Origin of the sequence: Marinobacter sp. X15-166B (assembly GCF_001752365.1) — a bacterium.
In the GTDB taxonomy this organism is placed as follows: domain Bacteria; phylum Pseudomonadota; class Gammaproteobacteria; order Pseudomonadales; family Oleiphilaceae; genus Marinobacter.
In genome coordinates this window covers 39,006-141,253 of record NZ_MEIY01000001.1, presented here as the reverse complement: position 1 = coordinate 141,253, position 102,248 = coordinate 39,006, and the positions used below count along the sequence as shown (strand labels likewise).

Sequence of the window (102,248 nt, the reverse complement as noted above, 5' to 3'; positions counted from 1 at the left end):
TCTCCCCGGCCCTCTCCCACGAGGGGAGAGGGGGTAAGCCTTTTACAAGCGCATGGCACCGTCGACTTCGATGATGCGCCCCGAGAGGTAGTCGTTCTCGAGGATAAACGCGGCGGTGGCGGCGATTTCCTCGGGCTTGCCCAGGCGTTTGAGGGGAATGCCCGCGGCCATTTTTTCCAGCGCTTCGGGTTTCATTGACGCAGTCATGTCGGTGGCGATGAAGCCGGGGGCAATGCCCATGGCGCGAATGCCGTAACGGGCCAGTTCCTTGGCCCACACCGGCACCAGCGCAGAGACCGCCGATTTGGCCGCCGAGTAGTTGCTCTGCCCCATGTTGCCGGCGCGGCTGATGGAGGCGATGTTGATGATCACGCCCTTGCAGTCCCGCTCGATCATCTGAGTGGCGGCTTCCCGGCCGCACAGGAACACACCGGTGAGATTGACGTCGATCACCGCCTGCCACTCCGCCAGGCTCATGCGTTTGACGATCTCGCCGTCTTTCACTTTGATCATCAGGCCGTCGCGTAAAATACCGGCGTTGTTGATCAGACCGTCGAGGCGGCCAAAATCGTTGCCGATAGCGGCAAAGGTTTGGACTACACTGTCTTCATCCGCGACGTTGCAGATGTAGGCCCGGGCGTCGCCACCGGCGTCCTTACAGGCCTGTACGGCTTCGTCCAGTTTTTCCGGCATCAAATCGATTAAGGCCAGGCGGGCCCCTTTGGCTGCCAGAAATTCCGCCATGGCACGCCCGAGTCCCTGGCCACCACCGGTAATTGCAATAACGGAATCTTGAAGTTTCATATTTCGCCCTTAGATCTAGTATGAAGGTGACTAATGCTGCGCCGCAGTATAAAGCGCCCCCAGCGAGAATAAAGGAGTTTTTTGTTGCCGATTGTAGTGTTGGTTTTCATCATCGTGCCCATCGTCGAAATGGCGGTGTTGATCAAGGTGGGCACGATGATTGGGGTGCTGAGTACAGTGGCCCTGGTGTTTCTGACCGCGATCGTGGGTGCGGCCCTGTTGCGGCAACAGGGACTGGCGACCCTGCTCAAGGCCAATCAGCGTCTTAACAGCGGCGAGCTGCCCGGCAAAGAGGTGGCCGAGGGGATACTGATTGCGGTCGGTGGGGTGTTGTTGCTGACCCCGGGGTTTGTGACCGACGCGCTGGGTCTGCTGTGCCTGCTGCCCGGCAGCCGGCAATGGCTGGCCGCCCGGGTGCTCAAGAAAATGGTGGTGTCGGGCAGCGTGTCCGGGTTTCAGTTTCGCGGCTCCGCGCACACCCGCGACCCCTTCGGTCCGGAGGGTGATGTTTTTGAAGGGGAATACCGCGATGAGACCCGAAGAGATTCCCGCACTTTGGGTAAAAATGACGATAAAACAGAAAGTTAGATAGTTTTTGAAAAAAATTACGGAAGGGGTATTGAAATATTTTCGGGCGACCCCAGATAAAGATCACAAGATTGCTGTGGGCCTGATAACGGCCTGATTACTCAGGGTGTTATCGGCTTCAGCGTTAACGCAAGTGTCATTGCCAACTATAGTCTGACAGTGGAGAAATCGAGCAATGAAGATTCGTCCGTTACACGATCGTGTTGTCGTACGCCGTAAAGAAGAAGAAGAGAAAACAGCCGGTGGCATCGTGCTGCCGGGTAACGCAAAAGAGAAGCCGTCTCAGGGCGAAGTACTCGCAGTGGGCAACGGCCGTATTCTCGAGAATGGCGAAACCCGTGCGTTGGCAGTCAATGTCGGTGACATCGTTGTTTTCGGCCAGTACGCCGGCAACACCGTCAAGATCGACGGAGAAGACCTTCTGATCATGAGCGAGAGCGACATTTACGGTGTGCTCGAGTCCTAAGAGCCCCCTATATCGAATCATTAAGCTTAACTGACAGGATTAAAGAACTATGGCTAAAGAAGTTAAATTCGGTGACAGTGCACGCAAGCGCATGGCCGCAGGTGTCAACACGCTGGCAGATGCCGTTAAAGTAACGCTGGGCCCCAAAGGCCGTAACGTGGTACTGGACAAGTCGTTCGGTGCCCCCACCGTGACCAAAGACGGTGTGTCGGTAGCCAAAGAAATCGAACTGAAAGACAAGTTCGAGAACATGGGCGCACAGATGGTCAAGGAAGTAGCTTCCCAGGCCAACGAAACCGCCGGTGACGGTACCACCACGGCTACTGTTCTGGCCCAGGCAATCGTCAACGAGGGTGTCAAGGCCGTGACCGCGGGCATGAACCCGATGGATCTGAAGCGCGGCATCGACAAGGCCACGCAGGCAGCGGTTAAAGCCATCCACGAAATGGCCAAGCCGTGCGACGACAGCCGTAACATCGCCCAGGTGGGTACCATTTCTGCCAACGGTGACGAAACCATCGGTCGCCTGATTGCTGACGCCATGGAGCGCGTAGGTAAAGAAGGCGTGATCACGGTTGAAGAAGGCCGTGGTCTGGACGACGAGCTGGACGTGGTTGAAGGTATGCAGTTCGACCGCGGTTACCTGTCGCCGTACTTCATCAACAACCAGGACAACATGTCTGCCGAGCTGGATGACCCGTACATCCTGCTGGTTGACAAGAAAATCTCCAACATCCGTGAGCTGCTGCCAACGCTGGAAGCTGTGGCCAAAGCAGGCAAGCCGCTGATGATCATCGCAGAAGACATCGAAGGCGAAGCGCTGGCGACCCTGGTGGTCAACAACATGCGCGGCATCGTCAAGGTGGCAGCGGTTAAAGCACCCGGATTCGGTGACCGTCGTAAGGAAATGCTGCAGGACATCGCCATCCTGACCGGTGGTACGGTGATTTCTGAAGAAGTGGGTCTGACCCTGGAAAACGCCACGCTGGACGACCTGGGTACCGCCAAGCGCGTGAACATCACCAAAGAAAACACCACCATCATCGATGGAGCCGGTGCTGAGAACGACATCGCGGCCCGTGTTGAGCAGGTACGCAAGCAGATCGAAGACAGCACTTCGGACTACGACAAAGAGAAGCTGCAGGAGCGTGTGGCCAAGCTGGCGGGCGGCGTTGCCGTCATCAAGGTTGGTGCCGGTTCTGAAGTGGAAATGAAAGAGAAGAAAGCCCGCGTTGAAGATGCGCTGCACTCAACCCGCGCTGCGGTTGAAGAAGGCATCGTCCCGGGTGGTGGTGTCACGCTGATCCGTGCCCTGGATTCGCTGCAGACGGTCGAGACCGATAGCGACGACCAGACGGCGGGTGTGAACCTGCTGCGTCGCGCGATGGAAGCACCGCTGCGTCAGATCGTTACCAACGCCGGTGGCGAAGCCTCCGTCGTGGTGGCCAAGGTTCGTGAGCACGAAGGTTCGTTCGGCTACAACGCCGCCAACGAAACCTACGGCGACATGCTGGAGATGGGTATCCTGGATCCGGCCAAGGTCACACGTTCAGCACTGCAGGCTGCGGCCTCCATTGCCGGTCTGATGATCACCACCGAAGCCATGATCACCGATGAGCCGGAAGAAGCTGGCGCTGCCGGCGGTATGCCGGATATGGGCGGCATGGGTGGCATGGGCGGCATGGGCGGCATGATGTAAATCAGCTGAGCCCCGCCACACCCACAGTTCTGTGACAGGTGTGGCACCCTGCTGGCAAAGCCCCGGATTCAATCTGAATCCGGGGCTTTTTTGTGTTTGGCCATGTACTTGGCGTGCTGCTTTGCTAGACTCGAAGCCTACCCAATCATTCGTTGTACCCCTGTATGCGCAACACTCGTCACTCTGCCTTCCTGCGACCCGGCAAGCTGGTGCTTGTGCTGCTGCTCGCGCTGCTGGTTTACGCAGTCGCGTTGCTGATGTGGTTGCCGGCCGGCTGGCTGTGGACCCAGGCCCGGTTCCAGTTGATGTTGCCGCCGCAACTCGAAGTACAGCAGGTGACCGGCACCCTGTGGGCGGGCGCCGCGGGGGTGCGTTTTGCCGGCCACCCGGTGCAGTTAACCTGGCAGATGGGGTGGCCGTCGGCGGTGCAGGTGCCGGTGGACATCAGGGCCCGCTCGGCGCAATCCATCCTGACCGGGCAGGTGCGGGTGGGCTGGCCGTTGAGTGTGGCGTTGCAGGCCCGGGGGCAGATCCATGTGGCCGACTTTGAACCGCTGATTCGTCAAAGTGGCGGTGCTCTGTTGGCCGGGGACGTGACCATCGACCGGCTGCACCTGCAGTGGGCCGACCATCGCCTGCAGCAGGCGCAGGGTTCGGCCCGCTGGCCGGGTGGTGCGGTCAGCTGGCCAATGGGCGACCGGCGCCAGACGGCGGAGTTTCCGCCCATGGCGATGACCCTGCAACAAAACGCCCGGGGGCTGGCCTTGCAGGTGTTGCAGCAGGGCCGGCAGGCCCCCGCCGCCGATGCCACGATTCTGGCCAATGGCACGCTCGATCTGCAGGTGTACAAACGCTTGATTGATCTGGCCGGCCAACCCTGGTCAGGGGCAGCCAATCCCGACGATGTGGTGTTCCGGGTGCGTCAGCCGTTATTGCCGGGAGGGCTCTGGTGATGGCCCGGGTGACCGCGAATGTGTTGCTGGTGCTGATGGTGGTGTATCTGGCGGTGACGGCGGCCAGAATCACCTGGTACTTGGTGTGGCCGCAACAGCCAATGGCACCGTCAGGCCCGGAAGTGGCCAGTGGCTCCCGCGGGGACGCTGGTCTGCTGCGCCAGCCGTTGGCCGCCTACTCCCTGTTTGGCCAGGCAGAGGGCGTGCAGCCCATTGCCGACACGGTGCGCCGGAATGCGCCGGAAACACGGCTGAAACTGCGTCTCGAAGGTGTGCTGGTGGCCGAACACGCGGCGGAGTCTGGTGCTATAGTTGCTGGCAGCGATGGCGTGACCGAACATTATCGGGTGGGGCAACGGCTGCCGGGGAACGCCGAGCTGATGGAGGTGGAGCCGCACCGGATTCTGTTGCAGCGCAACGGGGTGTTTGAAACCCTGACCTTTGAAGACGCCGGCAAGAATTTTGCCGGCACGGTGGAGCCGGCCACCATGCCAGCGCCCCCGTCGCCGGATGCCTTTATTGAAAGCGCCCGGCAACAACTGGACCAGCAGGGCGTACAGGCACTGGCTGCGTTCGGGCTGAGGCCGGCGGAGGGTGAGGCGGTGTCGGGCTATGTGTACGATGGTTCGAACGCGTTGCTGCGGGCGGTCAACCTGCAAGCGGGGGACGTGATTACCGCCATCAACGGTCAGCCCTTGGGGGATCTCGAGCAGGACCGTGCCTTGCTGGAATCCTGGCGCGCCCAGCCCCAACTGGAAATCGAGATCGTGCGCGATGGCGCCCGGTTCACCGTCAATTACGCATTGCCGCAACAGTGGCGTTAACACAGACAGGATGCAATCGCTGCATGAGCAAACATAGGACATCTATTACCCGGGTTTTGTTGTTGGTTATTCTGTTGCCACTGATGTCGCTGGTCTACGCGCAGGAAGGCACCTGGCGACTGAATCTGAAGGATGCGGACATCCGCGCGTTCGTCACTCAGGTGGCCGATATCACCGGCTACAGTTTCGTGGTCGACCCCCGGGTCAAGGGCAAGGTCACGGTGCTGTCCAGTGCGCCCATGACCAAAGACGAGATCTACGATCTGTTCCTCGCCGTGCTGCAGGTGCATGGCTTTACCGCCATTCCCGGGGAAGAGGTGATCAAGGTGGTGCAGCAGGTGGACGCCAAACAGGCGGCCGAATCCCTGGGGCGCTTTACCACCATTCCGTCGGAGCAGCTGATTACCCGGGTGATTCAGGTCGATAACGCCAATGCGCTGGAGCTGGTGCCTATCTTGCGGCCCCTGGTCGCCAAGTACGGCCATCTGGCGGGTGTGGCCGGGGCCAATGCGCTCATCATCAGTGACCATTTGGCCAACATTCAGCGCATGGAGCAGATTGTGCGCGATCTGGACCGACCCGCCAAATACGAAGTGGAGGTGCTGCAGCTGCAGGAAGCCTGGGTGGGCGATATGGTGGTGCTGTTGCAAGAGCTGGCACCCGCCGAACTGGGGTCGGGCGGCGGGGCCGATGCCAGCAGAAAATACAGCGTGACCGCCGACGAGCGCAGTAACCGGTTGATCCTGCGGGGGGATCAACCCTTTCGCGACAAGATGCGCAGTCTGATCCGCAAACTGGACCAGCCCTCGGCCACCGGTGGCAGCACCCAGGTGATCCGGCTGAACAACGCCGACGCCAAAACCCTGGCGGAAATCCTCAAAGGGGTGATGGGCGAGCTGGCCAAAGAAGCGCCGGGTGCGTCCAGCGGGAGCCAGGGCCGGGGCGGCACCGGCAGCGGGTTTTCGGTGTTTGCCGATGAAGGCTTGAACGCCCTGGTGGTGCGCGGCGAGCCGTCGATGATGCAGGAAGCCGAATTGATTGTTGCCCAGCTCGATGTGCGCCGGGCGCAGGTGCTGATTGAAGCGGCCATCGTGGAAATCAGTGACGAGTTGGGTAAGGATTTGGGGGTGCAGTTCCTGCTGGGAAATGAGGGCAGCGGCTCCACGCCCGTGGCGGGTACCAACTTCAACAACGTGGGTCGCAGTGTGACCGAGATTCTGGGGGCCATCACCGGTGGGGGTACGGTCGCTCCGGCAACCGGTGGCCTGACGGTGGGCGCCGGAGAGCGCCACCGGGACGGCACCAGCTGGGGGGTGCTGCTGCAGTCGTTGTCGTCTTCGGCGGCCGCCAACCTGTTGTCCACGCCAAGTATTATCACCCTCGACAACCAGGAATCGGAGATCATCGTCGGCCAGAATGTGCCCTTCCGCACCGGCGAAACCACCAACACCAGCGCTGGACTGAGCAATCCGTTCACCACCATCGAGCGCCGCGACATCGGTCTCACCCTCAAGGTCACCCCCACCATCAGTGCGGACCGGCTGGTGCGCATGGTGGTCGAGCAAACCACCGAGAGTGTGGCCGACAGCATTGAAGACGCCTCGGACATTGTCACCAACAAGCGGGAGATCAAAACCACCGTACTGGCGGACGACGGCGAGACCATCGTGCTCGGCGGGCTGATCCGGGATGATTATCTGGTCAACAAGAGCAAGGTACCGCTGCTGGGGGACATCCCCTACCTGGGGCGGTTGTTCTCATCGGAAAGCACGCGGCGGGTGAAACGCAACCTGCTGGTGTTCCTGCGCCCGACCATCATGCTGGATAAAGGCGATGCGGTGGCCATCACCAACAGCAAGCTGGACGGCCTGTGGGACGTGAACCTGGGCATCCGCGACAAACTGGGGCTGCCCACCGACACCCAAACCCCCGACGTCGACACCCTGTTCCGCCCAGAGACCAGTGGGGCCATTAAGTAGTTGGGTAGGAGGGGCACCATCCCCCTCTCCCCAGCCCTCTCCCGCGAGGGGAGAGGGGGTACACAGCCTGATCTCCGCAGCACTGCATTAACGTCCATCAGTGTATGGGGGCAGACTCAAGCCTGCCTCCATTAACAGGTTTGTCGCCTGAATACCTAAGCATGCCCCCATTCATCCCTGACTCAGTGCATTATTCTCTCACCCGCGAGGGGGCACAGTTGATCTCTGGAGCAATGCATTAACGGTTATTTTCGTATGGGAGAGATCTAAGACTGTCCCGGCTCACCTCGGACGCAGGGCATGACGTCTTCGCATGGGAGGGGGGAGCCGAGGTAATGGCTTTCCCCATGGCCTGCTGCGCATGACTCCCTCGCATGCGAGGGGAGAGCTGGGGTTTGATCCCGGTAGCGTCCGCCGCTGCCATTACCCCCTCGCGTACGAGGGGAGAGGGCCGGCAGCGGTACTTTGTACCTGGTATCGGGCGTTAGCCCCTCGCCCCTGGCGGGAGAGGGGTTGGGGAGAGGGGGAACGCCAAACCGCTACAAGGGCGGCATGGGGCAGTCCAGCTGGTCGGCGACCAGGCGGACGAGTTCGTATTCGGTGACGCTGACCTGACCGTCGTGCATGACGCAGTGGCCACAGGCGTCGATGATGGCGGGTTTGAGCAGGGGAGACAGCTGGTTCAGCTGTTGCAGCGCCTGGCGCAAACTCTGAACGGTCACCTTGTCCTGAAAGTGGGCGGTCTCTCCGGGGTTGGTGAAGCCGGCCATGGCCTCCGCAAACAGGCGGTGGGGGTCGCCGCCGGTGGCGGTGCCAGCGCGGGCCATCAGGCTGAACAAGCGCTCCAGGCTGGCCTGTACCTGGGCGAACTTGCGGTAACTGATTTTCGGTACCCGGGCGGCGTCGGCGGCGAGGTGGCGTTGCAAAAAGCTGAACAGGGCAAACTCAAACAGGCTCAGGCGCCCATCGGCGGACACCAGGGTGTGAACGTGGCCAAGCAGGGTGCGTTTTTCCTGCGGGTCCAGCCGGCGCAACGCGGGCATCGCCAGTTCCAGCGACGGAAAGCGGGCGCGGGCGCCGAGTTTCTGCAGGGTGGGCAGCAGCTTGGCCAGCAGGTCCGCCTGGGGCTGAAACAGAGGGTGGGGCGCTATCTGCGCCAGTTGGTGCGTGCGGGTGGTCTCGTCCAGTTCGTAGGTGAGCAGCGCGTAGCAGAGCTGCACGGCCCCCACCCGGGTGTACAACAGCTCCCGGTAGGTGTCGGGAAACTGGCCGAGCAGATGGATCGCGGCCGCCTCGCTGTGCGGGGTGACCGTGCCCACTGAGCCGGAAAACCGGGCCACGGAAGGGGGCAGATCGGCCACGCCCCCGGAGCCGGCGGCCCCGGCAACGCCGGCCGGCGGGCGACGGGTCGCGGTGGTGTCGCGCAAGCGGCTTTTCAGGCGGGCCAGCATGCCGGGCTGGATGGCGTTGATGCGTGCTTCAAGGGGCGGGTGAGAGGCCAGCAGGCGTGACAGCCGCATGGGGGTGCTTTCACCGAAACACATGTGGTTCATGTCCGAGGCGTGCCCGGTGGTCGTGAGGTGGCCCCCCTTGAGGCCGATCTTGTAGAGCGCCGAGGCGATGCCCTCCGGGTTGCGGGTAAACTGCACCGACGAGGCGTCCGCCAGCATCTCCCGCTGGCGGGACACCGCCGCCTGAATCAGGCGCCCGAAAAACACCCCGATGTAGCCAATGGCGAGTAGCGCAACCCCCAGCACCAGCAGGGCGCCCTGTTCTTTGTTGCGGCGATAACGGCGCCGGGACAGGGAGCCGCTCTGCAGCAGAAAGCTGCCGACCTGGCCGATCATCAGCACCCCGGCCAGCAGGGCGATGAGGCGCACGTTCAGACGCATGTCGCCGTTCAGAATGTGACTGAACTCGTGGGCGACCACCCCCTGCAATTCGTCCCGGGTCAGCTCGGTCAGGGCTCCCTGTGTGACCACCATGACCGCCTGCCCCGGCGAGTAGCCGGCGACAAACGCGTTGATGCCGGCTTCCCGGTCCATCACATACAGTTGCGGTACCGGCACCCCGCTGGCAATGGCCATTTCCTCGACGATGTTGCGGAGTTTCTTTTCATCGGCGTCTCGGGTGGCGGGGTCAATTTCCCGGGCACCCACCATGTTGGCCACCCGCTCTCCGCCGCCGGCGAGATCCACCCAGCGCACCAGTGAGCCCGCGAATATCAGCCCGGTGACAGTGAGGGCGGTCAGCAGGCCGTGTTTGCTCAGCAGCCAGGCGGGAAAGCTCAGTCCGGAAGATTCACTGCGGGTGATCAGATACCCCAGCAGGCACACCGCCAGGGTGATCGCGGTCACTGCGGCCAGCAGCAGCACCGTTAACCAGAGAGTGTTGCGCCGGGCATGGGCCTGGCGCTCAAAAAAACCACGATGCGACATGGTGGGCCTTTATCTGCAACGTGGTGTCAGAAGGAAACGGCGGGTGCCTGTCGAGCCTCGGGCGATTCCAGTTCCAGCTGGGTGGTGGGTTTGAAAGCAAAGAAACCGGCAATGATGTTGTTGGGAAACTGCTCGCGGAAGGTGTTGTACACCATGACCCCGTCGTTGTAGGCCTGACGGGCGAAGGAAACCCGGTTTTCGGTGCTGGCGAGCTCTTCCATCAGCTGCTGAATGGTTTCATTGGCTTTCAGTTCGGGGTAGTTTTCCGACACCGCGTAAAAGTTCGCCAGCGCGTTGGTGAGCAGGCTCTCAGCACTGCCGAGGCGTTTGATCTTGGCGCCGTCAGCGGGATCCCGGGCGGCGTTTTGCTGCGCCGAGACCGCCCCGTTGCGGGCTTCCATCACCTGGGTCAGGGTGGCCTGCTCGTGCTTCATGTAGGCTTTGGCAGACTCCACCAGATTGGGAATCAGGTCGTGACGGCGTTGCAGCTGGACATCGATCTGGGCGAAGCCGTTTTTGAATTGGTTGCGCAGGGTCACCAGACGGTTATAAATCATCACCAGATAGACAATAACAACCGTAATGACGCCCAGGCCGATGAGAGTGTTGGTCATGCCACGAAATCCTTATTGTTCAGAGGGTGTGTTCTGCAAAACGCCGATGAAACCCGGCAACAAAGGCCGCCATGTCTTCAGGCAGTATCGGTTTGCTGAAGTGGTATCCTTGCGCCAGTTGGCAGCCCCGCTGGCGCAGGTAATATTCCTGCTCGGCGGTTTCCACGCCTTCGGCAATGACCGACAGGTTCAGGCTGCTGCCCAGGTCGATGATGGTGTTGGCAATCTGGGTGCTTTCGTCGTCCACCAGCAGGTCGCTGGCAAACTGTTTGTCGATCTTCAGGTGCTTGATGGGCATCCGTTTCAGATAGGTCAGGGATGAATAACCGGTGCCGAAGTCGTCCACAGCAATGCAGATGCCTTGTCGGCTCAGTTGCTGCAGTTTGACGATGGCGTCTTCCAGATTGGTCATAAAACTGGTTTCGGTGATTTCCAGCTCCAGCTTGCCCGGCTGTACTTTGTGGCGGGCCAGGGCCGCCAGAATGGATTCGACGATGTTGGGTTGGCGTAACTGCACCGCCGACAGGTTGACGGCGATGCGCAGATTGAGCCCCTGCTCGGCCCACAGGGCGGCTTGCCGGCAGGCCTCGTCCAGCACCCAGTGGCCAATGGGGACGATGGTGCCGTTGAGCTCCGCCAGGGGAATAAACTCATCGGGCGGGACCAATCCCCGGTCCGGATGGCGCCAGCGCAGCAACGCCTCGACCCCACTGACCCGTCCCGATTGCAGACTGATCTGGGGTTGATACACCAGATGAAACTGGCGGTTCTGCAGCGCAAACGACAACGCCTTGCCCAGCATGCGGCGCTCGCGGATTTCCTGGCCCACGCTCTCGACGTAAAACTGGAAATGATTGTTGCCGGATTCCTTGGCCAGGGTCATGGCCTGTTCGGCGCATTGCAGCAGGCGGCCCGCTTGCAGCGAGTCGGCCGGATAGAGCGCTATGCCAATGGTGACGGTGACGGATATTTCCCGATGGTGCAGGTGTATGGGGGCGCTCAGCTGCTCAAGCAATCGGTCGGCGGTGGCGGCGGCCTGAAACCCATCCACCAGGTTTTTTTCGACCACCACAAACTGATCGCCACTCAGGCGGGCGATTTCAAACTGCGCGTGTTGGAGGGTGTGTCCAAGCCGCTCCGCCAGGATTTGCAGGATTCGGTCGCCAACGGCGTAGCTGTGCTGGTCATTGACACCGTTAAAATCGTCCACGCCCATACAATAGACGGCCACCACCCCTTTGGTGTCACGGGCATTGTTGATGGCGGTGTCGAGTTGGCGGAGCAGGGTTTCCCGGCGCGCCAGGCCGGTCAGCTGATCGTACTGGGAAATCCGGGTAATCCGTTCTTCCACCTCGCGCTGTTTGTGATTGCTGGCAGCAATGGCGACGAGCAGGTTGTTGGTGGTGTTGACCCACAAGCCCAGTTCGTCTTTGGCATGGCCCGCAGGTACGGTGATCAGCCGGTCGTCCGGGTGTTCCGGGTTCACTTGTTTGAGGGCCTGCACAATGTCCAGTAGCGGCTTGGTCAGGAGCCAGTGATACACCATGAACAGGAGCAGCGACAGGAACAGCGCCTGGGCAATACCAGAACTGATGGACAGCAGCGCACGTTTGAGCCAGATGGTGGCCATTGGAGCGGTGTCGTAATGGATTTCGAGGTTCCCGAACACCTCGCCGGGTGCCAGCTTGTGAGTCAGATCGATGTGATAGGCACGGTCAGCTCCGAAAATCGTATCCGTGAGGAAGCGGAACCAGCCAATGATCAGCGGGCGGGATTTTTGTTCCAGAATGGTCTCATCGGGGTCGGCGATTTTCGCCAGGTGAATAAAGGGTTGCTCGAGCAGGCCGTCGACGACCTGGCGGGCCAGATCGGGGTCGAGGCTGAAGACGGCCTGGGTGGCGGCGTCGTCCATCAGCTTAAGGGTTTTCTGGGCTTGTTCGTCCAGCTCCGCAGACACGCGCTTGGCGTCCAGGGCCACCTGGGTCACGCTCAGCAGAATACCGGAGACCACCGCCACCGTTAACACCCAACGCAGGATCTTGTAACCGAGGTGCTGTTCAATCTGGAAGAAACGTATCATTCAGCTTGTATTTGTTGTTGGTGAAAAATGACGGTGACCCCGGTTGGTGGAGCGATTCTCTTGCAGGCGTATGATTATCGTGTATTTCTACCACACTTTGAACCATAAGTTGGTAATGATTTGTGTGGTGAACGAAAAAAACGCCCGGAGCGGGCGTTTTTTTCCGGTCGCCTGTACGGGCCGACCATGGATCAAGGCAACAACAGCGGTGTTACGCCAGGTTTTCGTTCACGAAATCCCAGTTGACCAGCTTCCAGAACGCCTCCAGGTAGTTGGGGCGAGAGTTGCGGTAGTCGATGTAGTAGGCGTGTTCCCAGACGTCAACGGTCAGGACCGGCTTGTCGTCTGAAGTCAGCGGGGTTTCCGCGTTGCTGGTGTTAACGATGGCCACGCTGCCGTCTGCTTTCTTCACCAACCAGGTCCAGCCTGAACCGAAGTTGCCGGCGGCACTGGCGTCGAATTCTTTCTGGAAGTTTTCAAAGGAACCGAACGCCTTGTTGATGGCTTCGGCCGCTGCGCCGGTGGGCTCACCGCCACCGTTCGGGCTCAGGCAGTTCCAGTAGAAGGTGTGGTTCCAGACCTGGGCGGCGTTGTTGAACAGACCACCGCTGGAACTCTTGACGATCTCTTCAAGAGTTTTGTTGGCGTTGTCAGTACCTTCAACCAGCTTGTTGAGGTTGGTGACGTAGGTGTTGTGGTGCTTGCCGTAGTGGTAGTCAATCGTCTCGGCAGAGATGTGGGGTTCAAGTGCGTTTTTTTCGTACGGCAAGGCTGGAAGTTCAAATGCCATGAGGTCGTTCTCCCTGGTTTCTCTCATTTAACCTGGCAGCGAAAACCTGCTGCAGGCGTGGATTTATAATTAAGGCGTCGTCAATCTCGCCTGTGCCAACCAATATGGGGGCGCAGGTAGCGGATTTCAACCCTCGGTCAGTGAACAGCTGAATTCCGGTGAGCCGGGCAGGAATTCGGCGCAGTTGCGCACCCGCCACACCAGCTCCTCGTAATTGTCGGCGAGGATGTTCACGTGGCCCAGCTTCCGTCCCGGCCGCTCGGCCTTGTCGTACAGATGCAGGTGGGTGTAGGGCAGCTCCAGAATGCGTTTGGTGTCACCGTGCTGGCCGATGATGTTGATCATGCAGCTGACGCCGCGGGCTTCGGCGTTGCCCAGCGGCAGCCCGCTGACCGCACGGATGTGGTTCTCAAACTGACTGGTGTGCGCGCCCTCGATGGTCCAGTGGCCGGAGTTGTGGACCCGCGGGGCCATTTCATTGGCGACCAGACCGTCGCGGGTTGCGAACAGCTCCAGAGTGAGCACACCCACGTAATCCAGTTCGTTCAGCAAGGCGCGCATGTGTTTTTCGGCCTCCACGCGGGTGGCCTCGCTGAGACCGGGGGCGGGTGCCACCGAATAGCGCAAAATGCCGTCGTGGTGAACGTTCTCGGCCATCGGGTAGATAACGATGTGGCCGTCCTGGCCCCGGGCGGCGATCATGGAGATTTCGCGGCTGAAATCGACGAACTTTTCCACCATCAGCCGCGGGTGGCCGATGGCTTCCCAGGCTGCGGCGGCTTCTTCCGGACTGCGCAGCACGGCCTGGCCTTTGCCGTCGTAGCCTTCTGTATTGGATTTGGCCACCACCGGGCAGCCTAATGCTTCAGCCGCTTGTTGCAAGGATTCGGCGCTGTCGGCAATCTGCCACTGGGGGGTCGGAATGCCCAGTTGGCCGAACAGGGTTTTTTCGGCTTCGCGGTTTTGACAGATTTGCAGGGAACGGGGCGACGGATGCACGGGTTTGTGCTGGGCAATGGTTTCGGCGATGGCTACCGGCAGATGCTCAAACTCATAGGTAACCCGATCCACCTGGCTGAGAAAATCCTCAATCCGGTTGTTCAGCGGGTCAACCACCACATCACCGATCCCGGCGCTTGGGTTGCCCGACATGTCGTAAAATACAAACGACTTGGCCAGTGGGTAACCCGCCAGAGCCAGCATGCGACCAAGTTGTCCTGCGCCTAAAACGCCAATTCTCATGGGGGTTCTCCTGTAGCGGGAAGTGAGTCAGGAAGCCTGGGGGTCGGAATTGTCCAGTACTGTCTGGGTTTGCTGCGCACGGAACTCATCAACCGCCTGGCGCACCCCGGCGTCGTACGTACCAATGATCTGTGCCGCGAGCAGGCCGGCGTTAGTGGCCCCGGCGTTCCCGATGGCCATGGTGCCCACCGCGACGCCTCCGGGCATCTGGACAATCGACAATAAGGAGTCCATACCGTCGAGGGCTTTGGTTTGCACCGGGACGCCCAGTACCGGCAACGACGTCTGCGATGCCGCCATGCCGGGCAGGTGCGCGGCCCCACCGGCACCGGCAATGATCACCTTCAGGCCGCGGTCGGCTGCACTTTTGGCGTAATCAAACAGCAGGTCGGGGGTCCGGTGAGCTGAAACCACGCGGGTCTCATAAGGAACTCCCAGTTTGTCCAGCATGCGGGCGGCGTTTTCCATGGTCGGCCAATCCGACTTGGAGCCCATGATGAGTCCTACTAGCGGCTGCATAAGCAACGGTCCTGAAGTGAGTCAAGAAAGCCGGCCATTGTATGTACTGGCCGCGAACCATGCAAACCGGAATCGTGGCAGGTATTATCCATTCTGGCTGCAATTCTCCATTCATAAAACTGAGGTGATTATGGAACCCATTCGTCCCGATGACGAAGACCTGAGAGCGGTACCGGCAAACAAGCCAACGGCAGGTGTGCAAAAAAAGCCCCGGGTCACTAAAGAGTCTAGACCGGATGCGTCCGTAAAGCCTGCCGCCAGGGGTAGCAAAGGGACGGCGATTGTGTACTTTCTGCTGGTCGTTCTGGCGGTTGCGCTGGCGGGGGTGTGGTTGGAGCAGGGACGGCGCATCAGCGTGTTGGAAGGGCAGCTGGAAGAAGCCGACTATTGGGCCCGGCAAAGCAAGCTCGCGCTGGCCCGTTTCGAGAGCACCTTGAGTCAGACCGGTGAAAGTCTTCAGGAAACGGGCAGCACGATGGCGGAGAAGCTGGCGCAACAGCAAGCGGATCTGAAAACCGCCAACAGCGAAATCCGCAAGTTGTGGGTGGTGGCCAACGAGCGCAACAAGAAGCGCCTGGACGAGCAGTTGGCCCAGTTGCAAACGCTGCAGGCGGAATTGCAAACCCAGCGGTCCGACTTGCTCGCCTGGGGGGAAACACTCAATACCATGAAAGCCGGTTTTAGCCAGCAGCTGACCGCACTCGAACAGGCGGACGCAGCAGCCCGTGAGCAGGTCCTTAGCCTGCAACAATCCGTCGCCGGGGTGGACGACCAGATCAGCAAGCGTCTTGCCCGGTTTGAACAGGAGCAGCAGCTCGGCCGGGCGGAGATCGCCAGTCGGTTGCAGGCTGTGGAGAAAAATAGTTCGGAGGTCGCCTCCCGGGCCGCCCTCGCCAAAGCCCAGCGTCAGCTCGCCGAATTGCAGAACACGGTCAAGTCGATTGATGCCAGTCGGGCCCAGCTAACCTCCCGTCTGGTCAGGCTGTCGGCGGAGGTGGATGCCCTGAAGGCCCGCTAGCATCAGGCGTTATTGTGCGAATAATCAGCGGGTTGGTCGTATGTTGTGCAATTTGTGTGGGTTTTCCTGTTAATTTCATTTTTTTGTGTAAAAGGTTTGACAGCGCCAGAAAAATGCTTAGAATGCGCATCTCAATTGGTTAAGACAGCAACGCTGATTTAGCCAATGGCTGGAAAGTTGGGTGGTTAGCTCAGCTGGGAGAGCATCGCCCTTACAAGGCGAGGGTCACTGGTTCGATCCCAGTACCACCCACCAATTTTCAGCTCAGTCGGGTCACCCTAACCCGATTGACAACCGACAACCTGGAGTGCCCGGGTTGAGGTTATGCGGAGCGGTAGTTCAGTTGGTTAGAATACCGGCCTGTCACGCCGGGGGTCGCGGGTTCGAGTCCCGTCCGCTCCGCCATTTTTTTCCCTTGGGTGGTTAGCTCAGCTGGGAGAGCATCGCCCTTACAAGGCGAGGGTCACTGGTTCGATCCCAGTACCACCCACCATTTCTTTTGGTTACACCCCCCTGATGCCCTTGGTATCAATCTGTCGGATTTCTGCGATGCCGGAGTGCCCGCAGTATCGACCCGTGTTAACGGCTTCCTGTTAGTCCCTCGCTGTTTCGTGCTCCTGTCCGGCGCATCGGTGGTTTTGCCGTGGACGCTCAACGGCCGAGCAGGGATTGTCCGCACACCCGCACCACATTGCCATTCACACCGCTCGAGCCGGGGTGACAGAGCCAGGCAATGGTCTCGGCGACGTCGATGGGGTGCCCTCCTTGCGACAGGCTGTTCATACGCCGTCCGGCCTCACGCACAGTCAGCGGCATGGCCGCGGTCATCTGCGTCTCGATGAACCCCGGGGCCACCGCGTTGATGGTGATACCCTGTTGCAGTTCTTTAGCCATCGCCTCCACGTAGCCGATCAGCCCGGATTTGGCGGTGGCGTAATTGGTCTGGCCAAAGTTGCCGGCGATGCCACTGAGCGACGACACGCAAACGATGCGCCCGTTGTCATGAATCAGGTTGTGGGCCATCAGCTGTTCATCGATGGCTTGTGCGGCGCTCATGTTGACGGCAATCGCCATGTCCCAGAAGTGCATTGGCATCTTGCCCAGGGTTTTGTCACGGGTGACGCCCGCGTTGTGGATCACCAGATCAACGCCGCCAAAATGGGTTTTCACAAACTCCGCAATGGTCGCCCCCGCATGGGCGGCGGTGATGTCGCAGGTCAGGGCTCTGCCTTTCAGACGATGAGTCAGTTGCTGCAATTCTTCGTCGGCGGCAGGAATGTCCACGCCCAGAAGGGTGGCACCGTCACGGGCCAGGGTTTCCGCAATCGACTTGCCAATGCCCCGTGAGGCGCCGGTGACCAGCGCCACCTTACCCGTCAGGGGCGTTACCGGGTTGACGGTGATGGCGGCTGTGTCGGGCTCACCAATGTGCACCACCTGCGCGGACACATAGGCGGCGCGAGGGGACAGAAAGAAACGTACGCTGGATTCCAGACGGGCGGCCGCGCCGGGGCTGACTCTGAGCAGATTGGCGGTGGCGGCTTTGCGGCCGATTTCTTTGCCCAGGCTGCGGGTGAAACCTTCAAGCGCATGCTGGCAGGCTGCAAAAGCCGGCGGGCTGCATTCGGCGGGGGGCCGGCCGATGATCAGGATTCGGCCGTTGCTGGCCAGTTTACGGATGGTGGGGTGGAAAAAGTCGTACAGGGCTCTAAGCTCAGTGGTATCGGTAATGCCGGTGGCGTCGAACACCAGAGCCGCAAAGGAAGTGTCGAGTTCGCCGGTGAGTCTCAGCGGTTGGGCCCTGGAGCTGGCCTTTTCAGAATCCCGCAAAGATCCCACGCCACTGGCATAGAACACTTGGGCCGCACTGGCGCTGAGTATGTCGCCAAGGGCGGCAATGGCCTGACTGCCGGCGGCGGAACCCATCAGCACCTCGCCTTCAATGAAGGGCTGGTTGCTGCGTTTCCAGCGAACCAGCGGAATAGGGGATGGCAGACCTAACGACTGGGCCGCGGTTTTACCGAATGCGGTATTGACGAGTTTGAAGTAAAGGTCCTGCATTGTCGGGTCCGGCTCCTTGCGCTTGGTACCATCACACTGGCTACAGGGTATTACTATGGCACAGGCTCATGCTAAGACAACCAAAGCGCCGGCGGCACCAACGACTGACGTTACTCTGGTGCCGGTGGCGGTGCTGGGGGGGATTCGCACTCCGTTTGCGCGGGCCAATACCGCCTACAGCAAACTGGGTAATCAGGATTTGCTCACCGCCGCCCTGCGGGGGCTGGTGGACCGTTATGGTCTGCAGGGCAAGCGCTTGGGGGAGGTGGTGGCGGGTGCGGTGATCAAGCATTCCCGGGACTTCAACCTGACCCGCGAGGCCGCACTGAGTTCCGGGTTGGCCCCGGAAACACCGGCTTATGACCTTCAGCAGGCCTGCGGTACCGGGCTTGAAGCGGCCATTCTGGTGGCCAATAAAATTGCCTTGGGGCAGATTGAGTGTGGCATTGCCGGCGGCACCGACACCGCCTCCGATGCGCCCCTGATGGTGAGTGAGGGGCTGCGGGATATTCTGCTGGACCTGAACCGGGCCCGTACCCTCGGCGAACGTCTGAAGGTACTCGGCCGTTTCCGTCCCGCCCAGCTGGCCCCCGAAACGCCCCGTAACAGCGAACCCCGTACGGGTATGTCGATGGGTGAGCACTGCCAGGTGACGGCCCATGAATGGCATATTGCCCGGGAGGCGCAGGACCAGCTGGCCTATACAAGCCATCAGAATCTGGCGGCAGCGTATGAGGAAGGGTTTTATGACGATCTGGTGATGCCGCTGGCCGGTCTGAGGCGGGATAACGTGCTGCGCCCGGACACGACGCTGGAAAAAATGGCGTCCCTGAAGGCGGCGTTTGATCGGACCAACGGTACACTGACGGCCGCCAACAGCACCGCGCTTACCGATGGGGCCTCCACCGTGCTGCTGGCGAGTGCGCAATGGGCCCAGGCAAACGGACATGAGGTGCAGGCCTGGCTCACCCATTCGGAAGTGGCGGCGGTTGATTTTGCCAGTGGTGAAGAAGGGCTGCTGATGGCGCCCACCTATGCGGTACCCAGAATGCTCGCCCGGGCCGGCCTCCGATTGCAGGATTTTGATTTCTACGAAATCCACGAAGCCTTTGCAGCCCAGGTACTGGCGACGCTCAAAGCGTGGGAGGATCCGGAGTTTTGCAAAACGCGTCTCGGTCTGGAGGGGCCGCTGGGGAGCATTGATCGCGGCAAGCTCAACGTCAAGGGCAGCAGTCTGGCCACGGGGCATCCCTTCGCCGCCACCGGTGGACGGATCATCGCGACCCTGGCGAAACTGCTGGCAGAGAAAGGCCACGGCCGGGGCCTGATATCCATCTGCGCCGCCGGTGGTCAGGGCGTGACCGCCATCCTGGAGCGTTAAAAAAGAAGCGATATTCCCTTGACTTACCCCGCACCAGCCCGTACTATACGCGCACTTTGATTGAGAGCAGTCTTCAATCAAAACCAGTTTGATGCGGGGTGGAGCAGTCTGATTGTTTATCGGGCTCCCAACCTTAGAAAGCCGAAGGGAGTCATCAACCTTCGTGTTTGAGCCCGACCAAGAGGCGAGCTCAGAGTCAGAATAGATGACACAGTTTGATGCGGGGTGGAGCAGTCTGGTAGCTCGTCGGGCTCATAACCCGAAGGTCGTTGGTTCGAATCCAGCCCCCGCTACCAAATAAAAAAGACCAGTTAATAACTGGTCTTTTTTTTGTTTTTTTGTGGGGGCTTTTTGAGTCAGCACTTTTTATGGGCGCTTCGCGCCGTAATGCTGCTGCCGCAGAAGCTGGGCGCTTCTGCTCCCCGCTACCACTATTGGAGAAAGGCCAGTCACTGACTGGCCTTTCTGCTTTCTGGCGGGGGCTTTTGGGTCAGCGCCCCCGGGGAGCCCGGTGCACTGGGTGGAGCAGGCAACCTGGGCAATTCTGCTCCTGATTGTTCATTAAAACAATGGGTTAAGCTTGTTGATGGGCTTCAGGCAGTGTGGGGTAATACGATTTAGTGTTGCGCCCAGTCACTCTGTTTTGGCGCAACGCGGCACCTGTGGTTCGGGTGGTTTGCACCGACGAATGTCAATTTCTTTTACATGCATATCCTGAGTCTCCGCGCCATAGGCGCCGCTGGGTGAAAGCGGCCTTTGTATATCAGAGGCTTGCAAAAATTCTCCGAAAGTTGCTGCAAATCGCTCTGTCACGGTTTTTTACATTGGCTGCGGAGGTGGCCGCGCTGAGCGGCTTACAAGTTATTAATAAAACATAGGTTAAAAATTTGGGTACGCAATATGCGTAAGACTTGGTGATGCTTCATTCGTTGCGTCGTTGAACGTATCAAGAGATGCAGCATTGGACAATGTGTGCAGTGGAAGAAAAAAGGGGCGCATTGTTCACCTTGGCCAGATAGGCAGTTTAGAAGGCTTTCATCTGGCAGGACAATAGAGGGAGAGGAACAATGAACAAATCTCTAGTCTTCGCAGGGTCCACGCTGGTGGGCCTTGTACTGGCAGTCTCAAACGTTAATGCCAACCCGATTAACAAGTTCAACTTCGGAGAAAATCAGCAAAACACGGTGAATTCGACCGCTTCGGCAACCGGCGGCCAGGGCGGTGACGCTCATGGCACTGGTGGTACCAATCAGGGTAACGCCAACGCCAATGGCAGCAACAGCTCCAACAGTACTGCCAATGGTGGCTCTGCAGACGGCGGTAATGCCGATGGTGGTAATGCCAGCAACACTGCCAGCGGCACCAACGCCAACGACTTGCCACCGGAAGGCACGGCCACGCAGACCAACACCAACAACTCCACCCAGGACAATGGGGACGATGGCATGTGGAGCGCTGATGGCGGCGACGCCAGTGGCGGTATGGCCGATGGCGGCAACAACAGCGGCAACGCAACCGCCACCGGCAATGCAACCGGTGCCGATGGCTTTGGTGGTACTGCAGGTCGAGGTGGTGACGCCAGTGCCTGGAGTGAATCCTTCAACGAGGTGACCGAAGTCATTGCCTATCAGACTCTGGAATCCAATGTGACCGGTAACAGCATCACTGTTTATGGTGGTGTCGGTGGTACCGGCGGACACGGCGGCGATGCGGCCACCGGTGCGAACGGCGGCAACGCTAATGGCACCTCCTATGGCGGTAATGCCAATGGCGGTGCTGGCGGTAACGGTGGCAACGCCAATGGCAACGGCGGTAACGCGCAAGGTAACGGCGGTAGTGCCGATGGCAACGGCGGCACCGGTGGCGACGCCTTTGCGGATGGCAACGGTGGTTCCAGTGGCTATGCCGAGGCCTTTGGCAATGGCGGCACCGGTGGCGATGCCGATGGTAACGGCGGCGGTGCGGGTAACGCCAATGGTAATGGTGGTTCAACTGGTGATGCGGATGGTAATGGCGGAGTGGCCGACGGCTACGGCGGTGATGCCAATGGCGGCTATGCCGATGGTGGCAACAGCAACGCCAACCCACAAAGCAACAATAACGACGTACCTCCGGCAGGATCGGCTACCCAGACCAACACCCATACAACCACGCAAGACGGCAGTGGTGGTGACGGTGGAGCTGGCGGTACCGGTACCGGCGGTATGGCTGACGGCACTGGCGGCACCAGTGGCACCGCTGACGGCATGGCCGGAACCGGTGGTACCGCCGACGGTAACGGCGGCACTGGCGGCACTGCCGATGGCATGGGTGGTACTGCAACCTCCGGTACAGCCGATGGCAACGGTGGCACCGCGACTGCGGGCCATGCCAATGGTACTGGCGGCTCCGCCGACGGTAACGGTGGCACAGCCGATGGCAACGGCGGCACTGGTGGTCATGGCGGCACAGCGGATGCGCTGGCTGGCGCCGGTGGTGCGGTTAACGCGAACGGTGGTGCCGGTGGTGCCGGTGGTAACGGTGGAACCGGCGGTGCTGGTGGTGCTGGCGCTGGCGGTAACGTGACCACTGGTTCGGCCACTATGACCGTGGGTTCTGGTGTGTTTGGCGGTATTGCCAACATGAACCTGTCAACTGGTATCTATAACTCCCAGTTGTCCGCTACCAACGTGGCTGCTCATAGCAACGTTAACATCGGTGGTACCGGTGCTGGTGGTGGTACCCAGTAATCCGGCATGCAGGCTGGCGGGCGTTCAGTTCGCCAGCCTGGTTGGTCCCTCGCTGCTGCAACAGAAGGAGTAAAGGGTCATGAACAAGTTTATTGCCCGACCGGTCAGCATGTCGTTTGTGTTGGCCGTTGCCGGCTTTCTTGCCGGGCCGGTGGCCGCTGACACGGAAGTTGAGTCCTGGGAATCCGCGTCTTTGGAAGAGCTGGACACAATGGGCGCTGAAGAACTCGCCGACTCAAGCGGTCGAGACAAATTAACCAATGTGCAAAGCATTCAGGAACTGGATGCGTCGGTCAGTAACAGTTCCTTCAACGCTAACACCATGACCACAGGTGCCATCACCATCGAGCAACAGGCGCTGGAAAATTTCGAGGGTGTGGGGCTGTTCAATATCTTTACCGGACACAACAACGCGGTGAATTCGGCGGTAGGTATCAGCGTGTACCTGGCGGAATAGTGCATGCAAAGCAAACGGATGATCTTGATGAGGTCTGTTCACAGCCAGAGGCATCAAGGATGACGGCGGAGGCAGGTAAACAAGGGAGAGGTTAAATGAAACTTGTGTTAAGCACACTCGTGTTTACAGGGGCTGCTCTGATCGCGGCATTCGTACCGGTAACAGCGACGGCGGGGGCGGTGAACATTTCCAACCCGTTTGGTGCTTTCAACCTACAAACCAAAAGTCTGCAGGAGATGCGCTGGGATTCGGTCATTCGGCAGCAATACGATTTCAGTTGCGGATCGGCGGCCGTTGCGACCCTGCTGACCTACCATTACAACCTGCCCACCCGTGAAGAAGACGTCTTCCAAGCAATGATCACCGCAGGTGATCGCGCCAAAATACAACAGAACGGCTTTTCCATGCTGGACATGAAGCGCTACCTCGACAGCCGGGGCTTTCGTTCCGACGGCTTCAAGATGAGTCTGGACAAGCTGATGAAAATAGGGATGCCGGGTATCACATTGATCAACACTCAGGGCTACCAGCACTTTGTGGTGGTCAAGGGGCTGGATCAAAACCATGTATTGGTTGCCGACCCGGCGGTCGGTTCCGTTGTCGTGCCGCGTGCGCATTTTGAAACCATCTGGAATGGCTCCATTCTCGGGGCCAGATCCTATGCCAATATTGCCAGAGAGAATTTCAACAGTGACAGAGATTGGCGTATTCGCCCCCAACCCCCGATTGCCAAGGGGGTCAGCCGGGCGGCTATCGGACCAATGCTGCTGAATCTGCCTGGTCGCAATGAGCTGGGTAAATGATTATGAAAAATTCAGGGAATTCAAACAGAAGCGTTACAGCGTGGCTGATGGGTGGCGCGCTGATACTAGCCGCGCCACCCCTGGCCGCCGACATGCTGAGTGAGCGCATTCCGAGTCAGACGCCGCTACCGGCTACGGACCTGTTGGTGGACGCCTATGCGGGCCTGCCGGTAATTCATCGGGACGAAATGGGGGAGATGCGCGGTGGTTTTTCCGTTGCGGGTCTGAACCTGAAATTCGGCGCGACCCTCAGTACGGTGATTGACAGCATCGAGCTGCAAACGGCCTTCAACATTACTGCCGAGGGCGCCCAGGTGGTTTCCCAGATGCTGAGTGATCTCGGGAGCATGAACGATGCGGCCCTGCAGTACAGCAGTTCCAGTATCACCGGCGATACTACGGTCACCGATGGCAGCACCCGAACCGTCACCGGTGACGCCTCAGCGGTCCTGGTCGGGCCGGATACGGGCCTGTCCGCTGCTGATCATGCCCCCACGGATGTGTCGCTGGACGGTCTGGACAACGCCAACGGGTTCAGCGGCGTGGTGGTCAACAGCAACAAGGGCTTCACCGCAGCGTTGCACAAGCTGACCCAGGATGCCGCCATCAGCACCATCATCAGCAACGCATCCGATTTGAAGGCCAGCCACAAACTCAATATCAAGATTCAGGTGGCCAACACCAAGGCCGCGGGTAAGGCCGCCAAAGCGGCCGCCCTGAGTAAACTGGCCGGAGGCATGTTCAGTAAACATTAAAGGACCATCAGCACACCGCTGAGTGCTTGAGTTCCCCGTCTCCTCAGGCCCACTGCCGGATCCGGCGTGGGCTTTGTTGTATTTGAACTAGCGCCACAGGGTGCCCACTGCGACGGGAACCCGAAAGGTCATCAGCATATTGGGTGCATCGTCGGTAACGCCTAATTCCAGGTTGAGGTTAATGCCGGTGTTCGGGGTCAGCTGGTAGGACCACCCCATCAGCATGGAGCCGATGGTCAGATTGGAGCTGCTGAAGGTTTCGCCGTTGATTTCGGAATCGGACCCCTGGATAAAGTCGGTCTTGAACCCCAGCGTAAAGGATGCCCGCTCGTTGACGGAGTAAGCCATACCAAAGCTGAATCGGACCGCATCGCCCGGATCAACCTTGCCAATGGTTTGTTCGGCAAACGTTTTGTTGATCGTGTCTTCGATATTGAACAGGTAGCCGAGGTTGGAGAAGAATACCGCCGGTGCCGAAGGAAACAGCATGGTGATGCTGGGTTCGTAGGAATAAAAACCACTACCGGTGGCCAGTTCGGTTTCAATGCCTTCGGCGGTTCTGGGCACATCAAACGGCCCGTCGCCGTTGTTCAGTTTGGCCCGGGCATTGGCGATGAAAAAGGGCCAGCCATTCTGGCCGCCGTTGAGCTGGTAGTGCAGGGCGATTTCGATGTCGCCCATCCCGTCACCGTACAGCTTGTTGGAAATGTTCGAGTCATCCACCTGGGGGATGGCCACTGTTTCCTCATCGTCGCGGTACAAATAGGGTACCTTGACCTCTAGTTCCAATCGATTGGTCAACCCGAGTCGTCCGGTGAGGGAGGCGATCACCGAGTCCCGGTCGGCATCCACCGCTTCGAGAAGCCCGATCCCCAGCGAACTGAGAATTTCGATGCCGCGGAACGTTAACCGGTTGACGTCGGAGTGAGAGTATTGCAACGCGGGTTCAAGAATCAGTTTGCCCGCAGGGGTCAACACCCCGCCGATATCGGCCAGCCCTTCGACCTGGGGTTTGCTTTGCTGGGTTTCGGCCGGCGCCTGGCCGACGGGGGTTGGTTGCTGGGTTTGATGGTTGTCAGCGGCAACCGGGGCTGCGGCACAGGTTGCAATGAGTAACGCACTACCAATCTGGGCTTTCCGTAAACAAGGCATTCTCAAACTCCTTTTTATATCGATCATGCGCGGGGCACACTCCCCGGTTGCAGATCAATCTGCCAGCCACCGTGTCAGCTGCAATTAAGCGTAGGTCACACTCGTTCTTAAAACCTCGGTCAGAAGATCAACCGCCAGAGATGCCGGCGGGCGGATGGTGTTGGGTACACTCAATTGACAGTTTATGAACAGATCGGAGATCAGGCAAACATTGACTCGGTTCGGCGGCCGGGGTCAGCTGACACGCAGAGCACGGGTGCTCATCACCATGTCCGTCAAGATTGACGTCAACGTAAACGTCAATCTAGTATGTGGCACTCACTTTAAGGTGCAGCAACAACAAGTAGCAGCCAGATGGCAGAGCCAAGACCGCCGGAGGTTCTGCCGCAACCGGCGCCTGGCAACAAAAAATAATGAGAGAGATACCATGATGCTTACAGAACAGGTTGAAAGCTTGCTTGGCTGGGATAACCCCGAGCAGCCTTTTAATATTGCCGAGGTGTGCTGTGATCGCTGGGCAGCGGACACGCCTGATCAGCCGGCGATCATCCAGAAAAACCCCGATGGCAGTGTGGTTGAGTACAGTTTTGGTTACTTGCAGGAGCAGGCGAACCGGTTAGCCAATAGTTTCAGGGCGCAGGGTGTAGGGGTGGGTGATCGGGTGGGGATCATGTTGCCTCAGGGGATCGAGTCGGCCACCACCCACATGGCGATCTACAAACTGGGGGCCATCGCCGTTCCCCTGTTCAAGCTCTTCGGGTTTGACGCCATTGAGCACCGGGTCAGCAACAGTGGCATGTGCACTCTGGTGACGGATCTGGAAGGTTTTGAAAAGATCAGCCCGTTATGGGGCAATCACCAGGCCTTGACCAGTTGCTATGTGGTGGGCTTGTCAGAGGGCAAAGCGGGCGCGCTGTCGTATCAGCAGGAAGTGGCGGCACAGAGCCGTGAGTTCAGCAATCACCCGACCCGGATGGAAGATCCGGCCCTCATTATCTACACCTCGGGCACCACTGGACACCCCAAGGGCGCGCTGCATGCTCAGCGGGTCCTGCTGGGCCACCTGCCCGGGGTCCAGGTGTCCCACGACCTGTTTCCGCAGGCCAACGACCGCATGTGGACGCCGGCGGACTGGGCATGGATCGGTGGCTTGCTGGACGTGCTGTTGCCCTCGTTGTATTTCGGTGTGCCGGTCGTGGCCTACCGGGCAGAAAAGTTTTCGGCGGAGGATATTTTCCAGCTGCTGCAGGATCTGCAAATCCGCAATGTGTTTTTCCCACCCACGGCGCTCAAGCTGTTGCGCAATGTGCAGCGCCCTGAGCAATGGCAGCTGCAGTTACGTTCGGTGGCCAGTGGCGGAGAATCCCTGGGGGCGGAGCTGCTGGAATGGGGCGAGCAGGTGCTTGGGGTGCGCATGAACGAGTTTTATGGGCAAACCGAGTGCAATATGGTGCTGTCCTCCTGTGCGAGCCAGGGACTGCAGAAACCCGAAGCCATAGGCACCGCGGTGCCCGGTTTTGAGGTGGCGGTGGTGGACGATCAGGGCCAGCCGGTGCCGGTGGGTGAGGTGGGCAATATTGCCGTAGCCAGCCCCAACCCCAGTGAGATGCTGGGTTATTGGGAAAACCCGACAGCCACCGCAGAAAAGTATACCGGGCGGTGGTTGATGACCGGCGACAAGGGGCGCCTGGACACCGACGGCTACGTTTATTTCGTGGGTCGGGACGATGACGTGATTACCAGTGCGGGGTACCGCATCGGGCCGGCCCCCATAGAAGACTGCCTGCTCAAGCATCCGGCGGTCAAACTGGCGGCGGTCATTGGTAAAAAAGACCCGGTACGCACCGAAATCGTCAAGGCGTATATTGTGCTGCAAGACGGCTACCTTGAGAGTGCGGAACTGATCAGGGAATTGCAGCAGCATGTGCGGGTAGGGCTGGCGGCCCATGAATACCCACGGGAAATTCAGTTTATTGAAGAAATGCCGCTGACGACCACCGGGAAAATCATTCGCGGCGCTCTGCGGGCACTTGAATCTGACGCATAAGGAAAGAAGGTATGAATTTTTTGGGCAAGGCCTTTGACGAACTGAGCGAAAACGAAACTTTCGGGCAGAGTCTGACCATTACCGACGCACACATCAGTCAGGCGTGCGGAATGTTCGGGGATTTCAACCCGCTGCACAGCGATGCGGAATTTTGTGCCAAGAGCCGTTTTGGCCAGCGCATCCTCCACGGGCCGATGACCGGGGCGTTCATGTCGGCCTCCATCGGGATGTATTTTTACGGCACCGCGGTGGCCTACCTGGAGCACAATTGCCAGTTTTTGTCGCCTGTGTTCGCGGGCGATACCCTGACCGTTAACTGGACCGTCACCGAGCTGCTGGCCAAGCCGAAAATCAACGGCGGGATCGCCGTTCTGGCCGGTGAATGCTACAACCAGAGGTCCGAGCAGGTGGCCACGGCAACCGGTAAAATCATGCTCACCAACCGAACCTGAGCAGGGCCGTCAATACGCAAGGTTCTGCACAACATCCTGCGCGCCTTGGGACCGGGCACGTCGAGGGGCGCCGCAGCCGCTAAGTGGTACGCAGCCCGGCCCGGGCTGCAACGGTCGTGGGCAGCGGGTACGCAATATAAACCATGCTGCCAACCCGGGCCATCCCGGTCCTCCCCAGTGCGTTGAAAGGGGGGAGCGCACTCAATGCCTTGGGCCAGGATGGGTCTCTTAACCCGAGCGCGACGCACGGGCTGGCTCAGGTGGCGTGCAGGGGTGTGAACAAGCTCAGTCCCAGTAAGGCGGGTCGCCGAAGTAACCGTCCACAAAGTCGATAAAACTGCGCACCTTGCTCGCCAGCAACTGCCGGTGGGCATAAACTGCATAAAGCCCGATGGGCTCCGGCTCATAGTCCGTCAGAAGCACCTGCAGTTTGCCGGCTTTGATGGCCGCGCCCGATATAAAAGTGGGTTGCAGCACGATGCCCGCGCCGGCGAGGGCGGCTTCAAACAGAACGTCGCCGTTGTTGCTGACCATGCCGTGGTTGCCGTTCTGCGCAGCGGTTTGCAGCCAGCGGTGCAAGGTCTGGCTGGTGTCCAGTTCCATGTAGCTGTAATGCAGGTAACGGTGGTGGCCCAGATCTTCCGGGTGTTGAGGGGTGCCGTGTTGCCGCAGGTAGGCGGGAGAAGCGCACAGCGCCAGCCGCACGGGAGCAAGCCGCTTGGCGATCAGGGAAGAACTTTTCAGCTGGCCGATGCGCAGCGCGATATCGAAGCCTTCGTCCACCAGATCGACCTTACGGTCGTTCAGTTGCAGGTCGACCCCCACGGCCGGATGGGCCGTTTGAAACGCCTGCAGCAGCGGAGGCAGGTGGCGAATGGCGAAAGATACGGGCGCGCTGATGCGCAACACGCCGCGGGCCTGGGTTTGCAGGTTGCCGATCTGGTGTTCCATATCTTCGATGTCGCTCAGCACCTGCTGGGCGCGCAGGTGATAGCTCGCGCCCGCTTCGGTCAGGTGAAGCTTGCGGGTGGTGCGGTTCAGCAGGCGCACCCCCAGATGCTGTTCCAGCCGGGACACGTACTTGCTGGTCAGTTGCGGGGACATGCCCAGCCGGTCGGCGGCCCGGGTAAAGCTGCCTTCACTCACCACCGTGACGAAGGTGCGCATGGCATCGATGCGGTCCATAGGCGTATCCAGTATCGGAGGTATCAAAGATTAGCAACGCTGTGTTGATAATAACGAAACAAATGCCATCTTAGTATGTCTGTTCGGTGATAGTAGAGTGGGTGCACGGTCTGGAGCGCGGCTTCGGACACCCACAACCGACACGTATACGAGGCAATGATGACCAAGTCTGATTACGCACACACCTTGTTCCATTCCAGCGGCGGGACCGCGGCGCTGATTCTGCGGGTACCGGTCGGGCTGACGCTGGCGGCCCACGGTGCCCAGAAACTCTTTGGCTGGTTTGGTGGCTATGGCCTTGAAGGTACCGGACAATGGATGGCGAGCATCGGTCTGGAGCCGGGCTACCTGATGGCTTTGCTGGCCGGCGGTGCCGAATTCTTCGGAGGGCTGGCGCTGGTGCTGGGACTGCTGACCCGCCCGGCGGCGCTGGTAGCGGCCATCACCATGCTGGTTGCCCTGTTTGCGGTACACATTGGCAACGGCCTGTTCATGGCCAACAACGGTTACGAGTACGCCCTGACCCTGGTTGCGGTGACGCTGGCGCTTGCGGTTCAGGGCGGCGGCCGTTTCTCACTGGATCAGGTGCTGCTGAAGCGTCTGGCTGTTTAAAAAACCAAAGGAGAGAGAGTATGAAGATTCTGGCCATCAGTGGCAGTTTGCGAAAGGGCTCCTTCAACACCCGCTTACTGAAAGCCGCGGGTGAGTTCATTGGCCCGGATGCCTCGATCGAGTTGTTCGATCTGGCGGATATCCCCCTTTACAACGGCGACCTGGACGGCGAGGTCAAACCGGCTCCCGTGAAGGCGCTGCTGGATGCCATAGCCGCCGCCGACGCCCTGCTGATCTCGACCCCGGAATACAATTACAGTGTTTCCGGGGTGCTGAAAAACGCCATCGACTGGGCCTCACGGCCCGCGTTCGACTCGGTGCTGCTTGGCAAACCCACCGGCGTGATCAGCAGTTCCATGAGTACCCTGGGCGGGGCGCGGGCGCAGGTGCACCTGCGGGACATTTTTGCGGGCACCCTGACCCCGGTTTTCCTGACCCCGGACTTCGCCCTGGCTACCGCCCACAAAGCCTTCGATGAAGACGGCGCTTTGGTGAACGAGGGCACCCGGGAATTCTTGCAGAAGTATATGCAGGGTTATACCCAATGGGTGGCCGGTCAGCTGGGGTAGGCCAGTCCGGCTGGTCAGTCTTCGCATGCGTAAGGCTCATGAACGCCTGACTTTATGTCACTTTACGCCCTCTGTTTATTGTGACAGGTTATCGACGCGTCCGTTAAAAGCCCAAGGGCCGACTGCGCCTCTTGGGAGTTCGGTGCGGCGATCTATTACAATAAACAGAGGTAAGCCATGGACAGTGCGCGCGTCTTCCCGACGGTACCTTCCAACCGAAAAATTGACCCCAGGCGTCGTCGGGGCCCTTTCAAAGCCGATGGTTCGGTGGCCGACAACGATCGGGTCGAGATAGGCCCCACCGCGCTGGCGTTCCGCGAATGGGAGGAGTTGGGGCTGACACCGCCCACCCTGTCCCGCATGCGGGAATACCGCCTGCAACGGATTGTCGGGGAGCTGCAGAAGCGGGATCTGGCCGGTGTGCTGCTGTTCGATCCGCTGAATATCCGTTATGCGACCGATACCAGCAACATGCAGCTGTGGATTGCGCACAACCCCGCCCGGGCCTGTTTTGTGTCCGCGGCCGGGCACGTGATTTTATGGGATTTTCACAACTGCGAGCATTTGTCGGCGCATTTGCCCCTGGTGAACGAAGTGAGAGGCGGCGCCGCCTTCTTCTATTTCGAGACCGGTCATCGGACCGAGGAGCACGCCGCGCGCTTCGCCGCCGAAATTCAGTCGGTGCTGCAGGACCAAGCCGGCAGTAACAAACGGCTGGCGGTCGACACCATCGAGACGGTGGGCTTTACCCAATTGCAGCGTCGCGGTATCGAAATCACGGACGGTCAGAAGGTCATGGAACTGGCCCGTTCGATCAAGAACACCGATGAAATCAACGCCATGCGTTGCGCCCTTGCGTCCACCGAAATCGCCATGAAACGGATGCAACAGGCGTCGGTGCCCGGGGTGACCGAAAACGATATCTGGTCGATTCTCCACGCGGAAAACATCCGCCGGGGGGGTCGAGTGGATCGAATGCCGCCTGCTGTCGTCCGGCCCTCGCACCAACCCCTGGTTTCAGGAGTGCGGCCCCCGGGTGGTGCAGGACGGGGATCTGCTGGCCTTCGACAGCGACCTGATCGGCCCCTATGGCATGTGTGCCGATATTTCCCGGACCTGGTTGATCGGTGACCGGGCCCCGACTGAGGAACAGAAAACCCTGTACCGGGTGGCTTACGAGCACATCCAACACAATATGAGCATCCTGAAACCGGGCATGACCTTTCGGGAGGTGACCGAAGCCGGTCTGCGGTTGCCGGAGGCCTACCGGGCCCAGCGCTATGGGGTGATGATGCATGGGGTGGGGCTCTGCGATGAATACCCCTGCATTCGCTACCCTGAAGATCTGGAGGAGTACGGCTATCAGGGCGTGCTGGCGCCGGGTATGACGCTGTGCGTGGAAGCCTATGTGGGTGCGATCGGCGGCCGGGAAGGCGTCAAGCTGGAAGATCAGGTGCTGATCACCGCTACCGGGGTGGAAAACCTGACCGGCTATCCCTTTGAGGCGGCGTTATTGGGTCGTTGAATGGCGGCACGCCCGAGGGGCTCGGGAGCACTGCTCCCGCCGGCCGCTCGGTGGATGCCTCTGGTTGTCCCTGAAACACTGGTAAAGTGCCTCCCATAATAATAAAACCGACCATGGAGCCGGAACACATGCCCAGCACGACCATGAGAATCAAACCGCTGCCGCCGATGAACAGCCTCATCGTGTTTGAAGCGGCGGCCCGCCACGAAAGCTTCACCCAGGCAGCCCATGAACTCAGCGTTACCCAAGGCGCCATCAGTCGCCAGATCCGTCAGTTGGAGGAGTACCTCGGCAAGGATCTGTTTGTACGGGCCAATCGCAACATATCCTTGACCCTCACCGGCCAACAGTATTATCAGACCATTTACCGGGCCTTGCTGGATGTCGCTCAGGCGACCGGCGAAATCAAGAAATGGCAGGGTGAGCAGGAGATTACCGTAGCCACCACCAATGCGATGGCGGCTCTGTGGTTGCTGTCTAAAGTGGCGGAGTTCCAACAGCAGCATGAAGAGGTGGATCTGCGCATTCTCGCCTCGGATCAGGTAACCGACTATCGCCGGCTGGACTGCGACATCGCGCTGTTTTACTGTCGCCTGCCGCCCGATAATATGAAGGTGACCCCGCTGTTTCCGGAAGAAGTCTTTCCGGTGTGCAGTCCGGCTTATCTCGCTGGGGGACAACCGGGTCGGTCGCACGAAAACAGCCTGAGCCGCACCTTGTTGTATCTGGATGAATCCCAGCGGGACTGGCTCAGCTGGGAGGACTGGTTCGAGCAGGTGGGCCTGGCTCCGGTGACACCCCGTAACCGGATCAACATCAACAACTACCCCATGTTGATCCAGGCGGCCATCAATGGTCAGGGGGTTGCCCTGGCCTGGGGGTCTCTGGTGGATGAATATCTGGAGACGGGGGCCTTGGTGCGGCCACTGGATGTGGTGCTGAGGACGCCGGCTAATTTTTGCATGCTCGAACCTCTGAACCGCGGCGTGGTACCCAGCAGCGTCAAACTGTTTCGCCAATGGCTGCTGGAACAATTACCCGGACAGGTCGGTGGCAAGGGGTTGCCGGAGCGGGTTGGCTGGTAGCCGGTTTTTTTATTGCACGCCCGGCCTATAGGGTGGCCAGGCCGGTGGCCATCCCATCGAACAGCGTAAACAGCGCCAGGGTGGTGTCTGGCTGAGTGGCCGCCAGAATGGCGCAAAACAGCACAAAGCCAATGACCGGTACCTTGGAGGCGATGGTCACGGTCGGGTTGAGCCCCTTCAGAAATCCAGAGGTAGCACGCATAAAATCTCCCGCGGCGTAGCACGCTGATGTTGTTATTTTTTCTCACCCGTAAGTGAGCGCTGATCATGGATGACAAAAGCTCATCCATACCCGGCTAAAAAGTCGTTTGTTCGCCGGGCTGTTGTTAGCCAATACTCTGCCTCATCGGCACCCCAGGTGTCCCGTTGCTAACATCAGCGCAGGTCCCCTGCGTCCTCGTGGGAGAAATAACAATGAGCAATATCAATCCGCACATCATTCCCATTCATCAGGTGAAGGAAGTGCTGAATCCAATCGTCGAGGCCAGTGGTATACCGAACGAAAGCTACACCAGTCAGCAATATTTCGCCTTCGAGCGGGATCGGGTGATCGGTAAGACCTGGGCCTGTATCGGCTTTGCGTCGGACCTGATCAAGAACGGCTATGTCATCCCGGTCAGTTTCATGGACCTTCCCTTGCTGATGATGCGCAATAAGGACGGCCTGGTGCAGGTTTTTCACAACGTCTGCAGTCACCGGGGCATGCAGCTGGTCCACGAGGCGGGCGAAGTTCAGGGCTTGATCCGCTGCCCCTACCACTCCTGGAGCTACGATCTGGACGGTAACCTGAAGAGCACGCCGCACCTTGGCGGTATTGGCAAGCACACCGACGATCGCTTCCAGTGTGAAAAGCACGGTCTGAAAGCGCTGCGCTCCCACGTGTGGATGGACATGGTGTTCGTGAATCTGTCCGGGGATGCGGCGCCGTTTGCAGAGCACATCGCGCCTCTGGAACGTCGCTGGCAGGAGTTTTGGGGCACCGACGGCATGGATCTGTTGCGCCGGGTGAACATGGGCGGACAGCTGGAAATCGAAGTTCAGAGTAACTGGAAACTGACGGTAGAAAACTACTGCGAAGCCTACCATCTGCCCTGGGTGCACCCCAGCCTGAACTCCTACTCCAAGCTGGAAGACCATTATAACATCATGATTGAAGACCGCATGGCCGGGCAGGGCAGCACCGCCTACAACCTGTCGGATACCGCCGGTACCCATTTGCCAAAGTTCCCGAGCTGGCCCGGGGATAAGTTGCGCCATGCCGAATACGTGGCACTGTTTCCCAACGTGCTGCTGGGCATTCAGGCCGATCACGCGTTTGCCATGATGATCGACCCCGTTCACGCCGAACAGACGCTGGAAAAACTGCGCCTGTACTACGTGGGTGACGAGGCGCTCAAAGATGAGTACGCCGCCTGCCGCACCGCGACCCTGGAGTCCTGGCGCGTGGTGTTCACCGAAGACATCGGCGCAGTGGAGGGCATGCAGAAAGGCCGTCATTCTCCCGGTTTCGGGGGAGGCGTGTTCTCGCCGGAAATGGACCTGCCGACTCACTTCTTCCAGAAATGGCTGGCGACGCAAACCAAAGCAGGACTGGAGGTGTAACCCATGCAGCATTATCAGAACTATATCGACGGGCAGTGGCGGGATGCCGCCAATCAGCTCACCGTGCTGAACCCGGGCACCGGACAGCCTTACGCCACCATCGCCCAAGCTGGCATTGACGACGCCGATCTGGCCATGGCGGCCGCGCGCCGTTGTGCGGACAGCGGTGCCCTGAGCGACGTGCGCCCGGCCCGGCGCACCACCTGGATGCTGAAAGCCGCCGACGCCATCCGGGCCATCGCCGACGAAGGCGCACTGGTGGCCTGTCGCGAAAACGGCAAGAGCCTGAACGACGCCCGGGATGAGTTCATCGAAGCGGCCCGCTACTTTGAATACTACGCGGGTATGGCCGACAAGATTGAAGGCATCTCGGTGCCCCTCGGCAAGGATTATGTGGACTTCACCCAGTACGTGCCCTTCGGCGTGTCGGTGCAAATTGTTCCCTGGAACTTCCCGGTGTCCATTTGCGCCCGCTCGCTGGCCCCGGCGCTGGCGGCCGGCAATGCGGTGGTGATCAAGTCACCGGAACTTTCGCCCCTGGCCATGACCTTGTTGATCAAGGCGGTGGAGCAGGCCGGCTTCCCGCAAGGGGCGGTCAATCTGCTGTGCGGTCAGGGCTCGACAGTGGGCAGTCATCTGGTCCGGCATCAGAGCACCAACCAGATCGTGTTCATCGGCTCGGTGCCCACCGGCCAGCGCATCCTCAAGGATGCGGCCGAGCGCGCCACGCCGGCGGTGATGGAGCTGGGCGGCAAGTCCGCTGCGATCGTGCTCAAGGATGCGAATCTGGAGACCCTGCTGGCCAGTGTGAAAGCCGGCATCTTCTTCAACGCCGGACAGGTGTGTTCGGCCATGTCGCGCTTACTGATCCAGCGTGACCGCTACGACGAAGTAAAAGCCGCAGTGGTTGCGTTGGCGGAAAGCCTGAGCATCGGCCTGGGGGAAGACAACCCGGATCTGACCCCGGTGGTGTCCCGGCAGCAGCAAGAGGGCATCCTGGCGATGATCGACCAGGCCGGTACCGAAGGAGCCAAAATTCTCACCGGTGGTGTGGCCCCGGATCGGGCCGGCTATTTTGTGGCGCCGACGGTGATCGAGGCGAGCGCGGACATGACCATCGCCCGGGAAGAAGTGTTCGGCCCGGTGCTGGTGATCATGCCTTTCGACAGCGAAGACGAGGCCGTGGCCCTCGCCAATGGCACCGATTTTGGCCTGGTCGCCGGGGTGTTTGGTGAAGGCCTGAACCAGACCCTGCGGGTCGCCAACCGCTTGCGTGGTGGCCAGGTGTACATCAACGAGTGGTTTGCCGGGGGGGTGGAAACACCCTTCGGCGGTGTGGGGCTGTCAGGCTTCGGTCGAGAGAAGGGCCAGGAAGCGCTGTACAGTTATGTCCAGACGCGCAACATCGGTATTCGTCTGGGCCAGGGGTGATCCTGGCAGCGATTGGTGTCAGCAGGAAACAGGGTAGTGGGGAGAATCACGATGAAAATGTGGATGTGCATCATCTGTGGATTGATTTACGACGAAGCCAAAGGCTGGCCGGCCGACGGTATTGCCCCCGGCACCCGCTGGGAAGACGTGCCGGAGGATTGGCTGTGCCCCGATTGTCTGGTGGGCAAGGCCGATTTCGACATGCTTGAGATCACCGAGGACGAACAGGCTCCATCGGCCAGGCTGGCTGGGTGATCGCGCCGAGGGCCGAGAACTGGCAGCCTGAGGAGCAGAGCATGGTCAATTTACCCAAGGATGACCGCAGCTGCGGCTGGTATCAGGCATTGCCACCGGCCGCGCCGGTCACCCGGCTTAACGGCGTACAACAGGCCGATTACGCGGTGCTGGGCGCCGGTTTTGCCGGCCTGGCGGCGGCCCGCCGGCTGGCCGAACACCGCCCGGACGCGCGCGTTCTGCTGGTGGACGCGCAACGGGTTGCCGAGGGGGCGTCGGGGCGGAATTCGGGTTTCGTGATCGATCTGCCCCACAAGTTTGCACTGGAACACCCGGATCCGGCCCACAAGCAGAAACTGCTGGGGCTTAATCGCGCGGCCATCGCGCAACTGGACGGTCTGGTTCAGCGCCACCGCATCGATTGCCAGTGGTCCGCAGTTGGCAAGTACCAGGGCGCGGTGAGCGCGCGGGGCGAAGCCTTTCTCGATCACTTTGAGCACCTGATGAACGATCTGGGCGAACCCTTTCGCATGGTGGGGCACAGTGAACTGAGTGCGGTGTTGGGCACCGCCTATTATCGACGCGCGATCTTTACCCCGGGGGGCTACCTGATGCAGCCGGCCGCGCTGGTGCGTGGCATGGCGGATCATCTGCCGGACAACGTCGAACTGCTGGAGCAGTCACCCATCCGCGAATTGCAACGCCAGGGCGGCCGGTGGCGCCTGAAGGGGGAACTGGGTGAGATTCACACCCCGAAACTGCTGTTGGGTACCAGCATCTTCACCCGTGAGTTCGGCTATCTGAAGCACCGGTTGCTGCCGGTGATGACCTTTGCCAGCTGGACCCGGCCGCTGACCGACGCGGAGCTGGGCCGTTACGGCGGTGAGCTGAACTGGGGGCTGACCCCGGCGGATCATGCCGGCACTACCCTGCGCATGACCGCTGACCGGCGCATTCTGATCCGCAACAGCTACAGGCATGTGCCTCGGTATGGCAGCAGCATCGATGAGCGCCAACGCCAGCGCATTCAGGCGGATCATCGCCAGGCGTTTCTGGTCCGCTACCCGGAGTTGGCCGAGGTGCCTTTTACCCATACCTGGGGCGGGGTCTACGCCATCTCCCGTAATTTCACCAACTTTTTCGGGCGGTTGGAAGATGGCCTCTACGCCAGTGCTTGTGACAACGGGGTAGGCGTGGCCTGGGGTACCGTATCGGGCACTTTGCTGGCCGATCTGGCGGTGGGTGCAGAGTCCCAACAGCTGCGGGACATCCAGCAGGTGACCGGCATGCCAAGCCTCAACCCACCCGAACCCATTTTGGGAATGGGGGTGAGAAGCCGGATCGCGCTGGCCAAGTGGCAAAGCCGGCGCGAGTTATAAGGGGGCAGTCCGGGGCGGTGCCGGAGCCGGGGGTGGTATTCCCGTTGGCAGTGAACAGGGTGTACAGTAGGCGTTGTGCAACACCCCTTACCGCCAGACACAAGGAAACCCGCGCCGATGCACAAAAAACCGGTCAATCTGGCCCTGCAAGGCGGGGGCTCCCACGGGGCATTTACCTGGGGGGTGCTGGACTATTTCATGGAAGACGGGCGCGTCAGTGTGGCGGGCATTTCGGGCACCAGCGCGGGGGCGATGAACGCCGTTGTGTTAGCGCAAGGCTATATGGACGGCGGGGCCGACGGCGCCCGCGAGGCCCTGGGGCGGTTCTGGCGCCAGGTATCGCAGATGGGCCGGTTGAGCCCCATCCAGCGAAGCCCGCTCGACTTGCTCGCCGGGCGCTGGAGTCTGGATCACTCCCCCGGCTACCTGATGTTTGATCTGTTCAGCCGGGTGACGTCACCCTACAGCCTCAACCCGCTGAACATCAATCCATTACGTAACCTGGTCGAGTCGACCATCGACTTCGAAAAAGTCAGGGCCTGCAGTGAGTTAAAACTGTTCATCGCCGCCACCAACGTGCATACGGGCAAAGTAAAAGTCTTCGAACGTGACGAACTGACCGCGGATATGCTGTTGGCGTCGGCCTGTTTACCCACCCTGTATCAGGCCGTCGAAATCGACGGGGTGCCCTATTGGGACGGTGGCTTTGTCGGCAATCCGCCCCTGTATCCCTTGTTCCACTCCACCCACTCCCGGGATATATTAATCGTTCAGGTGAATCCGATCGAGCGCACGGCCACGCCGAAATCCGCGCGGGAGATCCAGAACCGGGTTAACGAAATATCGTTCAATTCATCGCTGCTGCGAGAATTGCGCGGTATTGAGTTTGTGCAACGATTGTTGCAGCAAAACCGGCTGGACCGGGGGCATTATGCGGAAATTCTGGTGCATCGGATCGAGGCCACCGAACAACTCAACCCGTTATCTGCGTCCAGCAAATTGAATGCGGAATGGGCATTTCTGACCCATCTGCGCGACATTGGCCGGGCAGCCGCGCGGGCGTTTCTGGACGCCCATTATGACAGCCTGGGGGTGAGCTCCACCCTGGATCTGCCCCACGAGTTCTCGTAGCTCCGGACGTTTCCCGAGGCATAAAAAAAGCCCCCATCATTGCTGATGGGGGCTTTTTAAAACTGACTTGAATTAAGCAGCTTTTTTGGCAGAGGCTTTAGCAGCCGGCGCTACCGGGGTCAGGCTTTCGGTCAGGATAGCCTGCACTTCAGCAAAGTAGGCCTGGGTGTTCTGGGCCAGAGTTTCTGCTTCGCTCTTCAGCGCTTCAAAGTTGGCTTTGGCGTCTTCTGTCTTCGCAGTCACGAAAGAGGTCAGACCTTCAACGTCTTTGATTTCGGTGAACGCTTTGAAGTCGGCCTGTACTTGCGCGGTTTGCTTTTCAACAGCGGCTTGCTGAGCTTCAAGCGCCTTGGTGAAGGTGGCGGTGTTCAGCTCGATCAGCTTCTGTACAGGAGTGCCAAAAGCGGAAAAGTCGACAGTAGGGATAGTGTTGAACATGGTGTGTTCCTCGTATAAGAAATTAGTTGATGAGTTGAATGGTATAGGGTCTTTTGCTGCGGCGCAACAAATAGTTTTCGTGCAAGCAATGGTTTTGTGTTAACGTGTTGCAAAAAAAAGAAAAAAATATATCAAACTTTTTTTGTGCGAGTGCGGCAATCAGTCTTCGGGGGCCGCGTTGGCCACTCCAAAAGGTACGTGCACCATGGGGATATCGCCCGCCTCCGACTGCAGGTGGGAACGTTGGTCATCAAAAAACATGTGGGGCTTGAGCACGTTCAGAATCCGGTCTTTCTGCATACCGCCCAGAAAGAACACCGCATTTACGTCCACGCCCCAGTGTTCCAGAGTGGTGATCACCCGTTCGTGGGACGGGGCGTTGCGGGCGGTGACAATGGCGGTGCGTAACACCCGTTGATAGTCGGGGTCGTCGGCCAGGGCCTGGTTTTCCAATTGCTGCAGGTGCGCGAGCTTGCGGAACAGGTCCGCCAGCGGGCCCGGGCTGTGGGGGATGTGGGATCGGGAGGTCTCATGGGCCTGAAACGCCTCCAGGGATCCGGCCTTGAACACCTGCTCCGAGGCGTCGTCGGCAATCACTCCGTCGAAGTCAAAGGCAATGCGCAACTCTGTATCCCCCTGGTCGTCTACCACCTGGCTGGGCAGCACCGTGCCCGCCGGATGGCCGTAATCGAGGGCCTGAAGCACATCCGCCTCGTTGGCCGACAAAAACAGTGAGGCATTGAACGCGGGGATGTAGGCGTAGGGCGATTTACCTTCCAGAAAGGCCGCCCGGGTAATGTCCAGACCGTGGTGATGAATGGAGTGGAACACCCGCTTGCCGGTAATCACCGAGTTGCGCGACAGCAACACCACCTCCACCGGACACTGCTCGGGAAACTTCTGATTGATGCTCAGAAAACGCCGCACAAACGGAAAGGCCACCCCCTTGCGAAAGGGCTCGTGCTGATGGGCTTCCTGATACTGCCGATAGGCCTGCTCACCCTGTTTGCGAAATACATGGTCGGATTCCGACAGATCAAACAGTGCGCTGGAGGCCACCGCAATCACCAGTTTTTGTTCAATGGGGTAGGGCATTAACGTAAAAGTCCTTGGTTAAAACCTGTGAATACCCCCTGATCCTATCAAACCGTCGTGTGTTTTTATGGGCGATGCTCGATCGACCGTCAATTAAGCTCAGTCTGGACGCCCCCCAATGACCTGCCGCAGCACGTCTGCGTCCGCCAGACAGTAACCTGTGATGAGAGCGATGGTTGGATGAACGGTGAGCCTGCCGTGGGGCCACCACTGGTGGGCTGCGTGCAACACGCGGGGACTGGCGGACATTTTATGTGCAGGACCGGCGGCAGTTGCCGGGGTAACAACCACATTGGTAGGCGGGTGCCAGAAGCCGGAGCCGCTGTTTTCCAACAGCGCTCCGCATAAGGGGCCGGGGGTTAACTCAAGCGTCAGTCAGCGGTTTTTTCTGCGCCGGGTTGTCGCTAAACCGACCAGCCCCAGAGTGATGAGACCCAGAGTGGCGGGTTCCGGCACCGATACCGCTGCGGAGTTAACCTCAATAACGTAGCCTGTGGCGCCGCCGTGGTCAGCACGCAGGATCTGCAGCGCGTGATCGCCCGCCGCAATGCCGGGCAGGCTGATATCGTATTCGTCCAGACTGGCCCCCCCTGCGCGGGTGGCACCAAATACAAACGCACCGTCCAGCCATATCACAATGCCGTTATCGACCCCGACGTCGATCGTCAGATCGGCAAGGCTGTCGAGGGTGAAGTCGTACACAATGGCGGTTTCGGTATTAACCGCCCAGGAACTCGGGATGGCGGTCCCCGGCGGGCTCCAGGTGCCCCCTGTGTAATCACCGCCCAACCAATCCGCGCCAAACTCTGGCGTGAACGCGAAACCGGGGTCGGCGCCCAATACAATGGTCGGGTCGCCCTCGCTGACATTCGGTCCCAAAAGAAAGCCTCCCGGGCCGTCCATGGCGGCCAGGTCGCCGAGACCGTCGTTGTAACGCCCGGTGGTCGAATTATCGATAATCAACACCGCATGAGCCTGAACTGATGCAGCAAGTAGCGCAGCCGCCATCGCAAGTTTGAGTTTCATCAGTTGCCTTCCTTGTCGGGGCGCCGGGTTCGGCGCGGGATCAATGACCAGTCAGCAGCAATAGCCATGCCAGGAAAATAACTGTAATAAAAACAGTCGTCTAAAATGAAGACCAAAATGCGATGTAAATTATTTCGACACATTTGGAGTCACCAAGCGCGGTCTGAAGTCGGCAACGTCACTTTGTCCTGACCCGCCTTTCCCGGCTTGGCAATTCGGGGCAGATCCCGCAATATGGGTTCACGACAAATAAAACGCACCCTATCCGTTAGCCCGCGATGTACTGATTCCAGCCAAAATCGATGAAGGACGCAGTATCGATGTACGATTTGATTGGCGATATCCACGGTTACGCCACCGAACTGAAAGCCCTGCTCACCAAAATGGATTACCGGGAAATCGACGGTGTGTGGCAGCACCCGGAGCGCCGGGTGATCTTTGTGGGGGATTTTATCGACCGGGGCCCGCAGCAAATAGAAATCGTATTGATCGCCAAAACCATGGTGGAAAGGGGCCATGCGCTGGCGGTGATGGGTAACCACGAGTACAACGCAGTAGTATGGGCCATGCCCGACCCGCAGAACCCCGGCGATTACCTGCGCCCCCATACCGCCCGCAATCTGGACCAGCATCAGGCGTTTTTGGCGCAGGTGGGTGAGGGCAGTGAGCTGCACGGCAAACTGCTCGCCTGGTTCAGAACCCTGCCGATTTACCTTGAACTGCCCGAGTTGCGTGTGGTGCATGCCTGCTGGCACCCGCAGTATATAAAAGCCGCCGCCACCATCACCGATGACCAGAACCGCCTGTTACCCGAAGCCTGGGAAGCCAGCAGCCGCAAGGGCAGCGAAGCCTACGAAGTTATTGAAACCTTACTCAAAGGCCTGGAGATACCCCTGCCCGCAGGGCATTACTTTCACGACGGTGAAGGCAACAAACGCACCATCGTGCGCACCCGATGGTGGCAGATCGACAAGCTGACCTACCGTGACCTGGCCATGGTGCCCAGCTCCCAAATCGACAAAATCCCCCACCAACCGGTGGCCGACCACATAACGCCCGGTTACGACCATAAAAAGCCCTTGTTTGTGGGGCACTACTGGATGAGTGGCGAGCCGGCGCCATTGACGGACCGGGTGGCATGCCTGGATTACAGCGTCGCGGGGGAGCGTGGGGGGAAGTTGTGTGCCTATCGGTGGGATGGGGAGGCGAGGTTGCAGGAGGGAAACTTTGTTTGTGTGGCTTCATCGCATTAAAGTGCAACCCTGTTGCAGTGGCTCGATGACTGTTGCATCACTCACTGTGGCCATTGATTCACTGGGTATTGTTAACCGCAAAAGGAAGTTGTAATGAAATTCAATAAGTCTGCATTGTTATTGTCCCTCGCCGTTATTGCCTATACACCGACTCATGCCGCTCAGGCACAGCCGGGGTATCTGGGGATCTCGCTAGGGCAGGCTACTGTGGATGATTTTTGTGATGGGTCTGAGACGTCGTGCGACGACAGTGCTGGAACCCTACGTATCCATGGAGGAACAGAGCTGAACGGTCTTGCCAATCTGGAATTTGGCTACCGCTATATCGATGATATTGAGGCAAGTGGTGTTTATGGCGGGGTGGGTCTCGCTGCGGCCGTCAATGGTCACTTTGTAGATGCCACGCTGCAACTGGGTATGCCCGAAACCGGCCCCTTCAAAGTATTTACCAAGGCAGGTCTTCTGCTGTGGAGACTTAACTACGAGGTTGCCGCCGATAATGGGTTCATTCGGGTATCAGAAAGCGATAGCGATAGTGGCGTGGCCTTCAGAACTGGCCTGGGCGTGAGTTATGACGTCTCTGAAACTGTGCGATTGCGTGCTGACTGGGACTATCTGGTGAATGTCGGTGATGACGACGAGCTTGGTGAGGCCGATATTCATATTTTCAGTGTTGGGCCCGAGTTCCGATTCTGACGAATTTCTCTGGTGTGCTAGCTGGCGCAAGGAGCAAGATGTAGGCCCTTGCGCTGGCTACAAGGTTAGTGCACAAAATTTTCGCCAGAGTGCGCGGGACAGGTCGACGGGGTCGGCTATTAGGACTACCTCAACCTGCATAAAAAACTCACAGGATTCATTTGGCAGTGATTGCTAATGGTGCCCTGTAAGGAGAACAATTTCGGTGATTTTCGAAATTCGAATAGGCGGTAAAGATGAAATTGATCCGGGAATTCCTCGGAGAATTCAACCTCGTTACGAGACGCATAAAACGGCGTTTCTTTAGCGAAGGCGGTTGTTTTGACCTCGATAAAACGTTCCTGTCCCGACGTATCAAATGACAAAATGTCGTAGCCATGACCGTCACCTTTTGATTTTGAAACATGTTCAATGCGATTAGCTAAGGTCTTTTCGCCTGATGATCTGAGCCGATACTCTTCATATTCCAGAGTCAACAACTCTCCAGCCTCTCCGAGCGCAGCATTTCGGGCTTCTTGAGCCAGGTAGTCTCTTTTGGAGGCAACTCGATTGCGAGTATGTGGAGGGTAGGTTTTGTGGATTTTGTTTTCGGGCTTGGGCGCCTGAACCACAAGGCTGGAGTATTCAACGCCACTAGGTACAAAAGCTGGTTGACTGACGGCGGCCTGAGAAGCGTGATCAAAGTCCGAATGGGAGTTAATCCAGTCTTCGACGTAAGCCGCTAGAACTTCCTGGTAATTACTAAGAGGTTTGTAACCTGGAATCCAAAAACAGTTCAGGTCGCGGAGAATTGCGCTGATATTTTGACGTTTACGTTCAACGGCGCCGTCACTGCGCCCATTTAGTTTTTTAAGTAACTCTCGACGGTGGGCACTTTTATTGTATCGCTGGCCCGCTAGTTCAAGGGTCAACATCTTCATATAGTCGGCTACTGTTAGCGCAATTTCTTCATCGCTCCAATGACTCGCCCTGGACATGGTTACTACTCCGTTAATACAACTATTCGCGAATATTCAGATCATGTCTTAGTGCTAATGGCTTGGCAAATAAAAGAAACGCTAATTGCTTGTTATGCTTAGTTGATGGTTTTTATCAAGTCATAGGCCATGGATGAGTTTGGCGATGAGCCTAGTTGTGATGGTGTGGAGGTGAACCCCGGTCCATAATTGCGTCACCGGGGCTATGGTCTCTTACTGACAGCCCACACCGAACCAACAACTTGTGAAACTCCCCCGTGATCCGCTCCATGCTGTTGCTGAGACGATGGCCATCGGGTAACAGCAGCAGCGGCACGCGCTGGGCTTGAGCGGTCTCGATGACCGGCCCAACCGGCACGACTTCGTCATCCCAGCCATGAACGATGAGGCTGTGTCGGGCACGTAAAATCGGACTGGTGCTGGGGTAGCTGGGCAGGCCCAGAGCCGGCGCGAGCAGCAAGCAGCCGAGTACCGGCATCTCGCTGGCGGTCTGTGCACAGACCCAGCCGCCCATACTGGAGCCCGCCAAGATGATCCGATCGGGACTGGCCCCGGCGTTTTCAATGGCGGCGGCCATGTGGGTGAGTCGTTCGGCCGGGTCTTTGGTGACTTGGTGGTCGAGCACCGCGGTGGTAACGCCGTCGAAGGCGTCGGCCACCGCTTTGAGGGCCTGCATTTTGCGGGCGTTGGGGTGGCTGTCCCGGCCGTGGGACAGGAATATGTGATACCGGGTAGGTGTCATTGGGCTCTCCATTCAAATAAAGTCAGTTTATCCGGTCGCCTGCAAACTATTGGGTGGTCGTCATCTTAACAATTTAACGCGTGAAAAATAGGCACGTCGTGATGTGAGCCCAGGCAGCAATACAGGGAGTGGTATGCCATGGACAACAATTCTCAATCCTGGGTTGCGGCCTCCGAACCCGCAAGCACAACCCGAGCGCGCTTTCAGGGGTGATTGCTGGGGGCGCCGTGGGTGACGCTTTGGGTGGTGCGGTGGAGTTTATGTCGCGCGCCGGGATCCTGCAGCGGTATGGCGGCAAGGACAAGATCACCGCCGACACCCAGATGACCCTGTATACCGCGGAAGGTCTGTTGAGGGGGTTGATGCGCGGTTTGCACAAGGGCGTCACCAGCTATACTCAGGCCGTTGCCCACGCGTATCTGCGCTGAATGTTTTAACAGGCGAGGAGTGCTCCATGCACAGTGACTGGTTGATAGGGGTGGATCTGGGGGGCACCAAGACCGAAGTCTTGCTGATGGACCGGCACAGCACCGAGCATTACCGGCAACGGCGGCCGACCCCCGCGGGGGATTACCGCGCCACGCTGGAAACCATACGCACCTTGGTGCTGGCGGCCGAAGCCCGGGCCGGCGTCAGCGGTTTGCCGGTGGGGGTGGGCATCCCCGGCAGCGTGTCCGGGGTTACCGGGCGGGTGAAGAACGGCAACTCCACCTGGCTGAACGGGCAACCCATGCAGGATGACTTGCGCGCACTGTTGCAACGCCCGGTCACCCTCACCAACGACGCCAATTGCCTAACGTTGTCGGAGGCCACCGATGGCGCCGGTAAAAACCGGCACGTGGTATTCGCCGCCATTCTGGGGACCGGCTGCGGGGCCGGTATCAGTGTGCAGGGGCGGGTGCTTAGCGGCCCGAACGGCGTGGCCGGCGAATGGGGCCACAACCCGCTGGCCTGGACCCCGCAAGCGGAGTTGGCGCAGCGCCCCTGTTTTTGTGGCCGCTATGGCTGCAACGAAACCTTTCTGTCGGGGACCGGATTGTCGCGCACGCACCAGCTGCTGCACGGTGAGCGCACGTCCGCCGAGCAGATTGCCGAGCGGGCCCGGCAGGGGGACCCGGACGCGGGTGCCACCCTGAAGCAGTATCTGGATCATCTGGCCCGCGGTGTGGCGGCGGTGATCAATGTGCTGGACCCGGACATCATTGTGCTGGGGGGCGGGCTGAGTAATGCCGGGCAACTCTATCGGGACTTGCCCCCCAGGTTGTCGGCCTACGTGTTCGGCGGCGAGTGCTCCACGCCGGTGGTCCGGGCCGTCCATGGGGATTCCAGTGGGGTACGCGGTGCCGCCTGGTTGGCGCGACCGCAGTAACGCTCCGCTGTTACTGGGCGGTCCAGCCGCCGTCCACCTTCAGTGAGGTGCCGGTCACCATGCGCGCCGCATCGCTGGCGAGGTAGAGGGCCGCCCCGACCACATCCTCGATCCGGGCCATGGCGCCCAGCGGGATATTGGCCACCAGCGCGGCCTCTTTTTCGGGGGTGTCGACGATGTTGCGCACCAACGGGGTATCGACAAACGTGGGGCAGAGGGTGTTCACCCGGATGCCGTCGCCGGCCAGTTCGACCGCCATGGCTTTGGTCAGCCCTTCGACCGCGTGCTTGGTCATGCAGTACACGGTGCGCTCGGGCGCGCCCACATGGCCCATCTGCGAAGAGACGTTGATGATCACGCCGCCCTGGCCGGGCCCGTTGGCGCGCATTTTGGCCACCGCCGCCTGGGCGGTCACAAAGCAGGCCCGGACGTTCAGGTCGAGCATGGCGTCCAGGTGCGCATCGCTCACCTCGAGGATGGGTTCCGGGTAGTTGGTACCGGCGTTGTTCACCAGTATGTCCAGTTGTGGCAACCCCTGGATCAGGGCCCGGATGGCGGCGCTGTCGGTTACGTCGCACACGCTCACCCGGGCGTCGCCGCCGCGGCTGCGGATCAACTCGGCCACCTCGCTCAAGGTGTTTGCGGAGCGCCCCACCAATATCAGGCTGGCGCCCGCAGCGCTCAGCGCCAGCGCAATGCCTGCGCCGATGCCGCTCCCGGCGCCGGTGATCAGGGCGACTTTGCCGTCCAGCTGAAACGTCGGCAGGGTCATTGAGTCCAGTTCGTGATTCATTCAGTCTCCTTGGTGTAGCAGGGGGCTGGCGGGTGCCCCCGGATGATGGGCGGGTTACTCAACGATGCCCGCGTAGGGTACGTCTTGCTGACCGTAGCGACGTACGCGGATGTTGGCTTGCTCGCCGTGGCCGGCGAAACCTTCCAGCGCGCACAATCGCGAGGTGTAGGCGCCAATATGCGCCGAGGCCTCATCGGTGGTTACTTTCTGGTAGGTACAGGTTTTCAGGAATTTGCCCACCCAGAGCCCGCCGGTGTAGCGCGCCGCCTTTTTGGTGGGCAGGGTGTGGTTGGTGCCGATGGCCTTGTCTCCGTAGGCGACGTTGGTGCGGGGGCCTAGAAACAGGGCGCCGTAGTTACGCAGGCGGTGCAGGAACCAGTCCGGGTCCCGGGTCATGACCTGCACGTGCTCAAAGGCAAGTTCGTCGGCAATGCGCAGCATTTCTTCGTCGCTGTCGGCGACGATCACTTCACCAAAACTGTCCCACGCCTGACGGGCAATGGGGGCGGTGGGGAGAATGCCCAGCAGGCGTTCCACCTGCGCCAGGGTGTCGCGGGCCAGATGCTCCGAGGTGGTCAGCAGGATCGCGGGGGAATCGGGTCCGTGTTCGGCCTGCCCCAGCAGATCGGTGGCGCAGAGTTCTCCGTCCACACTGTCATCGGCAATCACCAGGGTCTCGGTAGGACCGGCAAACAGGTCGATACCCACCCGGCCAAACAGTTGCCGCTTGGCTTCGGCGACGAAGGCGTTGCCGGGCCCGACCAGCATATCCACCGGGGTGATGGTTTCGGTGCCCAGGGCCATGGCGCCGATCGCCTGGATGCCACCCAGGCAATAGATTTCGTCGGCGCCCGCCATGTGCTGGGCGGCGACTATGGCGTGGGCCGGCTTGCCGTTGAAGGGCGGCGCGCAGGTGATGACTTTTGGTACGCCCGCCACCTTGGCGGTAATCACCGACATGTGGGCGGAGGCCAGCAGCGGGTATTTGCCGCCCGGAACGTAACAGCCGGCGGCGTTCACCGGGATGTTTTTATGGCCCAGAATCACCCCGGGCAGCGTCTCGACCTCGATGTCCTGAATGGCAGCGCGCTGGTGCTCGGCAAAGTTGCGCACCTGGGCTTGTGCGAACTCGATGTCGGCGAGGTCGCGCTTGGACAACCGGGCGTAGCAGGCCTCGATTTCCGCCTCGCCAAGGCGATAGCTGTCCCGCTCCATCTGGTCGAATTTGATCGCCAGTTCGCGCACGGCGGCATCGCCCCGGGCTTCGATGTCGGCCAATACTTTTTCGACGGTGTCACGGACGTTGCGGTCTGCAGCCTGGACCGCCTGCGCGGTGCTGCCTCGTTTCAGCCATTGTGCCATGGGTGAATTCCTGTTGTTATGGTTAATGGTTTTGGCAAAAGCCGGTAAGACTGTGCCGCAAATCGGGCCTCTCGCCGTGGCGATTCGCCCGAAGATTCTATATACGTTGTTTGCAGCCTGTGCTAAATCTTCAACCGTACATTCAACTATAACAAGAGCAGGAGTTGAAAATGAGCCTTCCGGAATACTCTGACGTCTACCCTAACTTCGATCCTGCCGCGCTGGAAGCGGACATCCTGGATGGCAGTCTGGAACGCGGCCTGAACGTCTGTCATGAGATCTGCGACAAGTGGGCCACCGACCCCAAGCGCGTGGCGCTCTATTACGAAACAACCGACGGCGGCGACGGTGTGCTCACCTTTGCCGAGCTGCAGCGACAGGCCGCCCGGTTTGCCAACTACCTGACGTCGCAGGGCATTGGTAAGGGAGATCGGGTGGCGGGCTTGTTGCCCAGAGGCCCGGAACTGCTGGTGGTCATTGCGGGAGCCTTGCGGGCCGGCGCCGTGTATCAACCGTTGTTTACCGCGTTCGGGTCGGGCGCGATCGAATACCGGCTGGAGCGTGCCAGCACCAGGCTGGTGGTGACCGATCCGGCCAATTACCCCAAACTCACTGAGGTAAAAGACTGCCCGGCGGTGCTGTGCATCGACGCCGCACAGGTGGGTGCGGGCATCGCCGATTTTCAGGAGACCCTGCAGGCGCAGCCAGCGGAGTTTGAGCCGGTGATGATCAAGGGCACCGAGCCGTTTTTGCAAATGTTCACCTCGGGCACCGTGGGCAAGTCGAAGGGCGTGGCGGTGCCGGCCCGGGCGTTGCTGGCGTTCTACGTGTACATGAAATACGCCATCGACCTGCGGGACGACGACGTGTTCTGGAACGTGGCGGATCCGGGCTGGGCCTACGGTCTGTATTACGCCGTGGTGGGTCCGCTGTTGATGGGGCATGCCACCCATTTCAACCCGGGGGCGTTTACCCCTGAATCCACCTACGACATGATCCGCAAATATAAAATCACCAATCTGGCGGCGGCCCCGACGGCCTACCGTTTGCTCAAAGCCAACGATCAGGTGCTGCCGGCAGGGGAGAACCTCGGTCTGCGGGTGGCCAGCAGTGCCGGCGAGCCCTTGAACCCGGAAGTGGTCAGCTGGATCCAGAACCGCCATTTCTGCCCGGTGCTGGATCATTACGGGCAGACCGAAACCGGCATGACCTGCTGCAACTTCCACGCCCTCGAGCACCCCAAGCGCCAGGGTTCCATGGGGTACTCCTCACCGGGGCACAAGGTGGTTGCGCTGAACGAAAAAAATGAGGAGGTGGGCGAGGGGGAAGTCGGCCAGATTGCCGTCGATGTCAAGGCGTCGCCCTTGTTTCATTTTGACGGCTACACCTGGGGCGAGAAAGATCCGTTCGTGAAGGGTTACTACCTGACCGGGGATATGGCGGTGTGCCACGGCGATGGCAGTTTCTCGTTCAGTGGCCGTGACGACGACATCATCACCACCGCCGGCTACCGGGTGGGTCCGGCGGATGTGGAAAGCACCTTGCTGGAGCACGCCGCAGTGGCCGAATCGGGGGTGGTGGCCAAACCTGATGAGAAACGCGGCTCGATCATCAAGGCCTACGTGGTGATCAAGGCGGATCAACAGCCCGCGGACGATCAGGTGCTGCGGGACGAGTTGCAGGAGCTGGTGCGCCGGCGGCTGTCGACCCACGCCTTCCCCCGTGAGATTGAATTTGTCGATGAGCTGCCCAAAACACCCAGCGGCAAGATTCAGCGTTTCGTACTGCGTAACCGGGCAAAGGATGAATCCAGTTCATGAAAATCACCTTGGAGGAGTTGGACCGGTTTCTGCGTGAGCAATTTCCTCAAGGGGCCGCCTACGGCAGCTTGAGGAAACTGGGTGACGGTTGGGCGGAGATGGCGCTGGACGTGGACGACGGGCATCTGCGACCCGGTGGCACCGTATCCGGGCCGGTGATGATGGGGCTGGCGGACGTCACCGTCTACGCAGCCCTGTTAAGCCGGATCGGTTTGGTGCCGCTGGCGGTCACCGCCAACCTGAATATCAATTTTTTGCGCAAACCGGCCGCCCATACGCCAATCTGGGCGAGAGCAACTATGCTGAAAGTAGGGCGTACCATGGCGGTGGGGGAGGTGTTTGTCTATTCCGAAGGCTCGGACGAGCCTGTGGCCCACTCCACGATGACTTACTCAATACCGGCAAATAAATGAGAAATACATATTGACGTCAACGTCAACGTCAATTTAGTCTGTAGGCAGAATAATGCGTACAACAATAACAAAAGGTAAATTGGCTCATGAGTGACCAATACGTGCTGGAGACCCGAAACCTGGTGAAGGAGTTCAAAGGTTTCGTTGCGGTCGACGACGTGAATCTGCAGATTCAGAAAGGCCATATCCATGCTCTGATCGGCCCCAACGGGGCCGGTAAGACCACCGTATTCAACCTGCTCACCAAGTTCCTCATCCCCACGCGGGGGCAGATACTCTTCAAAGGCGAAGACATTACCGCCATGAAATCCGCCGCCATTGCCCGAAAGGGCATGGTGCGCTCGTTTCAGATCTCGGCGGTGTTTCCCCACATGAGCGCGCTGGAAAATATCCGGGTGGCGCTGCAAAGCCACGAAGGCAGCTCGTTCGCCTTCTGGAAATCCGGCGCGACCCTTAACCGGCTCAATGAGCGCGCCATGGCGCTGCTGGACTCGGTGGGGCTGACCGACTTCGCCAACACCACCACCGTGGAACTGGCCTACGGGCGCAAGCGCGCGCTGGAACTGGCCACCACGCTGGCGATGGAGCCGGAAATTCTGCTCCTCGATGAACCGACTCAGGGCATGGGCACCGAAGACGTGGACCGGGTGGTGGAACTGGTGCGCAAGGCCGCCCAGGGACGCACGGTGCTGATGGTGGAGCATAACCTGAGCGTGGTCTCCAAGTTGTGCGACCGAATTACGGTATTGGCGCAAGGGGCTGTGCTGACCGAGGGCGATTACAGCGCCGTGTCCAACGATCCACGGGTGCGGGAGGTGTACATGGGAACCGGTTCGAGTGGAGAGCGGGGCGCGGTTACAGAGCAAGGGGCCCCACAATGAGTTACGTCACGGCAAAGCAAAACGAACAACTGCGTATCTCAGCGCTCCACGCGTTTTATGGCGAATCCCATATTCTGCATGGCATCGAGCTGGTGGTGAAACGCGGCGAACTGGTGACCCTGCTCGGGCGGAATGGCGCCGGGCGGAGCACCACCCTCAAAGCGATCATGAACATGGTGGGCCGGCGTACCGGATCCATCATGATCAACGGCGAGGAGACCATGGACCGCGCCCCTCACAACATCGCCAGGCTGGGGGTCGGGTATTGTCCGGAGCACCGGGGCATTTTTTCGTCGCTCAGCGTGCAGGAAAATCTGATGTTGCCGCCGGTGGTGCGCAGCGGTGGCATGAGCCTGGAAGAAATCTACACCATGTTCCCCAATCTGTACGAGCGCCGCTTCAGTCAGGGCACCAAGTTGTCGGGGGGCGAACAACAAATGCTGGCGCTGGCGCGCATCCTGCGCACCGGTGCCAACATGCTGCTGCTGGATGAAATTACCGAGGGGCTGGCTCCGGTGATCGTCGAAAAACTGGGTGAAGTCCTGGTAGCGCTTAAAAAACAGGGGCTTACCATTATCTTGGTGGAGCAGAATTTCCATTTTGCCGCGCCATTGGCCGACCGACATTACGTGGTTGAGCATGGCCGGATTGTGGAAGAAGTCAGTGCCAATGAGCTGCAGGCTAAACAGTCGGTGCTGGACGGCTATTTGGGCGTTTGATTCTGGATAGCAACAAAAACTACAACAACGCAACAAAGTTCCGGAGAACGAAGAATGACAATGATGAAAAAAATCCTCACCTCAGCCGTTGCCTCAGCCCTGCTGGTAGGGGGCGCCCAAGCCGAAATCAGCGACAATGCCGTCAAAATCGGTTATCTGGCCGACATGTCGGGCACCTATCGCGATCTGGCCGGCCCTAACGGGCTCAAGGCCCTCGAAATGGCGGTCGCCGATTTCGGCGGTACCGTGAACGATGCCCCCATCGAAATTTTCACCGCCGATGACCGCAACAGTCCGGATGTTGCGTCCAGCACCGTCCGCCGCTGGATAGAAAACGATAAGGTCGATATGGTGGCCGGTCTGGTGGCTTCCTCGGTCACCATTGCGGCCACCAAGGTCATCGAGGAGAACGGCAAGCTGGGCCTGGTGAATGGCTCCGCCGCATCCAGTATCACCAACGAGCACTGTACCGCCAACCACATTCACTACACCTACGACACTTACCCCCTGTCGGTCGGCACGCCCACGGCGATCGTCAAGGAAGGTGGCAAGTCCTGGTACATCCTGACCGCGGATTACGCGTTCGGGCACTCCCTGGAGGCGGACGTCACCCGCATGGTGGAAGCCAACGGCGGTGAAGTGATCGACACCATCCGCCATCCGTTCCCGACCCCGGACTTCTCATCCTTCATCCTGCAGGCGCAGGCTTCCGGTGCCGACGTGGTCGCCCTGGCAAACGCCGGTGCGGACACCACCAACGCCATCACCACCGCCTCGGAATTCGGGTTAACCCAGTCGGGCCAGACGCTGGCCGCGTTGCTGCTGTTTTTGACCGATGTGCACGCTTTGGGGGCAGAGACCGCTCAGGGGATCCAGCTGACCACCGGCTGGTACTGGGACATGAACGAAGAGGCCCGTGCGTGGGCTGACCGGTTCATGGAAGAAACCGGCGTTCGGCCCACCATGGTGCATGCCGGTGTGTACTCCAGCACCATGCATTACCTGAAAGCGATCGAGGCAACGGGTTCCGACGACGCCCAGGTGGTGCGCAAGCACATGATGGACACGCCCATCAACGACATGTTCGCCAAGAATGGCCGCATTCGTGAGGACGGCCGCATGGTGCACGACATGTATCTGGCGCAGGTCAAAACACCGGAAGAGTCGACCAGCGAATGGGATCTGTACAAGATTCTGCGCACCATCCCGGCGGACGAGGCCTTCCGTCCGCTCTCAGACAGCAAGTGCAAGCTGGTCAGCAACAACTGAAGCGCGGGCGCGGGAGCCGCCGGTGCTGGCCGGTGCGCTCCTGCTGCACCAAGTCATCATCTGAGTGCACGTCCGTGCTGTATTTGGAGTTAAAGACATGACCATGATTTTCGGCGTCCCCATGGCAGTGTTGTCCGGCCAGCTGCTGATCGGAGTGATCAACGGTGCGTTTTATGCGCTGTTGAGTCTCGGGCTGGCGGTGATCTTCGGCCTGCTAAAAATAATCAATTTTGCCCACGGCGCCATGTACATGCTCGGTGCCATGATCACGGTCATCATGTTCGACGCCCTCGGCATCAACTACTGGGTGGCGCTGTTTCTCGCCCCGGTACTGGTGGGCATCGCGGGGATGCTCATTGAGTATTTTCTGTTGCGCCGCATTGCCGGGCAGGACCACATTTACAGCCTGCTGCTGACCTTCGGGGTGGCGCTGATCATCCAGGGGGTGCTCACCAACATTTACGGGGTTTCCGGTCTCCGGTATGTCATGCCGGATGTGTTCAAGGGGGGCGTCAATCTCGGCTTCATGTTCATGCCTTACTACCGGGCCTGGGTCATTGTGGTGGCGCTGCTGGTGTGTTTCGGCACCTGGTACATGATTGAGAAAACCAAGCTGGGCGCCTATTTGCGCGCCGGAACCGAAGACTCCCAGCTGATGCAGGGCTTCGGGATCAACGTGCCGTTGCTGGTCAGCCTCACCTACGGGTTCGGGGTCATGCTGGCGGCGTTTGCCGGGGTGTTGGCCGCGCCCATTTACTCGGTCACCCCGGTCATGGGATCCCACATCCTGATTGTGGTGTTTGCGGTGGTGGTTATTGGTGGTATGGGCTCCATCGGCGGGGCCATTATCACCGGAATATTCATGGGCGTCGTGGAAGGACTGACCAAAACGTTCTACCCGCCGGCCTCATCGGCGGTGATCTTCCTGGTCATGGTGGTGGTGCTGATGATCCGACCCAGTGGCCTGTTCGGTAAGGAGGCGTAATCATGAGTCAGTCCGATATCCAGAAAACCATCCTGGCGCAACAAAAAAGTGAGGATCGCAGAAAACTGATCCTCAACACGGTGCTGCTGGTGCTGTTGCTGCTGGCACCCTTTGCGATATACCCCGTGTTTCTGATGAAAATCCTGTGCTTCGCGCTGTTTGCGGTGGCCTTCAACCTGCTGTTCGGGTTCACCGGCTTGCTGTCGTTCGGCCACGCAGCGTTTCTGGCGACCGGCGGTTACACCACGGGTTACCTGCTCAGTAATTACAGCGGTCTCACCACGGAGATGGGCATTATTGCGGGAACCCTGGTGGCAACTGCGCTCGGGTTGGGGTTTGCGCTGCTCGCCATTCGCCGCCAGGGCATTTATTTCGCCATGGTGACCCTGGCGCTGGCCCAGTTAGTGTTCTTCTTTTTCGTGCAATCCGAATTTACCGGCGGTGAGGATGGCCTGCACGGCATACCCAGAGGAACATTGCTGGGCGTGATCGATCTGGAAAACAACCTGAACATGTATTACTTCGTGCTGGCGGTCTTTCTCGGCTGCTACCTGCTGGTGCAGCGGATTATCAGCAGCCCCTATGGTCAGGTGTTGAAGGCCATCAAGCAGAACGAACCCCGGGCCGTGTCCCTGGGCTATAAGGTGGACCGCTACAAAATTCTGGCTTTTGTGATCTCTGCAGCACTTGCCGGTCTGGCCGGTTCGATGAAATCGGTGGTGTTCGAGCTGGCATCCCTGAACGATGCCCACTGGCACATGTCCGGTGAGGTCATCCTGATGACACTGGTAGGCGGTATGGGGACCTTGCTGGGGCCGGTGGTGGGCGCCATGTTTGTGGTTAACATCGAGTATCAGCTGGCTCAGGGGCCGCTCAGAGACTGGGTGGACCCCATTCTCGGTGTCATCTTTGTGGTCACCGTGCTGGCGTTCCGGGGCGGTATTGTGGGCGAGGTGCAGAAGTTTGTGAGGAAGAATATGGGCTAGCAACCCAGGCCCTAAAAAAAGACCCCGGCTGTGCCGGGGTCTTTTTTTGTTCGGGTGGTTACTTCAAGCCTAATTCCTCAATGGAGATTTCCCGCATTTTGAATTTCTGGATCTTGCCGGTCACCGTCATCGGGAATTCCTCCACGAACTTGTAGTTGCGGGGAATCTTGAAGTGGGCAATTTTGCCCTTGCAGAAGGCGATCAGCCCGTCGGCGTCCACCGGCTCAGCACCGGGACGCAGTTTGACCCAGGCGATCAGCTCCTCACCGTACTTCTCATCGGGTATGCCGGTGACCTGAACTTCCTCGATGGACGGATGGGTGTACAGAAACTCCTCGATTTCTTTCGGGTAAATGTTCTCGCCGCCCCGAATCACCATGTCCTTGATGCGACCGACGATCTGGATATAACCCTCATCGTCCATCACGGCCAGATCCCCGGTGTGCATCCAGCCCGACGGATCAATGGCTTCGCGGGTTTGCTCTTCATCGTTCCAGTATTTAAGCATCACGCTGTAACCCCGGGTGCACAGTTCACCCACTTCGCCCCGGGGCAGGACGTTGCCGGTGCCCGGGTCGACAATTTTGGTCTCCAGATGCGGCTGGGTGCGACCCACCGTGGTGACCCGTTTGTCGAACGGATCGCTGGCGCTGGTCTGGGTGGACACCGGACTGGTTTCGGTCATGCCGTAGGCGATCTGCACTTCGTTCATGTTCATCTTGCTGTTGACCTGTTTCATCACCTCCGCGGGGCAGATGGAGCCCGCCATGATACCGGTGCGCAGGGTGGACAGGTCGTAGGAGTCAAACTCCGGCACCGCCAGTTCGGCGATGAACATGGTGGGTACTCCGTAGAGTGCGGTGGCCTTCTCCTGATGCACCGCCTGTAGCACCGCTTGGGGCTCAAAACTTTCCCCGGGGTAGATCATGGTGGAGCCGTGGGTGATGCAGCCCAGATTGCCCATCACCATGCCGAAGCAGTGGTACAACGGCACCGGAATAACCAGCCGGTCGTGCTCCGTCAAGGTCTGGCTTTCGCCCACAAAGAAGCCGTTGTTCAGAATGTTGTGGTGGGTGAGGGTGGCTCCTTTGGGGTTGCCGGTGGTGCCCGAGGTGAACTGGATGTTGATGGGGTCGTCGAATTGCAGCTGACTCTGCGTCTTGTGCAGGGTGTCTTCGCTAACCTGATCCGCAAAACCAATGAACTCGGCCCAGCTCCACATGCCGGCGTGTCGCTCGGTATCCAGGTTGATCACCGCGCGCAGCTCGGCCACGCGCTGGGCCTTGAGCTCGCCCGGGGTGGCGGTTTTGAGTTCGGGGGCCAGCTCATACAGAGTGTTGCGATAATCGGACGCTTTAAACCGGTCGGCGGTGACCAGGACGCTTATGCCCGCCAGGTTCATGGCGTACGCAAGTTCATGCAGCCCATAGGCCGGGTTGATATTAACCAGAATGGCGCCGACCTTGGCGGTGGCAAATTGAGTCACCGTCCACTCATAGCGGTTGGGCGCCCAGATGCCCACGCGATCTCCCCGTTTAACGCCAATTGTGAGAAAGGCCCGGGCCGCTTCGTTGACCTTGGCCAGAAACTCCTGGTAGGTCCAGCGGATATCCTGATGCAGACACACCAGGGCTTCGGTGTCGGGGTAGCGGGCGGCGGTGCGATCGAGCATGTCGCCGATGGTCATGCCCAGCAGGGGGGTGGTGGAGGTACCGCTGGTGTAGCTTGGAAGAGTCTGGCTCATTAATCTGCCTCTGGCTGGTTGTTGTGGGGGAAGTCTGAGCGGCGCCGGAACGCTTATCGGCTCTGGCGGTGATACTCAGGGTTTGGCTGCATGTCGCTGGCAATCGCCACGCGGTTCGACATGTTGTAGAAACCGATGACGTTGCTCAGATCCCAGATTCCTCGATCGCTGAAGCCGGCATCCCGCAGTGCCTGCACCTGATCGTCCGCCACGGTTGCGGGAGAGCAGGTAAGGTGAGAGGCGAAATCCAGCATGGCACGCTGGCGTTTATCCAGTTTAGCAGACCGGTAATTCATCACCAGATGCTCACCCAGAGCGGGATCACCGCTCAGCACGCGCACGGCCGCGCCGTGGGCAACCAGGCAGTAGAAGCACTTGTTTTCTGACGACACCACCACTGCAATCATTTCCCGTTCCAGCTTGGTGAGTTCGCTGTCCCCCAGCATCAGTTCATTGTAAAGGCGGGTGAAGCCGTCCAGCTGTTGCAGGTTCTGGCTGTAGGCGGTGAGCACGTTGGGAATCATGCCCAGTTTTTCCATGCAGATATCAAAGTACTTCCGCACATCCTCGGGCAGGTCTTCCAGTTGGGGGATGGGGAGGTCCAGAGCGACTGGGTTGTTGTTCTTGGTCATGTCAGGTCCTTTCGGTTGCAGGGTCCGGCCCGGGTGCGAGCGGTTAACCTGTGTGCGTGAAGCGGTGGCTCATCCGTCGGAGTCCGTTACTGCTGGTTTGTTTTGCAGCTCGGCGAGGGCGGCCCGACACCGGGATTCCGCGGTGTCGATTTCCATTTCCGCCATGGCAATGTCGTCTTTTTGTTGCTCAAGGTAAGCCCGTTTGTCGGCCAGTATGGTCAGCATTTTCTTAAGCTGTTTTTCGCTACCGGTGGGGGTTTCGTCCCACAGATCAAACAGCTCTTTGGACTCCGCCAGCGAGAAGCCCATGCGCTTGCCCCGGAGAATCAGTTTCAGGCGGACCCGGTCTTTGGTGCTGAAAACCCGAGTCTGCCCCCGCCGGGAGGGTTTCAGTAATCCCTGATCTTCGTAAAAGCGGATGCTGCGGGTGGTGACATCAAACTCTTTGGAGAGTTCGCTGATACTGAACGTGGTCTTTGGCGCCATGGCGTGGTCCTTTTTTAATCAATACTAATTCAAGTTGACGTTAACGTAAACAAATTCGGGCGTCGGTTTTTGCGCTGTGTCCACAAACGCGGGTATACAAACTGTGACGAAAATACGACGCTTATTAACCTTTTTGGAGTCATTTTAAACATCAGTTTTGCGCGGCTTTCTATAGGATTGCGCCAAATCGACGAAATACTGGTGTTTTTAATGCTGTTTAGAGTCAATAAATTGTTCTGCCGGCTTGTGCTTGCCGGTGTTCTGGCGGTCGGGCTCGCTGGCTGCGGCGACGGCGGGTCCGAAACCACCACCGTGCCAGACAAGGTGGTGACCCCCGGCGGCGCGGGTATAGCGGGTGCCGACTCTGACGCCGTGGACGCGGATTACTCCGCGTTGCTGTCCTGGGAAGCGCCGTCCCAACGGGTCAATGGTGAGTTTATCGACCCCTACGCCCTTGGCAGTTATGTCATTCGCTACGGCCGCGACTCGAATGATCTCGATCAGCAAATCGTCCTGCCCAATGATAACCCCAACGTACAGATGAGTTACCGGGTCGCCAACCTCGCCAAAGGCGAATGGTTCTTTACGGTCCAGGCGGTGGACGCGGATGGGTTGATGAGCGCACCCTCGGCCGTTGTCAGCAAGCGGATTTAACCATCAGCCGGGCGGCAGGTCGGCGATGGGCAGCTTGATGGTGAATACCGAGCCCTCGCCCAACTGGCTGGTCACGTCGATGTCCCCCCGGTGCTTTTCCACCACCACTTTCACGAACGACAGCCCCAGTCCGGCGCCGTGGCTGCCGGAGAGCTCGCTGCTCTTCTGCCGCCGGTAGCGCTCGAACAGGAAGGGGAGCTCGTTTTCAGCGATGCCGTTGCCTTCGTCGGACACCGTGAGGCACGCCTGATAACCCGCTCGGAAAACCTGAACGGTGACCGTGGTGCCGGGCGCACTGTACTGCACGGCGTTGGTGATCAGGTTGATGACGGCGCGCTCCAGCAGTTCGGCGTTGCCTCGCAGCCAAAGATTTTCGCAGCCTTGCAGATTCAGGGTGAGCCCCCGCTCGGAGGCCTGCTCGACCACGCTGTCCCGCGCATTTTCGGCAATTTCCAGCAACTCGCATTCGTAGAAGCGGGTTTCAGTGAGTTGTTCGGCCCTTGCCAGTTGGACGAACTCCTCCGCCAGTTGATAGCTGCGTCGCGCCAGTTTGCCCAGCTGCTCCAGCTGTTCGGGCTGAACCGTGCCCGGGGTGCGCTTCATCTGCTCGATCAGGGCAAGTTGTGAGACCAGTGGCGAGCGCACATCGTGGGAGATGAAATCGATGGTTTCCCGGTGTTGGCGCTGCTGTTCCCGCAGCTGTGTGATATCGGAAATGTTGGCAATGAGGCCTTTCTGATCGTCGCCTCTGGGGACGAAGGGCGCTAAATGGATCAGGTAATCCTTGCCGCGGATATGCAAATCAACGGTGTGGCTCTGGCCCAGAGTCAAAGTTTCGGCGACGGTCTCCTGCCACGGTGGGATTTCCCGGGGGTCGTGGCCCTGCAGCAGGCGCAACAAAGGCATGCCAATGAGACTGATGCGCGGCTCGTTGAACCAGGTCTCGATGTGCCCGTTGGCGAACTGAATAATGCCGAGTGCGTCGGTGACAATGATGCCATCCGGCATGTGCTCGAAACTGCGGTAGGTAAACTGCTGCATGCTGCCCATGCGTTCTGTTGCCAGCCGCACCCGTTCGATATCAGTGCACAGGTGTTGGCGGGCAACGGTGGGGCGAGGGTCGGCGGAGTGAGCCTGTATTTGCAGTCGCTGCAGGTAATGCTGGTAGGCGGCGCAGTGCAGATCGTTGCCTAGCACCAGGCCCAGTACATAGCGGTGGTTACCCCGCGTCAGCTGAACCCAGCTCTGGTTGCCGTCATGGAGCCAGGTCTCGGGGGCGTGCAGGTGGGGAACGTCGGCGCTGTCCAGCTTGCAGGACGCCAGCAGCTGGCCATCACGGGACAGATACCAGCCGTGCGGTCTCAGCAACTGGCGGAGGTGTTCGAGAATGCTTTCGGGGCGACGCTGGGTCACCTCCGGCAGGTTGATGTGGGGGCTTTGGTCCAGCTGGTCCAGTTGCCGGCGGAGGAACCGCTGGGTCTGTGCTGTGCGCCAGGCGTACCACAGCGGAAACCCAAGGCAGGGCATCAGCAGCGCCAGCGAGACGACGAGCCAGATGGCGCCAATCAGCTGCAGGGCAGCGGCACCGGCAACCAAGACCGCGATGGCGACGGCGCACCCTAACAGCGTGATTAACAGTGACAAACCCAATACCCGGCGAGTGTTACGTTTTGGCTTCCAATCCCTCGTCATGAGTATGGTTTTGCTTTCGGTTGATGGCTAATTAGTCGATATACAGCTCCCTGCCGGGTCCCCAGCGACTGGAAATGGGACCGTTTGAGACTGCTTTGACGCGCACAAAGTATCGTCTTCCGGGGATCAGGCGCAAGGCGGCTGTGGTGTTGGTCACCGTTGCCTGTCTGACGACGCGTGCGAATTTAGGGTCTTCTGACAACTGAATCAAGTATTCTGAGGTCGTATCGACTTCTTCCCAGTAGATTCGCACCTGGCTCTCGCTGTATTTGACGTCGGTGATCCGGGTGGGTGGCAAGCTGCCGTTGACCAGCAGGGTCCGGGTGGCGCTGCTGGCGGCGGAGGTGCCGCCCGCTTCGGTGGCCACCCGCCAGTAATACTGCCCCGGCCGCAGGGCGGTGGTGGGCCGGGCGGAGGTGGTGGTGGCCCATGCACTGGTGGCCAGCAGGTTGTCGAAATCCGGTCCGTCGGCAATCTCTACTCGCGCCACTTCGTTGTTGCCCCGGAAGCGCCAGGAGAATGTGGGCCGGTCGTCGTCGGTGCTGGCGTCGTCTTCGGGTGACAGCAATTGCGCGCCCTTGGCCAGCAGTTCCACCTCGAACGAGGCGGTGGCGGGCATACCGGTGACACCGGCATGGCTCAAAGCGGCCACCTCAACCTGGTACTGGCCGTTGCTCAGCTGCGTTAATGTGAAACGGTCGGCCGGCACGGTTTCGCTGCGCAGCCAGCGCCCATGGGGACCGGCGAAGAGGTCCAGCTGGTAACGGTCGGCACCCTCGTGAGCCCACTTGAGGGTCAGGGGCAAAGAGGTTACCGGCGCAGTCGGAACGGCGAGCGCAGGTGCCGGCGGGCGTTGGTAGATACGCAGGTCGCCGGGGGAGCGGTTATCAATGGTGGCACTGTAGCCGGCCGGAATATGGTGCAGCTTGCCGGGGGTTCCGAACGCCACCAGACCGTCGGTCACCTGCACCCGGGTAACGCCCGGCTCGGTTTGCAGGGTAAAAGCCGTACCGCGCACGCTGGCGAGGGCCGACGGGGTTTCGATTTCAAAGCGGGAGCCATCTTCCTCCAATGGCTGAACGGTGGTTTGCAGGCTGCCCTGCTGGAGGCGCAGGCGGGTATCTATCATGCCCTGCTTGCCAAATTGGGTCAGGCGGTTGAATGTCAGACGGGTGTCGGGGCCCAGGCGCAGGGTGGAATTGTCTGCGAGGACGATGGTGGTGGAGCCTGCATGGGAGACCACCTCGTCACCGGCGCGGATCAGTTGATTCTCAATCAATGGCCGGACGCGCCCGGTGGCACCGGAAATAAGCTGGGCCCGGCCGTCCACACCTTGGGCCCGCGCTGGCCCGGGGCGGCGCTTCAGCCACGCACGCGGTATGCGCAGCGCGTCGCCTTTGGTCAGCGCCGTCTCGGTGGACAGGCGGTTGTAGGTGCGCAGTTGTTGGCTGGTGTACTGTTTCGCGAGCAAGGAGGCGGCAATATCTTCCAGTTGCTCGTCGGCTCCGACGGTATAGGTCCAGTCGGACGTCTGAGAGCCGCTCAGGCCTGTGCCTGCACCGGACGCATGGAACTGGGAGCCTTGCGCGACGGGCAACGCGGCCTGCACCGGCAACGTCAGCAGCGAACCGAGCACCGCCAGGGGGGCAACAATCCTGCGGACCCGTGCAGACCGGGACAAGGGATACACGGTGGACATATCAGGCAAGTTCGGCGAGGTGAGCAATACCGTTGGCGGCCACGGTGTTCGTGGTTTCCAAACGGTAGCCGCGCTGGTAAATGGTTTTAATCCGAAAACCGTTGTCCGGGTTGAGCCCGAGGCGGCGGCGCAGGCGACTCATGTGGGTATCCACGGTGCGGGTGTTGATGTCACGGGTAAACCCCCAGACCCGCTGCAACAGGACATCCCGACTCAGCAGGCGTCCTTGGTTCTGGAACAGAAACAGGGCGAGGTCGAAATCCTTGTCGGTGAGCGTCAGCGGTTCGCCGTGGAGGCTGATAGAGCGTGCCTGAGTGTCAATCACAAAAGGACCGAACACCAGGATTTGCTGGGCGTTGTCCGGGTTGACCCGCCGGGCCAGAGCGCTGATGCGTGCGGGCAGCTCGGCAGGACGGGCCGGTTTGACCAGGTAGTCATCGGCCCCCGCGTCCAGCGCGCGCACTATGTCTTCCTCGCTGTCCCGCTGGGTCAGAAATATGATGGGTACGGGCCAGTCCAGCCGGGCGCGAACCGCCTTGAGTACGTCGATGCCGGTCATGTCCGGAATCTGCCAGTCCAGAATCAACAAATCGTAGCTGCCATGCAGGACCGCACTGATAAAAGTTTCCCCGTTCGGGAAGGCGTCGCACTGATAATCGCGCTCTGTCAGCATTGCCTGAATATGCTGGGCCTGTTCCTGCTCGTCTTCCAGCAACGCAATATGCATCCTGTGTACTCCATGAATTCATTACGGTCATTGTGTCAAAACATCGACACCCGATCAGTGTCATTGTGTAGTGTTGCGTAAACATACTACAAATCGGCGCCCCGGGGGCTTGAGGTCTACGGCTTGCGCGCAGCCAGCACCGGCTGGCCGTTGTTGTCGTCTGCGGTATGGCGGCAGCCCGGATAGGCACTGCACCCCCAGAACCAGCCCTTTTTGCCTTTTCTCCGAACCAGAGGGGAAAAGCAGTGGGGGCAGGGGATGGGCTTCTGGCTGGTGCCATCCTGCGGCAACCCTGTGTCAACGGGGCGGGTGCCGTTGCAGTCGGGAAAGCGGGTGCAGGCAAAAAACTCGCCAAATTTGCCGTCCCGTTTACGCATGGGGGCGCGGCACTTGGGGCAGTGGACGGCGGGCGGCAGGCCTGTCTCTGGCTGCCGGGTGGGGGGTGCCTGCGGGACAGTGATGAACCCGGACACCTGCCGCTGAATGTCGTGAATAAAGGCGTGCGGATCGCCACTGCCCTGGCAGATGGATTCCAGAGTGGCTTCCCAGATGGCGGTGATGTCGGGCTGGCGGATGCTGTCCGGCAGGGCATTGATCAGTGAGTGGCCTTTTTCCGTGGCGCGAATGTAGCGGGCGTCCCGATACAGGTAATCACGCTTGAACAGCAATTCGATGATGTTGGCGCGGGTGGCCTCGGTGCCGAGGCCGTCGGTGTCCCGCAGTGTTTTGCGCAATTCGGCGTCGCTGACAAACCGCGCGATGTTGGTCATGGCCGCCAGCAGGGTGGCGTCGGTAAAGTGTTGCGGTGGTTTGGTGGTTCGTTCCTGCACCTGCGCGCTTTCGCACAGCACAGGGGCATCGATCTGCAGACGGGGCAGGGGCGCCCTGGCGGTGTCTTTGCGCTGGTCGCGCTGACGCAGTTCCAGCGTCTTCCAGCCGGGTTCGGCAATGGCCGTTTCGGAGGCCCGGAATTGGTGCTCGCCGATGGCCACCGTCAGCCGGCCTTCGCGATGTATGGCGGCGGTACAGAACTGCATCAGGTAAAACCGGCTGATCAGGTTGTACACTTTGCTTTCGGCGTCGTTGAGCGGGCCGCTGGGGCGGGTGCGCGCGGTGGGAATAATGCCGTGGTGGGCGTCCACCCGCGCGCTGTTCCAGGCGGCGGACTTCAACTCTGGATTCACGTGCTCGCACGCAGCCGCCAGCGGGCTGCTGACCCGGCCAATGGCGGCGATCACCGCCTCGCGCTGCTGGAAATGTTCATCCGGCAGGTAGCGGCAATCCGAGCGGGGGTAGGTGATCAGCTGGTGTTTTTCGTACAGGCTCTGGGCGGTGTCCAGCACCTGCTTGGCGCCCATGCGAAACAGGCGGCCTGCTTCGATCTGCAGGGCCGACAACGACAGGGGCAAAGGCGGCGCTTCACGGCGATCGCGAAACCGGGCCTCGGTGACCTTGCCCGGTCGTCCGCTGACCTCGTTGCTGATCAGCCGGGCAATGGCCGGGTCGGTCAGCCGGTCTTCTTCGTCCAAATACTGCCGGTAGCGCTCGTCCGCCTGCCAGCGAGCGCTGAAGCATTGCTCCGGGCTGCCGTGCTCAACCTCCCAGACCTGCGCAATGACAGGGTAGTAGGCCCGGGGGGTGAACGCCGCGATGTTCTCATCACGCTGCACCACCAGCCCCAGCACCGGTGTTTGTACCCGGCCCACCGAGTAGACCCCGTCCGCACCCTGTTGGCGATACATCAGGGTGTAATAGCGCGTCAGGTTAAGGCCGTACAGCCAGTCCGCCCGTTGCCGGGCCAGTGCGGAATCCGACAGCCGCTGGAATTCTGCGTTGTCGCGGGGCCGATGGAGGGCCTGGGCCACCGCTTTGGGCGTCAGGTCGTTGATCAGCACGCGCTGCACCGGGCAGGACGCGCTGAAATGGCGGATCACCTCGTCCACCAGTAACTGGCCTTCCCGGTCCGGGTCGCCGGCGTGAACAATCAAAGTGGCCTTGCGGATCAGTGACCCCAGAATCTGGAGCTGTTTTTTGACGCTGGTTTTGGGCACCAGATCCCAACGCTCGGGCAGCATCGGCAGATCGGCCAGGCTCCAGTGCTTCCAGCGGGGATCGTAATGGCCGGGTTCCGCCGGCTCCAGCAAGTGACCGATGCACCAGCTGACGGTGCTGGCCTCGGCACCTGTGCCGCACCGTATCCAGCCGGTGCCCTGTTGCATTGGGCCGGGAAGAGCAGCGGCAATGGCGCGGCCGAGGCTTGGTTTTTCGGCAATGTATAGACGCATGGATTCTTCAAAGTTGGTGGATGATCAGCTACACGGGGTGGCACGGCGGTAATCTACCGGCCCTGAAGATCCCCTGCCGGCCCGGTTGTGTCAAGCCGGAGTTCCGCTAGTGTAGTAGACTTATGGGATTACCGACTGATAGACCCAGGAGAGGTGTTGTATGTCAGTGCAGCAAACGATCGAACAGAAGTTAAAACAGGAGTTTGAAACTGTGCATCTGGTGGTTGAGAATGAAAGCCACATGCACAGTGTGCCGCCCAATTCGGAAACCCATTTCAAGGTCACCCTGGTGTCGGAGACCTTTGAGGGGCAGGGGCGGGTCAAGCGCCATCAGGCGGTGTACAAAGTGCTGGCGGATGAATTGGCCGGGCCTGTGCATGCGTTGGCTTTGCACGTGTTTACTCCCGGCGAGTGGGAGCAGCGGGGCGGTGTGGTTGCATCGTCACCGGATTGCATGGGCGGATCAAAAAATGATCCTGCAGTTCAAGCTTAAGGGACAGGGAACGCATTATGAGTCAGTATTTCCAGATTCACCCGGACAACCCCCAGAAGCGTCTGGTGAGCCAGGCGGTGGAGATTCTTCGTCGCGGTGGCGTGATTTGTTACCCGACCGATTCCGGCTACGCCCTGGGGTGTCATTTGGGCGAGAAAGAGGCAACGGACCGGATCAAGCGGCTCAGAAAACTGGATGACAAACACAACTTCACCCTGGTGTGCCGGGATCTGTCCGACGTGGGCGTGTACGCCAAGGTCAACAACGTGCAGTACCGCCTGCTGAAGACCTACACCCCAGGTGCTTACACCTTCATCCTCGACGCTACCAGCGAAGTACCCCGGCGGTTGCTGCACCCGAAGCGCCGCTCCATCGGGTTGCGGGTGCCGGACAATGCCATTGTCCGGGCGTTGCTGGGCGAGTTGGGGCAGCCCATCATGAGCAGCACGATGATCCTGCCGGGCGAAACCGAACCCATGACCGATGCCGAAGAAATCCGCGAGGCCATCGGTCATCAGGTGGATCTGATCATTGACGGCGGTTTCTGCGGTATGGAAGCGACCACCGTGGTTAACATGCAGGGCGAAGTGCCCGAGGTGGTGCGGGTTGGCAAGGGTGACCCCGAACCGTTTCAGTCTTGAGTGGCGGCCCCCGGTTAACGGGACCGGGGGTCAGGCCCGGGCGTTCAGGCGCACCGCGTAAGTGTGTTGCGTCGCCCGGGCTTCCGCCTGCAAATTGCCCAGCGTCTGCCGCAGATTGTCGTAGCGGTGCACCAGATCCCCGAGCCCGTTGAATTGCTGATTGTCGCTGACCAGGGCATCCAGCAGCGAGTTATTGACCCCGTAAGCCTGATTCAGTTTCAGGGCAGTATCGACAAAGGTCAGGGCCGGTTCAGTGACGCTGAGGCGCGCAAACGCCTGGCGAAAGGCCTTGTCGTTATTCAGGTCCTGCTCGATCTGGAGTTTTTTGTCCGCGGGTATGCCCCCGGCCAGGATCAGCGCGCCGCTGTCGGATTTGCTGACGGTCACCTGGGTATCGGGGTGCAGCCGGTACTCGGCAAGTTTGTGCCGCAGGGTTTCCTTGAGCATCACCGTGTCCTGACCAACATCGGATTTGTATTGATGCACCGCCAGGCGGGATGCCGCCTTGGTTGCCACCCCCCCGGATAAAGTCACGCTGTCCGTTGCCTGCGCCTCGCCTGGCTTGCCAACTGGTGGCTCCGCTTTGTGCGTCGCAGCCGCCTGCGCACGCTGGCCGGATGCCTGCGACAGACTGGCGCCGATGCGAGCCAGCGAGTTCATTAATGACATGGCAAAAACCCTCCGGTGTCGATGTGAAAAGGGCAGAGAACGGTTCCCTGGAGTAGGTGAAGCAGGATTCGGGCCAAAATTGGTTTTGGGGTGTTTAACGCTGTCAGGCCTTCTCGGGCCGCTGCACAAACAGGGATCCCAGCGCCAGGCAGGCCGATCCGAGCATCAGCAACACCGACACCGCATTCAGCACCGGCGTTGAGCCTTCCCGCAGGCGGTCGAACATGGCGATGGTGAGCGGCGCCTCCGAACCGACCAGCATCAGCGTGGTGTTGAAATTTTCAAACGACATCAAGAAGGCCACCACCGCAGCCCCCAGTAATGCCGGTCGCAGGAACGGCAAGGTCACCGTGGCGATGGCGGTCAGCCGGCTGGCGCCCAGGTTCATGGCGGCTTCTTCCAGGGTGAGGTCGAACTTGCGCAGACGCGCTGAAATCACCAGGGTGGCGATGGTGGTGATGAACGCAAACTGGCCGAGGGAGACCAGCACCAATCCGGGCCGCAGCGCTTCCAGTTCCACCTCAAACTGCACCTCAAACCAGTTGGCCACGGTGCTGCTGAACACCAGAATGGACACGCCGAGAATGACTCCGGGGATCACCAGCGGCATCAGCATGAGTACATAAAGAAAGTTTTTGCCGGGGAACTGCTCCCGTTCAAACAAAAAGGCGTTACAGGTGGCCAGCGCCAGGCTCGCCACCGTGGTGACCACCGCCACCTGCACACTGACCACGATGCTGTCGAGCAGGGCGTGGTCGTGGAGGAGGCCGAGGCGCGGACTGCGTGCGCCCAGATACCAGTCCAGGGTGAATCCCTGCCAGGGCAGGGAGGGAAACAGCGAGTCATTGAAGGAAAAGGCGGCCACCACCAACAGCGGGGTGATCAGAAAGATAAAAAACAGCCCCACATAACAGCGGTAAGACACCCGGTAAAAGCGGCTGCTGGAGAGAGAGGGGATCATGACATCACCCGGGTAAATGACTGCTTGGTCAACTTCAACCCCAGCCACACGATCAGCGACGACAGAATCAGCAGCAGAATGCCAAAGGCCGCACCCTGTTCCCAGTTGAAGCGGGTAATGAACTGGGTGTAGATCTGCTCGGTGAACCACAAGCTGTCTTTGCCCCCCAGCAGGGTCGGCGTCAGGTAGTTGCCGAGGGTCAGCATGAACACCACAATGCAACCGCTCATGATGCCGGGCATGGCGTGGGGGATGACAATGTTGGTCATCACCTGCCAGCCGTTTCCCCCCAGATCGTAGCCGGCCTCAATCAGGCTGTTGTCCAGACTGTCGAGGGTAGTGACCAGAGGCACCACCATGAACAGCATGGACGTGTAAATCAGCCCGATCATAATGGCGACGTCGTTATACAGCAGCTCGACCGGTTGCCCGGCGAGCCCCAGCCACTGCAGAGCCCCGCTGATGAGGCCGGTTTCCCGCAGCAGGATCATCCAGCCGTAGGTGCGCACCAGTTCGCTCACCCAGAACGGAATCAGGCACAGGATAAACAGCGCGATTTTGGGCCGGCCGCTGAGCACCTTGGCAATATAAAATGACACCGGGAAGGCGATGATCAGCGTCATCAGGGTGGCGATGATGGACATCACCGCGGTGCGTACAAAGGTGTTCCAGTACAGGGGCTCGGTAAAAAACGCGGTGTAATTGTCCAGGCTGAAGCCGTATTGTCGCGAGGCGATGCGCTCTCGCAGTGACACCAGCACCATGTCGACATGGGGCAGGATGATCAGCAAGCTCAGCCAGAGCACAATCGGTGCCAGCAACAGCCAGAACCCCAAGCGGAACTGGCTGCGGTTGCGGTGGAAGGACGCGCGGTTCACGGCACCGCCCCCGGGTGTTGCGGTGAGGTGGCGGCAAAGCACAGCCCCTGCCGTGCTTGCCAGCTCAGGTACACCGACCGGCCCGGAGTCAGTGCCTGAAAATCTGCGGTTTGGGGCAGGGCAGCCAGGAGCACTGCGCCTTCGGCCGTCTGCACCTGTATCTGGCTGCGCGCGCCATCAAACAGGATGCGCAAGACGGTTGCCGCCAGACAGTTGTCGGGGACCGGATCGGGTTTGCACACGCCGACCTGTATCACCTCCGGGCGAATGAACAGGGTGACGGGGGCACCGGGGGGCAGGGCAAGCTCGCTGTAGCACTGCAACTGCACGCCCCGCTTGGTCACTGTGGTGACGGTCTGGTCCGTCTGGGCTTGCACCGTGGCGGCAAATTGGTTGCTGTCGCCGACGAAGCTCGCCACAAAGGCGGTTTTTGGTTGATAGTACAGCTCCTGGGGAGTGCCTACCTGCTCGAAGCGGCCGTGGTTCATGACCGCCACCTGATCGGACATCACCAGCGCTTCGGACTGATCGTGGGTGATGTACACAAAGGTGGTGTTGAACTCCTGTTGCAGCCGCTTGAGTTCGATTTTCATTTGCTCCCGCAGCTTCAGATCCAGCGCTCCCAGGGGTTCATCCAGCAACAACACCGCGGGCTTCAGCACCAGGCAGCGGGCGATCGCCACCCGCTGCTTCTGGCCGCCAGACAGCTGATCGATGCGTTTTTTGCCATAACCCGGCAGGTGCACCTTGGTCAGCACCTCGTCGATCAGGGCGGCGTGTTGGCGTTTGGGGACGCCATTGCGTTTCAACCCATAGGCAATATTCTCGGCCACCGACATGTTTGGAAACAGCGCCAGATGCTGAAACACCATGTTCACCGGACGCTTGTTCGGCGGGGTATGCAGGACCGACCGGCCTTTGATGAGAATGTCGCCCGAGTCCGGTTGCTGAAAACCGGCCAGCATGCGCAGCAGGGTTGTTTTGCCGCACCCGGACGGGCCGAGGATGGAGAAAAACGCGCCGCGGGGGATGCTGAACGACACCTGATCCACCGCGGTAAACGCCCCGAACTGTTTGCTCAAGCGGGTGCAGGCAAGGTCGGCCTGCACCCGGGGTTCGGTCGCCGAAGCGACTGCATGATCCGACATAGACAGCAACCCTGACGGTACTTAGTTAGCGGCTTTGACCCGATCGAGCACCTTGCCTTCCATCTCTTCCAGGCCGGCAGGAACCGGCGGATACCAGTTAATATTGTCGAGGGCCGCTTGCGGAAAACTCTCCTTGAATTGTGTTTTCAGGGTGTCGTTGACGAATTCATCACTGCCTTGCGCGGCAGTAAAATTGCCCGCCGATTCGGTGATGCGGGCGGCGATTTCTGGTTGCATCACGAAATTGATCCACCGGTAGGCGGCGTCTTCCGCCTTGGTTTTACGGGGCAGTACAAAGGTGTCGATCCAGCCCAGCGCTCCGGATGCGGGTGCCACAAAGCGGATGTCGGGGTTTTCTGCGTTCAGCTTCCAGCCCCCGGCATCCCAGGCCATGGCTGCCGACACTTCGCCGGAGCGCACCAGATTCAGCAAGGCATCGCCGCCGGACCAGTAGGCTTTGACGTTACTTTTGCACTCGATCAGCCGGGTTTCCACCTTATCCAGAATGGCCTGGTATTGGTCGGGGTTGTCGTAGGCGGCGAACGGGTCCTCGCCGAGGGCAAACGCAAACCCGATCAGGGTCGGGCGTTTCAGGCGGTAAGACACCGAGCCTTGCAGCGAGTCGTCACACAAATCGGTGTAATCCTTGACCGTGCTTGCGGTGCTGCGGTTCACGATCAGCCCGCTGGTCCCCCAGACATGGGGCACGCCATACACCTCACCTTCGAACTCGGTGTTCTTTTGGGTGGCGGCCAGCATGGAGGGAATGATCTTGGCCGTATCGATTTTGCTCAGGTCCATGGGTTTGTAAATGTTGAAGTCGGCCTGAGCGCTGACAATGCGGTCCTGACTGGGTTGGGCCAGGTCGAAACCTGCGCCACGGGTGGCCCGCAATTTAGAAATCATGTCCTCGTTATTGGACAGGGTGATTTTGACGGTAACGCCGGTTTCTTGCTCGAACTGCTCGACGACGTCCTGCGGCGCGTAACCGCCCCAGGTGAGCAACCGGAGTGTTTCCGCCTGGGCCGAAAACGAAACCGCCGACGCCACCGCACCGATGACTGCCAGCTTCTTGAAGTAACGGAGTGATCTCATGGTGTGTCCATTCCTTGTGAGCGAAGAGAAACAAACGGGGTTATTTCATGACCTTAACTGTAGTGTGTTACCGGGAATTGACAAGGCGGCGGTACCGGGCAAAGGTGAGGTGATCGGCAACAAAATTTGTCCACCGGGAAGGCCAAAGACCCAGGCGGGGCGTATTGCTCTGTGGGCCAGTCAGGTACAGGAGGAACCCCCGATGACCCGCTACTGGAATCTGCTGTTCATACTGATGTTCGGATTGACCCTTTCGGCGTGTTCAGACGAGGACAGTGCAACGCCACTGAGAACGGTAACAGCGCAAGTGCCGCTGACGGTGTTACACGCCCTGGCAGATGCACCGGACGTGAACATCACCGCCGATGGCGCGCTGGTGCTGTCGGCACTTTCCTTCGAAACGGGTGACACCGTGTCACTGGAGGTAGGGCGGCACGAAATCGGGGTGGATGCCCGATTGCCGGATGAGCGCACCTCGACGGTGATCGGCCCGGAAAGCTTCACCCTAACGGAGAATTCCCGGTATTACGCCGCGGCGGTCGGGCGGGTGGCGGACCAGACCCAACGGTTGTTGCTGATTACCCAGGCCGATACTCAGGCTGGGGCGGGTGAGGTGCAACTGAGTGTCGGCCACCTGGCGGCGGACGCACCGGCGGTTGCGATCTACGTCACCACACCAACCGCAGATTTAAATACGGCCAGCCCGTTGGCGGTCCTGAGTTTTATGGGGGAGCTTGGCCCGGTTTCCCTGGCGGCCGGAGATTATCGTATCCGGGTAACGCCACTGGGCAGCGGCACCGTGGTGTTTGACAGTGGCACACTGGCCTTGGCCGGCGGCAAGGAAGTGTTTGTCGGAGCGGTGGATAACACCGGATTTGGCGATGCTCCCATCAGTCTGGTGGTCGTCGACGACGACCGGGTGACCGAGGTGATCGATGCTGACGCCAGGGCGGGGCTCAAGGTGGCCCATGTTGCCGCCGGGGCTGGCAATGTGGATGTGGCGGTGAACGGGGCGGTGGTGGTCGCCAATCTGGCGTTCCCCAATGTGGCGCCCGGGGCGGGTATCCGTATGGCAGATTACATCGAGCTGGACCCCGGGCAGCCCACCGTGGGGGTCCGCAGCGCGGGGAACCTGACGGACCGGGCCACCGCCAACCCGCAGCTTGCCGGTGGTGCTGGCTACACCATGCTGGCGGCCAATTCCGCCGCTCTGGAATTGTTGCTCTATGAGGACGACAACCGCAGTGTCGCCACCGGGGCCCGGTTGCGGGTAATTCACGGCGCGGCCGATGCGGGTGAGGTGGATGTGTACCTGACCCCGCAACCGGCAGCAGTGATTGGCAACACTGATCCGTTATTGACGGATGTGCCGTATCAGGCCAGTTCGGGTTATCTGGATGTGGCGGCCGGGCGTTACAACGTCTTTGTTACCGTGGCCGGCAGCGGCACCGTAGCGCTTGGCCCGGTCGCCGTTAATCTGCTCGCGGGTGGGGTGTATACCCTGGTCGCCAGAGAGGCCAGTGGCGGCGGCGTGTCGGTCACGATACTGGGGGATGCCGGGTTGTAGTGCGGAGCCGGGCGATCGGTAGGTGCCGGCTCGGCTATGGGGGTTACACCAGCAGGCCCGTGAGGGCGGCGAGGGCCACCAGTAACAGGGTCAGGTTGCGGAACAAGTGGGCCGGTGCCAGCCTGAACAACCGGCCCCCCAACCAGCCGCCGGCGATCATGGGGATCAGCGAGACAGCGGTCAGCACCAGCCAGTCGTAATGAATTTGCTGGCTCCACAGGCCGTAGCCCGCCACCAATACGATATCGATGAGCAAGAAATAGATGATCAGGGTGGCGCGGATGATCTGGGGCGGTAAATTCTTTTTAAGCAACAACATGACCGCCGGCGGCCCGGTCATGCCGCTGATGCTGCCGAACAGCCCGGAGGCGCCGCCCGCCAGGTAGGTCAGCGGGTTCCCTGCAGGGCGCACTTGCCCGCCCCCGGATTGTTGAAACAGCATGAGGGGAATAAACGCAAGCACGATGCACGCGACCAGGGTTTTCAGCAGATCGACCGGCAACAGGGCGACCACACCGAGGCCCACCGCTCCGCCGATGATTGCCCCCGCCAGCAACCGCCAAACGGTCCGGTAGAGCGCCACCTTCACCGAACTCGCCAGCAGGGGCAGGGAGATCAAAACTTCCAGTATAAGAACCACCGGCACCGCGAACGCCGGCCCGAAGATGCTGGCGTAGACCGGCGCCATGATCATGGCGGATCCGAACCCGGAAAACCCCCGGGCGGTGCCCGCCACAAACGCGGTGATCAAAATCAGCCAGGCTTCCGGCGCGGACAAGGCAAGGGACTGCCAGAGTTCAAGCAGGCTCATGGTTGTGCGACCGTCAGCAGGGGTGGCAGGAACGTTGATGCGCTGTTATCGGGTTTCAAACTGGGTATTCCATCCGGGTCCTTGTTTTTGGGCGGAAAGCATAATAGTACAGAGCCGCGCCCGAAGGTATCCGTATTGGTCCAGAGCGCAACCGGGTTGGCGCCGGGTGGCATCGCGCGCGCATCGAACGGCTGGTCTATGATTGGACTAAATACATGGTTGGGTCTATATTGAGTCTGAGGGTGTCTGGTAATACGCACCCGCCCAGAACAGGAGGACCGATGACTTCGATCGTGGAAGCCCAAACACCCAGTGATGCCCGCCGGATGGGCATTACCGGTCTGCGCACGGCACTCAACATTCTGGATAAATGGGGGTGCACCGCGGATCAGGCGCAGGCGATTCTGAGGTTGCCGAAGGCCACCTATTACAAGTACCGCAACAATCCGGACACCGCACGCCTGGACAAAGACCAGCTGACCCGCATCAGTTACCTGCTGAACATGCATCAGGCGCTGCGGATCGTCTTTGAGAACCCGGAAAACGTCTACGGGTTTATGAGCAAACGGAACCACAACCCCTTTTTCCATGGCCGCACACCCCTGGAGGTCATCGCCAGCGGCGACTTCGGTGCACTGTACGAAACCTTTAAAAGGATCGATACGATGCGTGGCGGACTGTGGTGATGGCGGCCGCACCGCCGTCGATCCGGCTGCCAAAGACCAAGGGTTACCGGCTGATCAACTCGAAACTGCCGACGATCGACATTTTCAGCGATGTGGCCACCCCGGAGGAATTTGAGGATTTGTACGCCTTGCAGGCCCTGACCAACCCGCGGCTGGTGCAGGGAGTCGGCAATCTGAACTATATTGATCTGAACGAGATTCCCTGGGGAATACCGGGCTGTCACTACGCCGCTGCCAGCTTTACCCATGTGTCGCCCGATGGCAGTCGGTTCAGCAACGGGGCCTACGGCATGCTCTACATCGCCGATACCATGGACACGGCGGTCGCGGAGGTCGAATACCACCAGGTCAGTTATCTGGGGAAGGTGGAAGGTCTGAAATTCGACCGTCTGGTGTTCCGCGGGCTGGCCTGCAGTTTTGGTGGGGAGTTTATTCATGACGCCACCACACTTCCGGTCAGTCACGCCATTTACCACCCGACTGATTACACCGCCTCGCGGGCGTTGGGCGGCCAGCTCCGCGCGGACGGATCGGAAGGCCTGCAGTATTGGTCGGTGCGTAACCCCGGAGCCACCTGTTGGGGATTATTCACACCCAAAAACGTGCAGTCGGTGGTGCAGACCGCACATTACGAATTCATTCTGCGTGAGGGGGGAATCGTTGATAAACGCAAGGTGACGGCTGTTTGATTACCTTTGATGCCCGTGCAAACAATGGGTCATCGACCACACTTCAGACACAGGAAAATGCTCGATATGTCCAAACTTTACCCCAAGGTAGACCCGGAAGGCCTGCTTGAGTATTCCGTGGTCTTCAATGACCGCTCCCTGAACCACATGTCGGCACCGTTTCAGCAGGTGATGCGCGATATTTCCGCCACCTTGCGCCGTGCCTACAACGCCGACGGCACCGCAGTGGTGCCCGGCGGCGGCTCCTACGGGATGGAGGCCGTCGCCCGTCAGTTTGCCAATGACGAACGGTGCCTGATCCTGCGTAATGGCTGGTTCAGTTACCGCTGGAGCCAGATTCTGGAGGTGGGCCAGATTGCCGGGGCGACCACGGTGCTGAAGGCCCGTGCCGAAAGCAGCGACCCCCAGGCGGCCTTTGCCCCGGTACCGGCCGACGAAGTGGCGCAACGCATCCGCGAGGAACAACCGGCGGTGGTGTTCGCGCCCCACGTAGAAACTGCGGCAGGGCTGCGTTTGCCCGATACCTATCTGAAAACCGTCGCCGATGCGGTGCACGAGGTGGGCGGTCTGTTTGTGCTGGACTGCGTGGCCTCGGGCAACCTGTGGGTGGATATGAAAGCCTGCGGTGTCGATGTGTTGATCAGCGCGCCCCAGAAAGGCTGGAGCGCGTCGCCCTGTGCCGCCCTGATCGGCTTCAGTGAACGGGCCTTGGTACGGCTGCAGCAGACCACCAGCAGCAGCTTTGCCATCGACCTGAAACGCTGGTACCAGATCATGCAGGCCTACGAAGATGGCAGCCACAGCTACCACGCCACCATGCCCACGGAAAGTCTGGTGATCTTGCGCAATGCCATGGAAGCCACCGAGAAGGTGGGCTTCGCAACCCTGCACCAGCGCCAGGAAGAACTGGGTGACAAGGTGCGGGCGCTGTTCACCGAACACGGGTTTAAAAGTGTTGCTGCGCAGGGGTATGAAGCCGCCGGCGTGGTGGTCTTCCACACCACCAACCCCCGCTTGCACGACACCAGTGCGTTTCGGGAACAGGGTCTGCAAATTGCCTCCGGGGTACCACTGATGTGCGACGAGTCGGAGCAGTTTCGCACCTTCCGGCTGGGGCTGTTCGGGCTGGACAAGCTCAACAATGTGGATCAAACCGTGGCACGGCTGCGTACCGCCTTACAGGCGATCGTGCCCTCCTGAAAGAGCCAGGCTGACAGCAGCACCTGATTACCGAGGTCAGCGTATTCAGGTGTTGGTGCTCTGCGGGCTGGCGAATGTCGGCGCTCAGTTGGCGCGGAGCCACTTCCGCGCTTCCGTGATCACCGTATTCGTCCTGTTCTGCACCGGTTTGTCCCGTCGCAGAGCAAGATAAAGCGTTTCACTGACGGGGACGGAAAGGGGGTGGGTGCTGATACGTTCCGGTTTCGGGAACGCCTCAACCGCATGGGCCGGTAAGACCGTAAAGCCCAGCCCCCTGCTCACGGGCTCCAGAATCAGGCTGATCTGGTTGGAGAACCCCTTCTTTTCAAACAGGTTGCTGTGCTGAAACTCAGGGTAGTTGGCGCCAAGCAGCAAGCTTGCGTGATGGGCACCGTCAGGGTGATCGATAAACCCGAGCTTCATCAACACGTCCCAGTCTGGCTGCGTAACCGCCGCCGGGGTAACCAGCAGGAGCGATTCCGTGGCAATAGGCTGGCAGCTGACTTCCTCCAGCGCCGAGGCACTGGTCATCAAGCCGATATCGATAGCATAGTCGGCGATAGCGCGCTCGACACCGTTATTGGGCGCAAACCGGTAATCAATCACCAGCTTGGGGTGCTGTTGTTGCAGTGCCAGCAGATGGGGGTAGAGTTTCATGCCCACACTCCCGGGGGACATCACCCGTACTAATCCCTCGTAGGCGGGATCCTCCACCACCCGCAACTCCAAGCCCGACAGCGCCATTATAATGCCCCGCGCTTCTTGGTAGAGGCGCTCGCCCGGGTCCGTCAGTGTGAATTGTTTCCCCTGGCGGATGAGCAGGCCAGTGCCCAGCCGCTCTTCGAGTTTGCGAATGTGCTGGCTGACACCGGACTGGGTCATGTGCAGCCGTTCGGCGGTACGCGTGAAATGGCCGACTTCAACCAGGGTGCAGAAACTGCGGAGCCAGGTGGCATTTATCATAACGATTCATACTTATATTGATGAGGAATGATAATTTTACGTAATCGCTCGGTGTTTGTAACCTGCTTCCAGATTCAACACAGGAGAGCCAACAATGAGCAGCGTCTATCCGCGCAATTTTTCCCACATCGGTATTTCAGTTCCCGATCTGGAAGCGGCCGTTCAGTTTTATACCGAGGTGATGGGCTGGTATTTGATCATGCAGCCGACTGACGTCGTTGAGGACGACAGCCCGATTGGTGAGATGTGCACAGAGGTCTTTGGCAAGGGCTGGGGCAGTTTCCGCATTGCGCATCTGTCCACCGGTGACCGGGTTGGCGTGGAGTTGTTCCAGTTCAACAACCAGACGAACCCGGAAGACAACTTCGAATACTGGAAAACGGGCATTTTCCACTTTTGCGTGCAGGACCCTAACGTGGAAGAGCTGGCCGAGCGTATTGTTGCCGCCGGTGGTAAAAAACGCATGGCGAAGCCGCGTTACTACTACCCGGGTGAAAAGCCCTACCGCATGATTTATATGGAAGATCCGTTTGGCAATATTCTGGAGATCTACAGCCACAGCTACGAGCTGATTTACAGCGAAGGTGCTTACTGACGCTCGTCGACCTGACCGAGGAAGCCAGGATTGAGGTGTCGGCAGTGAAAAAAAAGCCCCGCAGTGCGGGGCTTTTGGGTTCGGTTGCCGTTAGGTTAAGCGGTGGCAAGATCAGATTCGGGTTTGGTCTCCGAGCGGTTGTAGACCGAGTCATCCAGTTCCTTTTCACTCTTGGCCACCAGCGTCGTGACCATCAGGTCACCGCAGACGTTGACAGTGGTGCGAGCCATATCAAGGATGCGGTCGATACCCGCCACGATCGCCAGACCTTCGATCGGCAAACCCACGGAGGTGAGTACCAGCGAGAGCATGATCAGGCCGGCGCCGGGCACACCGGCGGTACCAATGGAGGCCAGGGTAGAGGTCATGATGATCAAAATGTAATCGGAGAACACCAGATCAATGCCGAAGGCCTGGGCGATAAACAGAGCGCAAACGCCCTGATACAGTGCAGTGCCATCCATGTTGATGGTGGCGCCGAGCGGCAGCACGAAGCTGGAAACGCCTTCGGAGGCGCCCATTTCCTGACGCGCTGCCTTCATGGAGGCAGGCAAAGTGCCCGAACTGCTGGTCGTGGTAAAGGCGACGGCCGCCGGGTTAACCAGGCCTTTCAAGTAGCGAACGGGATTCAGACGTCCCAGAACGCTGATCAGACCGGTGTAGAACACCAGCACATGCACCAGACAACCGACATAGACGACGGTGATCACCTTGCCCAGTGGCAGCAGGATCTCCAGACCGTAGGTTCCGGCGACCCAGGCCATCAGCCCAAACACGCCGTAAGGGGCAAGTTTCATGACCATTTCGGTCAGCTTGTACATGGCTTCGGCCAGGCTTTCGAACAGACCCATCACAGGTTTGGCTTTGTCACCGCACAGGGTCAAGGCAATGCCTAAACTCAGAGCAAAGACAATGATCTGCAGGATATTTCCAGCCGCAAGCGCGCCAACCGGGTTTGTGGGTATCATATTGAGAAGGGTTGCGATCAGGGTCGGTGCCTCTTTACCCGCAGCGGCGGTATCACCGGCAACCATATTGAGCCCTTCGCCGGGGGTAAACAGGGTGGCCAGACCCAGGCCAATGCTGATCGCCACCGCGGTGGTTGCCAGGTAAAGGACCACCGATTTAAGGGCGATACGTCCCATTTTGCGGGTGTCCTGCATGGAGGTCACACCGACCACCAGCGAGCAGAATACCAGTGGCACAATCAGCATTTTTATGGCGTTGATAAAGAGCGTGCCAAGCGGTTTGAGTATGGCCGCATTGGGGCCCATGATGACGCCGGCGGCAATGCCCAGAACCATACCGATAAGGATTTTTTTCCAAAGCGAGAGTCCGCTCCAGAAGCCAGTCTGATCTTGATTTACCATTGTCTGTTGCATGGGGGTTTCCTGATTATCGTTGTTGTTAAGAGGCTCGTAACCGAGCGCTGGACATCAGTTTTTATTTAACGGGTGGGTTTAGGGCGGCGACCGGGCTGCCAATCCCTGCGACGCTGGGGGCGAATCATATTGTCAGGTTTGAGGACCTCGTTCAGGGCTTCCTTGCTCATCAAATCCTCCTCACGAATAAGTTCCAGCACCCCTCGGCCACTCTCCAGTGCGGCCTTGGCGATGCGGGTGGCGTTTTCGTAACCGATATAGGGTACGACGGCGGTGATGATGCCAATGCTTTGATTGACCGAATCCTGGCATCGCGCTGCGTTGGCGGTGATGCCGCGAACGCAGCGCGTGGATAACATATCCATTGCCTGAGTCAGCATGCGCATGGATTCCAGAATGTTGAAGGCAATCAGTGGCTCCATGGCGTTCAGCTGGAGCTGGCCGGCTTCGGCACCCAGGGTCAGTGCCAGATCGTTGCCGATGACCTGGTAGGCCACCTGATTCATGGCTTCCGGGATCACCGGGTTGATCTTGCCCGGCATAATGGAGCTGCCCGGCTGTTGCGCCGGCAGATTGATCTCGGCGAGACCACAACGTGGCCCCATGCTGAGCAATCTGAGGTCGTTGGAGATTTTGGAGAGCTTGATCGCCAACCGCTTGAGCATGCTGGAGAACAACACGAAGGCACCCATGTCGGAGCTGGCTTCCACCAGATCGGACGCACATTGGAACTGGATGCCGCTGAGCTTGGACAGATAACCCACCGCTCGCTGCTGGTATTCGGGGGCGGTATTGATGCCGGTGCCAATCGCCGTGCCGCCAAGATTGACCTCTTTGAGTAACTCGGACAGGTCGGCAATGCGTTCGATGTCTTCCCCGAGCGTGGTGGCAAACGATTGGAATTCTTGCCCCAGAGTCATGGGTACCGCGTCTTGTAACTGGGTGCGTCCCATCTTGATGATGTCGGCGAACTCTGCTCCCTTTGCTGCAAACGCATCCCGCAGGGAGGCCAGTGCATTGACCAGGTCACCGTGTTTCAGCAGGATGGCCAGGCGCACCGCAGTGGGGTAGGCGTCGTTGGTCGATTGCGACATGTTCACGTCGTTGTTTGGGTGCAAGTGGGCGTACTCGCCTTTGGCGTGGCCGAGCTGCTCCAGAGCGAGATTGGCGATCACCTCGTTGGCATTCATGTTGGTGGAAGTGCCGGCCCCACCCTGAATCATGTCGACGATGAATTGCTCGTGATGTTGACCCTGGAGGATGGTGTTGACGGCGCCTTCGATGGCGTCGGTTTTGGTGTCATCCAACAATCCGAGGCTTCGGTTGGCTTTGGCGCAAGCCAGTTTGACCAAGGCAATGGCCTGCACCAACTGGGGGAAGTGGTGCAAGGGAATGCCACTGAGGTCAAAGTTATCCCGTGCCCGCTGGGTTTGAACGCCATAATACGCATCGTTCGGTAGCCAGGCTTCGCCCAGCAAATCCTGCTCACGTCGGTTTTCGTGCTGGCGGCCAATCGGTGCGGTGTCACCCATGACGATTTCCTCAGTTTTTATTATTTGTAGTGAGGAATACTGCAATGAGGATGCCAAGGTTTTGTTTTATCGTAATGCTATGTTTTAAGGCATGTTTTTATTAGGATGAGTTGTTCGGCTGATATAAAGGGGTATAACCAGAGGAATAGATTATTTCGATCATGCGCGTAACTCATTAATAATAAACTGCTTTATGCGCATGACCTTGGTTATGAGACGGGTTGTGGTTATAGGGGTTCGGGGCTGTCTTTTTTCTTCAGCCGTTTACTCAGTGCCGGTTGCGAAATGCCGAGCAGCCGGGAGGCCAGGGATTGATTTCCCTGGGCGCGCTCCATGGCCGCCTCGACCAGGAGTTCGCCCACCTCCTGCAGCGTAGGAAGCGGTTGATCCGGGCTGAACAGGCATTCCTTGGCGGCGTGGGTGTCCGGCTTATCAAGAACGGCCTGCTGGTCCAGAGCCCGGCGGAACACCTCCATTGACAGCATTCGCGACCGATGCTGACTCATGGCGTCGTAAGCCAGCGCCCGCAGCTCGCGCACATTGCCGGGGAAATCATAGTTGGCCAGTAAGACCGGGAGTTGTTTGGGAATGGTGGGTTTGCATTTGCCGAGGTCATGGGCGGCTTCGGCCAGGAAGTGTTCCAGCAGCAGGGGGATGTCATCCTTGCGCCGACGCAACGGCGGGATCTCTACCTGGTGGACCCGTAACCGGTAATAAAGGTCTTTGCGGAATTCACCAGTCTGTTGCTTTTTTCCCAGATCCTGATGGGTCGCGACCACGACACGGGCCTTGATTCGCTTGGGCCGGTCGCTGCCCAGCGGGTAGTATTCGCCTTCCTGCAGAAGGCGCAGCAGCTTGACCTGGGACGCCAGGCTCAGGTCCCCGATCTCGTCCAGAAACAGGGTGCCACCGGCGGCTTGTTCGATCATTCCGGCACGGACCTGATCGGCGCCGGTAAAGGCACCGCGATGGTGACCGAACAGGGTGTCGGCGAAAACGTTGTCATCCAGCCCTGCGACGTTCACGCTGACCAGTGGCCCGGCCCGATTACTCAAGGCATGGATTGCGTGGGCTATTTGCTCCTTGCCGACCCCGCTTTCTCCACTGATTAACACCGGCTGGCTGCTCGCGGCTACCGATTCCAGATACAAAAACACCGAGCGCATCCCTTTGTTCTGGGTGATGATGCTGGCGAACACCTCGGGTCTTTCCAGGGTGTCAGTGAGGAAACGCCAGCGCATTTCCTGATTTTCCAGGCGGATTTCCTGCAATCGGATCGCCCGCCTGACCCCTTCGATGAGGCGCTCCTCTTCAGTGGTTTTGATGTAGTAGTCGTAGGCACCAAGGCGAATGCAGTGAACCGCTGTTTCCAGCTGATTCAAGCCACTGATGATGATCACGCCAATCTCTGGGTAGTTTTCGGTGATCTGTTGCAGCAATTCCTCACCGCTCAGGTGCGGCATGGTCAGGTCCAGCAATACCAGTCCGATCGGCTCCCGTGCGATAATGCCCATTGCCTCGCGACTGTCCTGGCAGCGATAGATGTGATTGATACCCCCGCGGCGTTCCAGCACGATACTGAGGCTGCGCAGAAACGAAGCTTCATCGTCTACCAATAAGACGCCAAAGCTGGGATAGCGATTGTTGCTCATAGCGATTACATTCCAGTGACTGCGGCTAAAGTGAGGGTGGCGCAGGTGCCCAGGCCAAGTACCGAGTTGTAGGCCAGAGAGCCACCGTGCTCCTGAATAATGCTGTCCGATACCGACAGACCCAGACCGGTGCCACCCTGCTCGCGCTTGGTGGTGAAAAAAGGGTCGATCAGTCGCGGCAGGTTCGCCGGATCGATACCGCAGCCCTGATCGTGAACTTCGAGACGCAGTTCGCCACTGGCGGATCGATAGCGGGTCTTTACAGTAATGCCACGATCGCTGGAGTCCAAAGCTTGGCAGGCGTTGACAATCAGATTGATCACCACCTGCTCAATCCGCTGGGCATTGCCCTTGAAACCGGGCAGGGATGCACCATAACTGACCTCAAAATGATCGGTGGACTGGCGAATCGTGTTGTGCACCATCCGTATTGCGGTCGCAACGACCTGGTTCAGGTCGATGGTTTCGGTCAAGTCGGCGGAACCTTGGCGGGAGAAACTTCGCAGGTCATCGACGATCCGGCGAATGCGTTGCGCACCGGCCAACATGTCGTCCAGCATGTGCGGAATCTCCGTGCGCATACGGCTGTAGTCCAGCCCGCCCATCGGAAAATCGCCATGGGCCTGGTAGTGGTTGGCCAATATCTCCTCGACATCCAAATAGGCCTCTTTCAAGACCGGGAGATTGAGCAACAACAAACTGCTGGGGTTATTGATCTCGTGGGCGACCCCGGAGACCACAATCCCCAGTGAAGCCATCTTGTCGGCTTGAATCAATTGGTGTTGTTGCAGTTTCAGCTCTTCGGTGCGACGGCTGACCTGGCGGGTCAGGATTCGGTTCCAGGTAACTATGGCGCTCAGTATCAGCAGCAACAGCACCGAGACCAGGGCGGCGCTCTTGCCAATTTTTTTCCACGGCCAGCCCGGGCTTTCCAGGGGGCCGAGCCAGCGATCGTAAATAGCCTGTTGGCGACCGGTGTTTTTGAGGATGGCCAGGCCTTCACTGAACTGCGCCAGCAGCTCCTCATTGCCCTTGATCACTGCGTAACCGTAATGTTGTGCGCCGAAGGGCTTGCCCACAGGGACGATGTTGGACAGTTCCAGTTCGCGTTCCAGATACAGGCCGGGAAGATTGGCGACCAGGGCGTAATCGTGTTTTCCCGACGCCAGCAGTCGCAGGGCATCGGCGTGCGTATCCACCAGTATCAAATGCGCCCGGACATCGTTCTCAAGCAGGTAGTCGTGCATGATGCCGCCACGCTGCACAATCACTTCACGGTTTCTGAGCTTGGACAGGTGGGATACCGAGGGTTCGCCTTCGCGGGCAAAGATGGACTGATGGATAATGGCGTGGGGTGGCGAGAAGGTGAATTTTTGCGCCCGCTCTTCCGAGAATACCATGCCTTGCAGGGTATCCAGTTCGCCCTTCTCCAACTGTTTGCGCAAGTCGTCCCAACGACCCAGACGGATCTCTATTTTCATGCCCATCAGTTCGGCAATGCCCCGGGTCAGTTCGGTGTTGTAGCCGTCGGGCTCGCCGTCTTCATTGAGAAATTCATAGGGCGGGTAGTTGTGATCGCCGCCAATGAAAATCACGCCGTCGTGACTGGAGGCGCGGACCCCGGATACCGTCGTGGCCAGCAGGCAGAAGGTGCCGGCGCAGATAAGCAGCCACAGTTGCCGGTGGCCCCGGCACCTCATGATTCGAACCCATCGGACGCGGGCAGCGGCGTGGAGGCACTGTAGCGGGCGTGGAGAAACTGCCACAGCGCTTCGGCGTCTTCAGGCAGCGGACGGTTGCAGCGATAAAGACAAATCTGCAGTGGTGATCGCCATTGGGATCCGCCACAGGGTACGAGGAACCCTTGCCTCAACTCCTCACGAATGGCAAACGAGGGTACCCACGCGACCCCCATACCCTGCATCGCCAATACTTTCAGACTATCTGCCAGCGGAGACTCAGAGGCCTGCCGCAGCTCAATCGAGCGGGGAAGGTGGCACAGCAGCCGCTCCACACAGCGGCCCAGATAGATCTCTCTGGGGTAGCTGAGGTACGGCAATACTGCCTGCCGGTCATCATCCAGATTGAACAGCGGTTGGCCCGCGTCGTCGGCCTGGCACACGGGAATCAACTCTTCGGTTTGCAGATCCAGTTTACGAAAATGATCCGGGGTAAGGGTGTGGTCCTCGAAAGCCAGTAAGAAGTCACAGATGCCGTTTTTCAGGGCCTGTACGCTGTCGTCGACGTTGGCCACCAGTTGCCGGGTACGTACCCCGCCCAGTTCCCCTTGCAGTGAGTGCAGGAAAGCAGGGAACAGGGACATGGACAGGGTGTGGGAGACAGCAAAGTCGATAACACTCTTCCCGCGTCGCTTCAGGGAGCGCAGATGGGCGATGCTGTCGTCCAGTTGGGCTACCAGATTTCGGGCGGTGATCTGGAACAGGCGGCCTTCAGCGGTCAGTTGCACGGGTACGCTGGTGCGGTCGACCAGTTCGCAGCCCACTGCAGTCTCCAGTGCTCTGATCCGCCGACTGAAAGCCGGTTGGGTTACGTGACGCTCGGTGGCCGATCGGGAGAAACTTTGGGTTTGGGTAAGCGACAAAAAATCGTCCAGCCACTTGGTTTCTATATTCATGCCCCGCGACTCCCAGGTTGGCCCGGTTTTTGTTATTGGTTGAAATCGCCATGCTCGAATTGCTCTGTCGATGACCCGGCACTTGCGCTAGCTTAGCCTAGCCCAAAGCATTTGTGGTTATCAAACTCATCTAGTTGATTATAAGTTGGAATTTTTTCACCTATGCGGCAAGCGCATAGGCGGTGATGAAACGGCATTGGCGCTTGCCGATGACCAGGATTAAGGTCCCTCTACCAGGTAGGGAGAATCCTTAATGAGTCCAGTGATCGGTATACTCGGTGGGATGGGGCCTTTGGCCACCGTCGATTTTGTCACCAAAATAATCCACCAGACCCCGGCCGCCAGGGATCAGGATCACTTGCCGCTACTGGTGCACTCGGTTCCCCAGATACCTGACAGGTCAGCTTCCCTGATCGACAACCAGCCATCGCCATTAGGTGCCTTGCTGAGGGGGGTGCGCACCTTGGTTAACGCTGGCGTGGGGTGTATCGCCATGCCCTGTAACACCGCACACCACTGGCACGAGGCGCTGGCGGAGGTGAGTCCGGTGCCGGTGTTACACATAGCTCGTTGCTGTTCGCAAACGCTCGTTCGGCAAGGGGTGACTTCGGCGGGGTTGCTGGCAACCAGTGGCACTCTGAAGTCCGGCTTCTACCCCCGTGAGCTTGGTGCTTGGGGTATTCACCTCAACGTACCGGACCCTGAGTTGCAGCAGCGAGTGATGGCAGCGATCTATATGGTAAAAGCCGGCAAAGTCACGGCCGGCGCTCGTCAACTGGAGCATTGCGTCCACGTGATGTTGCAAGCGGGTAGTGAGCGGATCATCCTCGGGTGTACCGAGATCCCATTTGCCCTGGCTGAGATTGGTTCCGGGTACAGCGAATATTGTGTAGATGCGACGCACGAGTTGGCCGCAGCCTGCGTGCAGTGGTACGGATTGCAGCGCAACAATGCACGCTACTCAGGCGCATCAGTTTGCCCTTGACGCTCCAGTCAGTCGGCACCCAGCCGCGTTGGCAGCATGGGCACTGCCCGTGAGCGCCGGGATGCGGACCGGTCAGGTGAACCCATGTGATCAGCAGGTTTGGCGTTGCCGGATAATCTGCTCGGCCAGGGTGGTCAGGTCTGATGCGACCAGATCCGGCAGCGGTACGCCAGGCGCTGGCAGAACGGCGTTGTGGGGCCGGGTGAGAAACGCCCCACGGCAACCAGCGGCCTGGGCACCGATGGTGTCCCAGAGGTGACAGGCGACGAGGCACAGGTCTGAGGTATCCACGGACAACTCCCGGGCGACCAGACGATAGGTTTCCGGCGCCGGTTTGAACTTGCCGGCTGTCTCGACACTGAAGCTGCGCTCGAAAAAATGGCTCACCCCCGCTTTTTCCAGTGGGGTAGGCGAAGCGCCGCTGGGCGAGTTGGTCAGTGTCACCAAGCGGAACCCGGCGTCGCGCAGCCGGGTGAGCGCCGGCAGGACATCGGGGTGGGCCGGCATGGACCCCATCCGCTCCTTCAGTTCTGCAAGGTCGCTATCCGCCAGGGGCACCTGATGTATGGTGGCAACCATTTGCAGTGATCCCACGCCCAATTCACCAAAGGGTGTATAGAGGCCCGATAGAGTCATTGTTTGCGAATAGAGGACCAGCTGGGCGAACCATTCCCGTAACACGCCGTGATCACCAAAAACGCGAGCAAACAAAGGTTCCAGAGTGGTGATATCGAGCAGCGTTTCGTTAACGTCAAACACAATAACAGACGGAAATGTTTCCTGGGACATGGGAGAACCCTCATAGTGATCTTGGCTGACTGTAGCTGTACTTGAGCAATCGTTCAAGATAAAGTTGAGTGACTACTCAACATCGGCCGCTGTGTTGCATCACGGCCTCAACGTAACTGGAATTGACCATGGCTCGCACGAGCAATCACAACCGGCAAGACTCCCTTGACCGAGCGCTGCAGCTGTTCTGGCAAAAGGGCTTTCATGCCACCTCGCTGAAGGATCTGGAAAAGGCGCTCGACATGCGCCCGGGGAGCATCTATGCCACTTTTGGCAACAAGGATGGACTATTTCAGGAGTCTCTGGAGCGCTACGCCCGTTTGGGGCTGGCCGAACTGGAGCGTGTTTTACAGGCTTACGACTCACCGCTGACCGGGTTGGCGGCTTATGTGCGCAAGTTCGGGGCATTGCGGGAGCAGGAGTTGCCCAGCTGCGCCTGCATGCTGGTTAAAAGCCTGCTGGAGTTGGGCGAGCGGGAACAGGCCGCCCGGCGCAAAGCGGAAGAACTGCTGGCGGCCATGGAGGCACGCTTTACGGATCGCTTCGCTGCGGCACAGCGCCTCGGAGAGCTGGATAGCCGGCTTGACCCCGTTCGGCTGGGCCGGCGGTTACAGGCGGAGATCATGGGGCTGCGGGCCTTTGCCCAGCGTGACGTCGACAGTGCGGCTGTTCGCGCGCTGGCAGAAGATATGGCCGTGTCCCTGGAAGCACTGCGTACCGAGGGTGTTGCGCACAGACACTGACTTGCGCGCACATTTACCTGCTCTCGCCCCCTTAGAGGGGGAGAGCAGGCTGTTGCTGGCTTGCCCGGTCAGTCGGCGGTTTCAGGCGCCAGTTTATCCTGGGTTTTCAATTCAAAATCCGAAGCATCATGGCGTTCGTGCAGCTGCTCGGAAAGCTCGCCCCGAGTGCGGTTGACGATGCGGCCACGCTGCACCGCGGGTCGCGCCAGAATTTCTTTAGCCCAACGGCGCACGTTCTTATAGCTTTCAACCTGCAGAAATTCACCCGCATCGTAGGCTTCGCCTAAAACCAGATTGCCGTACCAGGGCCAGGTGGCGATGTCGGCGATGGTGTATGCGTCGCCGCCCAGATACCGGTGGCCGGCCAGCTGCCGGTCCAGCACGTCCAGTTGGCGCTTCACTTCCATGGTGAAGCGGTTGATCGGGTATTCAAATTTTTCCGGCGCATACGCGTAGAAATGTCCGAACCCGCCGCCCAGATAAGGGGCGGAACCCTGCAACCAGAACAGCCAGTTCAACGCTTCGGTGCGGGCCGCCGTATCCTTGGGGAGAAAGTGCCCGAACTTTTCCGCCAGATAGAGCAGGATCGCACCGCTTTCAAATACCCGGCTGCCGGTGTCGGTATCCAGCAAAACCGGGATCTTCGAATTGGGGTTGAGTTCGACAAACCCCGACGAAAACTGCTCGCCTTCGCCGATGCGGATCAGGTGGGCGTCGTATTCCGCGCCCGATTCTCCCGCCGCCAGCAGCTCTTCGGTCATGATGGTGACCTTCTGGCCATTAGGGGTGCCCAGGGAGTAAATCTGCAGCGGGTGCTTGCCCCGAGGCAGCGTTGCCTCATGGGTGGGGCCGGCGATCGGGCGGTTGATGCTGGCCCATTCCCCGCCGTTGTCGGCGTCCCAGGTCCACACGCGGGGTGGCTGGTAATTGCTGGCAGACATGTAAGTGGTCCTCTTTGACAGTGTTTGATAAAGCAATGGCACATCCGGGTAGTCATCGCAGACCACCTCGGATGACGGTGCCGTTAATCCGCCTTGTGCCACGCAAATTTCTGGAACGGCGGGTCGATTGGCGTGTTGGCGAGGTGGTTGGTGTAGTTGCTCATGGTCTTTTGTGCCAACCCAAGAACGATCTCAAGGATTTGCCGTTTGCTGAAACCGGCTTCCAGAAAGGCCGCTACCGCGCGGTCATCGACATTGCCCCGGCCACGGATGACGGCGAGGGTAAAGTCACGCAGAGCTTCCAGTCGTGCGGTGGGCAGTGGCGTTTCGTTACGCAGCGCCTCGGTGATCGCGTCATCTACGTTCATGCTCTTGGCAATGCCAGTATGAGCGGGCACGCAGTAATGGCAAGCGTGTTCGACATTGATGGTCTGCCACACCACGGTAATTTCCTCGTCATCAAAACTGCTGTCCAGAAACAGTTGGTGCAGGCGCTGATAGGCTTCGAGCAATCCGGGGGCTTCCGCCATGACCGCGTGCAGGCTGGGGATCATGCCGAAAGCCTTGAGGGATTGTTCCAGCAGAGGCTGGCTTTCACTGGGGGCGCTGTGTTGATCGTGCAGGGTAAACGTGGTCATGGGGTGACTCCTTACAAGTCGAGGGTGATCTTGAGTGATCGCTCAAGAGCGGGCGTAACATTGCCCTGATTTGGTTCATCGGGACTTACCGTAACTGAAGTTGAGTGATTGCTCAAGTTGTTTTTGAGCAATCACTCAGACTGCGTTGTTGTGCTGCATTGCCGGATGGACTGACGTTCACCGTAAGCATCAAAACCAGTGAGTCGGCCGAGCGGCTGCAGGCGGTGCAAGCGGCCGTGGCCCCCCGCTGCCGGGTTTTTGATCTGCTGCGCGATGCCCGCGTAGCGTTGCACCCCCAATGGAAGCGTGTTTGATCAGGGGCTGCACGAGCGACCGGCTCATCCGCAAGTTGGCGGGGCAGAACCGGGGTGCTGACTCGTTTTACGAAAAGTCTTCCCGGAGTTTGCGTTTGAGCAGTTTGCCGGCGGTGTTTTTAGGCAATTGCTCAGCAAAGTGGATGTGCTTTGGTACCTTGAACCCCGCCAGCTTGGTGCGGGCGTGGTCCATCAGCGCGTCTGCATTTTCCGGATAGCCGTCTTTGACCACCACCACGGCGCAGATGGCCTCAATCCAGTTGTCATCGGGCACCCCGATAACCGCCATACAGGGTTGGAGGCGGTGTGTTTGGAGTGGTGCATGCTTAAACCCCCTTCAGATTTTGTTCTTATGCAGCTGCAGGCATATACGCAGAGGACCGGTTGCTGCGGGAATGATCGCTCAGGTCGGAATAATTGACTCAATCGGACAGCGCGGACTCTGTGCCCGCCGATCATCCTGGCCATTGTGAGGGGGAGTGCCAGTCCAGCGCTTGAAGGCCCGACAACAAGAGGCGGGTTCCGAGAAGCCAACGCGCTCGCTGACGTCGGTCACACTCAGGTTTTCGGTACGCTTCAGCTTGATCGCATACTCCCGCCGTAATGAGATTTTGATATTGCGCAGGTAGTGGTTTGCTATGTGGGGCCTGGAATGCGAATCTGGCATGTCTGCGTGGGTTCAGGTGGGTAAAGAGTCAATTATTTCGGCGTGTACGGCCATTCCCGCCGCACAGGATAACCCGTTAAATGGTTGATTGCCTGATTATTCAGATGAACGACGAGGTTAGGTATGTCTGCACAACAAGAAGATACCGGGTTGTTTTGCGCGATGATCAACCGGGTGCTTGACCGGGAAATTGCACCCTTTTACGACCAGTGGGAACAGCAAGGCACCATTCCGCGGTCGGTGTGGCGCACTCTGGGGGAAGCTGGCATGCTCGGGATCGATATGCCCGAGGAGTACGGGGCGCCGCGGCGAGCTTTCAGGTCTCGCAACTGGCGATCGGCGAAATTGCCCGCAAGGGCTTTGGTGGCTTTGCCTCCGGGTACAACATTCACGCCAATATTGTCATGCCCTACCTGCTGCATTTTGGAACTGACGCCCAGAAACAGCGGTATCTGCCTGCTATGATCAGCGGCGAAATTTTGGGTGCAATTGCCATGACCGAGCCGGGCGCCGGCAGTGATCTGGCGGCCATGCGCACCACCGCGGAACGCACCGACACCGGTTATGTGCTGAATGGCACCAAGGTGTTTATCACCAACGGATTGCAGGCGGAATTGGTGATCGTGTGCGCCAAAACCGACCCCGCGGCCGGCGCCAAAGGGGTGTCACTGTTTCTGGTGGATACGCACCTGCCCGGCTTTTCCCGGGGCCAGGGCATCCGCAAGATCGGCCAGCACGCCAGCGATACCGCAGAACTGTTCTTCACGGAACTTGAGGTGCCTCACGAGGCGCTGCTGGGTCAAGAAGGGCGCGGGTTTGCCTACCTGATGCAGGAACTGCCCCGGGAACGCCTGGGGGTTGGTGCGCAAGCGGTGGGGGCCACCGAAGGCGTACTGGCACTCACCCTGGAATATGTGCAACAGCGCCAGGCATTCGGGCAGCGGGTGGCGGATTTTCAGAACACCCGCTTCAAGCTGGCCGAGGCCCGGGCCCGGCTGGAGATGGCCAAAGCCTACCTCCGGCAATGCATCGACCAGTATCTGCAGGGCGCAATGGGGCCCACCGACGCCGCCATTCTGAAGCTGATGCTCACCGAAATGCAGTGCGACATCGCCAACGACTGTCTGCAGTTGTTCGGGGGCTACGGGTATACCCTGGAATACCCCGTGTCGCGATTTTTTGTGGACGCCCGGGTACAGACGATTTACGCCGGGACCTCTGAAATCATGAAAGAAGTGATTGCCCGTTCCATGCTGGGCAAATAAATTAACCTTAGTTGGAACTTTTACTGATTTGAAACGCGAGGAAGCACACGATGAAACTGAGCGATGTAGTAATTCTTGACGGCGCCCGCACCGCCATTGGGGGCTTCGGAGGCAGCCTGAGTTCCCTGAGTCCCGCCGAGCTGGGCACCTGCGCTGCCAAAGAGGCCATCGCGCGCTCAGGGGTGCCCGCCGAGGACATCGATCATTCAGTATTTGGCCACATCATACCCACGGGCCCGGCCGATGCTTACCTGGCGCGTCACATCGGCCTCAATGCCGGTCTGCAAAAAGGGTCGGCGGCATTCAACGTAAACCGTCTGTGCGGATCCGCGGTCCAGTCGGTGATCAGCGCAGCACAACTGATTGTGCTGGGTGACAGCCAGATTGCGCTGGCCGGCGGGGCCGAGAGCATGAGTCAGGGCGCCTATGTGCTGCCCAACGTCCGCCAGGGCTTGCGGCTGGGTGACGGTAAAGCGGTGGATATGACTCTGGGAACCCTCAGTGACCCGCTGGGCAGTGGTCACATGGGCATGACCGCGGAGCGCATTGCCGAACAGTACGGCCTCAGTCGTGAGGAACTGGATGCGTTTGCGGCGGAAAGCCACCGCCGGGCCAGTCACGCCATCGAGCGTGGTTACTTTAAAGAACAGATTGTGCCGGTAACCGTACAGCAGGGGCGCAAGGAGTTCGTATTCGAGCAAGACGAGCATGTCCGCGCGGGCACCACGGTCGACAGTCTGGCCAAGCTGAAACCGGCCTTTACCAAAGATGGCATAGTAACGCCGGGTAATGCCTCTGGCATCAACGACGGTGCGGCCGCCATGGTACTGACCAGCGCGGCGGAAGCCGACAAACGTGGCCTGAAAGCGCGGGCGCGCTTGATTGGTTATGCCTTCGCCGGGGTGGACCCCAAGGTCATGGGTCTGGGGCCGATTCCGGCGGTACGTCGGGTGCTGGAGCAGACCGGCCTCAGCGTGTCGGATCTGGATGTGATTGAGTCCAATGAGGCGTTTGCGGCGCAGGCACTGGCGGTCAGCAAGGAGCTTGGTCTGCCCGCCGACAAGGTGAACCCCAACGGCGGCGCAGTTGCGCTGGGCCACCCGGTGGGTGCGACCGGCTCCATTCTCATCATCAAAACCCTGGCGGAGCTTGAACGCACCGGCGGCCGTTACGGCCTGATTACCATGTGCATTGGCGGCGGCCAGGGCATCGCGCTGGTTGTGGAAAATATCCGCTAACAGGTGAGCAGGTGCCGCCCGCCCCACCAGGCCAGACTGTTAGCAGATGCGGCGTCTGGGGCTGGGAGGCGGACAGGGTTACAAGTGGGGCGGCTTATCGGCAGCCGCGCGCTCGGCTTGCCACTGGACAAGGGTTTGCGCCGATTTGTGTCCTTTCATTGAGCCGATGACTTCAAAGAAGTCACTGCGCAGGGGGGCCTTTACAACCTCCTCCCTTGGCTTGGCGCGGACGACGTACATGGTCTGCAAGTTTTGGTGGTCAAAATCGCGCCACTGCTGTCGGTCTTTCAATAAGGTGAATTCATGGCCTTCCAGAGCCTTGATAAGAGCCCGGGTGTTGGTGGTTCCCGCCCGTTCAACGGCGTCCTTATACTGATACACGATGCTGTAAACCGTCGCGGCCGTGGAGGTGGGTCTGACCTGGTACTTGTCCGTAAAGGTCTCCACAAACTCTTGGCCCCGGGGAAAATCCAGTTGGTACGGGATCATCCACTCCCAGGGGGTGGTGGAAATAACACCTTCCAGGATAGTAGCGCCCACCTTATGGGCGATACCCACAGTGATGTTGGGTAACACAATCTGCATTTTATCCTTGAGCCCCATTTCGTAGGCAACCCGAAGCGCTCTGACCACATCGTCACCGTAGAGCACCAGCATCAAAACATCCGCGCCGCTTTCTTCAGCAGCGGTAAGCGCCGCTCTGAAATCCGACATCAAGGCCCTTGGAAAGGGGGTCAGGGCGTGGGGGTGGGCCTGATCGTCGGTGGTGTCGGTAAACTGGCGCAAAGAGGCCTCTGAGGACCAGCCCCAGGTATAATCGGCGGTTACATAAAAATACTTTGAATCGCCGAACGTAGTCGACAGGTAGTTGCCCAAGGTGTGGGCGGTCATCCAGGCGTTGGGGTATTCACGAAACATATGGTCGTGGCCCTCGCTGCCGGTGGTGGCATTTGCGGAGGTGGTTGAGCCAAAATAGATACGCCCCAGATCCCGCGCGACCTTGCCTGAAACAATCGTTACTGCGCTGGAGGCACCGCCAAACAGCATGTGAACTTTTTCTTTTTTGATAAGCTCTTCGGTATTTTTTGCACCTTGTTCAGGGGACCCGGCAGTGTCCCGGATCACCAGTTCAACTTTTTTGCCGAGGATTCCGCCCCCGTTGTTAATTTCCTCAATCGCCAGAAATGCGGCGAGTCTTTGCTGTAAGCCCAGATCCTTATAACGACCGGTTTGTGGGTAGTTAAATCCAAGCTTGATGGTGTCGGCCAAAAGCGGAAAGCTGGCCAACAAAAGGATGAACCCGGCCAGCAGGCTTGCTCTCTTGTTATGCATGTAAGTCAGACCCTTGAATTTGTTGTTATCTTGTTGATTAGCAAGGACTGCAACCTTATCTTGATTAAAAAACAAGCGCTTTCCGGTTAGCAATTATGGAGTTGTCGTTACCGAGTGTATCTTGCTGCTGGTTACGGAAGTGGGCAGAGGCCGCTTACGAAAGGAAAGTAGTAAGGTTCGCGATCAGCCTGTGGGGGAGGCGGGAGTATACAAGGGGGGATTGTTTGTTCGATAGTACGCTGAAGCTAACGTATGGAGCGTACTAGCGCTCAGTTGACGTCGATGGTGATTGATAAGGTGCCGAGAGTTGTCTCACAATGGGCCACAGATTGATGCAGGCAGGTGCGGACACACCAGACAATTGCCCTGTTTATACAGGGCCCAGGGAGAGTTCATGCAATTCGAGTTGTGGTTGGTTTATTTTGTCGCGTGCGTTGGCTTGTCGTTGTCCCCGGGGCCTAACGGTCTTCTCGCGCTGACCCACGGCGCCCTGCACGGGAGTCGCAAGACCCTATTCACCATTTGGGGTGGGGCGGTCGGTTTTACCCTGGTCATTGCGCTGTGCATGTTTGGCATTGGCGCGCTGATAAAGTCTTCGCTGATCTGGCTCACGATCCTCAAGTGGGTCGGCGGTTTGTACCTCGTATGGCTGGGGATCCAGGTGTGGCGCTCGCCCCCGGTTATGACTGCGGTCGATACTGAGGCGTGCACAGTCAGCGGCTGGTGGCTCTTGCGGCAAGGGTTACTGGCCTCGCTGACAAACCCCAAAGGCCTGCTGTTTTTCAGCGCGTTCCTGCCGCAGTTCCTCGACCCCAATCGCGGCCTGGCCATTCAGTTTGTGGTGATGGCCGCCACGTTTGTGGCGACCGAATGCGTGGTTGAGTACATTCTGGCCAGTTCCGCCAACCAGTTCCGGCGCTGGCTGAAAAACGTCGGACGGGCTTTCAACCGGGTCTGCGGCGGTGTGTTTGTTGCCATTGGCGCTGCACTGCCATTGCGTTCGCTGTAGGGGTGCGGAGCATCTTCTCGCGCCGGCCAGTCGTTGAACGCTTTGTTTTTGATGTCATTTGACAAAATGTTTTGCCGCCTTATGGTGTGTGCGAATCAATGACACACCAAAAGGACTTCCACTGCCCATGCGTAAATCAATCGTGTTAACCGCTATTTTGGCGGCTTCGGTAGCTCCAAATCTCGCGCTTGCTCAGTCAAATGGGATCGGTGCCAGTAACTTTTCCTACAGCACCCTCGGATTTGAGATCGGTAAAGCCAAGCTCGACGACCCGCTCATTTTTGCAGGTGAAAAGTACGAAGAGTTCGGTGCTTTATCGATCAGCGGGGGCGTGCAGGTTCTCGATAACCTGGTGCTCGTGGCCGGAGTAAGTGGGATTGCCAACGATGGTCCCCGTACAGAAATCTCTCAAACCGCGGTGTCGTTTGGCGTGGCGGTTCCAATCCCGCTGGGCGATCGTGTGGATCTGGTTCCGGCGCTTGGCTTTGCCCGAGGAGAGCTTGAAAACTGCATTGATGGAGTCTGCGTTACCGAAGATGATTCGTTTGCGACCTATGGAGTTGGCGTCCGGGCGTGGATCGTGCCCCGTGCGTTTGAGGTCAGCGCGGGTGTCACAGATTCGAATGAGAGCGACTCCGATGCCGTCGTCGCCCTGGGTGCTCACGGTTGGATCAACGACCACCATCGCCTGAGTCTGGAGTACCAGGATACCGAGGAACTCTCGTCGGTTACTGTTGGATACAGGTATGTGTGGTAAAAAAATGCACACCGGGTAACAAATAAGGGTCTTGATTGGGCCCTTTTTTTGCGCTGCTCCGGGCGAACCTCCCCTGAGCACAGGTTTGGGGCATAGCGATTAGCTGGAGTGCCTCTGTGTGGGTGCTGAGTAGCTGTTTTCGGCTTGAGGTTGGTACCCCCGGCAGGATTGGGGCACCTTCGGTATCACTTGTATGTAATTGAAATTAAAGGTTATAGCTTTTAGTTGTGACGGTCAACCGACGACTGTGTGATACCGCGTGTGATACCGTTGTCCGTCGGTTAAAGTCGGGCAGGGAGCTGCGGCTGTAGATGTGGCTGCGAGTGCCTGCCCAACCACCGGGTAGAACTTAAGCAATCAACTAGCCGGTATCATGATTCCCCATCTTCAAACAGCGCTAATGACTCCGCAGAATCATTCGTCGGTTTATTCTTATGGGCGACTGACTCAGGGGTCCAATGGCCTCTGCGCTCTCTCTCTCGCTTCACGCTGGGAGGGAATAGATGGTTTATGTCTGCCCTTATTTTCTCAAGGTGAGACCTGTCCTCGGAAATTCTCTCGAAACGATCAACAATAATATCGCATGGTCCTAGCTCGCAGCCCCACCAGCGTCGACCTTTTAGCTCTGCGACGACGTAAGTTGTACCCGAGCCCCCAAATGGATCAAGGACCAAATCTCCAGGCTCACTGGCCATCTCTATAATCCTGTCCAGTAGCTTTACAGATAGCTCGTTCGCGCCTTTGCGCTTCTTGTACTTTGCATGTCGTACGGGCGGTATATCTGTCCAAATGTCAGTTAAGCTGATCCCTTCTGGATTCATCTTGTGCTTGTAGCCGCCATAGTCCTTCAGGTCGCCAAAGCAATTTGGGCATGTCGGCGTGGGCAGCCGGTCTGCTTCCAGCTTACTTGGCTTTTGGCCTTTGACGAAATAGAGCAATGAGTAGTGAGACGGGTACAGCCTTCCCTTGATTGGCAGGCTGTACTTAATATCTGCCGCGATCCAGTGCTTGAATGTCAGTCTGCTATGCAGAAAGTTTGAAACTTGGCTGTTCCAGACGGGGAGATTCCATGTGAACAATGCTCCGCCTGGCTTCAAGGTTCGGATACACTCCCGGAGCCATGCTTCTGTCCATTTCAAGTATTCCTCAATCTTGAGGTTGTCGTTCATTTTCGACGGGTAGAGCTTGTCGAGATTGAAAGGGGGGTCGGCAAAAACTAGGTCAACTGAGTCACTATCAACAGTCTTTAACGCGCTCAGGCAGTCTTCCTGATAGAGCTGACCGTGGTCGGTTTCGAAGACGGGCAGTAGGTCCTCAGGAAACGGCGTATGAGTGTGTCTCCTGTGATGTCCGATGAGTTCTAGTATCTCACTTGCGTGCTCTTGGAGAAGCTCTGTAGTGGCGTGGTCAAGTCTTCCCATGCGAACCGCAAGGTCCAGCTCATAAATGCCGACCGTTGCCTCAATCTTGCTCATGTCGGACCCAGTGGGGACGATATTGCCCTCGTTGTAATACCGCAGTCGCGGAACCGGAATCCCTGTTTTTTTCGATAGTTGTCCAATCTCAGAGTTAGAGCTTGGGTCCACGTCCAGGCTTCGGAAAAACTGATCTGAATATCCCATGAGTCTCTCGATAGGTGGTAATTGAGCTATCGAGACTTTAACACAAATCGAAATCTCTAATGAAGGTTATGCAGGAAGTGTCTTAGGGGCACACATGGTCTAACCATGATTGATAGCTTGTGTTCACACGAAGCAATTAAGGAATAAGTGTGAACATGGTTAAGACAGAGCGTGTATACGCATTGATAGGAACCCTCCTACGGCAGCGAAGAAACCAAGCCGGTCTCGCACAGGCTGACGTCGCTGAACCAGTGGGAATCTCAAGGGCACATCTGAGCCGTATCGAGAGTGGCACCAAGCGAATCTCTATTGTTCGGCTCATGAAGATCTGTGAAGTGCTTGGCACGGACGTTGGTCAACTGATCTCAGAGGTGAAGAAGCGTCTCGATTCCGAGGGGGTATCTTTGCTATGAGGGTTAAAGTTGAACACGACGGGTACTTCCTGCCCACAGACGTTAAGGACGCTGCTGTAGACATCGTGACAAAGAGTCTGCAAGGCATTACTACGGTCGGTGGCCAATTCATCGTTAATGACACACTCTGCTTCCGAAAACAGCGCACGGGCAGGATAACTACGTGTGTCATGAACTCAGCTCCTTTCCTTTCGAAAAAATTCCAGCATAACCTGGCGCAGTTCCAAGGCTGCCAGGGGGAGACAAAGATTGAGGGACAAGACATTGACGGGCTGATAACCAGGACAGTGAAAACAGTCGGGTATCGAATCAAAGACAAGGATCGCCTTCTCGAAGTGTTGCACAGATACATTGAGGAGAATGGGCGGCCAGACGGCTCGATCTACACCCTGTTTCCAATGTTTTATGGCATGTACACAGAGCGTGGCCTATACGACATTGAGTGCCTGCCAGAAGATGTAAAGGATTTGTTTGAAGCCGTGCCAGGGGAAAAGCAGTTCACTCTTGGAGTTGAGTTTGAAACGGGAAATGTGGCGAGTTCATTCCGTGCTTTGAATAAGCTTTTTGTTCTATTCCAGCGTGGGGTGATCGACGCAGGAATCCTTGTAACCAGCACTGATAAGCAGAGTAGTGCAACCCGTATTTGGCCAGTTTCGAACAGGAATGGCTCACTTCAAGAGCTTCGGCAGAGGCACTACCTTGACCAGGTTTCGCTACCCCTCATCTCTGTTGGGTTCGCCCCGGATGGCTTTGATCCTTCCGCTCCCTACCTTGGGAGGAACGGTGGCCTCTACAGGCTGAAGCCCACAGGGAAACAAGACAGTACCGGCGACTATGAAATCTTCGTTGGGGAGGACGGCGAAGAAATTCTCAAGCCGATTGGAATGTGAAGCCCAAGCAACTTCAAAAACTGACTAGAAATTTGTCTGACTTTTAGAAAGTTACTGTTGAGAGCTTTCCCCCCGTAGCCCCGGTCATTGTTGATCGGGGTCCTTTCTTAACTCTGACATACGCAGATCGGGCGGCCTGGCCGTCGATGGTCTGTCCAGATGAGTAAACCTTTTAGGCACGCTAGACACCTACCCGCCAGCCCGCATTCTACCGTGTCCATATAAGTCGATTGTTAATTTATTGACAGGCAGTCTAGGTAAGCCTAGAGTACCTTGACACGACACCCAGACACAGGAAGCCACACAATGTCAGGCCAGCACGTTGCCTATATCCGCGTATCCTCAGTAGACCAGAACACAGACCGCCAGCTTCACGGCCTGACCTTCGATGCCACGTTCACCGACAAGGCCAGCGGCAAGGACACCAACAGACCCGCGCTGACCGAGTGTCTACGGCATGTCCGCAAAGGTGACACGCTGCACGTTCACAGCATTGACCGGCTGGCCCGCAACATGACCGACCTTCTGAGGCTGGTAGACGACCTCACAGGGCGCGGTGTGACCCTTGAGTTCCACAAAGAGAAGCTAACCTTCACAGGTGAGGTCAACCCATTCCAGACGCTTCAGCTACAGATGATGGGAGCCTTTGCAGAGTTTGAGAGGTCAATGATCAGGGAGAGACAGAGGGAAGGCATAGCAGCCGCGAAGGCGAAGGGTAAGCAGATCGGCGCAAGGAAGAAGCTAACACCGGCACAGGTAGCCGAGATACGCGCTAGGGTGGCCAGAGGCGACACTAAGAAGGCTTTGGCTAGTGAATATGGGGTAAGCAGGCAGACGCTGTACACGGCGCTAGAGGCGGCCTGAGGGGCTTATAGCCCACACCTTAGGAATAACGCAGGATGATAGCTTATGGTTATATAGGCGTGTGTTTCTATCGTACCTGATGTTTTCACCACGCCTACACCACGCCACACCACGCCACACCACGCCACACAGAGCGCCCCAGAGCCATCACAGCACCCTCCTCAGCTCACCCTAGGATACCCATAGCCCATAGGCGTTGCCGGCCCTGTGCCGACTCACAGCGCCTCTCACAGCTAACGCAGTACCAGCATAGCGCCCCTTACTTGAGGTTGACCATAAGGCTGATGGCGGGCGCTACATGAGCTTAGGCTGAGCGGTTAATAATTGACCAATAACAGCTGATCATTTGATACCCCACTCCTTAGCATAAGAAGTCTTCCGGGGATACATAGGATACAGAGGATACTTAGTGCCTACCTAAGGTCTGACACTAGGCCCCTCTAAGCATACTATTGATATATCTATAACAGTAAAGCTATGGATACCTAAGGCTGACACCTCCTCTCAGTGGTCATAGCTCACAGCTACCCTCAGCCTCTCAGCGTTCAGACACGGAACAGTGCCGCAACTGAGCGCCTGCCCAAAAACGGAACAGTGCCGAAACTAGCACCTGTTCAAAATGACGCCTAGGCGTGAAACTGAACTCAGCCCTCCACGCCGACCCAAAGCGACCCAGCACACCTAGCTACAGGTCCGGTCACCTCCTGACTCTCAGTCACCAACAGCCAGCGATAGGCTAGCGCATCGTCTACGCCCTGTAACTCGAAGTCATCCCGAAGACTCAGGACATCATGTATCAACTGTGTTTGGTCAATCATAATAGCTACTCCTATTGGTTATGGTCAGGCGACTATATCAGTGGTCAATTGCAATTGGAACAATGAGTTACATGCTCAACTTTGAGTATATTCTCAGTAGAGAGAATGAGGTATCAAAAACGGAACAGTGCCAATTCTGATACTGACGTTATAGCTGCTGCCCGAAACGAATACAGTATTCAAAACGGGCAAGACCGTAGCGAAGCTCGAAGCCATCATTGCGGAGGTTGAGTCAAAACGGAACAGTACGCAAATGACTCAAGACAGCGAGAAGACCCCTGAGCACGTCATTGCGAAGGCTCGACAAAAGACTCCATGAGCCAAATGTCGAGCCCCGCTGAGGCCCACCTATTCCCCACACCTTAGGATAGCCAGTACATGTCCATCTGACTGGAGCAGTGCGCCCAGTTAGATATAGGTCAGGCCCTTAGCCATGTCTGACCACCAGTAAACCCAGCGTAAGACCTCACCCCCGCCAGCACGTCCCTGTGCTCCTGTGTGGCCGCTGGGTTTACTCCTATTTGTTTTCAACTTTCAACACAGCTTTACGGAGCCCGCCCAATGTACACCCCAGATTGTCGGGCCTACCTACGCCACGACAGAACCGCCACGACCAACCAAGTCAGGCTCAGCGCCTACCACTGGTCAATCATTGAATCCACACAGAACGAGCTGGCAGCCGCCCTCAAGGTACGCCGCGTATCGCGCCCAGTGGCCTTGCGTCACATCCTTGAGCAAGCCGTGAGAGCTGGTATCTGTAAACCATTAATCAATCACGTAAAGGAACATAAAGCATGACACTAGGAATCAACGGTAGCCCCTACGCCGCCTCAGAGGCTCCACAGCCAACGGCAGAGCTAGCCAACCCCTACGCCCTGACACCAGAGGAGCAGGCGCAGTGGGACGCATGGGAGGCCCTGAGAGACGACGACAAGGGCGAGTATCTACACCAAGTAAAGCAAGACCTCACCAGCCATGACACATTCGCCAGCAAGGACTATTGGGACAGCATCAATGGGGATGTCTGCGTACAGCGCCTAGCTGGCGGTGGTGCCGTCGTTGGTGGCGCTATTCGCCCTGACGCACTGGTTACTATTGGCGGCATAGAGATGACCGTACAACAGGCGGTAGACAGCGGGATACGCCCCGCCTCAATGATTGGCCACCAGACAGGCCAGGACTAAAGGAGGCTGTATGAATATTGAACAGATCAAAGAGACGTTAGAGGCGGTAGGCTACCCAGCTCAAGGTGACAACCTGCAAGCCATACTTGATGACCTGCATGACCACTACAGCGTTCAAGTTGTCGGAAGCTCCATGCGACATCTAGGAGACGCTGACCCGCTCTACGTCAAGGCTGGACAGGTTGCCTTTATGGTCGATAAGTAGCACGACCTTGTAGCAGCCTGCATTCGCATTCGGTCAACCCTCAAGCAGCGAGAAGCCGCACAACCTGTCACCATGCAAGCGCCGAAGCGCTCCCGCTTCCTTCCTGACATTGTGCGAGCCGTTGAGTATGAGCTTGAGATAGCAGAGAGAGTCAAGCGCCCTCTAGGTATGGTCAATACCTGTTATGAGGTTAAGTACGACCCAGACAGCCGCACTCAGACTCGCAAGAGCGCTCAGATACTTGACGACTTGCTGGCGGATGATGCCAAGCGCAACACGAAGGGCGTAGACGCGCTCAAAGCCATTCTGAATCTGTGACACAGGGTGAAGCTATGGTTATCTCAAAGAAGCTCTCAGACGCCCTCAGGCCCAGCAGGCAGCGACGCAGAGACGAGCTAGACCGTAAGGCCAAGGCCCGACATCGCGCTTACTTGAAGTCACAGGGGCGACACGCTGAGGCGGACTTCATGCTACTGACCAATCATGAACGATTACCGGCCAGCTTCCGGGAGCGCTTTGTGTCTGGCTATAAGTGAGAATTGTCCGGCGCTGTGGATGCTATGACCCCTCAGCGCTGGCTGTCAGCGACTTGAGTAGGGTGGCTTCCATGTTCTTCAAGGCGGTCCGTTC

97 protein-coding genes, 4 tRNA genes and 2 pseudogenes are annotated in these 102,248 nt (G+C 59.0%); 59 read left to right on the top strand and 44 right to left on the bottom strand.

The genetic code is table 11. The annotated features are described in order from the left end of the window. Positions 1 to 42: 42 nt before the first annotated feature. Positions 43 to 804, bottom strand: a complete 762-nt coding sequence (locus BG841_RS00680) for an SDR family oxidoreductase (protein WP_070055902.1) — start codon at positions 802 to 804, stop codon at positions 43 to 45. 84 nt (positions 805 to 888) lie between these two features. On the opposite strand from BG841_RS00680, the gene BG841_RS00675 reads away from it, so the two are divergent. From BG841_RS00675 to gspD, 6 genes are all read left to right on the top strand, one after another. Beyond that, positions 889 to 1,392: an FxsA family protein gene (locus BG841_RS00675; RefSeq protein WP_070055901.1), complete on the top strand. Its 504-nt coding sequence runs from the start codon at positions 889 to 891 to the stop codon at positions 1,390 to 1,392. 175 nt (positions 1,393 to 1,567) lie between these two features. Continuing rightward, positions 1,568 to 1,858, top strand: coding sequence for a co-chaperone GroES (gene groES / locus BG841_RS00670; RefSeq protein ID WP_070055900.1), 291 nt, complete (start codon positions 1,568 to 1,570; stop codon positions 1,856 to 1,858). 49 nt (positions 1,859 to 1,907) lie between these two features. Then, a complete protein-coding gene (gene groL, locus BG841_RS00665; RefSeq protein ID WP_070055899.1) occupies positions 1,908 to 3,557 on the top strand; it encodes a chaperonin GroEL in 1,650 nt (549 codons plus the stop codon). 164 nt (positions 3,558 to 3,721) lie between these two features. Further along, positions 3,722 to 4,510, top strand: a complete 789-nt coding sequence (gene gspN / locus BG841_RS00660) for a type II secretion system protein N (protein WP_070055898.1) — start codon at positions 3,722 to 3,724, stop codon at positions 4,508 to 4,510. Further along, positions 4,510 to 5,334, top strand: a complete 825-nt coding sequence (locus tag BG841_RS00655) for a type II secretion system protein N (protein WP_070055897.1) — start codon at positions 4,510 to 4,512, stop codon at positions 5,332 to 5,334. The genes gspN and BG841_RS00655 overlap by 1 nt, the downstream gene beginning before the upstream one ends. 23 nt (positions 5,335 to 5,357) lie before the next feature. Then, positions 5,358 to 7,313, top strand: coding sequence for a type II secretion system secretin GspD (gene gspD, locus BG841_RS00650; protein WP_070055896.1), 1,956 nt, complete (start codon positions 5,358 to 5,360; stop codon positions 7,311 to 7,313). A 539-nt stretch (positions 7,314 to 7,852) separates the two neighbouring features. On the opposite strand, the gene BG841_RS00645 is transcribed toward gspD, so the two are convergent. From BG841_RS00645 to purE, 6 genes are all read right to left on the bottom strand, one after another. Beyond that, positions 7,853 to 9,751, bottom strand: a complete 1,899-nt coding sequence (locus BG841_RS00645; protein ID WP_070055895.1) for a M48 family metallopeptidase — start codon at positions 9,749 to 9,751, stop codon at positions 7,853 to 7,855. Between the two features lie 26 nt (positions 9,752 to 9,777). Next, entirely contained in the window at positions 9,778 to 10,365 is a 588-nt protein-coding gene (locus tag BG841_RS00640; RefSeq protein WP_070055894.1) for a LemA family protein, read from the bottom strand. A 19-nt stretch (positions 10,366 to 10,384) separates the two neighbouring features. Next, entirely contained in the window at positions 10,385 to 12,445 is a 2,061-nt protein-coding gene (locus tag BG841_RS00635) for a putative bifunctional diguanylate cyclase/phosphodiesterase (RefSeq protein WP_070055893.1), read from the bottom strand. 211 nt (positions 12,446 to 12,656) lie between these two features. Next, a complete protein-coding gene (sodB, locus tag BG841_RS00630; RefSeq protein ID WP_070055892.1) occupies positions 12,657 to 13,235 on the bottom strand; it encodes a superoxide dismutase [Fe] in 579 nt (192 codons plus the stop codon). Positions 13,236 to 13,361: 126 nt separating this feature from the next. Next, the gene (locus tag BG841_RS00625; protein WP_070055891.1) at positions 13,362 to 14,477 is read right to left on the bottom strand and encodes a 5-(carboxyamino)imidazole ribonucleotide synthase; all 1,116 of its coding nucleotides are present in this window, start codon (positions 14,475 to 14,477) and stop codon (positions 13,362 to 13,364) included. A 27-nt stretch (positions 14,478 to 14,504) separates the two neighbouring features. Continuing rightward, positions 14,505 to 14,996, bottom strand: coding sequence for a 5-(carboxyamino)imidazole ribonucleotide mutase (gene purE / locus BG841_RS00620; protein ID WP_070055890.1), 492 nt, complete (start codon positions 14,994 to 14,996; stop codon positions 14,505 to 14,507). Between the two features lie 130 nt (positions 14,997 to 15,126). On the opposite strand from purE, the gene BG841_RS00615 reads away from it, so the two are divergent. From BG841_RS00615 to BG841_RS00600, 4 genes are all read left to right on the top strand, one after another. Beyond that, entirely contained in the window at positions 15,127 to 16,014 is an 888-nt protein-coding gene (locus BG841_RS00615) for a hypothetical protein (RefSeq protein ID WP_070055889.1), read from the top strand. 179 nt (positions 16,015 to 16,193) lie between these two features. Then, positions 16,194 to 16,269 (top strand) — tRNA-Val (locus BG841_RS00610). A gap of 73 nt (positions 16,270 to 16,342) precedes the next feature. Further along, positions 16,343 to 16,419, top strand: a tRNA-Asp gene (locus tag BG841_RS00605). Between the two features lie 12 nt (positions 16,420 to 16,431). Next, positions 16,432 to 16,507: transfer RNA gene (locus BG841_RS00600), tRNA-Val, on the top strand. Between the two features lie 158 nt (positions 16,508 to 16,665). Here BG841_RS00600 and BG841_RS00595 read toward each other — a convergent pair. Then, complete coding sequence (locus tag BG841_RS00595) at positions 16,666 to 18,075, bottom strand: 3-oxoacyl-ACP reductase (protein WP_070055888.1); 1,410 nt, start codon at positions 18,073 to 18,075, stop codon at positions 16,666 to 16,668. A 55-nt stretch (positions 18,076 to 18,130) separates the two neighbouring features. Between BG841_RS00595 and BG841_RS00590 the strand changes: the two genes are divergently transcribed. The 6 genes from BG841_RS00590 (at position 18,131) to BG841_RS00565 (ending at position 24,200) form a co-directional block, all read left to right on the top strand. After that, positions 18,131 to 19,456: an acetyl-CoA C-acetyltransferase gene (locus BG841_RS00590; RefSeq protein ID WP_070055887.1), complete on the top strand. Its 1,326-nt coding sequence runs from the start codon at positions 18,131 to 18,133 to the stop codon at positions 19,454 to 19,456. A gap of 219 nt (positions 19,457 to 19,675) precedes the next feature. Continuing rightward, positions 19,676 to 19,752, top strand: a tRNA-Met gene (locus BG841_RS00585). A gap of 771 nt (positions 19,753 to 20,523) precedes the next feature. Next, a complete protein-coding gene (locus BG841_RS17000) occupies positions 20,524 to 22,185 on the top strand; it encodes a hypothetical protein (RefSeq protein ID WP_070055886.1) in 1,662 nt (553 codons plus the stop codon). A gap of 79 nt (positions 22,186 to 22,264) precedes the next feature. After that, positions 22,265 to 22,642 (top strand): hypothetical protein, encoded by a 378-nt coding sequence (locus BG841_RS00575; RefSeq protein WP_070055885.1) that lies wholly within the window; start codon positions 22,265 to 22,267, stop codon positions 22,640 to 22,642. Positions 22,643 to 22,737: 95 nt separating this feature from the next. Next, positions 22,738 to 23,445 carry a C39 family peptidase gene (locus BG841_RS00570; protein WP_070055884.1) on the top strand — a complete coding sequence of 236 codons (708 nt, stop codon included), beginning with the start codon at positions 22,738 to 22,740 and terminating at the stop codon, positions 23,443 to 23,445. 2 nt (positions 23,446 to 23,447) lie between these two features. Further along, the gene (locus BG841_RS00565; RefSeq protein WP_141737036.1) at positions 23,448 to 24,200 is read left to right on the top strand and encodes a hypothetical protein; all 753 of its coding nucleotides are present in this window, start codon (positions 23,448 to 23,450) and stop codon (positions 24,198 to 24,200) included. Between the two features lie 87 nt (positions 24,201 to 24,287). On the opposite strand, the gene BG841_RS00560 is transcribed toward BG841_RS00565, so the two are convergent. After that, positions 24,288 to 25,352, bottom strand: a complete 1,065-nt coding sequence (locus BG841_RS00560) for a transporter (RefSeq protein WP_070055882.1) — start codon at positions 25,350 to 25,352, stop codon at positions 24,288 to 24,290. Between the two features lie 427 nt (positions 25,353 to 25,779). On the opposite strand from BG841_RS00560, the gene BG841_RS00555 reads away from it, so the two are divergent. Together BG841_RS00555 and BG841_RS00550 are read left to right on the top strand one after the other, a co-directional pair. After that, the gene (locus tag BG841_RS00555; RefSeq protein ID WP_141737035.1) at positions 25,780 to 27,399 is read left to right on the top strand and encodes an acyl-CoA synthetase; all 1,620 of its coding nucleotides are present in this window, start codon (positions 25,780 to 25,782) and stop codon (positions 27,397 to 27,399) included. Positions 27,400 to 27,410: 11 nt separating this feature from the next. Then, complete coding sequence (locus tag BG841_RS00550; protein ID WP_070055881.1) at positions 27,411 to 27,851, top strand: MaoC family dehydratase; 441 nt, start codon at positions 27,411 to 27,413, stop codon at positions 27,849 to 27,851. Positions 27,852 to 28,136: 285 nt separating this feature from the next. Here BG841_RS00550 and BG841_RS00545 read toward each other — a convergent pair whose 3' ends face one another. Beyond that, positions 28,137 to 29,036, bottom strand: a complete 900-nt coding sequence (locus BG841_RS00545) for a LysR family transcriptional regulator (RefSeq protein WP_070055880.1) — start codon at positions 29,034 to 29,036, stop codon at positions 28,137 to 28,139. A 159-nt stretch (positions 29,037 to 29,195) separates the two neighbouring features. On the opposite strand from BG841_RS00545, the gene BG841_RS00540 reads away from it, so the two are divergent. From BG841_RS00540 to BG841_RS00525, 5 genes and pseudogenes are all read left to right on the top strand, one after another. Next, positions 29,196 to 29,648 (top strand): DoxX family protein, encoded by a 453-nt coding sequence (locus BG841_RS00540; RefSeq protein ID WP_070055879.1) that lies wholly within the window; start codon positions 29,196 to 29,198, stop codon positions 29,646 to 29,648. A gap of 20 nt (positions 29,649 to 29,668) precedes the next feature. Continuing rightward, positions 29,669 to 30,217, top strand: a complete 549-nt coding sequence (locus BG841_RS00535; protein WP_070055878.1) for an NADPH-dependent FMN reductase — start codon at positions 29,669 to 29,671, stop codon at positions 30,215 to 30,217. 177 nt (positions 30,218 to 30,394) lie between these two features. Further along, positions 30,395 to 30,973, top strand: a pseudogene (locus BG841_RS17675) (aminopeptidase P family N-terminal domain-containing protein); the annotation flags it as partial. A 163-nt stretch (positions 30,974 to 31,136) separates the two neighbouring features. Next, positions 31,137 to 31,742 (top strand): M24 family metallopeptidase, encoded by a 606-nt coding sequence (locus tag BG841_RS17120; protein ID WP_416202623.1) that lies wholly within the window; start codon positions 31,137 to 31,139, stop codon positions 31,740 to 31,742. 143 nt (positions 31,743 to 31,885) lie between these two features. Next, positions 31,886 to 32,827, top strand: a complete 942-nt coding sequence (locus tag BG841_RS00525) for a LysR substrate-binding domain-containing protein (RefSeq protein WP_070058619.1) — start codon at positions 31,886 to 31,888, stop codon at positions 32,825 to 32,827. Between the two features lie 25 nt (positions 32,828 to 32,852). Here the strand turns inward: BG841_RS00525 and BG841_RS16995 are convergent, their stop codons facing one another. Further along, positions 32,853 to 33,029 carry a hypothetical protein gene (locus BG841_RS16995; protein ID WP_158007583.1) on the bottom strand — a complete coding sequence of 59 codons (177 nt, stop codon included), beginning with the start codon at positions 33,027 to 33,029 and terminating at the stop codon, positions 32,853 to 32,855. A gap of 212 nt (positions 33,030 to 33,241) precedes the next feature. Between BG841_RS16995 and BG841_RS00520 the strand changes: the two genes are divergently transcribed. From BG841_RS00520 to BG841_RS00500, 5 genes are all read left to right on the top strand, one after another. Continuing rightward, on the top strand, positions 33,242 to 34,429 hold the full coding sequence (locus tag BG841_RS00520) for an aromatic ring-hydroxylating oxygenase subunit alpha (protein ID WP_070055877.1): 1,188 nt from the start codon (positions 33,242 to 33,244) through the stop codon (positions 34,427 to 34,429). A gap of 3 nt (positions 34,430 to 34,432) precedes the next feature. Beyond that, positions 34,433 to 35,860 (top strand): aldehyde dehydrogenase family protein, encoded by a 1,428-nt coding sequence (locus tag BG841_RS00515; protein WP_070055876.1) that lies wholly within the window; start codon positions 34,433 to 34,435, stop codon positions 35,858 to 35,860. A 51-nt stretch (positions 35,861 to 35,911) separates the two neighbouring features. Next, entirely contained in the window at positions 35,912 to 36,115 is a 204-nt protein-coding gene (locus tag BG841_RS00510) for a rubredoxin (protein ID WP_070055875.1), read from the top strand. Positions 36,116 to 36,156: 41 nt separating this feature from the next. Continuing rightward, positions 36,157 to 37,473 carry an NAD(P)/FAD-dependent oxidoreductase gene (locus BG841_RS00505; protein WP_070055874.1) on the top strand — a complete coding sequence of 439 codons (1,317 nt, stop codon included), beginning with the start codon at positions 36,157 to 36,159 and terminating at the stop codon, positions 37,471 to 37,473. Between the two features lie 117 nt (positions 37,474 to 37,590). After that, complete coding sequence (locus tag BG841_RS00500) at positions 37,591 to 38,604, top strand: patatin-like phospholipase family protein (RefSeq protein ID WP_070055873.1); 1,014 nt, start codon at positions 37,591 to 37,593, stop codon at positions 38,602 to 38,604. A 72-nt stretch (positions 38,605 to 38,676) separates the two neighbouring features. On the opposite strand, the gene BG841_RS00495 is transcribed toward BG841_RS00500, so the two are convergent. The 3 genes from BG841_RS00495 to BG841_RS00485 all read right to left on the bottom strand — a co-directional run bounded on the left by BG841_RS00495 (position 38,677) and on the right by BG841_RS00485 (position 41,163). Continuing rightward, positions 38,677 to 39,042, bottom strand: coding sequence for a hypothetical protein (locus BG841_RS00495; RefSeq protein WP_070055872.1), 366 nt, complete (start codon positions 39,040 to 39,042; stop codon positions 38,677 to 38,679). Positions 39,043 to 39,201: 159 nt separating this feature from the next. Further along, entirely contained in the window at positions 39,202 to 40,137 is a 936-nt protein-coding gene (locus tag BG841_RS00490; RefSeq protein WP_070055871.1) for a 5'-nucleotidase, read from the bottom strand. Between the two features lie 375 nt (positions 40,138 to 40,512). Next, positions 40,513 to 41,163 carry a PEP-CTERM sorting domain-containing protein gene (locus tag BG841_RS00485; protein ID WP_070055870.1) on the bottom strand — a complete coding sequence of 217 codons (651 nt, stop codon included), beginning with the start codon at positions 41,161 to 41,163 and terminating at the stop codon, positions 40,513 to 40,515. A gap of 320 nt (positions 41,164 to 41,483) precedes the next feature. On the opposite strand from BG841_RS00485, the gene BG841_RS00480 reads away from it, so the two are divergent. After that, on the top strand, positions 41,484 to 42,416 hold the full coding sequence (locus tag BG841_RS00480; protein ID WP_070055869.1) for a metallophosphoesterase: 933 nt from the start codon (positions 41,484 to 41,486) through the stop codon (positions 42,414 to 42,416). A 93-nt stretch (positions 42,417 to 42,509) separates the two neighbouring features. Further along, positions 42,510 to 43,112, top strand: a complete 603-nt coding sequence (locus tag BG841_RS00475) for an outer membrane beta-barrel protein (protein WP_070055868.1) — start codon at positions 42,510 to 42,512, stop codon at positions 43,110 to 43,112. Between the two features lie 125 nt (positions 43,113 to 43,237). On the opposite strand, the gene BG841_RS00470 is transcribed toward BG841_RS00475, so the two are convergent. Both BG841_RS00470 and BG841_RS00465 read right to left on the bottom strand, forming a co-directional pair. Then, entirely contained in the window at positions 43,238 to 44,089 is an 852-nt protein-coding gene (locus BG841_RS00470) for a DUF3883 domain-containing protein (RefSeq protein ID WP_070055867.1), read from the bottom strand. A gap of 151 nt (positions 44,090 to 44,240) precedes the next feature. Continuing rightward, the gene (locus BG841_RS00465) at positions 44,241 to 44,831 is read right to left on the bottom strand and encodes an alpha/beta hydrolase family protein (RefSeq protein ID WP_070055866.1); all 591 of its coding nucleotides are present in this window, start codon (positions 44,829 to 44,831) and stop codon (positions 44,241 to 44,243) included. A gap of 128 nt (positions 44,832 to 44,959) precedes the next feature. Here BG841_RS00465 and BG841_RS00460 point away from each other — a divergent pair, with 128 nt between their 5' ends. Together BG841_RS00460 and BG841_RS00455 are read left to right on the top strand one after the other, a co-directional pair. Next, positions 44,960 to 45,259 carry an ADP-ribosylglycohydrolase family protein gene (locus BG841_RS00460; protein WP_228141554.1) on the top strand — a complete coding sequence of 100 codons (300 nt, stop codon included), beginning with the start codon at positions 44,960 to 44,962 and terminating at the stop codon, positions 45,257 to 45,259. Positions 45,260 to 45,285: 26 nt separating this feature from the next. Beyond that, positions 45,286 to 46,200, top strand: a complete 915-nt coding sequence (locus BG841_RS00455; RefSeq protein WP_070055864.1) for an ROK family protein — start codon at positions 45,286 to 45,288, stop codon at positions 46,198 to 46,200. A 10-nt stretch (positions 46,201 to 46,210) separates the two neighbouring features. Here BG841_RS00455 and BG841_RS00450 read toward each other — a convergent pair whose 3' ends face one another. Together BG841_RS00450 and hisD are read right to left on the bottom strand one after the other, a co-directional pair. After that, a complete protein-coding gene (locus BG841_RS00450; protein ID WP_198929141.1) occupies positions 46,211 to 46,993 on the bottom strand; it encodes an SDR family NAD(P)-dependent oxidoreductase in 783 nt (260 codons plus the stop codon). Positions 46,994 to 47,047: 54 nt separating this feature from the next. After that, the gene (gene hisD, locus BG841_RS00445) at positions 47,048 to 48,355 is read right to left on the bottom strand and encodes a histidinol dehydrogenase (protein WP_070055863.1); all 1,308 of its coding nucleotides are present in this window, start codon (positions 48,353 to 48,355) and stop codon (positions 47,048 to 47,050) included. A gap of 170 nt (positions 48,356 to 48,525) precedes the next feature. Here hisD and BG841_RS00440 point away from each other — a divergent pair, with 170 nt between their 5' ends. The 7 genes from BG841_RS00440 to BG841_RS00410 all read left to right on the top strand — a co-directional run bounded on the left by BG841_RS00440 (position 48,526) and on the right by BG841_RS00410 (position 55,428). Next, entirely contained in the window at positions 48,526 to 50,175 is a 1,650-nt protein-coding gene (locus BG841_RS00440; protein WP_070055862.1) for an AMP-binding protein, read from the top strand. Then, positions 50,172 to 50,588 carry a PaaI family thioesterase gene (locus BG841_RS00435; RefSeq protein ID WP_070055861.1) on the top strand — a complete coding sequence of 139 codons (417 nt, stop codon included), beginning with the start codon at positions 50,172 to 50,174 and terminating at the stop codon, positions 50,586 to 50,588. The genes BG841_RS00440 and BG841_RS00435 overlap by 4 nt, the downstream gene beginning before the upstream one ends. A gap of 86 nt (positions 50,589 to 50,674) precedes the next feature. Next, positions 50,675 to 51,469, top strand: a complete 795-nt coding sequence (locus BG841_RS00430) for an ABC transporter ATP-binding protein (protein WP_070055860.1) — start codon at positions 50,675 to 50,677, stop codon at positions 51,467 to 51,469. Further along, entirely contained in the window at positions 51,466 to 52,188 is a 723-nt protein-coding gene (locus BG841_RS00425) for an ABC transporter ATP-binding protein (RefSeq protein ID WP_070055859.1), read from the top strand. Before BG841_RS00430 ends, BG841_RS00425 begins: the two co-directional genes overlap by 4 nt. Before the next feature lie 54 nt (positions 52,189 to 52,242). Beyond that, on the top strand, positions 52,243 to 53,457 hold the full coding sequence (locus BG841_RS00420) for an ABC transporter substrate-binding protein (RefSeq protein WP_070055858.1): 1,215 nt from the start codon (positions 52,243 to 52,245) through the stop codon (positions 53,455 to 53,457). Between the two features lie 97 nt (positions 53,458 to 53,554). After that, entirely contained in the window at positions 53,555 to 54,442 is an 888-nt protein-coding gene (locus BG841_RS00415) for a branched-chain amino acid ABC transporter permease (protein WP_070055857.1), read from the top strand. Between the two features lie 2 nt (positions 54,443 to 54,444). Beyond that, the gene (locus BG841_RS00410) at positions 54,445 to 55,428 is read left to right on the top strand and encodes a branched-chain amino acid ABC transporter permease (RefSeq protein ID WP_070055856.1); all 984 of its coding nucleotides are present in this window, start codon (positions 54,445 to 54,447) and stop codon (positions 55,426 to 55,428) included. A 58-nt stretch (positions 55,429 to 55,486) separates the two neighbouring features. Here the strand turns inward: BG841_RS00410 and BG841_RS00405 are convergent, their stop codons facing one another. The 3 genes from BG841_RS00405 to BG841_RS00395 form a co-directional block, all read right to left on the bottom strand. Further along, a complete protein-coding gene (locus tag BG841_RS00405; protein ID WP_074454263.1) occupies positions 55,487 to 57,172 on the bottom strand; it encodes an AMP-binding protein in 1,686 nt (561 codons plus the stop codon). Positions 57,173 to 57,225: 53 nt separating this feature from the next. Then, positions 57,226 to 57,804, bottom strand: a complete 579-nt coding sequence (locus BG841_RS00400; protein ID WP_070055855.1) for a peroxidase-related enzyme — start codon at positions 57,802 to 57,804, stop codon at positions 57,226 to 57,228. Positions 57,805 to 57,873: 69 nt separating this feature from the next. Next, positions 57,874 to 58,290 (bottom strand): MerR family transcriptional regulator, encoded by a 417-nt coding sequence (locus BG841_RS00395; RefSeq protein WP_070055854.1) that lies wholly within the window; start codon positions 58,288 to 58,290, stop codon positions 57,874 to 57,876. A gap of 210 nt (positions 58,291 to 58,500) precedes the next feature. On the opposite strand from BG841_RS00395, the gene BG841_RS17205 reads away from it, so the two are divergent. Next, positions 58,501 to 58,944: a fibronectin type III domain-containing protein gene (locus BG841_RS17205; RefSeq protein ID WP_228141553.1), complete on the top strand. Its 444-nt coding sequence runs from the start codon at positions 58,501 to 58,503 to the stop codon at positions 58,942 to 58,944. Positions 58,945 to 58,947: 3 nt separating this feature from the next. Here BG841_RS17205 and BG841_RS00385 read toward each other — a convergent pair whose 3' ends face one another. The 4 genes from BG841_RS00385 to BG841_RS00370 all read right to left on the bottom strand — a co-directional run bounded on the left by BG841_RS00385 (position 58,948) and on the right by BG841_RS00370 (position 65,347). Then, positions 58,948 to 60,588 carry a sensor histidine kinase gene (locus tag BG841_RS00385; RefSeq protein ID WP_070055853.1) on the bottom strand — a complete coding sequence of 547 codons (1,641 nt, stop codon included), beginning with the start codon at positions 60,586 to 60,588 and terminating at the stop codon, positions 58,948 to 58,950. Between the two features lie 79 nt (positions 60,589 to 60,667). Next, positions 60,668 to 62,335: a FecR domain-containing protein gene (locus tag BG841_RS00380; RefSeq protein ID WP_070055852.1), complete on the bottom strand. Its 1,668-nt coding sequence runs from the start codon at positions 62,333 to 62,335 to the stop codon at positions 60,668 to 60,670. Between the two features lies 1 nt (position 62,336). Next, on the bottom strand, positions 62,337 to 63,062 hold the full coding sequence (locus tag BG841_RS00375; RefSeq protein ID WP_070055851.1) for a response regulator transcription factor: 726 nt from the start codon (positions 63,060 to 63,062) through the stop codon (positions 62,337 to 62,339). Between the two features lie 116 nt (positions 63,063 to 63,178). Then, positions 63,179 to 65,347, bottom strand: coding sequence for a DNA topoisomerase 3 (locus BG841_RS00370; RefSeq protein ID WP_070055850.1), 2,169 nt, complete (start codon positions 65,345 to 65,347; stop codon positions 63,179 to 63,181). A 160-nt stretch (positions 65,348 to 65,507) separates the two neighbouring features. On the opposite strand from BG841_RS00370, the gene BG841_RS00365 reads away from it, so the two are divergent. Together BG841_RS00365 and BG841_RS00360 are read left to right on the top strand one after the other, a co-directional pair. Next, complete coding sequence (locus tag BG841_RS00365) at positions 65,508 to 65,840, top strand: BolA family protein (protein WP_070055849.1); 333 nt, start codon at positions 65,508 to 65,510, stop codon at positions 65,838 to 65,840. Between the two features lie 17 nt (positions 65,841 to 65,857). Next, positions 65,858 to 66,481, top strand: coding sequence for an L-threonylcarbamoyladenylate synthase (locus BG841_RS00360; RefSeq protein WP_070055848.1), 624 nt, complete (start codon positions 65,858 to 65,860; stop codon positions 66,479 to 66,481). A gap of 30 nt (positions 66,482 to 66,511) precedes the next feature. On the opposite strand, the gene BG841_RS00355 is transcribed toward BG841_RS00360, so the two are convergent. From BG841_RS00355 to BG841_RS00335, 5 genes are all read right to left on the bottom strand, one after another. Further along, entirely contained in the window at positions 66,512 to 67,150 is a 639-nt protein-coding gene (locus BG841_RS00355; RefSeq protein ID WP_070055847.1) for a hypothetical protein, read from the bottom strand. A gap of 103 nt (positions 67,151 to 67,253) precedes the next feature. Then, complete coding sequence (locus tag BG841_RS00350) at positions 67,254 to 68,111, bottom strand: ABC transporter permease (RefSeq protein ID WP_070055846.1); 858 nt, start codon at positions 68,109 to 68,111, stop codon at positions 67,254 to 67,256. Beyond that, positions 68,108 to 68,989, bottom strand: coding sequence for an ABC transporter permease (locus BG841_RS00345; protein WP_070055845.1), 882 nt, complete (start codon positions 68,987 to 68,989; stop codon positions 68,108 to 68,110). Before BG841_RS00345 ends, BG841_RS00350 begins: the two co-directional genes overlap by 4 nt. Continuing rightward, on the bottom strand, positions 68,986 to 70,137 hold the full coding sequence (locus BG841_RS00340) for an ABC transporter ATP-binding protein (protein ID WP_070055844.1): 1,152 nt from the start codon (positions 70,135 to 70,137) through the stop codon (positions 68,986 to 68,988). Before BG841_RS00340 ends, BG841_RS00345 begins: the two co-directional genes overlap by 4 nt. 21 nt (positions 70,138 to 70,158) lie before the next feature. Next, positions 70,159 to 71,232, bottom strand: coding sequence for an extracellular solute-binding protein (locus BG841_RS00335; protein ID WP_070055843.1), 1,074 nt, complete (start codon positions 71,230 to 71,232; stop codon positions 70,159 to 70,161). 202 nt (positions 71,233 to 71,434) lie between these two features. Between BG841_RS00335 and BG841_RS00330 the strand changes: the two genes are divergently transcribed. Next, positions 71,435 to 72,799, top strand: a complete 1,365-nt coding sequence (locus BG841_RS00330) for a DUF4397 domain-containing protein (protein ID WP_158007582.1) — start codon at positions 71,435 to 71,437, stop codon at positions 72,797 to 72,799. A gap of 43 nt (positions 72,800 to 72,842) precedes the next feature. Here BG841_RS00330 and BG841_RS00325 read toward each other — a convergent pair whose 3' ends face one another. After that, on the bottom strand, positions 72,843 to 73,610 hold the full coding sequence (locus tag BG841_RS00325) for a sulfite exporter TauE/SafE family protein (protein ID WP_070055841.1): 768 nt from the start codon (positions 73,608 to 73,610) through the stop codon (positions 72,843 to 72,845). Positions 73,611 to 73,891: 281 nt separating this feature from the next. Here BG841_RS00325 and BG841_RS00320 point away from each other — a divergent pair, with 281 nt between their 5' ends. The 3 genes from BG841_RS00320 to BG841_RS00310 all read left to right on the top strand — a co-directional run bounded on the left by BG841_RS00320 (position 73,892) and on the right by BG841_RS00310 (position 76,185). Then, entirely contained in the window at positions 73,892 to 74,296 is a 405-nt protein-coding gene (locus BG841_RS00320; RefSeq protein WP_070055840.1) for an antitoxin Xre-like helix-turn-helix domain-containing protein, read from the top strand. After that, positions 74,296 to 74,985 carry an RES family NAD+ phosphorylase gene (locus BG841_RS00315; protein WP_070055839.1) on the top strand — a complete coding sequence of 230 codons (690 nt, stop codon included), beginning with the start codon at positions 74,296 to 74,298 and terminating at the stop codon, positions 74,983 to 74,985. The genes BG841_RS00320 and BG841_RS00315 overlap by 1 nt, the downstream gene beginning before the upstream one ends. Positions 74,986 to 75,051: 66 nt before the next feature. After that, positions 75,052 to 76,185 carry an aminotransferase class V-fold PLP-dependent enzyme gene (locus BG841_RS00310; RefSeq protein WP_070055838.1) on the top strand — a complete coding sequence of 378 codons (1,134 nt, stop codon included), beginning with the start codon at positions 75,052 to 75,054 and terminating at the stop codon, positions 76,183 to 76,185. Positions 76,186 to 76,269: 84 nt separating this feature from the next. Here the strand turns inward: BG841_RS00310 and BG841_RS00305 are convergent, their stop codons facing one another. Further along, entirely contained in the window at positions 76,270 to 77,148 is an 879-nt protein-coding gene (locus BG841_RS00305; RefSeq protein WP_070055837.1) for a LysR family transcriptional regulator, read from the bottom strand. A gap of 94 nt (positions 77,149 to 77,242) precedes the next feature. Between BG841_RS00305 and BG841_RS00300 the strand changes: the two genes are divergently transcribed. After that, entirely contained in the window at positions 77,243 to 77,743 is a 501-nt protein-coding gene (locus BG841_RS00300) for a lactoylglutathione lyase family protein (RefSeq protein WP_070055836.1), read from the top strand. Between the two features lie 95 nt (positions 77,744 to 77,838). On the opposite strand, the gene BG841_RS00295 is transcribed toward BG841_RS00300, so the two are convergent. The 5 genes from BG841_RS00295 to BG841_RS00275 all read right to left on the bottom strand — a co-directional run bounded on the left by BG841_RS00295 (position 77,839) and on the right by BG841_RS00275 (position 84,944). After that, entirely contained in the window at positions 77,839 to 79,125 is a 1,287-nt protein-coding gene (locus BG841_RS00295) for a dicarboxylate/amino acid:cation symporter (protein ID WP_070055835.1), read from the bottom strand. A 65-nt stretch (positions 79,126 to 79,190) separates the two neighbouring features. Further along, positions 79,191 to 80,657, bottom strand: coding sequence for an aspartate ammonia-lyase (locus BG841_RS00290; RefSeq protein ID WP_070055834.1), 1,467 nt, complete (start codon positions 80,655 to 80,657; stop codon positions 79,191 to 79,193). Between the two features lie 227 nt (positions 80,658 to 80,884). Continuing rightward, a complete protein-coding gene (locus tag BG841_RS00285; protein WP_070055833.1) occupies positions 80,885 to 82,309 on the bottom strand; it encodes a sigma-54-dependent transcriptional regulator in 1,425 nt (474 codons plus the stop codon). Positions 82,310 to 82,314: 5 nt separating this feature from the next. Beyond that, the gene (locus BG841_RS00280) at positions 82,315 to 84,009 is read right to left on the bottom strand and encodes a transporter substrate-binding domain-containing protein (protein ID WP_083260140.1); all 1,695 of its coding nucleotides are present in this window, start codon (positions 84,007 to 84,009) and stop codon (positions 82,315 to 82,317) included. Continuing rightward, the gene (locus BG841_RS00275) at positions 84,006 to 84,944 is read right to left on the bottom strand and encodes a LysR substrate-binding domain-containing protein (protein WP_070055832.1); all 939 of its coding nucleotides are present in this window, start codon (positions 84,942 to 84,944) and stop codon (positions 84,006 to 84,008) included. Before BG841_RS00275 ends, BG841_RS00280 begins: the two co-directional genes overlap by 4 nt. 253 nt (positions 84,945 to 85,197) lie before the next feature. Here BG841_RS00275 and BG841_RS00270 point away from each other — a divergent pair, with 253 nt between their 5' ends. Further along, a complete protein-coding gene (locus tag BG841_RS00270) occupies positions 85,198 to 85,929 on the top strand; it encodes an aspartate/glutamate racemase family protein (RefSeq protein WP_083260139.1) in 732 nt (243 codons plus the stop codon). A gap of 90 nt (positions 85,930 to 86,019) precedes the next feature. Here BG841_RS00270 and BG841_RS00265 read toward each other — a convergent pair whose 3' ends face one another. Further along, a complete protein-coding gene (locus BG841_RS00265; RefSeq protein ID WP_070055831.1) occupies positions 86,020 to 86,718 on the bottom strand; it encodes a haloacid dehalogenase type II in 699 nt (232 codons plus the stop codon). Between the two features lie 128 nt (positions 86,719 to 86,846). On the opposite strand from BG841_RS00265, the gene BG841_RS00260 reads away from it, so the two are divergent. Further along, positions 86,847 to 87,461, top strand: a complete 615-nt coding sequence (locus tag BG841_RS00260) for a TetR/AcrR family transcriptional regulator (protein ID WP_070055830.1) — start codon at positions 86,847 to 86,849, stop codon at positions 87,459 to 87,461. A 68-nt stretch (positions 87,462 to 87,529) separates the two neighbouring features. Here BG841_RS00260 and yghU read toward each other — a convergent pair whose 3' ends face one another. The 4 genes from yghU to BG841_RS17670 form a co-directional block, all read right to left on the bottom strand. Continuing rightward, a complete protein-coding gene (gene yghU / locus BG841_RS00255; RefSeq protein WP_070055829.1) occupies positions 87,530 to 88,402 on the bottom strand; it encodes a glutathione-dependent disulfide-bond oxidoreductase in 873 nt (290 codons plus the stop codon). Between the two features lie 83 nt (positions 88,403 to 88,485). Beyond that, positions 88,486 to 89,040: a carboxymuconolactone decarboxylase family protein gene (locus BG841_RS00250; protein ID WP_070055828.1), complete on the bottom strand. Its 555-nt coding sequence runs from the start codon at positions 89,038 to 89,040 to the stop codon at positions 88,486 to 88,488. Positions 89,041 to 89,421: 381 nt separating this feature from the next. Then, positions 89,422 to 89,628 carry an AMP-binding enzyme gene (locus tag BG841_RS00240; protein WP_265733876.1) on the bottom strand — a complete coding sequence of 69 codons (207 nt, stop codon included), beginning with the start codon at positions 89,626 to 89,628 and terminating at the stop codon, positions 89,422 to 89,424. Between the two features lie 129 nt (positions 89,629 to 89,757). Further along, positions 89,758 to 90,021, bottom strand: coding sequence for a helix-turn-helix domain-containing protein (locus tag BG841_RS17670; protein WP_074454261.1), 264 nt, complete (start codon positions 90,019 to 90,021; stop codon positions 89,758 to 89,760). Between the two features lie 123 nt (positions 90,022 to 90,144). On the opposite strand from BG841_RS17670, the pseudogene BG841_RS00235 reads away from it, so the two are divergent. Both BG841_RS00235 and bktB read left to right on the top strand, forming a co-directional pair. Continuing rightward, positions 90,145 to 91,286 (top strand): annotated as a pseudogene (locus tag BG841_RS00235) (acyl-CoA dehydrogenase family protein). A gap of 50 nt (positions 91,287 to 91,336) precedes the next feature. Then, on the top strand, positions 91,337 to 92,524 hold the full coding sequence (gene bktB, locus BG841_RS00230) for a beta-ketothiolase BktB (RefSeq protein WP_070055825.1): 1,188 nt from the start codon (positions 91,337 to 91,339) through the stop codon (positions 92,522 to 92,524). A gap of 78 nt (positions 92,525 to 92,602) precedes the next feature. On the opposite strand, the gene BG841_RS00225 is transcribed toward bktB, so the two are convergent. Further along, positions 92,603 to 93,856: an ABC transporter substrate-binding protein gene (locus BG841_RS00225; protein WP_070058613.1), complete on the bottom strand. Its 1,254-nt coding sequence runs from the start codon at positions 93,854 to 93,856 to the stop codon at positions 92,603 to 92,605. A gap of 394 nt (positions 93,857 to 94,250) precedes the next feature. On the opposite strand from BG841_RS00225, the gene BG841_RS00220 reads away from it, so the two are divergent. Both BG841_RS00220 and BG841_RS00215 read left to right on the top strand, forming a co-directional pair. Then, entirely contained in the window at positions 94,251 to 94,865 is a 615-nt protein-coding gene (locus tag BG841_RS00220; protein ID WP_070055824.1) for a LysE family translocator, read from the top strand. A 127-nt stretch (positions 94,866 to 94,992) separates the two neighbouring features. Beyond that, on the top strand, positions 94,993 to 95,622 hold the full coding sequence (locus tag BG841_RS00215; RefSeq protein ID WP_070055823.1) for an outer membrane beta-barrel protein: 630 nt from the start codon (positions 94,993 to 94,995) through the stop codon (positions 95,620 to 95,622). A 371-nt stretch (positions 95,623 to 95,993) separates the two neighbouring features. Here the strand turns inward: BG841_RS00215 and BG841_RS00210 are convergent, their stop codons facing one another. Next, positions 95,994 to 97,097: a DNA-methyltransferase gene (locus BG841_RS00210; protein WP_228141552.1), complete on the bottom strand. Its 1,104-nt coding sequence runs from the start codon at positions 97,095 to 97,097 to the stop codon at positions 95,994 to 95,996. A 302-nt stretch (positions 97,098 to 97,399) separates the two neighbouring features. Here BG841_RS00210 and BG841_RS17665 point away from each other — a divergent pair, with 302 nt between their 5' ends. From BG841_RS17665 to BG841_RS16990, 6 genes are all read left to right on the top strand, one after another. Then, positions 97,400 to 97,657: a helix-turn-helix domain-containing protein gene (locus tag BG841_RS17665; RefSeq protein WP_070055821.1), complete on the top strand. Its 258-nt coding sequence runs from the start codon at positions 97,400 to 97,402 to the stop codon at positions 97,655 to 97,657. Further along, positions 97,654 to 98,547, top strand: coding sequence for a hypothetical protein (locus BG841_RS00200; protein WP_070055820.1), 894 nt, complete (start codon positions 97,654 to 97,656; stop codon positions 98,545 to 98,547). Before BG841_RS17665 ends, BG841_RS00200 begins: the two co-directional genes overlap by 4 nt. Positions 98,548 to 98,853: 306 nt before the next feature. Continuing rightward, positions 98,854 to 99,411: a recombinase family protein gene (locus BG841_RS00195; RefSeq protein WP_070055819.1), complete on the top strand. Its 558-nt coding sequence runs from the start codon at positions 98,854 to 98,856 to the stop codon at positions 99,409 to 99,411. A 1,612-nt stretch (positions 99,412 to 101,023) separates the two neighbouring features. Continuing rightward, the gene (locus tag BG841_RS00185; RefSeq protein WP_070055817.1) at positions 101,024 to 101,413 is read left to right on the top strand and encodes a hypothetical protein; all 390 of its coding nucleotides are present in this window, start codon (positions 101,024 to 101,026) and stop codon (positions 101,411 to 101,413) included. Between the two features lie 10 nt (positions 101,414 to 101,423). Then, a complete protein-coding gene (locus BG841_RS00180) occupies positions 101,424 to 101,618 on the top strand; it encodes a hypothetical protein (RefSeq protein ID WP_070055816.1) in 195 nt (64 codons plus the stop codon). A 168-nt stretch (positions 101,619 to 101,786) separates the two neighbouring features. Then, positions 101,787 to 101,936 (top strand): hypothetical protein, encoded by a 150-nt coding sequence (locus BG841_RS16990; RefSeq protein ID WP_158007581.1) that lies wholly within the window; start codon positions 101,787 to 101,789, stop codon positions 101,934 to 101,936. Positions 101,937 to 102,248 lie beyond the last annotated feature (312 nt).

Excerpts from the sequence above, each read along its gene's own strand:
- BG841_RS00410 (WP_070055856.1), top strand. The coding sequence starts at position 54,445 with ATGAGTCAGTCCGATATCCAGAAAACCATCCTGGCGCAACAAAAAAGT.
- BG841_RS00520 (WP_070055877.1), top strand. The coding sequence starts at position 33,242 with ATGAGCAATATCAATCCGCACATCATTCCCATTCATCAGGTGAAGGAA.
- BG841_RS00375 (WP_070055851.1), bottom strand. The coding sequence starts at position 63,062 with ATGCATATTGCGTTGCTGGAAGACGAGCAGGAACAGGCCCAGCATATT.
- BG841_RS00285 (WP_070055833.1), bottom strand. The coding sequence starts at position 82,309 with ATGAGCAACAATCGCTATCCCAGCTTTGGCGTCTTATTGGTAGACGAT.
- BG841_RS00260 (WP_070055830.1), top strand. The coding sequence starts at position 86,847 with ATGGCTCGCACGAGCAATCACAACCGGCAAGACTCCCTTGACCGAGCG.
- BG841_RS00535 (WP_070055878.1), top strand. The coding sequence starts at position 29,669 with ATGAAGATTCTGGCCATCAGTGGCAGTTTGCGAAAGGGCTCCTTCAAC.
- BG841_RS00565 (WP_141737036.1), top strand. The coding sequence starts at position 23,448 with ATGAAAAATTCAGGGAATTCAAACAGAAGCGTTACAGCGTGGCTGATG.
- BG841_RS00550 (WP_070055881.1), top strand. The coding sequence starts at position 27,411 with ATGAATTTTTTGGGCAAGGCCTTTGACGAACTGAGCGAAAACGAAACT.
- BG841_RS00470 (WP_070055867.1), bottom strand. The coding sequence starts at position 44,089 with ATGTCCAGGGCGAGTCATTGGAGCGATGAAGAAATTGCGCTAACAGTA.
- BG841_RS00440 (WP_070055862.1), top strand. The coding sequence starts at position 48,526 with ATGAGCCTTCCGGAATACTCTGACGTCTACCCTAACTTCGATCCTGCC.
- BG841_RS16990 (WP_158007581.1), top strand. The coding sequence starts at position 101,787 with ATGGTCAATACCTGTTATGAGGTTAAGTACGACCCAGACAGCCGCACT.
- BG841_RS00645 (WP_070055895.1), bottom strand. The coding sequence starts at position 9,751 with ATGTCGCATCGTGGTTTTTTTGAGCGCCAGGCCCATGCCCGGCGCAAC.
- BG841_RS00570 (WP_070055884.1), top strand. The coding sequence starts at position 22,738 with ATGAAACTTGTGTTAAGCACACTCGTGTTTACAGGGGCTGCTCTGATC.
- BG841_RS00425 (WP_070055859.1), top strand. The coding sequence starts at position 51,466 with ATGAGTTACGTCACGGCAAAGCAAAACGAACAACTGCGTATCTCAGCG.
- BG841_RS00475 (WP_070055868.1), top strand. The coding sequence starts at position 42,510 with ATGAAATTCAATAAGTCTGCATTGTTATTGTCCCTCGCCGTTATTGCC.
- BG841_RS00185 (WP_070055817.1), top strand. The coding sequence starts at position 101,024 with ATGACACTAGGAATCAACGGTAGCCCCTACGCCGCCTCAGAGGCTCCA.
- BG841_RS00490 (WP_070055871.1), bottom strand. The coding sequence starts at position 40,137 with ATGCCCTACCCCATTGAACAAAAACTGGTGATTGCGGTGGCCTCCAGC.
- BG841_RS00305 (WP_070055837.1), bottom strand. The coding sequence starts at position 77,148 with ATGATAAATGCCACCTGGCTCCGCAGTTTCTGCACCCTGGTTGAAGTC.
- BG841_RS00485 (WP_070055870.1), bottom strand. The coding sequence starts at position 41,163 with ATGAAACTCAAACTTGCGATGGCGGCTGCGCTACTTGCTGCATCAGTT.
- BG841_RS00450 (WP_198929141.1), bottom strand. The coding sequence starts at position 46,993 with ATGAATCACGAACTGGACTCAATGACCCTGCCGACGTTTCAGCTGGAC.
- BG841_RS00615 (WP_070055889.1), top strand. The coding sequence starts at position 15,127 with ATGGAACCCATTCGTCCCGATGACGAAGACCTGAGAGCGGTACCGGCA.
- BG841_RS00575 (WP_070055885.1), top strand. The coding sequence starts at position 22,265 with ATGAACAAGTTTATTGCCCGACCGGTCAGCATGTCGTTTGTGTTGGCC.
- BG841_RS00525 (WP_070058619.1), top strand. The coding sequence starts at position 31,886 with ATGAGAATCAAACCGCTGCCGCCGATGAACAGCCTCATCGTGTTTGAA.
- gspN (WP_070055898.1), top strand. The coding sequence starts at position 3,722 with ATGCGCAACACTCGTCACTCTGCCTTCCTGCGACCCGGCAAGCTGGTG.
- BG841_RS00595 (WP_070055888.1), bottom strand. The coding sequence starts at position 18,075 with ATGCAGGACCTTTACTTCAAACTCGTCAATACCGCATTCGGTAAAACC.
- BG841_RS00590 (WP_070055887.1), top strand. The coding sequence starts at position 18,131 with ATGGCACAGGCTCATGCTAAGACAACCAAAGCGCCGGCGGCACCAACG.
- BG841_RS00315 (WP_070055839.1), top strand. The coding sequence starts at position 74,296 with ATGGCGGCCGCACCGCCGTCGATCCGGCTGCCAAAGACCAAGGGTTAC.
- groL (WP_070055899.1), top strand. The coding sequence starts at position 1,908 with ATGGCTAAAGAAGTTAAATTCGGTGACAGTGCACGCAAGCGCATGGCC.
- BG841_RS00295 (WP_070055835.1), bottom strand. The coding sequence starts at position 79,125 with ATGCAACAGACAATGGTAAATCAAGATCAGACTGGCTTCTGGAGCGGA.
- BG841_RS00365 (WP_070055849.1), top strand. The coding sequence starts at position 65,508 with ATGTCAGTGCAGCAAACGATCGAACAGAAGTTAAAACAGGAGTTTGAA.
- BG841_RS00680 (WP_070055902.1), bottom strand. The coding sequence starts at position 804 with ATGAAACTTCAAGATTCCGTTATTGCAATTACCGGTGGTGGCCAGGGA.
- BG841_RS00505 (WP_070055874.1), top strand. The coding sequence starts at position 36,157 with ATGGTCAATTTACCCAAGGATGACCGCAGCTGCGGCTGGTATCAGGCA.
- BG841_RS00480 (WP_070055869.1), top strand. The coding sequence starts at position 41,484 with ATGTACGATTTGATTGGCGATATCCACGGTTACGCCACCGAACTGAAA.
- BG841_RS00280 (WP_083260140.1), bottom strand. The coding sequence starts at position 84,009 with ATGAGGTGCCGGGGCCACCGGCAACTGTGGCTGCTTATCTGCGCCGGC.
- sodB (WP_070055892.1), bottom strand. The coding sequence starts at position 13,235 with ATGGCATTTGAACTTCCAGCCTTGCCGTACGAAAAAAACGCACTTGAA.
- BG841_RS00195 (WP_070055819.1), top strand. The coding sequence starts at position 98,854 with ATGTCAGGCCAGCACGTTGCCTATATCCGCGTATCCTCAGTAGACCAG.
- BG841_RS00360 (WP_070055848.1), top strand. The coding sequence starts at position 65,858 with ATGAGTCAGTATTTCCAGATTCACCCGGACAACCCCCAGAAGCGTCTG.
- BG841_RS00435 (WP_070055861.1), top strand. The coding sequence starts at position 50,172 with ATGAAAATCACCTTGGAGGAGTTGGACCGGTTTCTGCGTGAGCAATTT.
- BG841_RS00265 (WP_070055831.1), bottom strand. The coding sequence starts at position 86,718 with ATGTCCCAGGAAACATTTCCGTCTGTTATTGTGTTTGACGTTAACGAA.
- BG841_RS00275 (WP_070055832.1), bottom strand. The coding sequence starts at position 84,944 with ATGAATATAGAAACCAAGTGGCTGGACGATTTTTTGTCGCTTACCCAA.
- BG841_RS00250 (WP_070055828.1), bottom strand. The coding sequence starts at position 89,040 with ATGACCACGTTTACCCTGCACGATCAACACAGCGCCCCCAGTGAAAGC.
- BG841_RS00560 (WP_070055882.1), bottom strand. The coding sequence starts at position 25,352 with ATGCCTTGTTTACGGAAAGCCCAGATTGGTAGTGCGTTACTCATTGCA.
- bktB (WP_070055825.1), top strand. The coding sequence starts at position 91,337 with ATGAAACTGAGCGATGTAGTAATTCTTGACGGCGCCCGCACCGCCATT.
- BG841_RS00330 (WP_158007582.1), top strand. The coding sequence starts at position 71,435 with ATGACCCGCTACTGGAATCTGCTGTTCATACTGATGTTCGGATTGACC.
- BG841_RS00210 (WP_228141552.1), bottom strand. The coding sequence starts at position 97,097 with ATGAGCAAGATTGAGGCAACGGTCGGCATTTATGAGCTGGACCTTGCG.
- BG841_RS00635 (WP_070055893.1), bottom strand. The coding sequence starts at position 12,445 with ATGATACGTTTCTTCCAGATTGAACAGCACCTCGGTTACAAGATCCTG.
- BG841_RS00455 (WP_070055864.1), top strand. The coding sequence starts at position 45,286 with ATGCACAGTGACTGGTTGATAGGGGTGGATCTGGGGGGCACCAAGACC.
- hisD (WP_070055863.1), bottom strand. The coding sequence starts at position 48,355 with ATGGCACAATGGCTGAAACGAGGCAGCACCGCGCAGGCGGTCCAGGCT.
- BG841_RS00300 (WP_070055836.1), top strand. The coding sequence starts at position 77,243 with ATGAGCAGCGTCTATCCGCGCAATTTTTCCCACATCGGTATTTCAGTT.
- BG841_RS00355 (WP_070055847.1), bottom strand. The coding sequence starts at position 67,150 with ATGTCATTAATGAACTCGCTGGCTCGCATCGGCGCCAGTCTGTCGCAG.
- BG841_RS00420 (WP_070055858.1), top strand. The coding sequence starts at position 52,243 with ATGACAATGATGAAAAAAATCCTCACCTCAGCCGTTGCCTCAGCCCTG.
- BG841_RS17670 (WP_074454261.1), bottom strand. The coding sequence starts at position 90,021 with ATGCCAGATTCGCATTCCAGGCCCCACATAGCAAACCACTACCTGCGC.
- BG841_RS00325 (WP_070055841.1), bottom strand. The coding sequence starts at position 73,610 with ATGAGCCTGCTTGAACTCTGGCAGTCCCTTGCCTTGTCCGCGCCGGAA.
- BG841_RS00400 (WP_070055855.1), bottom strand. The coding sequence starts at position 57,804 with ATGACCAAGAACAACAACCCAGTCGCTCTGGACCTCCCCATCCCCCAA.
- BG841_RS00555 (WP_141737035.1), top strand. The coding sequence starts at position 25,780 with ATGATGCTTACAGAACAGGTTGAAAGCTTGCTTGGCTGGGATAACCCC.
- BG841_RS00465 (WP_070055866.1), bottom strand. The coding sequence starts at position 44,831 with ATGACACCTACCCGGTATCACATATTCCTGTCCCACGGCCGGGACAGC.
- BG841_RS00350 (WP_070055846.1), bottom strand. The coding sequence starts at position 68,111 with ATGATCCCCTCTCTCTCCAGCAGCCGCTTTTACCGGGTGTCTTACCGC.
- BG841_RS00405 (WP_074454263.1), bottom strand. The coding sequence starts at position 57,172 with ATGAGCCAGACTCTTCCAAGCTACACCAGCGGTACCTCCACCACCCCC.
- BG841_RS00310 (WP_070055838.1), top strand. The coding sequence starts at position 75,052 with ATGTCCAAACTTTACCCCAAGGTAGACCCGGAAGGCCTGCTTGAGTAT.
- BG841_RS00320 (WP_070055840.1), top strand. The coding sequence starts at position 73,892 with ATGACTTCGATCGTGGAAGCCCAAACACCCAGTGATGCCCGCCGGATG.
- BG841_RS00415 (WP_070055857.1), top strand. The coding sequence starts at position 53,555 with ATGACCATGATTTTCGGCGTCCCCATGGCAGTGTTGTCCGGCCAGCTG.
- purE (WP_070055890.1), bottom strand. The coding sequence starts at position 14,996 with ATGCAGCCGCTAGTAGGACTCATCATGGGCTCCAAGTCGGATTGGCCG.
- BG841_RS00380 (WP_070055852.1), bottom strand. The coding sequence starts at position 62,335 with ATGTCCACCGTGTATCCCTTGTCCCGGTCTGCACGGGTCCGCAGGATT.
- BG841_RS00180 (WP_070055816.1), top strand. The coding sequence starts at position 101,424 with ATGAATATTGAACAGATCAAAGAGACGTTAGAGGCGGTAGGCTACCCA.
- BG841_RS17665 (WP_070055821.1), top strand. The coding sequence starts at position 97,400 with ATGGTTAAGACAGAGCGTGTATACGCATTGATAGGAACCCTCCTACGG.
- BG841_RS17000 (WP_070055886.1), top strand. The coding sequence starts at position 20,524 with ATGAACAAATCTCTAGTCTTCGCAGGGTCCACGCTGGTGGGCCTTGTA.
- BG841_RS00540 (WP_070055879.1), top strand. The coding sequence starts at position 29,196 with ATGACCAAGTCTGATTACGCACACACCTTGTTCCATTCCAGCGGCGGG.
- BG841_RS16995 (WP_158007583.1), bottom strand. The coding sequence starts at position 33,029 with ATGCGTGCTACCTCTGGATTTCTGAAGGGGCTCAACCCGACCGTGACC.
- BG841_RS00270 (WP_083260139.1), top strand. The coding sequence starts at position 85,198 with ATGAGTCCAGTGATCGGTATACTCGGTGGGATGGGGCCTTTGGCCACC.
- BG841_RS00510 (WP_070055875.1), top strand. The coding sequence starts at position 35,912 with ATGAAAATGTGGATGTGCATCATCTGTGGATTGATTTACGACGAAGCC.
- BG841_RS00545 (WP_070055880.1), bottom strand. The coding sequence starts at position 29,036 with ATGGACCGCATCGATGCCATGCGCACCTTCGTCACGGTGGTGAGTGAA.
- BG841_RS00215 (WP_070055823.1), top strand. The coding sequence starts at position 94,993 with ATGCGTAAATCAATCGTGTTAACCGCTATTTTGGCGGCTTCGGTAGCT.
- BG841_RS00500 (WP_070055873.1), top strand. The coding sequence starts at position 37,591 with ATGCACAAAAAACCGGTCAATCTGGCCCTGCAAGGCGGGGGCTCCCAC.
- BG841_RS00515 (WP_070055876.1), top strand. The coding sequence starts at position 34,433 with ATGCAGCATTATCAGAACTATATCGACGGGCAGTGGCGGGATGCCGCC.
- BG841_RS00640 (WP_070055894.1), bottom strand. The coding sequence starts at position 10,365 with ATGACCAACACTCTCATCGGCCTGGGCGTCATTACGGTTGTTATTGTC.
- BG841_RS00625 (WP_070055891.1), bottom strand. The coding sequence starts at position 14,477 with ATGAGAATTGGCGTTTTAGGCGCAGGACAACTTGGTCGCATGCTGGCT.
- BG841_RS00655 (WP_070055897.1), top strand. The coding sequence starts at position 4,510 with ATGGCCCGGGTGACCGCGAATGTGTTGCTGGTGCTGATGGTGGTGTAT.
- BG841_RS00430 (WP_070055860.1), top strand. The coding sequence starts at position 50,675 with ATGAGTGACCAATACGTGCTGGAGACCCGAAACCTGGTGAAGGAGTTC.
- BG841_RS00290 (WP_070055834.1), bottom strand. The coding sequence starts at position 80,657 with ATGGGTGACACCGCACCGATTGGCCGCCAGCACGAAAACCGACGTGAG.
- BG841_RS00220 (WP_070055824.1), top strand. The coding sequence starts at position 94,251 with ATGCAATTCGAGTTGTGGTTGGTTTATTTTGTCGCGTGCGTTGGCTTG.
- yghU (WP_070055829.1), bottom strand. The coding sequence starts at position 88,402 with ATGTCTGCCAGCAATTACCAGCCACCCCGCGTGTGGACCTGGGACGCC.
- gspD (WP_070055896.1), top strand. The coding sequence starts at position 5,358 with ATGAGCAAACATAGGACATCTATTACCCGGGTTTTGTTGTTGGTTATT.
- BG841_RS00225 (WP_070058613.1), bottom strand. The coding sequence starts at position 93,856 with ATGCATAACAAGAGAGCAAGCCTGCTGGCCGGGTTCATCCTTTTGTTG.
- BG841_RS00335 (WP_070055843.1), bottom strand. The coding sequence starts at position 71,232 with ATGAGATCACTCCGTTACTTCAAGAAGCTGGCAGTCATCGGTGCGGTG.
- BG841_RS00395 (WP_070055854.1), bottom strand. The coding sequence starts at position 58,290 with ATGGCGCCAAAGACCACGTTCAGTATCAGCGAACTCTCCAAAGAGTTT.
- BG841_RS17205 (WP_228141553.1), top strand. The coding sequence starts at position 58,501 with ATGCTGTTTAGAGTCAATAAATTGTTCTGCCGGCTTGTGCTTGCCGGT.
- BG841_RS00370 (WP_070055850.1), bottom strand. The coding sequence starts at position 65,347 with ATGCGTCTATACATTGCCGAAAAACCAAGCCTCGGCCGCGCCATTGCC.
- BG841_RS00340 (WP_070055844.1), bottom strand. The coding sequence starts at position 70,137 with ATGTCGGATCATGCAGTCGCTTCGGCGACCGAACCCCGGGTGCAGGCC.
- BG841_RS00200 (WP_070055820.1), top strand. The coding sequence starts at position 97,654 with ATGAGGGTTAAAGTTGAACACGACGGGTACTTCCTGCCCACAGACGTT.
- groES (WP_070055900.1), top strand. The coding sequence starts at position 1,568 with ATGAAGATTCGTCCGTTACACGATCGTGTTGTCGTACGCCGTAAAGAA.
- BG841_RS00495 (WP_070055872.1), bottom strand. The coding sequence starts at position 39,042 with ATGTTCAACACTATCCCTACTGTCGACTTTTCCGCTTTTGGCACTCCT.